Raw genomic sequence first — 115,343 nt, 5'->3', positions numbered from 1 at the left:
CAGCTTTATGGACTTGAAAGAACTGTTTCATCTCAGTTAGAATCGAATCGACCGGACGAGTTTTATAGCCATTGCTTGTGATTGTATTACCGTGCATCGGGTCACAACTCCACAATACTTTTTTACCTTCTCTCTCGATCGCACGGATCAAGGCAGGCATTCCATCGCCTACTTTATCCGCACCCATACGGACGATGACATTCAAGCGTCCTGCTTCATTGTTCGGATTGAGGATATCACATAATCGGATCAAATCTTCCGGGTCCATCGACGGCCCCGCTTTGACACCGATAGGATTATTGATACCGCGCATAAATTCGACATGTGCTCCGTCCAGCTGACGGGTGCGATCGCCGATCCAAAGCATATGTGAGGATACATCGTACCATTCACCGGTCAATGAATCTTGACGCGTAAATGCCTCTTCATAGCTCAGTAACAATGCTTCATGCGAAGTATAAAAATCGGTTTCACGTAACGTACGGTAGTTGTCGGAGGTGATCCCGCAAGCCGCCATAAAGCGAAGTGAATCATCGATTTGACGGGAAAGTTCATCGTATTTTTTGGTCATCTCATTTTGTCCGACAAACCCTAAATTCCATGCATGAACTTGGTGCAAATCAGCTAAACCGCCCGAAGCAAATGCGCGAAGAAGATTCAAAGTAGCCGCAGATTGGTTATAGGCTTGAACCATACGCTGAGGGTCAGGAATACGCGCTTGTGCATTGAAATCAACACCGTTGATAATATCTCCACGATAACTCGGAAGAGTAATACCCTCTATCGTTTCGGTATCCGAAGAGCGAGGTTTGGCAAACTGTCCTCCTAAACGCCCCACTTTAACCACCGGAGCACCTCCGGCAAAGGTCATTACTACCGCCATTTGCATCATGACTTTAAACGTATCACGAATATTGTGGGCATGGAATTCTGAAAAACTCTCGGCGCAATCTCCCCCTTGGAGCAAAAACGCTTTCCCATCACACACATCCGCTAAATTTTTCTTGAGTGTACGTGCTTCGCCCGCAAAAACAAGTGGAGGATAATTACGAAGCTTTGATTCAACCTCTTCCAAAATCCCTTGATCGGGATAAGTAGGCTGCTGCTTAATCGGTTTTTCTCTCCAGCTTGATCGGCTCCATGTGCTCATATCATCTCCTGCGTGCTCTCGCACCATATTGTTAATGGACGAATTTTATCCTTTTATCCTAAAAGAGGACTGATTGGGTGAAGCAAAAGTTAGATTTATGTTTGAAAAAGTATAATGGCATTACATTTAGAGAGTTCTATTTCACCCTTTTTCAACGATTTGGAAAGAGTTTTTCAAACATCTCAAAATACATGCAATGCAAGGTAATATGGTGGATACCAACCAAGTTAACCCTTTACTAATCTATTTTTGCAAAGAGCTCTCTGTCCAATTAGAGTCACTTAGCAACCGGCAAGCAACGATAGATCCGGCAGAATTTGCCGAACTCATCGCTACCGCAACCCATGAAGTTCTGGATGCTTATGCATCGGGTGAATTTGATCTTTTAGCCTATCGTAACACGACAAGCGAAGAGTACAAAGAGATCGCACAAAAAAGTATCGAATCGTATTCGCGCACCAATGAAAAAATCGAAGAAATTAGTGAGAGGCAAGCTGAATTACTGAATGAAACGGCGGGGTCAACCCTCATCGATTTCGGAAAAATCAGTGAAAAGTTCAGCGATATACAAAATCATCTCAGTGACGAAGTATCCCGTGCTAACGAAGTTATACACGGTCTTTTGGAACAAGTAAAAACATTAGAACTAAAAACATCTCTTGATCCCCTCACAAAAGTCTACAACCGTTATGCACTTCAAGAACATCTAAAAGTTATCCTTGAAAAAGGAATCCTTGATTTTGAAATTTTTGTCTTGATGATTGATTTGGATAACTTTAAGCAGATCAATGACCGCTTCGGTCATGTCGCCGGAGACAAGGTTCTGATTTTTATCGCCAAACTCTTTAAAAAAGCCCTTCGCGATGGTGATCGAGTATACCGCTTTGGAGGAGAAGAATTTATTATTGTTCTCAACCGTACCGATTTGGAAGGTGCAAAACTGGTCGCTGAGCGGCTTCTTAGCCTCTGTCGCAATAACAAACCGCTGTTTCAGAATCAACAAATACCGGTTACACTCAGTATCGGTTTGACAAAAGTGATCACAGCTGACTCAATCGATGCGATTATTGATCGTTCAGATAAAGCCCTCTATCGGGCGAAAAATAACGGTAAAGACCGCTTGGAAATGGAGCTTTAATGGATTTGAATTATTTTGACGTTGCGGTGGGATCAATCGTTTTACTTTTAGGGCTGAAAGGGCTTTTAAACGGTTTTTCCAAAGAAGTTTTCGGTTTGGCAGGTATAGTGGGGGGGGTTTTTGTCGCTTCTCATCTTGGCGGATTGATCGGAAAAATCTTAAGTGATACGCTCTTTCATTTTGAAACAGCCACCGCCGTTAATTTAGTCGGTTTTATTTTTGCGTTGGGTATCTTTTGGCTCTTAATGGTCGCATTAGGAGCAGGATTTAAAAAACTCAGTACTCTCAGCGGTTTGGGTCCGCTTGATCGTATTTTGGGCTTTGTTATCGGAAGCAGCAAGTTTTTCTTCATCCTTTCCATCATTGTTTATGCTCTTTTTAGCGTCACTGCGATTCGGGAAAATTTTGGAGAAAAAATGGCCGACAGTTTTTTCTATGAGCCGATGTTTGCAACCGGAGATTTTATTTTGCATATCGAAACCGAAGATGTCACTTCACTCATGGGTGATGATAACGAAAGTGATGACAATCGTTCAGATGTTGAAAAAGATCCATCGACTTCCGATTCTAAAAAGGGGAAATAATTTATGAGTCCATATACTGATTTTACCGAACGTACGATTGAATACAACAAACTGTTAACGGATTTCAAACAGCTCTTAAAAGCCAATGGGTTAAAGTTCACCATTCAACGCGAAGTGATTTTAGAGATGCTTTACAACTCCGATGAGCACCTGACACCTGAGGGTCTTCACCATCTGATCCAACAAAAGCATCCTGATCTCAACACCGGTATTGCTACCGTTTATCGAACGTTATCCCTTCTCGAAGAATCGGATATGGTAACATCCCTCTCTTTCGGTGCGCAGGGAAAAAAATATGAGTTAGGGGCGAAAGATCACCATGACCATGTTATTTGTACTAAATGCGGAGCCATTACCGAATTTGTGGATGAAGAGATCGAACAACGTCAAAAGCAAATTACCGAAGCACTGGGTTTTGTAATGCAAGAGCACTCAATGCAGATTTACGGAATTTGCAATAACTGTCAAACAAACCCTAAAAAATAACATACATTAAGAAAGGAAACCCATTGGTATTTGAAAATCAATACGTACAACAACGAATCGAAAAAGCCGATGCACTGAGAGCAATCGGTATTGATCCTTATGCAAATAATTCATGCCGTAATACAACCATCGATAAATTTCACAATGTTAACTCCGATTTGTTTCAAATCGAAGAAAAACGGGATGAACATCGCCATTACACGGTAGCAGGACGGATCAAACTTTATCGACTCATGGGGAAAGCAAGCTTTCTCAAAATCGAAGACGAAAGCGGTATGCTCCAAATCTATGTTGCCCGTGATAATTTGCCTGAAAATTTTTACAATGATGTCTTTAAAAAATTGATCGAAGTGGGTGACATCATCGAGGTAAGCGGGTATCCGTTTGTAACACAGCAAGGTGAACTCTCACTTCATGCCGATAAACTTACCATCCTTACCAAAGCGATCTCTCCACTCCCTGAGAAATTTCATGGGATTCAAGACAAAGAGATGCGATACCGTCAACGCTATCTTGATCTTATTATGAATTCGGAAGTACGTAAAACGTTTCATATCCGCTCTAAAGTAATCAGTTTAACTCGCCGATTTTTTGAAGACAAGGGGTTCTTAGAGGTCGAAACACCGATGATGCACCCTATCGCAGGCGGTGCCAATGCAAAACCTTTTGTTACCCATCACAATGCCCTCGGGATTGATCGCTATTTACGGATTGCACCAGAGCTTTATCTAAAACGTCTGATCGTTGGGGGATTTGAAGCGGTATTTGAGATCAACCGTAATTTCCGAAATGAGGGGATGGATGCGACCCATAACCCTGAATTCACTTCCATCGAGTTTTATTGGGCATTTAAAACCTATAAAGATTTGATTGTTATTACCAAAGAGTATTTTGAATATCTGTTTGATCATCTTGACCTCCCTAAACGTCTTCCCTATGGCGATTTGGAAGTCGATTTTGATCAGTTTAGTGAAATCGAACTCGTCAAAAGTCTCACTCTCATCGGCGGAGTTCCAGAAGAGATTGTCAACGATAAAGAAGCTATTTTGGCATTTTTGAAATCCAAAAACCTCGAAGCCAATGCGGGTATGAATCTTGGTCAACTCCAAGGGGAACTGTTCGATGAGTTCGTTGAAGCCAAACTGATCAATCCGACCTTTATCACCCACTATCCGGTGGAAATTTCACCGCTTGCTCGCCGCAATGATGAGCGCCCTGAACTAACGGATCGTTTCGAGCTGTTCATCGCGGGACGTGAGATTGCCAATGCATTCAGTGAGCTGAACGACCCGGTCGATCAGTTGGAACGTTTTGAAGGACAAATGGCCGCTAAAGACTCAGGGGATGATGAAGCCCATGAGATGGACGAAGATTTCGTGATCGCCCTCAGCTACGGTATGGCTCCTACTGCAGGACAAGGGATCGGGATTGATCGTCTTGTTATGATGCTGACCAACCAACACTCAATCCGGGATGTATTACTTTTCCCGGCAATGAAACCACACCAAACCAACCAAAACCACAATGGAGAAGAAGAATGAGTTTCCTCAAAGAATTCGATAACGAAATTTATACCCTATGTGAGCAAGAGCTCGAACGTCAAACCGATCATTTAGAGATGATCGCATCTGAAAACTTTACCCTTCCTGCCGTCATGGAAGCGATGGGATCGGTATTCACGAACAAATACGCTGAAGGGTATCCCGCAAAACGTTACTACGGCGGATGTGAATACGCAGACGGTGTTGAGCAACTGGCGATTGATCGTGCGTGTGAACTCTTCGGTTGTAAATTTGCCAATGTTCAGCCCCACTCAGGTTCATCGGCAAACGGTGCGGTCTATGCGGCATTACTTCAAGCCGGAGACAAACTTCTCGGTATGGATCTCAGCCACGGCGGACACTTGACTCACGGTTCAAAAGTAAGTTTTTCAGGTAAAAACTACCACAGTTTTTCCTACGGTGTAGAGCTTGACGGTCGTATCAATTATGAGCGTGTTATGGACATCGCTAAAATCGTTCAACCAAAAATCATCGTGTGCGGTGCTTCAGCTTACGCTCGTGAAATCGATTTTGCTAAGTTCCGTGAAATCGCTGATGCCGTTGGAGCAATTTTATTCGCCGATATCGCGCATATTGCCGGTCTTGTATGTGCGGGTGAGCATCCAAGCCCATTCCCTTACGCGGATGTTGTAACAACAACGACACACAAAACCCTCGCTGGTCCTCGCGGCGGTATGATCATGACGAACGACGAGGAAATTGCGAAAAAAATTAACTCTGCGATCTTCCCTGCTCTTCAAGGTGGACCGTTGGTTCACGTTATCGCGGCAAAAGCGGTTGGATTTAAATTTAATCTCTCTCCTGAATGGAAAATATACGCCAAACAGGTCAAAGTAAATGCTGCCGTTCTTGCGGACGTGTTAATGAAACGCGGCTATGATATCGTCAGTGACGGAACCGATAACCATCTCATCTTGGTGTCGTTCTTGAATAAACCGTTCAGCGGCAAAGAAGCCGATGCAGCCCTTGGACGAGCCGGAATTACGGTTAATAAAAATACTGTTCCGGGTGAAACACGTTCTCCGTTTGTGACTTCAGGGGTCCGTATCGGAAGTCCTGCGTTAACTTCACGCGGTATGAAAGAGAAAGAGTTCGAACTCATCGCCAACCGTATTGCCGATGTTTTGGATGATATTGAAAACGAAGCTAAACAAGCCGCTATCAAAGAAGAGTTGAAAGCATTAGCTAAAAACTTTGTTATCTATCAACAATCTACGTATTAATAAGAGGTAGTGCCCATGACATCGATGGATATGAAACTGATCAAAATGATTTCAGATCATTACTGGCTGAAACATGATAATGTTGTTGATAAACTCGATTTTAAAGGGCGTACTTTTTTTAATAAATACGAAAAAATTGATAAATCTCTGACCCAAACCATTATTGATCAACATCTCAAAAAGCAGATTACCGTTGCCCACTCTTTGATTAATAAATTCGACAAAGTAGAAAATATCGTTATCGATTACAACGGCAACGATCCTCAGCGTTTTTACCACAAAACCCAACTCCTTCTTCGTGAAGAGGGATTTATCAATTTTACCGCTTTTGAGACAAAAACACCGGGACACCTGCATGTTTATATCCATAAAGGGCATACGACTTTACAAGAAGCCAATCAACTGGGTAAAATGATTTCCATGAAATTAGCCGCAAAACAACCAAAACAGTGGCGAATGTTTCCAACGCTCGATTTGCCAATGGAATACAATATTCTCAATCTTCCCTACGAGGTTTACGCAAAAGAGCGTGGAGCTTCGTGGTCGAAGCACATGTAAGCAAAGCCATCCAAAGGATACACAATGGAAGAAAAAAACGAACTCAACGACATCATCCTCAATAAAAGCGGATCGGGCTCAAGTACCAAAAAACTTTTGTTAGCAATTGCTGCACTTACCTTGATTTTAATCATTGTTTTGGTCATTATGAACTCACTCAAAAGTGAAAGCGATGAGCGAGCGCCGCAAGCGGCAGTTCCACCTGAGCCTTCATCACCGACTGAAGTGATCGATGACCCTCTTTTTGAACCGGTAGAAGTGATCCAAGAAGGCGGCAATGAAAGTGCTTCCCAAGATTTAGGACAAATCGCCCAAAAGATCAAACAAGAGTCATTCCAGAATGCTCCCTCAAGCGCAACAGCTGCTCAACCTTCATCAGCACCTGTAACTGCTCAGCAAAATGTTCCTGTACAACAAGCCAAGCCGCTCACGACGACTGCACCAGCCGTAGTTACAACGGTTCCAAAAGCACAACCTCAACCGGTATCGGTAAAAGCCGTTGCCGTTCCGGTAAAAGCTCAACCGGAACCTAAAACGGTGCGAGCAGAACCTGTTAAAGCTGTCCCGAGTGTTGTTAATACACCAACCATTAAATCGGTAAAACCCTCAGAGCCTAAAAAAGTTGCAACGGAACCAAAACCGGCAGTGAAACCTGCAACCACTCCGGTAAAAGCAGCTGCTGCTCCGGTACAAAAAACCGCTGAAAAAACGGCAGTTGAGCCGGTTGCAAAACCTGCTGCTAAAGCCGCCTCAACCGAAGGAACCTATTACATCCAAGTAGGATCTTTCAGTAAAGAGCCGAATAAAGCTTTATTTGATCGCCTCAATGCGAGCGGTCTGAAATACATCACTTCACCAAGCGGGTCAATGACCAAAGTCATGATTGGGCCGTTCCAAGGTGAAAAAGCGGCACGGGATGTTCTCGGAACCGTAAAACGCAACATTGAATCTAATGCATACATAACAAAGGGATAAGGTGATATCTTCACGCCATTTTTCTCTCGATCAATTCGCCCCCATCGCCGTCTATGAAAAGGCTAAAAGCCTTTTCCCCTTAGAAGTCACCTTTTTACTTGAAAGTGCCGGAAACAGTGCAGGAAACTATACTATTATCATTATCGGTGCACGTGAACGTATCACTTATGGCGATAAAATAACCACTTATACTGATATTCAAGGTCATACAAATCGTCTTGATGTCTCCCCTTTTGATTTTTTAAAAGAGTATTATCACAAACTTGATCAATCTGCGTATCGTGAACGTGCGCGTGAACTGGGTGTCGGTTACATCGACGGATTTATCGGCTACATCGGATACGATATGGTGCAAGTTTTTGAACATGTTCTTGAAGATTCAATGAACAATCTTACCGATCAAACCCATATCCCCGATATGGATCTGATCCTCCCGAAACTTGCCCTTGTTGTTTCCCATAAAAATGCAACTATTACGATGCTTAGCTGCGTTGATTCAATAATTCGGCGTTTTGAAGAGATTGAAACCTCACTTAAATCACCCTATCACTATACACCGCTCAAGACAATCGAGAATGATAAGGGTGGAGAGTTCATCTTTACCAAAGAAAAATTTTTCTCTATGGTCGATGAATCCAAAAAAATGATCCTCAGCGGTGATGTCTTTCAGATCCTCATGACCAACCGCTATATCCGCCATGCTCAGGTTGATCCGTTTAGTTTTTATCGTGTTTTACGTCTCAAAAACCCATCCCCTTATATGTATTTAATGGAATACGAAGATTTCAGCATTGTCGGAAGTTCCCCTGAAGTGATGGTGCGCTTAAGTGACGGAGACATCTTGCTCCGACCGATCGCCGGAACCCGTAAACGCGGTGGAACAGCTCAACGCGATCTGGAACTCGAAGAAGAGCTTCTCTCTGATCCCAAAGAGCTCTCCGAGCATTTAATGCTGATCGATTTGGGTCGTAACGATGTCGGACGGGTGGCTAAAACCGGAACCGTACGGGTCGAGGAGATGATGCATGTCGAGCGCTATTCGCACGTGATGCATATTGTCTCCGATGTTCATGCTCAAATCGCCGATAACAAAGATATGTTTGATCTCCTTGCCGCAACATTTACTGCCGGTACAATGACAGGTGCACCGAAAATTCGGGCAATGGAGCTGATTGCAGAGTTTGAAGGGGTAAAGCGGGGGTTTTACAGCGGTACCATCGGGTATTTCGGATTTGACGGCAACATGGACAGTGCTATTACGATACGTACCGCCCTGATTAAACCCGATTTTGTCATCTTGCAAGCAGGTGCAGGGGTTGTTGCCGATTCAATTCATGAGCTCGAATATCTCGAAGTGACCAATAAACTCGGTGCCCTTACCAGTACATTGGATGATTTGGTTAAAGCGCAATGAAGCTCTTTAGTATCTTTGGTGATCCGATAGCCCATTCCAGGTCACCACTGATGCATAACTCTGTTTTTAGAGCACTCAAAGTCTGTGCTTGCTACAGTCGTACCCATCTTGTAGACGGATCACAACTGCGAGATGTTTTTTTTGCCAAAGCTCTTAGCGGCGCAAATGTCACGGTTCCCCACAAAGAAGCAGCCTATCAGCAATGTGATGAAGTACGCGGAATTGCCAAAGAGATACAAGCCGTCAATACCCTCGTCGTGGAAAAAGGGAAATTGATTGGATACAACACCGATGCGGACGGTTTTATGAGTGCTATCCAATCGTTCGGACCCTTACGTAACGCCCTCATCCTCGGTGCCGGAGGAACGGCACGTGCCCTCTCCATCGCTCTGACTCACGGGGAAATCACCCCTACAATCCTGAACCGATCAGCCGGACGGTTAGATTTTTTTCATCAAAAAGGGATACAAGCATATTGTTGGGACGGTTTTACCGCCGCAGAATATGATCTTATTATCAATACCACCTCGGCTGGATTAAATGATGATGAGTTGCCAATCCCAAGAGCGCTTCTCGTAGAACTCTTATCCCGTTCAAAAGGGGCCGTTGATGTCATCTACGGTAAAGAGACCCCGTTTTTACGCGAAATAAAAGTGAGCGGTCTGCCGTATAAAGACGGTTCCGATATGCTTTTGGCGCAAGGGGTATTGGCCAATCACCTCTTTTTAAACGGTGCGTATCCTCTCGAGGCCATCGAACCTCCTATGAAACACAGTTTTTCCCTCTAATGCAAATCGACGGACGTTTCTGGCTCACCAAAGAGGGGCAAAGTTTTTTGGGTGCAGGCAGAATCGAACTGCTGGAGCATATCGATAAGATCGGTTCTATCCATGCCGCCGCCAAAGAGATGAAGATGAGCTACAAAGCGGCATGGGAACGAATCAATGGGATGAATCTCCTCGCCGATCACCCCCTCATAGAACGGACAACGGGAGGCAAAGGGGGCGGAGGGACGAAACTAACCCCCTATGCCCGCGAACTCATCGCCACCTTTCACCGTTTCAACGAACTTCATCGCCAGTTTATCGACCGTTTTTCTGAAGCGGGCAATGATCCCGAACGACTTGCCCGTATCCTCAGCCGTACTTTTCTCACCACCAGTGCGCGAAATCAGCTCCCCGCAACGCTTCTAAGTATTGAAGAGAAAGGACTTAACGGTGTACTCACCCTCTCACTGACGGGAAGCCATACGATCCAATCTGTTATTACTCTCAAATCGATCCGTAATATGGGGCTTAGTGTCGGATGCGATCTCTACGCCATCATCAAATCCAGCGATGTCACTATCGTTACCACGCTCCCTAAAAGCGGTGAAGCGATGAACACTCTAAAAGGGACGATAAGCCGTATCGAATCCCAAGATGAAACGGATGAGATCACCTTTGCTCTCGATCTCTTTACCGAGCTGATCGCTCTGATGAATCCCAAAGATACGGCGCGACTCTCCGAGGGGATGAATGCCTACGCCCTGATCTCTCCAAGTCATATTATTATTGGGTTATAGTTTTCTGTTTCATTACGATACATACGATATCCATACATATAACCCTTCTTTATCACTCTCCTACAAACTTTAAGCCATTTTCCTTATAATTTCGTTATATCTTACAAAACATAACGAAATTGTCTCATTTTTTGCGAACCGTTTTTGCAATGTTTGGTTTGCGTTTATCGTTATATCATAACAGATACAAAGGAGTTTATATGAAGCCTTTCAAGCTTATCGTCATTTCCCTCGCATTCGCCTCTGCCCTTGCGGCGCAAACCATCACGGTTGCCGCTGCTGCCAATATGAAATACGCTGTTACCGATATCGCTAAAGCGTTTACGAAAGATACGGGAATCGATGTCAAAATCATCACCGGAGCCTCAGGTAAACTGACTCAACAAATCATGAGCGGTGCGCCGTATGACGCGTTTCTCTCCGCCGATGTCGAGTATCCTGCCAAACTGGCTCAAAGCGGATACACGACAACGCCATCACAGGTGTATGCGTACGGGACACTGATCCTCTGGAGCGATACGGGAGTCGATCTCTCCAAAGGCGTCGCTATCGTTGCCGACCTTTCGGTTAAAAAGATCGCTGTCGCCAATCCTAAAACGGCACCGTACGGGATCGAAGCGATGAACGCGATGAAATACTATCAGGTTGCCGACAAGACGGCAGGCAAAATCATCACGGCCGAGTCAATCTCTCAAGTAGGCGCATACGTCACCACCAAAGCGGTCGATGTCGGGTTTATGGCGAAATCGATTGTCCTCTCTCCAGAGATGAAAAATGTCGGCAAATGGGTCGAAGTGGATGGTAAGGCCTATAACCCAATCGATCAGGCAATGGTCGGACTCAAAAACGGGTCACCCGAAAATCAGATCGCCGCCAAAAAGTTTCTCCGTTTTATGGGTTCTGCAAAAAGTCAATCGATTCTCAGAGCGAGCGGATATAATATACCTACTACAAAATCTATGAGTAAAGAAAAATAATGTTTTTAGAACCGATCAATTTTCCCGCCATGTACCGCGAACACAAAGCTACCACCGATTTTAAAGGCAAAACCAGTGCCGATTGGGATGAGAAATCAGCCGATATGGCACTTTCAACTATCAACAGCCCCTACGTCAACGACTTTATCTCCCGTATGAAGCTAAACGGGGATGAAGTGGTTCTCGACATCGGATGCGGACCGGGAACATTGGCAATCCCCCTTGCAAAACAGGTCAAAGAGGTTATCGCCATCGACTTCTCAGAGCTAATGCTCGAAGAGCTCAAAGCCTATGCCGCTAGAGAAGGGGTAACTAATATTAAAACATATCATATCGGCTGGGACGATGACTGGAGTCACCTGCCGCAGATCGATATCGCCGTCGCATCCCGCTCAATGGAGGTTACTGATGTTGATGCGGCGCTCACTAAAATGTCGGCACATGCAAGCAGGGCATGTTATCTCACCTACAAAGTCGGGGGGAGTTTCGTCGATATGAATATTCTCGATTTCATCGGGAAAAAGGTAAAAACCAAGCCCGATTATTGGTATATTCCGATCATCCTCTACTCTCACGGCTATCTCCCTCGTGTCGATTACATCGAAACAGGACGGGGAAGTGTTCGAAGCAATACCGAAGATGAGTTCATCGAATCATTGCTTTGGAGCGTCCATGAGTTGAATGAGGAACAACAGAACAAAGCTCGTGAGTATTATCGTGAGGTGATCGTAGGACAAAACCGCCCTCCCCGTGCCGTCAATTGGGCATTTATCGGCTGGGAGACATCGATATGATTGCCCTCAATGATTTTGAACTCGAAGCACTCCTCGCCGAAGATGCCCCCTACGGTGATCTAACGACCGCATCTTTGGAAATTTCCGATCAACGAGCCCGTATTACTTTCGCTACCCGTGAGCGCCCTCTCGTCGTCTCGTGTATGGAAGAGGCGGTACGCCTGTGCGGACTGTACGGATTGGAAATCGACGGGTTCGTCAAATCGGGAACCCTCGTCCCGCCCAAGAGTCTCTTTCTCGAAGCCCACGGTGAAGCCGGAAATATCCACCGTATTTGGAAAAGTGTCCAAAACCTCCTCGATTACGCAAGCGGTATTGCCACTTATACCCGTGAAGCGGTACTCTTGGCCCGTAGTATCAATCCTGATATAGTGGTAGCCACCACCCGCAAAACCACCCCGTTTACGAAAAAAATCGCGATTAAAGCGGTCGAATCAGGGGGTGGAGTTGCCCACCGATTGGGTCTTTCGGAATCGATCCTTATTTTCGATTATCACCGTGTTTTCTTCCCTACCGATGAAGCGTTCGGCTCAGCATTGAACAAAACTAAAAAAGCCAATTTGGAGAAAAAGATCGTCATGGAGACCGAAGACATCACTCAGGCGCTGAAATTTGCCCGGATGGGGGCTGATATCCTCCAGTTGGAAAAATTTCCCTTGAGCAAGCTCTCCGATGCCGTCCGCATCCTCCGAACCGATTATCCTCATATCACCCTTATTGCTACGGGGGGAATCAGTGCCAAAAATATCGCCGAGTATGCGGCTACGGGTGTCGATATGATCGTCACCTCATCGCCGTATAACGCACAGAGCGCCGATATCAAAGTGAGAATAGAGCCTTTATGAACACACTCCCCTCCACCCTAACCGCCATCACATCTTCAGACCATTTGAGTATCCTCACGGTTGCCGTGGGGGAGGATGACTTTCACCTCCTCCTCGCCGAACAGTGCCCTGATGCGATAGGAACACCGCTTACATTGGCATTCAAAGAGACCGAAGTGATCCTCGTCTCAACCAACACGGCAACCACAGCCAACGTTCAACGTGCTGTAATAAGCCGTATTGAGCAGGGAAGCGTATTGTCCCAAATTACCCTACTCTATCACGACTCAATGATTACTGCCCTTGTTCCTACCCTCACCTTTAATATTCTACGTATCAAGGAAGGGGACAACGTGTTTTGGATGGTGAGTCCGAGCGAAATATCACTGCTGAGAGGTCACCATGGAAGCTGAATTTTTAAGCACGATGGCGCTCACCTTTAAACTCGCCGCTGTTACGACACTCATTCTTCTGCTGATCGGAATTCCTCTCGCATCGTTTTTGGTCTTCTCCAAAATGCGGTTTAAAAGCATCATCGAGACGGTGGTGAGTATGCCCCTCGTATTGCCTCCGTCCGTTTTAGGGTTTTATCTCCTCCTCGCATTCAGTCCCGCCTCCGCCATCGGGAGCTTTCTCACCGAACACGGCATCCGCTTGGCATTTAGCTTCGAGGGATTGGTAATCGGCTCCGTACTCTTCAGCCTTCCCTTTATGGTACACCCGATCCAATCCGCCCTCTCCCAAGTGCCAAAATCGATCTTTGAGGCCGCCTATACCCTCGGCAAATCGAAACTGGAGACGATGATACGGGTTATCCTCCCCTCGATCCGTCACGGGCTTATCTCAGGTATCGTACTCGCGTTCGCCCACACGGTCGGGGAGTTCGGAGTCATCCTCATGATTGGCGGAAATATCCCTGATGAAACGCGCGTCGCCTCCATCGCCATCTACGACGAAGTAGAATCGCTTAACTACGCCATGGCACACCAATACGCCCTCACCCTCTTTGTCGTCACGTTCGCCATACTCCTTCTCGTCTACACCCTCAATAAAAAATCACTCGGGGGAATTCGATGATAGCAGTTAATATTACCAAGCGTCTCGACACCGCTGAGGGCTCCATCAACGCCCATTTTGAGCTCACCATTAACGACGGTGAATTCCTCACCCTTTTCGGTCCCTCAGGTGCGGGAAAAACAACGCTGATGCGGATGATTGCAGGTCTCGAAACACCCGACAGCGGTCGTATCGAAGTGGACGCTGAAGTGTGGTTTGACAGTAGCAAAAAAATCAATCTTCCCCCTCAGCGTCGGAGTATCGGATTTGTCTTCCAAGACTATGCCCTCTTTCCGACGATGAGTGTACGCGAAAATCTCCTCTTTGCCACCGATAATGCCCAGCAACGCGCCAATGTCGATGAGCTGATCGAGCTCGTTGAACTCACCCAGCTCTCAAACCGCCTCCCCTCCACCCTCTCAGGGGGACAAAAACAGCGCGTTGCCCTCGCCCGTGCGTTGGTGCGCCATCCTAAAATCTTGCTCCTCGATGAACCTCTCTCGGCACTTGATCCAACCATGCGCCAAAAGCTCCAAGACGAGCTAAGCCTCATCCATGAGCGACTTGCCGTTACAACCCTACTCGTAAGTCACGATATTGCCGAGACGGTGAAACTCTCTGATCGTCTTGCGTCAGTAGAAGCAGGACACATTAAACGGCTTTGTACCCCTATGGAGTTCTTTAGCCCCCAAACCCTCAGCGGTAAGCTCCAACTCGTCGGAGAGGTATTAAAAATCGAAGAAGACGCCCCCGTCTTTATCGTCACGCTCCTCGTCGGTTCCTCCATCGTCCGCACCGTAGCTAGTGCCGATGAGGCCTCAGCGCTTACGATCGGTGCTCAAGCCATTATCTCAACCAAAGCGTTTAACCCGATTTTGATACCCATAAATAGTAATAAAATATAATTTTTTTAGTATACTCTTGGTATCACTTTCAGGAGTTTAGGGCATGATGAAATACATTGTCGGAATAGGGATTTTTGCAGGGATACTGTATATCATTTCGATTTTTAACCGTCTGGTTCTTACCAAAAACCGCTATATAAACGCTTTTAGCCAAATCGACGTTCAGCTCAAACGACGCTACGATCTCATCCCTGCCCTTGTCGAAACCGCCAAACATTACATGGAACACGAAAAGAATACACTGGAGCGGGTCATTGCCGCACGCAACAGCGCCTCCCAAAATTTACGCCATGCGCACCAGAATCCTTCCGATCCTACAGCTATCCAAGGGATCGTTACCGCTGAAAACACCCTTCGTCAAGCCATTTCCAATTTCAACGTTGTGATGGAAAACTATCCGGCAATCAAAGCTGATGGAGCTATGCGACAAGTGATGGAAGAACTCTCCACCACCGAAAACAAAATCGCGTTTGCACGTCAGTTTTACAACGATTCGGTGATGGAGTACAACACCTACCGCCAATCGTTCCCCCAAAACCTCTTTAGCTCCCTCTTCGGACATAGACAGGATGCTGCTTTACTCGAATTTGAAGATGCGCAAGAGATTAAACTCCCTCCCAAGCTCGGTTTTTTAGGTGAGTGATGAATTTTTTTGAAGCTAAGGAAGAGGCGAAAGTGTCCACCGCTCGCCTCCTATTCGCCTTTAGTATCGGTTTAATCCTCTTTGCCTCCTCGATTGCCTATTTGGTCGTCTTTATCGAAAGCTATCTCCGTACCGGATCGTTCATCCCTGCCGTCGTCGATACCGTTATTTTTTCAGAAGTCTTTATCGCCGTTATTCTAACCGTCTTGATCGCTTCCTTGTTTCAATATTATCTCCTCAGAGACGGCGGAAAATCAGTAGCACTCTCGTTAGGGGGAAAACTGATCTCGCCGATGACCCACAATAAACAAGAGATTATGCTATTGAATGTCGTCGAAGAGATGGCGATAGCCTCAGGGATAGCACCGCCTCCCGTATATCTCCTGCATGATCAGGGGATCAATGCCTTCGCCGCCGGATTCACCTATGAAGATGCGGTGATCGGAATCACACAGGGTGCATTGGATGCATTGGATCGACAAGAGCTTCAGGGGGTAATCGCCCATGAGTTCAGCCATATTTTTCACGGAGATATGCGCCTCAATCTTCACCTCTCAGGTCTAATATACGGGATCGTTTTTATCGGCGGAATAGGACATTTTATCTTTGATGTTTTAGATTCTTCATCAATACGTCATAGCGTTTCTCGTTCTTCGAATGATAAAAAAGGGGGAAGCCTAATCGTCGCCATCTATCTGTTTGCACTCGGCTTAACCATCATCGGCTGGTTGGGAACGATGATCAGCGAATTGATAAAAGCGATGATATCCCGCCAGCGCGAATATCTTGCCGATGCTTCGGCGGTTCAGTACACCCGCTATCCCGATGGTATTGCCGGAGCGTTGAAAAAAATCGGTGCATCTGCGTACGGTTCAAGCGTCTCATCCAGTGCCGGCGGCGATTTCAGCCACCTATTTTTTTCCGACGGTACTTCCAATTTTTGGGATCATTGGTTCTCTACTCATCCCAAACTCGAAGATCGGATACGACGGATTGATCCGAGATGGGACGGGAAATTTGCCTCTGAGAAATCGTCTCAAAAACATTACGCCCATAGTGAACAAACCACTTTTAACGTCCCCAAGCAGCCCGAAGAGGAAATCAAATCCAATCCGATTACATTCGATACTCTCTCACGTATGCCCAATCCATCAGGTAATTTTCATTCCGTCTCTTCCACTTTTGAAGCAGTTGACATCCCATTAGAAATCCAATCTATGACCGCAAATCCGCTCAGTGCCCAATGGATAATCTATGCTTTACTTTTGGGTAGTCAACACAACGAATTACGACTTCAAAAAGAGGCATTGGGGAGTGCATGGGAAAAAACACAAAATGTTTTGAAAACGATCGAATCTCTACCCCGATCATCTCATTTGAACTTGCTCCTCTTAGCAATACCAAACTTAAAAATGATGTCAACACTGCAATATGAACAGTTCCGTAAAACGATAGAAAAGCTGATTGATGCCGATAAACATATATCCATTTGGGAGTGGACGCTGCGAAGTATACTTCTGACTCCGCTGGATTATGAGTACGGTTTGACTAAAATTCCTAAAAGTATGTTCCAATCCTCAAAACAAATTCAACATTCACTCAACATTGTATTTGTTTTTCTGGCAAAAACCCAATTTTCCAATGAAGAGACAGTTAGATTTCTTCTCCAAAAAACAGCCGAACAGTTTGATTTGGAACCGTTTCAATATTTAGAAGATCTCACCATCGACCAAGTCGATCTAGCGGTACGAAAAATTGCCCTAAGCGACAGCTCCCTCAAAACAAAAATAATCGATGCAACCGAAACCTTATTGAAGTACGACAGTAGATATCATGAAGATGACGCAGAAATTTTAACAGCATTCAAAACACTTTTACATGTATAAATTTAAATCAGACTATGTTTTATTTTCTTTGACTTTTTCGTCTAAAGTTTCAGAACCCCATGTAGGTGCCCATGCTATAATTTCAACCAAAGCGTTTAACCCTATTCTTATACCATTGCCCTAAGGAACAACCATGACTATCAAAAAAGACTGTATCGTCACCATCGACTATCACATTAACGACACCGAAGGAAATCTTCTCCACGAGGAAGAGGAGGCTCTTGTTTACCTGCACGGTAATTATGGTCATATTTTCCCTACGGTTGAAAAAGCATTAGAGGGGAAAAGTATCGGAGAAACATTCAAAATTGAACTCACCGCCGATAAAGCATTCGGAAATTATGACCCTACACTCGTTGTTACGGAAGAGCTCAGTGAACTGCCGGTAGAAGTAAGCGTCGGAATGGAACTCGATGGCTATTTTGAAGAAGACTCGGAGGATGTCATCATCTATACCGTAACCGATATCGAAGGCGATCATGCCACACTCGATGGTAATCACCCACTTGCGGGAATGGACCTCGTTTTCGAGGGGACCGTTTTAGATATCCATGAAGCAACACCCGAAGAGATCAAAGAGGTGCAGGAGTTTCATCACCAACACTGATTAGATCCAAATCCGAAACGAGCGTATAAAAAGCTTTACCTTCTCGGTATTGCTACTCGTCTTCCCGATTGCTATGAAGTCATTAACACTCCAAAATATTGCATTTTGCCCTATTTCTTTCCATTACTCTTTTTGTCATTGTATAATCAACATGATTGAAGCAACAACTTTTTAAAGGCTCCAACCTTGAGCGAATCCTTAACCGACAAATACAAAGTTCTCAAACACACCTTTGGTTTCTCCAGTTTTAGAGAGATGCAAGAAGATGCGGTAGACGCGATTCTGAGCCGTCGTGATTTGGCAATGTTACTCCCTACCGGAGGGGGAAAATCGCTCTGCTATCAGCTTCCAACACTTCTGATGGATGGGATCACGATTGTCGTCTCTCCCCTCATCGCCCTCATGCATGATCAGGTGATTGCCCTCAAAGAGCTCGGGATCGAAGCGGAGATGATCTCCTCATCGCAATCGCCGCAAGAACAACAAGAGGCATTTTCCAAGGCTAAAAACGGCGTTTTAAAACTCCTCTACATCGCCCCCGAAAGACTGGCAAACGTCTCCTTTCTCTCATGGCTCGAAACGCTCGATATCAACTTTTTCGTCATCGACGAAGCCCACTGTATCAGTGAGTGGGGGCATGAGTTTCGTGATGATTACCGACGGCTGGGTGAGTTGCGCTCCGCTTTTCCTCATACCCCTATCGCCGCCTTCACCGCTACCGCCACACCAAAAGTACGGGAAGACATCCTCTCGCAACTGGGGCTCAACGATCCGCTGATCCTCCGCGCCCCGGTACTGCGTAAAAACATCAAGATCACTGTTCGAGAACGTGATGGCGGATGGCGCAATGAGCTGATGAATATTTTAAAAGAGCACGAAGGGGAGAGTGGAATTGTCTATGCTTTCTCCCGTAAAGAGACCGAAGAGCTCGCCGAATTTCTCTCCAAAAAAGGGATCAAATGTTTAGCCTATCATGCGGGGATGAGCGGCTCCATACGTCACGATACCCATACATCGTTTCTAAACGACGAAACGCAGATCATTGTCGCCACCGTCGCATTCGGGATGGGAATCGATAAAGGAGATATTCGCTTCGTCATCCACACCTCACTTCCTAAAACCATCGAAAACTACTATCAGGAGATCGGACGTGCCGGACGGGATGGAATCGACTCCGAAGCGATACTCTTTTATTCGGGAACTGATTTTTACAACAAAAAACGGCTTATCGATGAGGGGAGTGACCCCCAATATCGCGAGATGATCCTTAGCAAGCTCCGCGCATCGATGGATTACGCAACTGCCGAGGAGTGCCGCCATCGTCTAATAGCCTCCTATTTCAGCGATACAATCGCCCCTTGCGGTGACAAATGCGACAACTGTGTGGGCAGTGATATCCAAAAGCAAGAAATAACCACCCCCGCCCAAAAGTTCCTCTCCTGTCTCTATAAAACGGGTGAGCGATTCGGAGCCACCTATATCTCGGAAGTTCTCTGTGGAGAGGAAAAAGAGAAAATCCTCTCCAATTCTCATCAAAATTTGAGCGTTTTCGGGATCGGAAAAGAGCTATCTAAAACCACATGGAGCACCATCTCCAAAAGACTCATCGAACTCGGTGCTATAGAGCCCGATGAGTACAAAGCACTAAAAATCACCCCAATCGGAGCCGACATATTGAGAGGAAAAACGGCTGTTCATATCCGATCAGATCGTCTATCGACCAAAAAAGTAACCGTTAAAACCAAACACTCCGATCTCAACACCCCAAAATACTTCGAAAACTTCAAAGCCCTCCGTGCCGCCATCGCCAAAGAGCACCGCATCCCTGCCTACATCGTCTTCGGAGATAAAACCCTCTACTCCCTTGCCGAACAACTCCCTAGCACCAAAGAGGAGATGTTGGGTATCAGCGGTATCGGAGAGGTAAAATTCGAACGATACGGAGAAGCATTTTTGAACCTCTCGCATGAGTTGAGGGAAAAAGAGAGGGATTGATTAAGCGTCTATCATCCCTCGCCCTCTCTCCGACAAAAACGGGGCGATATGGATTTTAAACATTGCCTCTTTCGTCTCTCGTATCGATTCACGACTCACTTCGCCATCCATCGAGGCGAACACTTGCCAATACGCCGTGACGAACCAATAGAGCTTGGCACGCAAAGGGATCTCCTCTTTGTCGATATGTTCCAATATCTCTTCGCTGAGCAAATATCGGATCACCCCTGCTATCTGATTGATCCGCCTCTCCTGATTAACGACAAACGCCCTTTTTAGCTCGCCATCTAGCGCCATTAATACCGGAGCATCCCGCATCAAAAATCGATATTCCCAAAACAGATCGCCGTAATGATCGAACGATTCATCTAATACATTTAAGGGGTTAGGTGAACTGAGCATTTTTTCAAAACTCTTTAGCGATTCGATCCGTTCCGACATTTCAGCGTAGATTTCTCGGATAATCTCTTCTTTGTTGCGGTAATGATAGTAGAGATTTCCCGCCGATATCCCTGCCGCTTTAGCAATATGGTTGGTCGTGATTGAGAGCGAATCATGGAGATTAAACAGCTCGATGGCGGTGTTTTTAATTCGCTCTTTGGTTGTGATCTTTTTTGGTTTTTTCATGGGAAAATTCTACCATATTTAGAGTACGAATACGAATTAAATAATATATATTAGAGTAATTACACTAATATTAAGATGTATTTTAGATTTTTGATACTACTATGCCCCTATCTGATCGGGTGAGGAGCTAATGTATGGTACAGGGAAAACCGGGTGATGGATTGCCTAGAGGGGAGTTTTTAGTGATTCGATTGTTATTGATACCTATGGTGCGGACATTTTTTACATGGCACATCGCCTTTTGGCTTTTTAAACGAGAAGCTAGGATTATCATCTCTCTTTTGGAAAAGCTGAGCGAAGAGGAGCGGTTACAACAAGTCGTTATCGACAAAACCTTCGCCATCGAAGATCACTCACGACAATTTTCCCTCAACATGGTAATCGAACACCTCTGCATCACGGGACGCAAAGTAACGAGCGTTATCGCAGCCCTCACCGAAGAGCGAGAGTTCACCGAAATCGTCACGATAGCGGGGGTAAAACCGTTCGCAAACCGTTCCGGTACACTCGATGATTTTAAAGCCTTTATCGATGAGTACAAAAGCTTTTTCACCGCATTGCCGAAACATCACTCTAAAATGACCAAAGCCCATCCGTGGTTTTACTCGTTCAATAACTTCGATTGGTGCTCTTTTATGTACATGCACACCTTTATCCATCGCCGACAAATCCAAGCAATCATTAAAGCCTCAAAGGAGAGCCGATGAGCAATACACTCGGAACATTATCCCGTGTCATAGGGTTATTTGTACTTTTGCTAGGGGGATGGTTTTTAGCGGTAACGGTACTCTATACTCTAGCTACCCTGATCATCAGTACTAATTTCGAATGGAGTCATGCTGGAATGTTGTTTGGTGCGGTTGTGATTGTGAGGATGTTTTATCCTCGTAATGTTTTTGCGTGGTGAGGTTTACTCCCCACCATTCACTTTCCCCCGCATTTTCTTAATATTCCCATGTTTCGTCTTACTGTCCATCCGTCGTTTCTGCGAGTTCTTCGTCGGTTTGGTCGGTTTACGCTTTTTTTGGACAATAGTAACGCTTTTGATAAGTTCTCTAAGCCGTTCCAACGCCGCGTCTTTGTTCTCTTCCTGACTTCTTGATTCTTGGGATTTGATGTTGATAATTCCCTCTTTGGTAATGCGGTGGTCGGTAATGGCTAGGAGCCGTTCTTTGTAGAAATCGGGAAGGGTTGAAGCGCTGATGTCGAAACGTAAATGGATCGCGGTGGAGACTTTGTTGACGTTTTGACCGCCAGAACCCTGAGAGCGTATAGCGGTTATCTCGATTTCGGAATCGGGAATGCTAACGGTGTGGGAGATTTGGAGCATGATCTACCTCTCTAAAGGGAGAGATTATCTCCCCCGTCCGCCCGATTTTTTCGGTGAAGGCTTTTTCGTATTACCGAAGGCACTGTTTCTGGCTGAAGAATCGCTTTTACCGACGAGTTCATCTCGTGCGAGACGTGGTCCCCGTTTGCCGACGAATTTAGGCTGAACGGGAGCTTTTTTACGTTTATTCCCGAATGCTCCCGCCGTTTTTTCTTTTTTCTCTCCCTCTTTGGAGAGACTTTTACCCCGTGTTTTTACCAATGCGTTATCCGCAGGCGGTTCAAATCCAGCAACCAAGATAGTCTCGACATTTTTGCCGAGCATGGTGATGATTTTTGACCATGAAATGTGCTCTGCTGAGGAGAGGAGCGTGATCGCCAGCCCCTCATTTCCCGCGCGTCCCGTACGCCCGATACGGTGGAGATAGTCGGTACTGACGTGAGGAATGTCGTAGTTGATAACGACGTCTAGCCCCTCGATATCCAAACCGCGTGCGGCAATATCGGTTGCGACGAGGATACGGGCAGATCCTTCACGAAATTCACTGAGTGCACGATCTCTGGCACCGTGTTTTTTGTCACCGTGAATCACAACATTTTTGAGACCACTGGCGGTTAGATCAGCACTCACTTCGTCTGCTTCGGCTTTCGTACGGGTAAAGACGAGAACCTGCGGATAGTTGTTCGAGCCTATCAGGAATGAAAGAAGCTCTTTTTTACGCTCTTTTTCAACCGGATGAACCACTTGACGAAGCGTCATATCGGCGGCTTTGAGGTTATCGATCTCGACGAGGAGCGCTTTTTTGAGGATTTTTTCACTCAGCTGTTTCACCGCAGGGGTCATCGTTGCCGAAAAAAGCATGTTTTGGCGATTGAGCGGGAGAAGATCGATAATCTGCCCTACCTCACGGATAAAGCCCATATCGAAAATCGTATCGGCTTCATCAAACACCAAATACTCGATTCGAGAGAGCGGAACGTGCCCTTGTTTATTCAGCTCGATCAAGCGTCCGGGAGTAGCAACGATGATATCAACCCCCTCTCCCAGCTCTTTCGCCTGACGTGCCATATTGGCTCCGCCATAGAGAGCGATACACGTTAATTCAAGCCCCTGTGCATACGATTCGATCGCTGCGCACACTTGGGATGCGAGCTCACGTGTCGGGACGATGACCAATGCTCTGGCACTGGATTGTTTCCCTTGGACTGTGAGTAATTTTTGGATGATCGGGAGGGCGAATGCGGCTGTTTTCCCTGTTCCGGTTTGTGCCGCTCCGAGAACATCTCGTCCCCGCAGTACGAGAGGAATCACCTGAGTTTGAATCGGTGTCGGCTCAGTGTATCCTTTCTCGATTAGGGTTTCGAGAAGGTGGGCATTAAGCCCTAAAGTCGTAAATGACATGATAATAGTACCTTTTTGGTATTTTGTTCATGAATATTAACATTTTATCGCTTCAAACCTCCCATTTATGGCATTTTTTTTGCTACGATACCGCAATTGATTTGAGAGGGAGAAAAGAGTGAGAGCAATAATGCTTTTAGTGACGTTAGCAGCGTTTTCATGGGGGGCTTCGACAAGCGGAATTGTTTTGGATAAAAAAACGGCTAAGCCGATCGCATCTGCCATTGTCATTTCGGGAAATAAAGAGTACCGAACCGATGAAAACGGTACCTTTCGAATCCCGCAAACTAATTTAGTGGGCATCCGCGCTGTAGGATATGAGCGCAAATTTTATAAAAACAGCGGGAAAATGTATCTGAACCGTGTTATCCCGAAAGCCCTGTATCTTTCAAGCTTCGGGGCAACTCACGGTAAAATCATGGGCAATGCGAAACATTTGATCTGTACTACCGAGGTAAATGCTCTCGTTATCGACATCAAAATGGACCGTGGCCAAATTGCATTTAAAACCGCAAATCCAATTGCAAATAAAATCGGGGCGCAAGAGGTGATCTTGTTTAAAGACCTCCCGAAATTTGTGGCTGATTTGAAAAAAGAGGGAATCTATACCATTGCTCGTATCGTCTCATTCAAAGATACCCCTTATATCACTGCCTATCCGCAATTCGGGGTCAAAAAAACCGACGGGACACTGTTTAAAGACAAAGAGGGACTTTATTGGGTCGATGCTTCCCGTAAAGAGTCTTGGAAATACATCATTGATATTGCCGAAGAATCGGCCAAAGCGGGATTTGATGAGATTCAATTCGACTATGTTCGATTTCCTGACCGCAAAGGGATCAAATTTTCGGTCGAAAACAACCAAGCCAACCGCGTACAAGCCATCAGCGGATTTTTGGAAAGTGCCCGTACCCGCCTGATCCCCTATAATGTCTTTATCTCAGCCGATATTTTCGGTTACGTAAGCTGGCATGATGCCGATATCGAAATCGGTCAGCGTGTCGATGCACTCGCACCGTATGTCGATTATCTCTCTCCAATGCTCTACCCGAGCGGATTTAATGCGGGAATTCCGGGATATACCAATCCGGTTGCCGCGAACTATGAAATCGTAAAACACTCTCTTGATAAAGCCCTCGAAAAATCAGGCGGTTCACCGCTCGCTTATCGACCATGGCTTCAAGCGTTTCGTGACTACGCGTTTGATCGCCGCATCTACGGTGACAAAGAGATCCGTGATCAAATCCGTGCCAGTGACGACTTCGGAAGCTGCGGATGGATTCTCTGGAATCCCCGCAACGTCTATACGGCTGCAGGCTTAATCCGTCTCGAACGTACTGCCGCTAAAAAAGTAGTAAAACCAGCTTCGTAAGTGAATACGCTCCCCATCCATGAGGTGATCCGCGATATTCGCTCCACCCTCGTATCCTACAATCGCCTTATCCTCCAAGCCCCTCCGGGGGCCGGAAAAACCACCGCTGTCCCCCTCGCTCTTTTGGATGAACCGTGGCTCAAAGAAAAACAGATCATTATGCTCGAACCCCGCCGTATCGCGGCTCGCAGTTCGGCATCACGCATGGCACAGTTACTGGGGGAAAAAGTCGGGATGCGGGTCGGATACCAAATCCGAGCCGAAAAAAAACTGAGCGATAAAACCAAAATTCTTGTCGTTACCGAGGGAATTTTGACTCGTATGCTCCAAAATAATCCCTCACTCGAACATGTTGCCCTCATTATCTTTGATGAGTTCCATGAACGCCATCTGCACAGCGATCTTTCCCTCGCCTTTGCCCTCCAGTCTCAGGAGTTTTTACGCGAAGATTTAAAGATTATGGTGATGTCGGCAACACTCGATACCCAGACATTGCAAACACTTATGGAGAATCCGCCTCTCATCACCAGCGAAGGTCGCAGTTATCCGATCACCTTAGAGTATTTACCGCCCAACAGCCCCACTGTTGAACCCAAAAAAATCGTCCCCGCACTGATGAATATACTTCAAAACAGCATTCAAAATGATGAAGGGGACATCCTCGTATTTTTACCCGGCGAGCGTGAAATCCGATCACTCGAAACCGCCCTCAAAGAGCATTGCAGAGGTATTAATCTCGATATCACACCCCTTTACGGTGAACTTTCCAAAGAGGCTCAGGAGCGAGCTATTTTCCCCTCAGCGAAGCGTAAAATCGTACTCGCCACCAACATTGCCGAAACAAGTCTCACCATCGAGGGGATCACGGTCGTCGTCGATTCGGGTCTGGAAAAAGTCCTCACCTTCGATCCCCGCAGTGGTATGGAACGGCTTATTACCCAAAAAATTTCTCGTGCTTCCGCCGATCAGCGTTCAGGTCGTGCCGGTCGTTTAAGCGAAGGGAAATGTTACCGGCTGTGGAGCGAAACTTCTCATCACGCCCTCCCTCCCCATAAAGAGCCGGAAATTCGTCTGTGCGACCTCACACCGCTCGCTTTGGAACTAAGTGCATGGGGAGATTCGGAACTCTCATGGATCACCCCACCTCCTGCAAAAGCGCTGAGTCATGGATTAGAACTTCTGAGTATCTTAGGGGCTACGGATTATAAAGGAAATATTACCCCTCACGGCAAAGCAATGATGGTTCTGGGGCTCCATCCCCGACTTGCCCACATGATTCTCATCGCCAAAACCCATGAAGCCCAGAGCGAAGCAATACTCCTTGCCGCATTGCTGAATGAACGCGATCTCTTTTCAAAAAGTACCCACCGTTCTTCCGATATGCGAGAGCGTTTTTGGATTCTATCGGATCATCTGCGTGGCAAAACAATCGCTGCCGAACTGACTCAAAACTCTGAAACCATACTCAAAACCTCAAGAGAACTATCGAACCGCCTCAACATGACGCTGCGACTATCAGAAAATTTCCCTTCATCGATGATTGCCCTTTTACTTGCCCTCGCCTATCCGGATCGAATTGCTCGTCTACGAACGCCAAAGGGGGATAAATATCTCCTCAGCAACGCTAAAGAGGCAATTTTAAGCCGTGAAGATGATTTACACGGTGAAGAGTGGCTCGTTATTTGTGAAAGCGACGGTGATTCGACGATGGCGCGTATCTATCGGTGTGCACCACTCGACATCAATCTGTTGGAACGTCATGAGCCTGAACTTTTTATGAGAGAAGAGAAGCTTAGCTGGAATAGCGAATCAAGACGGGTTGAAGCACGAGAGGTTACGAGGATTGGGGCGATCATCCTCGACTCACACCCTCTTGCTCATCCCGACACACTAGAGGTTAAACAAAAACTCTTAGAGGGGATCCGATATCATGGCTTAGAGGCTTTGACACACTCACCGCAAGCACTCTCTCTTCGCCATCGTCTCCAAGCCCTGCATCACTATTCACCTGAAAACTCTATGGGTGATTTTAGCGATGAATTTCTCCTAAGTTCTTTGGAAACATGGCTTTTACCCCATATCACTACCCAAAGCTCACTGCGAGAATGTGAATCTCTCGATCTCTACACTATTCTAGCCTCACAACTCACGTGGGAACAAACGAAACGATTAAACACCCTCTTGCCGACACACTTTAGCGCCCCCACCGGAAGTACCATTGCATTGGATTATTCTGATCCCGAAGCGGTCATTTTGGCAGTGCGGATACAGGAAGTTTTCGGTCTCACTACCCATCCGAGTATCATGGAGGGGAAAATACCTCTGCTGGTTCATTTGCTCTCCCCTGCCCGCCGTCCGATCCAAGTGACCCGTGATCTGGTCGGGTTTTGGGAGGGTTCGTACAGCGATGTCAAAAAAGAGCTCAAAGGGAGATACCCCAAACACTACTGGCCGGATGATCCGCGCAATGCTGAGGCGACGAGCAGAACAAAAAAATATATGGGCAACTAACTGTGTACCCGTTCATGGTTCGACAGGCTCACCACGAACGAAACTATATTGATAGTTTTAAATACTCACCCGATCTTCCATCGCTTTCGTGAGAGAGAGGATATCGACATTCTCCAGACTAACCCCCGTCGGAACCCCCTGCGCAATACGGCTAAAGCGTACATCGCAATCCATCAGTTTATCCTCGATGTAGAGCATAACCCCCTGATTAGCGATCGAGGGAGTAAGGGCAAAAATCACCTCTTTAATCCCGCTTTGGATAATCCCGCGTAAATGGGAAATATCGAGCTCTTCAATCGATTCAAGGACAAAATAGCGCCCGTCAAACAGAGCATTCTCTTCAAAAGTCAAAATATCTTTGGCATTTTCAACAATACAAAGGATTTCGTGATTACGCCGTTCATCACTGCAAATAGCACACAATTCGTCTTCGCTCAACCCTCCGCACGATCGACATTTTTTGAGGCTGGTGATCGCATTTTCGATCGCGTGGGCAAGTTTAAGTGCACCGAAACTGTCATGCATCACCATATGATACGCTAAACGGGTCGCGGACTTTTGTCCGATAGTTGGGAGCTGTTGGAGTGCATCAACAAGGCGGTTAAATTTTTCAAGTGATCTTTTCATAATCGATATTGTAGCAAAGGTCGTGCCATAAATAGTTTAGTCTTATTGACTCAATTAAGCTAACACTCTTTTCGACATGGTATAATTGCGCGAAAAATATGTTTTTGGAGTTATTGCGTGGAAGAAATGAGCTATTATGAGATTTTAGAGGTCACCAAAAATGCCAACGGAGACGAAATCAAAAAAGCCTACCGAAAAATGGCGAAACTTTACCATCCAGACCGTAATCCAAACGATGACAGTGCAGAGCATAAATTCAAACTCTGTAATGAAGCGTACCAAGTTTTGAGTGATGATCAACAACGTGCACGCTATGACCGTTACGGCAAAGAAGGACTGCAAGGGAGCGCGGGTCGACGAAGCAGCGGCGGCGGGTTCGATGATCTCGGAAGTATTTTCGAAGAGATGTTCAACGGCTTTGCAGGCGGCGGACGCAAACAATCGCGTGCGGCAGCGGATAAATTCCCTCTCGATATGGGTGTCGAGATGCGGGTCAGTTTCAAAGAGGCCGTTTTCGGATGCGAGAAAGAAGTAACCTTTAGCGCAAAAAGTTCATGCAAAACGTGTAAAGGGACCGGAGCTAAAGAGGGAAAAATAACTTCTTGCAGCCAATGCGGCGGTAAAGGGCAAGTCTACGTACGCCAAGGGTTTATGACGTTCTCTCAAACCTGTCCTGCTTGTCATGGTGAGGGGACGATGGCGAGTGAGAAATGCGGTGATTGTAAAGGCAAAAGCTACACGGAGACCAAAGAGAGCGTCACGATCAAAGTCCCTGCCGGAATCGATACCGGAAACCGTTTACGCGTATCGGGTCGCGGTAATATCGGTAAAAGTGGTGTGCGAGGGGATATGTACGTGACGTTTGAAGTCGAAGAAGACAGTCACTTTATCCGTAACGGAAACGACATCTACCTCGAAGTTCCGGTATTTTTCACCCAAGCCGTTTTGGGCGAAGATATTACTATCCCCTCTTTGAACGGCGAAGTCACACTCGAACTCGAAACAGGGACCAAAGACGGCCAACAATATCGATTCCGTGGTGAAGGGGTTGCCGATGTTCATGGACGCGGGAAAGGGGATTTGATCGCACAAATCCACCTCACCTACCCAAATCGGCTCAATTCCGAACAAGAAGAGCTTCTCCAAAAGCTTCAAGAGAGTTTCGGAATCGAATCCAAACCTCATGAATCCCTTTTCGAATCAACCTTCGAAAAAGTCAAAGGTTGGTTTAAATAAACAGCCGATATTATTAATATAACTAATACGTTTTTATGGAAAGGCGTTTATGAAAAAAGACAAAAAACAGCTTTTCAGAATCTTTGCAACAATTGGAGTAATATGGACGATCTTTATTGCTCTGATACTTGTCTATTTAACCTACCAAAAATATGAGCAAGTCAAAGAGCTCGCTCTGCTCGAAGCAAAAACCAGTATTAATAAAGATATTGCATTTCGAAAATGGGTGGCAACACACGGCGGTGTTTATGTCCCTATTACTGCAGAGCTACTCCCGAACCCCTATCTAAAAGTCAAACATCGCGATCTCAATACCACAACGGGAGTCCAACTTACCCTCATTAATCCAGCCTATGCATTACGTCAAATGACGGAACAATACAGCTCACTTTACGGTATCAGAAGCCATTTATCAAGCGATAAAAACATCAATCCAAAAAATATTCCTGATTCATGGGAAAAAAAATCACTCAAGACACTCCTTAAAACCAGACAAGAAGTCTATGAATTTCATACCGTTGGAAACCAAAAGTCTCTTAGCTACATGATCCCTTTCTTTATAAAATCTGAGTGTATGAAATGTCATGCCGATCAAGGATACAAGATTGGGGATATACGTGGTGCACTGACCATCACCCTCCCTATGAACCGTTATGATGACGTATTTCAAAAAGGGCTTATAACAACCGCCCTCATTTTAGTTTGGGTATGGATATTGGGCGTATTAAGCTTTCACTGGGGGTACAAATCCTCCGTATCACGAATTCAGGAAAAAATCGACTTATACGAACAAAATCTTTTTTCCCTTGTCTCCTTGATTGAACAACGCGATAACTATACGGCCGGACATGGACGGCGTGTCGGTGAATATTCACGTCTTGTTGCAGCTCAAATGGGACTTTCACAAGAGATACAAGAAGAACTCTACCGTGCCGGCGCATTACATGATATCGGTAAAGTCTCTATTCCCGATTCAATTTTACTCAAACCCGGTCTCCTTGATCCGATTGAACGGACACTCATTGAAGAACATGTGGATGCCGGTTATGCCCTTTTAAAACGGGTCGATATCTTTGCCTCGATTGCTGAAATCGTTCGATACCATCATGAACGTCTCGATGGCAGTGGATATCCCCATAAAATATCCGGTGATGCGATCCCTCTGCTCTCTCAGATTATGGCGGTATCCGACTGTTTCGATGCTATGACGACCAACCGAATCTATAAAGGGCGAAAGACGCTGCAAGAAGCGTTAGAAGAATTGAGATCCGTCCGAGGAATTAAATTCCGTGCCGATGTGATCGATGCAGCACTCATAACACTCAGTACCATCTCTTTGGAAGTTGCCCATTCTCAACGCCCTACTACCCCTATGGAGATGGAACGTTTCTCCTATTTTTACAAAGATTCCCTTACGGGACTTTATACCTCTGCCTATCTCAATTTTCTCTTTTTTGAACCGGATTTTAGCCAATATCGACAGCTATGGTTCATCAATCTCGGGAATATCGGTCACTTTAATAAAATATACGGATGGGACAAAGGGGATGATTTGCTGAAACATTATGCGCAAATGCTTCAAGAATATTGCCCACAACTACCGATTATCCGCTTTCAGGGGGATGACTTTATTATCTTTCGAAAAGATGAAGAGATACCCAATATTGATGATTTCTATGCCCAATGGCTCAAAGAGGTAGGGATAACCGTCTCGGTATCCGTTATTATGTTAGATGAAAAAATGGTTAGCAATTTAGAAACCTTACAATCATCCCTGGCGAAACGATAAAAAAGAAAATTTCGTTTAGATAACCCACTCCGACTCTTCGTTTATTGGCGGTGCAGGTATCATTTGGACAAAAGTACGTACTTCTTTAATCAGTTGAAGTTGTTTAGAGTTCAGCCATTCACGCAACAAGCTTCCATTATGCAGATCATATCCGATGGTAAAAGCCGTTTTCATCAGCGTTCCCGCTTCTAATGCGATGGTATAAAGCCAAACCGCGTGAACCGTTATTGTGATATTTGCAAAACTCAGCTCCGCATTCAGAGTTTTCCCCTTTGCTGAGGATAAAGCAATTAAAAGTGCCGCATCGTCCGTTTGAATCGATACCCCTTTTTCCGAAACATCATGTAAAGAAGAGGTATATCTTTTACCGTTAATGCTCAGCATCATTTTATCTTCCAAAGAGGCACCGTAACGTATAACCTGACGTATATGGAAACCATCTGCAACCATCTGAAGATTTTTTAACCACACTACCGATTGATTCAAATCGTATTTGCTCACTTCACCCGAAAGCATTTTTTCCCGATTGCTGCCAATGAGCCATAAAATACCGATCGCAGCTGCGGAAAGCTGTTTCTTTTCAACTCTGATCGCAATTTCCCCATTGTGAGCATGGACGATTGTACAATCTCCTTTGATCGGAATCCCCTTATACAATACTACCGATGGGAAATGGTTCTTTTCCCAATTCCCCAATGCTTTATTCAATAATTGATAAGAATCGTCACTTAGTTTGGCATCAACGGTTATTTTATCTTGACGCAGTTCTCTCAAAGAACGTGTTTTATCGATAGTATTAATCGATTCATCGGTTACGCGGACAATCACAAAAACATCGGTATTATCAAAATGTTGTTGATCGATCTGTAATATCCGATCACGATAAAGAAAAAAGCCGTTGCAAGATAAAAAATCACAAAGAGATTCGTGTGAGGCATTCTCAAGTCCGACCATATCCCCTATGATATGGATAACTTCATCACTCCCGAGATTCTGAAGAAGCAAAACCGTACGCAGATGATCATTTACAAAAAAAAGTTTATGTTCTTTAAAAAACATCACCCCAACGGGGAGATGTTTATACGCGTCAAAAAGTTCTTTTAACGCTTCGCTCATTTATCGTGTACTCCGTTTCGGATAAGCCATCGCAATAACGATAGCAATTACAGCATAGGTCCACGGTACAAAATCCGGTACCGGGACAGGGTCACCTTTTGCATACGAGTGCATACCGGCAAGATAATAGTTCACCCCGAAATAGGTCATTAACACCGCAGTAAATGCCAGTAATGATACCACACTAAAGATATAGTCACTGTAAGCGCCTTTAATCATGCGTAAGTGGATAACCACAGCATAAACCAAAATAGTTACGAGCGCCCACGTCTCTTTCGGGTCCCATCCCCAGTAACGTCCCCAACTCTCATTCGCCCAGACTCCCCCGAGAAAGTTCCCAATGGTTAGAAGGACCAAACCGACGATAAGACTCATTTCATTGATGGCATTAAGCTCTTTAATCGCGAGGTTCAAACGATTCGAATTTTTTTCATTTTTCAGGATGAAAAGTATAAGGGTAATCATCCCGAGCAACGCTCCCAAACCGAGGAAGCCGTAACTCGCCGTAATCATCGCAACGTGAATAGCCAGCCAATACGATTGAAGAACCGGAACGAGGTTTGTCACCTGAGGGTCCATCCAGTTGAGATGAGCAACAAAGAGGATAAGCCCTGTCATAATCGCCGTTGCCGCCATTGTCATCATAGAGCGTTTAGAGAAAATGAATCCGGCGAGTACGCTCGCCCACCCGATATAGATCATCGACTCATAGCCGTTTGACCACGGAGCATGTCCTGAGATGTACCAACGCATAACTAAACCTGCAGTGTGTGCCGCAAAGAAAAGAACCAACAGAGAAAAAGAGACTTTACTCAACCACTCTTCTCGGAAAGCCGGTTTGATAATTTTGATAAAAGACAAGATGAGCAATGTGAATCCGACTACGAAATACAGAGGCCATAATTGTTCGAAAACATTCGCTTTGTTGTAGAAAATCTCCACTTTTGACTTGGTATCGTTCGGATAGACACTTGCCCCGACAAATCGTTGAAATTTATCGATACGCGCTAATGCTTCATCCGCCTTCTTCCAATCACCGCTCTTCATCGCTTCATCAATCGAGCCAAAATATCCGATAGCCAAAAGACGGACCATTTCGGATTCTTTCGGACTCAAACCTTGTAAGGCTTCGATGGTTGCATCCCATTTGTGATTTTTATCATTTGCTTTAGGCCACATACGTACCAATGATCCGGTATACACCATATAGGCGACATTTACCCGTTCATCCACCTGCAACAATGCTTTATCGAACTTATCGCGTTTACCCGGTGCTTTACGGTTGGCTTCATCAACGAGCTGCGCGAGTTTGTATCCGCTGATCTCATCGGGAAATTCAAAAAACTGTGCAAATGCAGCCGTTTTAGCCCCTTCAGGGAGTCCGATCAGTTTATTGACCTCTTTGTCTCCTGTACGGATAATCGCAATCTCACGCCACGCATCGGGACGAAGCATCATCCCAAGAACCACTTGATTGGAAGAGAGCCCCATAAACGTATCGTTTCGGTTTAGTTTTGCCAAGATTTCATGGCTTAGCGTATCCATCGGTTTCATACGTCCGCTGGAATCTTGAACGATCAAATGACCGAATTTATCGGCATGCGTTTTATCAAATCCTTTGGCAACTTTAATGACCGGATTTTCATCTTCGGCAGCGATAGAGTTGGTTGTCCCCAACGCCATAACGATGATCGCCAAAGCTGCGGCTGCTTTTTTCGTATCCAAAGATTTGAGTTTTTCACCCAAAGCTGCAAATCGACCATTTTTCACGATTAATACGCCAAACATACCGATAGCAAGTAATAAATAGCCGATATAGGTAATCAGCGTCCCCGGATCACGATTAACGGAGAGAACGGTTCCGAGTTCATCCTGATCGAATGACGATTGGAAGAAACGGTACCCTTGGTAATCAAGAATATGGTTCATGTAGATACGAAAATCAAATTTTTCCTGATTGGCAGCATCGATCACACTCACTTCACTTGCGTACGATGCCGGAGACATTGATCCTGGATAACGTTCTAACTCAAAATCGCGCAATGCAACTGCAAATGGAATTTTACGTTCGATTGAGCCGTAGGCAACCTCAATGACCATATCATCCAAAGCGACCTTTTTGCCTTCTCCAATCTCTCCAACAGATCCAAGTACCACGATGCTCTCTTTTTTATCTGCACGTGAGAGCGTTAAAGTAATAGCGTCCTCTCCCTGCACCATAGGCCCTTTCGCAGGCTTCGATACCAACTGCATCGATGCTTTAGGGAGGAAATCACGGAAAACAAACCCGCTTTGGGCACTTTGGAACAAAGTACGTTTCAGTATTTCGTGTTTACCTGCATTCAAAGAAGCCGTCTGCTGAGTGTCCATACTAAGCGTCGAAAGAGCAGCCGGAGTCGTGACATACGCCTTCTCACCTTCAACACTTAACGCAATCACCGGTTTATCAAAGGTTTTGTTGGAGTCAAAATCGATTACGATATCGTTCGCTTCAACAAACTCACCTTTTTTAAGGGATACTTGCTGTGCCCCCTGTGCTCCGGTAACCATTAGGTTGAAAAGTGGAGACCCTTTTGGATCTGCAACTGCTTCATAATGGGCATCACCCATGTAGCTCTCTAGCTTCACATGAATTTGTTCGCCATCAACGTCCAAAATTCGCTCAAAATGGTTGGAAGTACGTTTCGAGAGAAAAAGATTCTCTTTGAAATCAAAAGTTTTCTCACCTTTGACTACGTTAAACGTTACGTATGGCTCAGCACTGATGATCACATCGCTGCTCTCACCTTCACGAATATGCATCGCCCCCTCATATCCCATGTAACGGGTTACCGCCGCACCGACGAGGATAATCAAAAAAGCGACATGAAAGGTAAATACGAGCCATTTACCACGACGTGCCATGTTGAAATTTATAATATTGAGCGTCAAATTGACTGCCAATAATGCAAGAAGAATCTCAAACCAACGTGCGTTATAAATATCAGCTTTGGCTGTCATAGAGCCATAATCATTTTCGACAAATGTAGCATAGCCGATTGCAACGGCAAAAACGAGCATAAGAGCTGCCATGGTTTTCATGGAGCTTAGAAATGAGAGAACTTTGTTCATGGGTAACCTATGTGAAAAATATTTGGTATTGTAGTGGGTGTTGGGTAAATATTTGTTAATTAAAAATTAATACTCAAACTCCCTCAAGCAACATAGCCTCTGCAATCCGTTTAAAGGCCGCAATATTCGCTCCGTCAACGAAGTTTCGTTCCACTCCGTACTCTTTTGCCGTGAGTGAAACCCGTTTGTATATCTGACGCATCAATTCATCGAGTTTACGATCCACTTTATCAAAATCCCATTTCTCCATTGAGGCATTTTGGGACATCTCAAACTCACTGACTGCTACCCCTCCGGCATTCGATGCTTTGCCCGGGGAAAACAACACACCTTCTTGCTGTAAGAGTGCGATGGCTTCGGGCTCCGTCGGCATATTCGCCCCTTCCACTACTGCAACGCATCCATTCTCTATTAATTTTTGTGCATCGGATACACTAAGTTCATTTTGTGTCGCACACGGAAATGCCGCGAAACACGGATAATTCCAAACCGCATGTCCGTCTTTAGGGTAATCTGATTTTTTGGTATACACAGCATGAGGGATTTCTCGAACATACCCTTCCAATGAGAGCCGTTTCCCCTCATCTTTGAGATGTCGTAATAGGGGCAAATCAATCCCGTTCGAATCATAGATCGTCCCATAACTATCACTGCATGTCACCACAATGGCACCCAACTGTTGAAGTTTTTCGATGGTATGAAGGGCGACATTCCCCGCACCGCTCACCGTACATATTTTCCCTTCCAATGCCTCTTGCAACTCTTCTTTTAACATTTCCCGTGCAAAATAGACGACGCCGTATCCCGTCGCCTGCGGACGCATGAGTGATCCGCCGAAAGCATACGGTTTGCCGCTGAGTACCCCGTCATAATTTCGGGTAATGTGTTTGTACTCTCCAAACAGGTATCCGATCTCACGGCTCCCTACTCCGATATCACCCGCCGGAACATCGACACGTGCACCGATATAAGGGTGAAGTTCACGCATAAAGGCATGACAAAACTTCATAATCTCGAAATCGCTTTTACCTTTGGGATCGAAATCACTTCCCCCCTTGGCTCCGCCGATCGGAAGACCCGTCAAAGAGTTTTTAAAAATCTGCTCGAACGCTAAAAATTTCAAAACCCCCGTCGTGACACTGGGATGAAACCGCAATCCCCCTTTGTAGGGTCCGAGAGAATTGTTAAACTGGATACGGTAGCCGTTGTTGATATGAACTTGATTGTTATCATCGAGCCATTGAACTTTAAACTGGATAACACGATCAGGAGTTACCAAACGTTCCAAAATGGCGAACTGCTCATAGCGCGGATCGCTTTTAACGATTGGCTCCAGTGAAGTAAGGACTTCACTCACCGCTTGCAGAAATGTATCATCACTCACACAATTGGATTTTTCGAGATTGGCTAAGATTTTTTCGACCATGCAACTCTCCCCATTTTGAATGTTTTTATATTCAATTTTTATTTTTGAAGCTTTTTATATTCAATTTATTATGAAATAATTTTGACATTCATCGTTTTATCATCAACTAAAAACTTTAGTTGTTCAAAACATGCGGTCTCTTTAATTAGGTAAAAGACTATAATAGCAATTGTAATTGCCCATAACATACTAAATAAAGAGCCTATCAAAAAATATTCCGATTTATCTTGATCATCCAATTCTTTATATCGTGCAATTGTCTTCAATGCTATTATTACTGCCACCAAAGACCATTCCTGAATAACAATACCAATAAAAATCGTTAAACGTTCTAATGTTCCAATTAATTGTCCATTTTTAAATGACGTTTCTGTTTCATCGTTTCGATTAAGTAATATTTTTTTACCATTTTCATTTTTAATATATTTAATTTTTAATTTTTTTGATTGTCTACTACGCTTAGAAAGAATTTTTTGAGCTATAAAATTACCAAAATTTGTCAAAATTATATATGTTAAGGCTATTAATGAAACTTCATCTAAAAATTTAAATAAAATATCTATCATCGCAATATCTCCTCGATAGAAACAAATATTTTATGAAACAATTTGTAATGCGACCTCTTTTCATACCCATAAACCGATCTCTCCGAGACTTGCATAGACTCAGCTATTTGATCAATTTCTTGATGCAATACTACTTTGCGATATAAATATTCAGATTGTTTTTTCGAAACTTTCATCTCTTCGATTTCACTTAACAATAAACCGATACTATTCAAAGCAATTTCAATATTTTTATTCTCTTGAATATAAAAGCGATAACGGTTAGAATCTTTTTTATCATTTAATATTTCATAAGTCTCTGTCAACCCTTTGCCCATCATATTGTTTGCTGAAGAGCTATTTATAACCGTTTCAATATCTCCATACCCTATTGCAAAACGAACTTTTATACTTTTATAGGTGAAGTAAATATTAAGATAATAAAGCAGTTGTAATGTTGAAGCTATATCTTTCATCACAACCTGAAATTCATCACCGATTTTTATCTGTAAAGGTGACAAAATATCTGTTGCGAATGTATCATTTGCTTTTTCAACAATTTCGTTTAGATCATTCCATAGAAGTTCAGAATCTTTTTGTCGACTCTTAATCACGTCACCCATTAAAATATATTGCATCTATAATCCTCAATGCTACTTCTTAATGAGCTCATTATAGCATTCAAAAGAAAAAAGTGGTATTTTTGAATATTTTTATATTCAATTTTAGTTTTTGAAGTTTTTTATATTCAATTTGTATTTTTGAAACTTTTTATTTTCAAAATAGAGAATTTTTTACGCCACTTGCAATTTTTTAATCTTTTGAATTGACGTTTTTTCTTGCATATAGGCTTGATACAAATCAAAATTATCCTGCAATGTCATCCAAAACTGCGGAGTCGTCCCAAAATACTCCGAGAGTTTGAGTGCCATTACCGCACTGATACCGCGTTTTTGGTTATAAAGCTCGCTCAGGGTCTTAATCCCTACTCCGAGGTCTTCTGCCATGCGTGCCTGCGTAAGCCCAAGCGGTTCGGCGAATTCGAGCTTTAGAATGATACCCGGATGGGTGGATGGTCGAATCTCTTGCATCGTTTTTCCTTTAAATATAATTCGTCATTCCCGACTTGATCGGGAATCCAGCTATGATACAAAATGTTAATGGCATGCAAAGTTTCCTCCACAAAATATTTCAAGCAAACCACTAAAAAAAAGAATGCTGAATGGTCCAATCAGACTTATTAAAGTGTATTTTTTACAATTAATAGCTGTCCATTCTTTTCGGTTTTTCCAAAAACTGATACTACCTTTAAGAATAGGAATTGGATAAACTAAAATAGAAAGTACGAGTCCAATTAAAATTAAATTTTTTTCTGATCCTGGTGCATCAAACATAAACATCATTCCAAACAAGCCAAGTGGCCAAAGCAACAAACTAAGTATCAATACGGTATGTATGAGTCCATATATTAATCTCATTTTTTTCCTTTTTGCTGGATTCCCGCCTTCGCGGGAATGACGAAAGTTATTTCAACTCACCCCAGTGATTCCCGATGTGCATCGAGGTTTTCAGCGGGACACGCAGTTCTAAAATGCTTTCCATCACCTCGACAAAACGGCGTGCATATTCCTCTGCCATATCCTCATCCACCTCAAAAATCAGTTCATCGTGAATTTGTAATAGCATTCGGGCGCGAAGAGCCTCGGTGCGGATCATCGTATCGATTTTGTTCATTGAGAGTTTGATGAGATCGGATGCAGAGCCTTGGAAGACCGTATTGACCGATTCGCGCTCATACGCCGCTTTGAGCATCGGAGTGGCAGAAGCGAAATCAAAATAACGACGGCGGTGCAAGAGCGTCTCGACGTATCCCATCTCTTTGGCTTGTTCTACGATGCCGCTGAAATATCCCTTGACACTCGGAAACGTCTCGAAATAGCGCTCGATGATCTCTTTTGCCTCTTTCGTCGTTATCCCCAGTGTATCGGAGAGCTTTTTCTGTCCCATCCCGTACAATAGACCGAAATTGACTGTTTTGGCGATGTTACGTTTACTCGCGGCTTCGGTTTCACCGAAAAGGGCTATCGCCGTTTGCATATGGATATCGTGCCCCTCATTAAAGGCGTTGACCAACACAGTGTCTTCGCTAAAATGGGCCAAAAGACGCAATTCAATCTGCGAATAGTCGATTCCGATCAGTTTTTTCCTCTTAGGGGCAATAAATGCTTCTCGGATACGCATTCCCAGTGCCGTTTTGACGGGGATGTTTTGGAGGTTTGGATTTTTAGAACTGAGCCGTCCCGTAGCCGTACCGCTCTGAACAAACGAGGTATAAATACGGGAAGCGGGATCATTTTGCGCTAACGCAATCAACGGTTCGATATACGTAGAAAAGAGCTTATGATACTCACGGTATTGAAGCAACATCGCTATGACCGGATGTTCATTTTTCAATCCTTCCAAAACCTGCTCATCCGTACTGTATCCCGTTTTGGTTTTTTTGCCGTGCGGCAATCCAAGCGTTTCAAATAGGATAACTCCCAGCTGTTTCGGAGAATTGAGATTAAAGACCGTGCCGCACGCACTGTGGATTTGCTCGGTAAGCGTTGCAATCTCTAAGGCTACCTCTTTTTTAAAGAGTTCCAATACTGCCGTATCGACGGCAATCCCCTCTCTCTCCATACCCAGTAACGTGATGGTAAACGGAAACTCAACATTAAATGCTTCATCGAGTGCTTCCTGACCCCCTTTAAGCAATAGTTGCTCACGGAGTACGTCGTAGAGACGATAGGTGATATAGGCATCTTCTCCGGCGTATTTACACGCATCCTCGATCGCTACGGAGGCGAAGTTTTCCCCTTTTTTGACTGTGTCTTTAAAATGGATCATCTCATGATTCAAAAGATTCTGAGAAAGATTATCCATAGAGAGTGAGCGTGCCGAATCGGTAAGCCACGCCAACACCATCGTGTCAGCATAAATAGAGAGACGATCCACCTCTAAAAATCGGGTAACGAAATGGAGATCAAATTTGATATTATGCCCTATGACTTTATGGGTAAAAATTTCTTTGATCGCTTTTTTGGCAGAATCGGCAGTAACCTGATTCCCAACACCAAGATAGCTGTGATTCATAGGGACGTAATACCCCGTTTTACCATCCAGACTAAAACTAAACCCGACTAAATGGTCTTTAATAGGATCGAGTCCGGTGGTTTCGGTATCAAATGCCACAAGGGTATCTTCAGAGATCGAAGCAATGATACTCATTAAATCGGCATCATGATCAATCAATACACTGCATCCATCAATACTCTCACATTGTGTCGGTATAGGGGTTTTAACCTCATTTACAACCAACGAAGGTGAAGAAGATGATTGCGACTCTTCAAACAGTGCTTTCGCTTTAAGAGTACGAAGTACCGCATTCATCTCATAATGGACCAAATCATCGTAAATCGGTAAAAACGGATTATCAAAGTGCATCGAAAACTCAGAAAAATCGAGAGTCTCAAACACATCATCTTTAAGGCGAACCAACTCACGAGAGCGGAACGCATCATCCCTATAGGTTTCCAATAGCCCTTTGATCCGAGGCGGTGTCACCTCGTCCAGCCTCGCATACATCTCATCCAATGTCCCAAACTGTTCAAGAAGCTTTTGCGCCGTTACTTTTCCAATCCCTTTAACCCCGGGGACGTTGTCGGCAGTATCTCCAATCAGGGATTGATAATCAATAAACTGACGCGGATGAACCCCGTATTTTTCATCGCAATGGCGTTCATTCATCACTTTTTTGCTGATCGCATCGACCAATACAACCCGATCGTCATCGATCAGCTGATAGAGGTCTTTATCGTGGGAAACAACGCGTACCAAGAATCCGTGTTGTCGCGCTGCTCTCACAACCGAAGCAATCATATCATCCGCTTCATAGCCGCTCATGGAAAGCGATTTATACCCCATTTTATCGATCCAATCAATCGCGATGGGAAGTTGCATGACCAACTCTTCGGGTGCCGGAGAGCGGTTGGCTTTATAATTGGGGTCAATTTCGGCACGGAAGCTCGGCCCTTTTGCATCGAGGGCAAATATCAGATAATCACTGCTGTGATCTTTGTGCAAAGAGGCGATAAAGTTGATAAATCCGGTCAAAAGACCGGTAGGAAAACCGTGTTTATTTTTGAGCGGAGGAAGAGCATAAAAACTGCGGAAAAAAAATCCAAACGTATCGATAATGGTAACGACTTGCTGCGCCATTAATCGACTTTAGTTCACGTGCAATTTATCAAGAATCGAGTCAATCGCCGCTTGAAGTTTTGTCACATCATATCCTGCTGCTTCTGCCTTTTTAAGTCCAAAAGCTACTCCGTGTTCTCCGAACGGATCATTGATCGGAATGATGGTTTTCACAATATGAAGAGCCGTAGAAAACTCTTTGATCTCTTCAGGAGCATTTTCAGGATTATCGGAGTATTCAATCATCTCAACGAACTCTTTATCGAAATTCCAGTGGGTAAAGATCGCTGCTGTTACCGTTGCCGTCGTCTCTTGGATGTATGAGCGCTCAACAGAGGCGATGTCGATAGCCGAATCAATATCAGCCTTAAAATTTGTTGCCAAATCTTCTTGAATGACATCGCTGGCAATAATAATTTTTCCGGTCTCTTGTAAAAATGACGCAAGAAAAAGCTTATCCGCTTTTGCACGGTCGATTTTAGTATACCAGTTGTGCATCAAGGCCGCCTGCATCGATGAAATCTCAGCAAAATGGTCTGAAGTGATTCCATACGGTTCCATATCAACATTCAACAGTTTTCGTACCGAATTGCCAAGTCCGATTGAACGGGTCATACTCATCCCGAACAATGCGACCGCTTGACCGACATTGTTGATCTCTCGACGAAAGCTGTAAAGGGGTGAATTTGCCGCTTTGAGTAAGTTTGCAACGATCATCGGATCGGTCTCAACGGTTTTCACCAAATCATGAATCGATGAATTGGGATCGTTGCATACCCGCTGCATATCAATAACGGTTTTAGGAAGCGGAGGCAAAGATTTAATACTGTTTATAATCGAGCTTTTCATTAACATAATCCTCTACAAAAGCAATTGTGGTTATTATAGCCTATTTAGCTCAAGAGCCAAATATTTTCCGGTAAAACTTCCGGTTTTTTCCCAATCTCGAGCAACACATTCAGGATCACCCTGTGCGACGAGCAATCCGCCTCCGCTTCCCCCTTCGGGTCCCATATCAATGATATAGTCGGCATTTTTAATCATATCGAGATTATGTTCGATAACGAGTACCGAGTTCCCCAATTCCACGAAATTATGGAGGACCTTCGTGAGGCGGTTGACATCATCGAAATGCAATCCTGTCGTCGGCTCATCGAGGATATAAAGAGTATTCCCCGTATCGCGGCGGCTCAACTCTTTGGCCAGTTTGATCCGTTGTGCTTCCCCGCCGGAGAGGGTAACCGCATTTTGTCCTAGAGTAATATAGTCCAATCCCACATCGCTCAACGTTTGCAAAATTGCTTTGATCTTCGGGATCGGAGCAAAAAATTCCAACGCTTCCCCAACACTCATGTTGAGAACATCCGAAATCGTTTTCCCTTTGTACTCCACTTGAAGCGTTTGGAGGTTATAGCGGCTGCCGTGACATGAATCACATTTGACCATAATGTCAGGTAAAAAGTGCATCTCGATCTTGATCTCCCCTTCCCCCTGACACTTCTCACATCGCCCGCCCTTGACATTGAAACTAAAGCGTGACGCCGTATATCCACGAATCTGTGCCTCTTTGGTTTTAGCAAAAAGGTTACGAATCTCATCCATCACCCCGGTATAGGTGGCCGGATTGGAACGCGGTGTACGCCCGATAGGACTTTGATCGAGATAAATCACTTTATCGAGTTTCTCCAACCCCTCCACTTCGACCCCTGCAACGCGGTTGATTTTTCGGGCATGGTTGAGAATCTCACGAGTAACCGGAAGAAGCGTTTGTAAAATCAGCGAACTTTTCCCGCTCCCACTCACTCCCGTAACACAAACAAAATTATGCAGAGGAATTTTGACGCTTAAATCGGTAATATTATTAAGGGTGACATTGTTAATCGACATCCACTCTTTTTGCTCTCTACGGTAAAAATACTCGATCTTTTTCCGACCGGAAAGATACTGTGCGGTGAGGGTATCGCTTTTTTTCATCTCTTCGAGGGTTCCGGCAAAAACGACATTACCGCCGAATTTCCCCGCACCCGGTCCGATGTCCACGATATAGTCAGCATTCTCAATCGTCTCTTTGTCGTGTTCAACGACAATAACCGTATTCCCTTTCTCCTGCAAAGATCGAAGAGTACGGATCAGTTTTAGGGTATCACGCTCATGCAACCCGATACTCGGCTCATCGAGGACATACATCACCCCCGTCAAACCGCTCCCGATCTGTGAAGCAATACGGATACGCTGTGCTTCACCCCCACTGATGGTACGAGCATCACGGCTGAGGGAAAGGTACCCCAACCCCACATCATAGAGGAAGAAAAGACGTTCACGAATTTCATTCAAAATTGAAGAGGCAATCATCGAACTTTGATCGCTCAGATTTTCAAAGGTCTGAGGATCGGCAAACCATGCGTACGAATCTTTAAGCGGCATAGAGATCACGTCACCGATCCCTTTATCGGCAACGCGTACCGCCAATGATTCCCGCTTGAGCCGGTGAGAGTTACAAATATTACACGGTTTTTCAGACATATAATCGGCGAGATCTTTTTCATCTTTGAAAATATCGTATGCGATTCTAACGATCCCCGGCCACGTGCGTTTAATAGGGTGATCTTGCCATTTAAATTCTACTTCATCGACACTGCCGTGGAGAATCGCTTTCTTTTGATACTCTTCAAGGGTGTAAAACGGTGCGGTGATACTGATCCCCGATGCGGTACAAAACGCTTTTAGGAAGGTAAAGTAATACCCCTTGTTAAACCCGTATACGATTTTGATCGCCCCTTTCTCGATGGGAAGTTCAGAGTCGATGATTTTGTCATAATCGAGGGCATATCGGATTCCCAGACCATCACACTCGCTGCAGGCCCCTTTGGGAGAGTTAAACGAAAACGAGAGGGGTTCGAGCGGATCAAAACTCACTTTACAGTCAAAACAGGCACTATGCTCACTGTAGTGAATTAGTTTTTCGCTCATCCCTACTTCATCATGGTTTTGGATTTCGATCTCTACCTCGCCATAGGACTCTTTGAGCGCTTTTTCGACGTCTTGAGCCACACGATCATGGTTGTCATCTTTGATGATCAGACGGTCAATCACCACTTTAAGAGTATGCTTTTTGGTTTTTGAGAGTTCGATCTCCTCATCAAGGCGTACCATGACCCCATCCACCATCGCACGAACGTATCCCTTGTGCCGAAGCGATTCAAGAATATCGGCGAAGGAACCTTTTTTCTCCCGAACGAGCGGTGCCAAAATAACGATTTTTGCCCCATCAGGGAGTTTCAATACCTGATCGATAATATCCTGAGCCGACATTTTAGAGATTTTTTTACCGCAGAGATGACAGTGCTGAATTCCAATACGGGCATACAAAAGGCGGAGATAGTCATAGATTTCGGTGATCGTCCCTACCGTTGAGCGGGGATTTTTGGAGGTGGTTTTCTGATCGATTGCGATGGCTGGGGTAAGCCCTTCGATTTTATCCACATCCGGTTTGCCGACACGATCCAAAAACTGCCGTGCGTACGAAGAGAGTGATTCGATGTAACGACGTTGCCCTTCAGCATAAAGGGTATCAAACGCTAACGTCGATTTTCCGCTTCCGCTGATTCCGGTACATACGATCAGTTTATTTTTTGGAATTTCCAATGAAATGTTTTTGAGATTGTGTTCTCGTGCACCAATAATTTTTATTTTATCCATAACTATTTACCCCGCGATCAGTTTGTATGCCGTAATGGCAAAAATAAATACGTAAAAAACGATCAATATCTGTTTGTATTGGCTTATTTTAACAAGATTTAAAAGCCAAATCCCTATCATTATTCCCACCAGAGAGCTGAGCGCCATGATCAATCCGGCATGCACATTAATCATCCCCAGCCAGAGCAAGGTTCCAAAAGCCGAAGCAGAGGTGAACATGACAAAGAAAAGCCCCACTGCCGATGCTTTTTTCAGAGGAAAGCCCATAAAACTCACCAATATCGGAGTCATAAGGATAGATCCTCCTACTCCTAACATCCCGGAAAACACCCCTATTCCACTTCCAATGACCGTGTAAAGAGGTCGATTTATCACTTCAGATCGTGTCGGGACGGGATTGGAGAACGCTAAGCGCCCCAAAGTAAACGCCACGATAGTTAAAAAAAACCATTCTAAAATCGTCGCATCCAGTACTTTGACCAAGAAGCCTCCAACCATTGCTCCGAGTATACCGCCGTATCCGAAATATTTGATATCATTTACGACATAAGTCTGCTTTTTATGGTGAATCCAAGCCGCCATTAACGACCCTGCCACCATCTGCATCACCGATATACCGATCGCTTCTTTGATACCGAAACCCAAATAAAGTAAAATGGGGACACTGACCGTACCACCGCCGATTCCGAAAAATCCCGAGAGTGTGCCGACCCCAATCCCTAAAAGAGCTAATTCTATCGTCATATTTTTCTTTCAGTAACATTTTTATCGCGCGATTATACTCCCTTCGTCCTTCAATAAAACCCCTTCTAGATAACCTGATTTTACGCTATAATCAATTCTCATACTGTTGTTAGACACTTTCTGGGCAAAGCTCATAAAGTGGCAGGGACAAATGTCCCTACAACCCCCTAAAGCTTCCCGCATCTTTCGGATGCGGGAGAAATTAACGAGAATGAGGATAACGATGTTACCGATCATTGTTCATGCAGCTGAGAATTTTTGCCTCCACCAATTACGCCTCCCCTTTGAACGAATCACCGACTTTCCTCAAAAGAGAACACTTCTTGCTTATATCGATGTTGAATCACATGATAAAAGTTTACATCGGGTCTATATCGGATGCGATGACACTCTGATCCAATTCATTGCGGAAACATTTCTGGGTGAAGATGAGAGCGATGAACAGACACTTATTGATATGCTTTTGGAGACAACCAATATGATCGTCGGAAGTGCAAAAGTACTGGCTGAAGAGTCGTATGAAACGACCATGAGTATTATGACCCCTTTTTTCGTCTCAAATGGTGATACTGAAGGTGATCTGGATGGAATACAACACCTTAGCGTCGAGAACGGCGCAATGACAATTGCATTAAAAAGGCTTTAAACTATGGATGAGACTGTAGCAACTTCGGGAGGTTCACTTCCCAATCACCCCTTTGATGCCGCCAAAGAGCTTTCATGGATGGATTATGAAGGATTGCTGGATATGGAGGTTGAGTTTGTCGCCGATTTAGGACAGACAACCCTCTCGCTCGGAGATATTCTAAAACTGGAAAAAGGGTCTGTCATCGATTTGGGCAAACCGGCCGGTGAGAGCGTAGAATCGTATGTTAATCGCCGTATCATTGGTAAAGGTGAAGTTATGGTGTATGAAAAAAACTTAGCAATCCGTATCAATGAGGTACTCGATTCGAGTGCCGTACTTTATTACCTTTCAAAAGAGAGACTATGAGATATTTACTTCCCCTTCTCCTTCTGCCGGCACTGTTATGGGGTGCCAAAGTTCTAAGCTACAATGTTTATGATCGTAACGATCGCGTCGATGTCATGCTGACATTCGATACCCCCTATGAAGGGGTACTTCGACAAAATCGTCAGGGTGATACCGTTATAGTCAAACTTGAAGAGGCATTTATTGAAGCCCCGAAACTTAAGGATGTTAATTCTAAATATTTGGGAAAACTCTCCATTGCACCGCAAGGAGATAACATTGAAATTACGGCACAAGTCAGTAATGACGTTACCATGCAAGCCTCAAAGACATCCGATTCGTACGGTTTGAGACTCCGTTTTATGCATCCGGTAGTCTCCGATATCCCAGAGGTGATTCCTCCGGTCGACGAAACTGCGGTTGAAGGGCTTCCGACCAAAAGTGACAGCGAATTCGAACAGAGCTATTATGTCGTCATCGCTATTTTGCTGATCGGAATCGGTATTTTGTTCTGGCTCAAACAAAATATTGCCAAACGGGCTGAAACTATCCACAGTGAGCCAAAAACACCGTGGCTTTTTAATAAATTCTCTTCCGAAGCGAAATCTTCTCCTGCAGCACCGATTAAAACCTCCACGGATATGGGCGGTGTTCATATCCGGTTCCAAAAAACCCTTGATCCTGCCCATACCGTAGCAATGCTTGATTACGGAACCATGAGCTATTTGGTACTCTTAGGAAACAACACACTTTTACTTGACAAGTTCCAAGACAACATCCCGATTACTCAAAACGAATTTGAAAGTCTTTTACAGTCTAAACATCGTGAGCTTGACGGATACTTTCAACTTGCACCTGCACAAGATGAAGCTTTTGATTCTTATAAGGAAAAAGCCTCAGGGGTGTATTAATACCCCTTTCCCCTTTTATTTCACATTTCCTAAATCATAACGGGTGTAAACATCATACGCTTCTTCACCGCCGGTACTCGATAAGACTTCACGGATCAATACTGCCGCTTCTTTACGACTCCCTCCGGCAAACCCTTTTGCGTAAATCTCCGCCAGCGTGATCTTAGCTGCCGGTTCACCCTGCGCTACCGCCATTTTGAGATAATAGGCTGCTTTGTCAAAATCTTCAGGAACTCCCATCGCATTGGCATACGCAAATCCGGCACTCACCTGAGCGGGTAAAATCCCCGCTTCAGCCGCTTTGGAATAATACGCTGTTGATTGGGTAAAATTCCGCACTACCCCTTGACCGTTGTAATAGAGAGTCCCCAAAGCATAAAAACAACGAGGATCATCCTCACTTTGGATAAACCAATCTTTGGCTTCCTCAAATCGCTTTGCACTGTAGGCATTCATTCCGGCATTGTAAAAATCTATTTCCAAAATCATCTCCTTTTTGTGCGATTGTAGCCAAAGAGACTAATGGCAGACTATAACAAACGATTTAGTCAAAAACTAAAAAATCTTAATCAGCACTCGCACATTGCTCATTGTCATTCAGTTTATCTGTTTTTTTGTAACGTTTTGTTACTATTATGCTATAATTTTATCGATACCAAAAGGAAGACGCGGTGAATCTCTCGGCCGTACCGCCTTTAATTAGGAACGGGTCTTAGAAGGGGATGAGAGTCCTTCGCCTTTTGGCTTCACAAACTTCCGAAAATCAAAACAGCTTTTTTCTTTTCCACTTTTCTTTTCAACCGTTTCAAATCCAAATCACTTGTTTTTCTAAATGACGTTAAAAAAATCGTTTCTCCCGATACCGTTGCTTTGAGAGCAAAATAGTATTTATCCTCTTTGATATGGACGACACCCACCGTTTTTTCACCATCTTGGACAACAACGTGATGATTCATTATGATGTATGAAAGTTTCTTATAGTCATTAATATCCAAATCTCTATGATGATTTAGATTTTTGATCAAACTGACTTCACTGATCACAACATAGGAGACTTTCGCATTGATTATATCAATAATGATTTGATCGATCATACCGACAATGGAATGACCGTCATTATCTTTTGGCAAAGTATGAAAATAATGGATGATTTCAGTATTCATTGAGACACTATTTTATTGTACATTGTCATTCAACCTATTCCTATTTCCTATTTCTCTCTCGCTCCCACTCAGAAGAGTGGGAGCGAGAGATAAGCTGAGCTGATAGTGACTAATAGCTGTTCATACTTTTGTGTGGTAGTAATATTGCTCATTTATCTTCCCTCTCATATCGTTTACTCATTTTATTCAGCCTGTTCACGTTTTCTCATACCGTCTTTTCCCCGTCATACCGTGCCACGACACGGTATCCATCCCCATCTTTGCTCATTTTAATTCAGATTGTTCCCGTTTTAATACTAAATCTTTAATATAATCATCCCAAAAATCAATAACTTTTTTTAAAATTTCAACGGAATCGATAGCTAACTCACCAACTTGTATATATTTAAATCTTATTGGGAATTCAAGAGGAAAAGCTGCGCTCATTTCCATTTTTATTGACTTATTATGTTTAGAGTGATTTGCATAGAGTCAATTATTCTGTTTAAATTATCATTTTCAACTTCACTATTCTTTATCCAATCCGGTAAAGCATTTAATGTTAATAAACAATCTATAAAAGAATAAATCGAACCATCAGTTTTAAATCTTTCAAAATCATATTTTGCTTTTTTGGATAAATCTTGAAAATTATTCATTGTTGGAATATTATTAACATGCTTCATCTACCTTCCCTCCACAATCGCAATCTCATCCTCATTCAACCCATAAAGCGCATACACCATCGCATCGCGTACTAAGAATATTTCGTTTTGTTTGATGGAATTAATGACGGTTTTTTGAAAAAGTGACAAATTCTGTGCCTCACTGTTAAAGTGAGGATATTATAGCGAAAGGGGAAAGTTAAAAGAGGATTTTAGCACTCGCATTTCATATCAGAAGCTTTGAAACCTTCACCGATTTGTCGGTGAGTGAGAAAAAACTCATCGACTACGGCACGGAAGTGGATCGGATCATCGATGCGATTTACCAGATCGCGTAATACCGATGCACCCTCGTATCCTTTTGAATAAGTGTGAATGTGTTTACGAAATGTCACAACTCCTCGTCCACCGTAACAGCTTATCATGCCGTCTAAATGTTCCATAATGATCGCGTGTTTGATGAGCGGATCTACAGTAGCGCTTCCGGTTTTAAGCTGATGAAAAATCCACGGTGCTCCGACGGCTCCGCGCCCGATCATTACACCATCGGCTTTGGTGTGTTCCAACACCCATTGCGCTTTCTCAAAGGAGTCAATATCGCCGTTAGCAATCACAGGAATACCAACAGCAGCTTTAATCTCAGCGATCGCGTCATAATCGACGGGAGCTTTAAATTTTCCCGCACGGGTACGCCCATGAACCGCTAGAAAATCAGCGCCGCAATCTTGAACCAGTTTGGCGATCTCAATATGGTTTTTACTTTCAAATCCAAGTCGAATTTTAACACTCAACGTTGACTTATTGGAAGTTTTTTTAATAGTTTCAATGATCCGGGCCATCCGAGGCAAATCGTTTAAAAGTGAGCTTCCTGAACCGTGAGAAACAATTTTAGGGACAGGACATCCGCAGTTGAGATCGATAATATCAATATCTTCAACACCATTGAGGACTTCGACTGCACGACGAACAATATCCTCTTCTGAACCTGCAATCTGCACGGAGTAAGGATCTTCGTTCGGGCTTCGTTCCAACATACGAATGGTTTTTTCCGAACCGTAAGCAAGTGCATTTGAGCTAATCATCTCACTCACCGTCAAATCGGCACCGAATTTTTTAACCACATTGCGAAATGGCAAGTCCGTGTATCCGGCAAGGGGGGCAAGCGCATAAACAGGAGTTTCAAAAGAGAGTTTAGGAGTCATAAAAAATTACCTTGGAGGAGAAGATAGCGATAAACGCTATCTTATAATGATGTTATTTAGCAATTGCGGCGTAAAAAGATCGCGATATCATAGTGTTTGTTTGCACGTTTGAGATCACGATACGCTTTGAAAATTTGATAATCGTTGTTCGACGTATTGTTCAAAATCTCATTTGCCGTATCAATCATTTGTAAATCGTAAAGAGTGTACAGATACCCTTCCATTGCTTCGTCATTATTTTCGCTTAGTACTTCAAACAGCCTAATACGTTGTTCAGGAAGCATGTTTTTAGACATTCCTGCCGAAATATCGATCCAATCGTTACTGTCAAGTTTAAGTGAGCTGAAAATTGTTGCCAACTCTTCATTAGTGATTTGAATACCGTTTTCTGCCGCATTGATTCGCTGAACGAAATCGATCAAAGATGCTTTCGTAAAGAGATGCTTAAACTTCATCACCGATCCGACCGATGCCGTTTTTACATACGATGCATACGCTTTAGCGCAAACGATTTCACCGTAACTGTCAGGGCGTGAGAGGACAGAATCTGCATCCATCTCTCCGCGTTCAAAGCGGTTCAAATTATTTTGAATAGCAATCGATGTTGTTGAAGACAAATGGAATTTTTTGATATCCACTTTTTTCTTCTCTTTAACATCACGCATTAATTCAAGAGCTTCATCGATTTTTTCGTTTCCAACCGAACGAAGGGTTTCGTAGGGAAGGATCAGAGCATTGTCGATAAGTTTACCCATGAGTTTATAGGCATCGCTTTTGTAAACGTAATTGCGTTCATTCACCCCAAGCAATGAGTCACGAAGCGCATCGATCATTTTCTCGTGATCTTTATTCAAACGACGAAGTTTGAAATTTCCGACCAACGCGTAAACACCCATATGTAGCAAACTGGCAAGGTACATAATAATCAGTGGAACAACCACCCAAAAAGCTACCGGAAGATTTGGAAAATGCATCCCTAATAAATCAAAAGATATTGATTCATTATCAATCGAATAGACCGCAGCACCGACTAAGATCATTAAGATAAGTGAAGCAATGGTGTACCGTTTTAGTTGCATTTTCTCTCCCTTTTAGTGTTTATTTTTTTCAACGATCGGACGACATACAATACAATATTTTGCATGCGGTTTTACTTTTAAACGCTGGAAACCGATATCATCTTCACACATTTCACAAATACCGTATTGTTTGGATTTGATTTTATAAAGTGCCGCTTCAATCTCTTCGAGTTCATGCATCTGTTGTGATCCGATAGCATTTTCAACCATGTTGTCATTGCTGGCAGAAGCATAGTCACCTTCGTCATTCAGTTCCATCTCACGTAACTGATTCATTTCGCTCTCGACGCCGGTAAGATTTTTGATAATCTGAGCTTTACGCGTCAGTAATATCTCCTCGAAATACTGCAACTCATGGTCTCTCATCAATGCTCCTCATTTGTGGTACGGATGGTTTGCTAACAGTGAATAGGCGCGATAGACTTGCTCTAGCAAAACAGCTTTTGCGATCTTGTGACTCATCGTCATCTCAGAGAGACTAATCGCTACATCGCATTGCTCTACAAAGCTCTTTTCAAAGCCGTAAGCGCCACCTATAAAAAATTGCAACGAAATTTTATCACTTATAAGCTTACTAAATGCAAAACTATCGAGTTTTTTTCCATCAGGATGCAACGCAATCGAGTAATTTTTACCCAGCATCGGTGATAATAATTTTGAATACGCCGCTTGGGATGCTTCAGCACTGATAGTATGCGCTTTTACGACCTCTTTGGGAAATAATTCTATGTCCTCCACTTTGGCAAAGCGGGAGATCATTTTCATCTGTTCTTGATAGAGGGGATCGTACAGTGAACGCTCTTTTTTTGCAATCGTAATGATGGAAATGTTCATAACAGTCCACTCCCGATTACTTTGTACGTAACGTATTGAAATACATCATCAAGTTTAACACCACCGATAGCGGCGACCGGATGCGTAGAGTGTGCCGCGATCTCATCGAGTTTATCCCCTAGCACTTTGGCTTCCGATTTCGTCGACGAAGCACGATAGGCCCCTAATCCGATGTAATTCAAATCCAATTCATTTGCAATTGCAATCTCATCAGCGTTATGCGTTGAAAGACCGATAATTTTATCCTCACCGATTGCCATTTTTAGAATTTTAATTGCCCGAGTGGGATCAGAATCAATCGCAGCCAAATCATCTTGACCGATATGTACACCGTCACAAAACGTGGCAAGCTCATAATGGTCGTTAACGAGCAAAAAGCCTTCCCATGTTTGGCGAAGAGCAATTAAATCTGTTTTAATCGCAGCAATATCAGCGTGTTTGTTTCGGTATTGAAGAATGCTCGCCCCTAATGCTTTGGCACGAGTGGCAAAAGAGAGGAGTTCAATTCCCCTCTCACAGAGCATATCAGCATCACAAAGAGCGTAAAGCTGCATTATGGGAGGAGAAGTTTAAGCATATCACTCAGTGTCTCTTTGAGTTCACTGCGTTCTACGATCATATCGATAGACCCTTTTTCGAGGAGGAATTCGGCACGTTGGAACCCATCAGGTAAATCAGAGCCGATGGTTTGTTTAATAACACGCTGACCCGCGAATCCAACCAATGCACCCGGCTCAGCGATGATAATATCACCCAGTGTTGCAAAAGAGGCACTTACGCCTCCCATGGTAGGGTCCGTGAGCAATGAGATATACGGAAGTTTTGCAGTAGCCAATTTTGCCAATGCCGCTGATGTTTTTGACATTTGCATAAGGGAGAAGGTACTCTCTTGCATACGTGCACCGCCGCTGGCACTGACGATGATCAATCCCATACGTTTTTCTAATGCGCGATTTACCGCACGAACGATTTTTTCGCCCTCAACCGAACCGAGGGATCCGCCCATAAAGTTAAAATCAAATACCACAAGCTGTACGGGAACCGAGTTAATCGTACATTCACCGCTTACCACCGAAGAGTAAGTACCGTTTTTAGCGAATCCTTCTTCAACACGTGCCGCATAGCTTTTTTTATCCACAAAATTAATCGGGTCAACCGGGCGAAGATTGCCGTCAAATTCAACAAAACTCCCCTCATCGGCAATGAGGGCTAAACGCTCTTTAACCCCGATGCGAAGGTGAAACCCGCATTTAGGACATACATGGTTTTGTTTTTCAATCTCTTTGTAATACATCAGTGACTGGCACGAGGGGCATTTTACCCAGTGAGACGGAGCCTCACTCTTGGTGGGTTGTTTTTTCTTTTCGGAGTCCCCGAACAGGTTAAATAGACTCAAAAATACTCCTTTTCTACAATCAAACGTATCTGCTCAAAAAGCTCTTTATCCGCACTTATGAGGATATATCTATCATCGTTAAACACATGCAAGTGTTGACTTAGATAAAGTCCGGCTTGGATATCGTAAGGTCGCATTGTACCCAAAAATAGCACATATTTCACATAAGGGGCATAGGCGAGCGAGAGAGCAAGGGCTCCGGGGGAACGAAATTTCAGCTTTTTTTCCATCAATTTTTTAATCAAATCAGGGTGTTCAGGAGCTTTTTCAAAAAGACCGATTTTTGCCGAGGAATTGGTCGAAATTTGAAATTTTTGAAAAGAATTATGCAATGTTGTATGATAATATTCATCCATCGTACGGATAAAAATCTCACCGTTTGCGAGATTACATACGAGTGCTTCAGTCATTTTCCCCCTGCACATACGGGCAATCGAAACTCCATAATACGGGAGTTTTGAGACAAAATTATCACTTCCGTCAATGGGATCAAGAAAAATATTGGTAGACGATTCAGGAGAGATCCATCCGCTCTCTTCGGAAAAAATCGATCCGAATGAAGAGAGATGAGAAAAGCAGATCGCTTCGGCACGCAAATCAACACCGTTGCTGATATCACCGCCGAAGCCTTGTTCATAATGGGTAAATAAAGAGAGATCTCCCTCTTCAATAAGCGCTTTTATCTCGTGACAAGCACGGATAGAAGCCTCGATAAAATCGTTCATTAACGAAGTAAAGATTTTACGATTGAACGAGCCGCTTCACGCCCGTCATAGGCAGCAGTTACCACCAAATCGGCACCGCGATAACAATCCCCTCCGGCATAGATACCGGCAGTTGTCGTCTCGTGTTTATCATTAATGATAATACCGCCCCATCCGTTTACTGTAATTCCGTTTTCCGCTAAAAATGGCGGCACGCACGGATCAAAACCGAGTGCCATAATAATGACGTCAGCGTTGATATTAAAATCGCCCCCTTTGACCTCTTCCATTTTTTGACGACCGGATTCATCTTTGGAACCCAAAACGGTTTTTGCCATATGGATACCGACCGCTTTTCCATTTTCGCCCAAAATAACCTCTTTCGGAGAAGCATGGAAAACAAAATCCACCCCTTCTTCGATCGCATTTTTGTACTCTTTAACCGAGCCCGGCATGTTATGCGCATCACGGCGGTACAAGCAGGTTACGTTTTTAGCCCCTTCGCGTTTCGCGGTACGGACACAGTCCATTGCCGTATCTCCACCACCGACAACTACAATATCAAGGTCTTTAAAATCGAACTTTTTATCGTAGGCGAGAGCGAAATTTTTACGCTGAATTGCACTCAAATATTCTATTGCAGGATATACATTGGATGCATTTTCACCGGCAATTTTAGCCACTTTGCTTTTGGTCGCACCGATTCCGATAAAGACCGCATCATGCTTGTCGGCAATGGCATCAAATTCAATATCTTTGCCCACTTCGCAATTCAAAACGAGTTCCAATCCAGCATCAAGCAAGAGATTAACACGACGCTCAACGATTTTTTTATCAAGCTTGAAATTCGGGATACCGTACGTCAGTAATCCTCCGGCACGATCACTGCGCTCATACATGGTAACCGCAATCCCTGAACGAAGCAAATACGTAGCGGCAGAAAGCCCCGCAGGACCTGAACCGATAATCGCCACTTTTTTGTCTGTGGTAATCCCCGGAAAGTACGGTTTTAACCCTTGTTTAAAACCCTCTTCATTGATAAAGGTCTCAACTGAACCAATCGTTATCGCTCCGTGACCGTCGTTAAGGGTACAATCTCCTTCACAAAGGCGATCATGCGGACATACACGCCCCATCACTTCAGGAAACGGTGATGGCTCATTGGAAAGGTTAAATGCAAATTTCAAATCTTTTTCCGCGATGGCTTTAAGCCATTGAGGAATGTAGTTGTGCAACGGACATTTATTCAAACAAAACGGGTCACCGCACTGGATACAACGATCACTTTGTGAAGAGGCATCGCTCGCACCCATCGGCTCATAAATCTCGCTAAAATCTTTTAGACGCTGTAAAACAAGGCGTTTCGTGGGGTCGATACGCTCAATTGTTAAAAATTCTCTCATATTTCTTAGTCCCCTTTATCAGGATTGAGTGGCAATTTGGTTAAGTTTTTTGGACGAACAAGCCAGAAATTTCGGATTTCGACACGGAAATTTTTGAGCAATTCTTGCGCCATTTCACTCTCAGTTTCAGAAACGTACTCTTTGAGAAGACGTTTAAGATAGTGGCGTGCTTCATCTCCATCATCGGTATCGATACGGAGGGCATCGATCAACTCACGGTTAACGTTTTCAACAAAACTGTGATCTTGGTCATAAACGAACGCAAAACCGCCGGTCATACCCGCACCGAAGTTAATCCCTGTTTTTCCAAGAATCACAGCGACACCGCCGGTCATGTATTCACACGCGTTGTCCCCTGTCCCCTCTACGATGGCAAGGGCACCGGAATTACGGACGGCAAAACGTTCACCGACTGAACCGGAAATAAAGAGTTTACCGCCTGTCGCGCCGTAAAGGCAGGTATTTCCGCCCGCAGCAAATGCCTCACCTTGATTTTGAGAGCGGATAACGATTTTACCGCCATGCATCCCTTTACCGATATAGTCATTCGCTACACCTTCAAGATGGATAGAGACACCGTTGATCAAAAATGCACCCAATGCCTGACCTGCAATCCCTTTGAGCTGGAGACGGATCGTATCGGATTTAAGACCGCCATCGCCGTAGTACTGTGCTATCTCACCACTGATACGTGCGCCGAAACTGCGGTTTAGGTTACAGATATCACGGACGATACGGATTGGACGTTCAGGGTTTTTAATTGCATCCATCGCTTCGATGAGAACTTCTTTTTCAAACTCATTCGCATCAAACGGTTCATTGCTCGGTGATTGACAGGTATTAACACCCTCTTCACGGTGCAATACCGCACTGAAATCAAATTTTTTCGCGAATTCATTATCAATAACACGAAGTAAATCACTGCGTCCTACCATTTCTTCTATCGTTTTATAACCGAGCCCAGCCATAATTTTACGTACATCTTCGGCTAAATAGGTGAAATAGTTGATCAATTCTTCAACCGTTCCGTTGAAAAACTCGCCCCGTAATTTTTCATTTTGGGTTGCGATACCGACGGAACATTTGTTCACGTGACAGATACGAAGCATTTTACATCCGATGATAGTAAGTGCCCCCGTACCGAATGCGTAGCTTTCTGCACCCAATAATGCCGCTTTAACAATATCCATACCCGTTTTGAGTCCACCGTCGGTTTGCACATGCACAAGACCGCGAAGATTATTCACTTTAAGGGCGTTATGAGCTTCAGAAAGACCGAGTTCCCACGGATTCCCCGCAAATTTGATCGATGTGAGCGGAGCCGCACCGGTACCGCCATCCCCGCCGGAGATAATGATTTTATCGGCGTATGCTTTCGCAACACCTGCCGCAATCGTACCGACACCCGCAGAAGAGACGAGTTTAACCGCTACTTTTGCATTCGGATTGACCTGTTTCATGTCGAAAATGAGCTGTGCCAAATCTTCGATCGAATAGATATCATGGTGCGGCGGAGGGGAAATCAAAGTCACACCCGGCATCGTATAGCGAAGACGTGCGATAAGACCGCTTACTTTATGACCCGGAAGCTGTCCACCCTCACCCGGTTTTGCCCCTTGGGCTACTTTGATCTGAATCTCTTCAGCTGAGCGGAGATACGCCGGAGTCACCCCGAAACGACCTGATGCCACCTGCTTGATTTTGGAGTTTTTGAGTGTGCCGAAACGAGCCGCATCTTCACCCCCCTCACCCGAATTGCTTTGTGCGCCGATGGTGTTCATCGCCACCGCTATACACTCATGCGCTTCCGGTGAAATTGAACCCAAGGACATTGCTGCCGAAGCAAAACGTTTAAAGATTTTTTCTTTCGGTTCAACTTCTGAGATATCGATAGGCGAACGGTCTGATTTAAACTCGAAGAAGTCGCGGATGAATTTTTGTCCGCGACCGTTGACCAAGGCACTGAGTTTATCGAAATCTTCACGTTTACCGGTTTTCGAAACACGGTGAATCGCATGGATGACATCCGGGTTGAAATCGTGGTGCTCTTGCCCGTTGTAAAATTTATAATATCCACCGATTTTGAGTGGGAAAATACGGTTGAATCCGCCCACTTCAAACGCATCTTTGTGATTACGATCCAAACGTACATCAATATCGTCGTAGGTAAGTCCCGGGATCATGACATATGATTCTCCGAAGCATTCATGAACAATCTCTTTACTCAAGCCGATGACGTCAAAGAGCCCTGAGTTACGGTACGATGCAATCGTCGCGATCCCCATTTTGGACATAATTTTAAGCAAGCCCGCATTGAGTGCATGATGAACCGCTTTGAAAGCTTCAGAACAACTCACATCCGTGACGCTTCGTTCAGCACGTGCGGCTACGGTAGCAAAAAGAAGAGTCGGATAAACCGCACTCGCACCGTACGCGATCAAAGTTGCCGCACCGTGAGAATCGATCACTTCCGATGTACACGCGACAATCGATGCCAAATGACGGATACGCTCATCCAACAATGCACGGCTGATACGTCCGACCGCCATCGCCATCGGAATCGCTTTATGATCTTTGTCAAAGCCGCTGTCATCGAGGATAACGATACGGACACCCTCTTCGCGTACCGCTTTAATGACTTCTTCTACCAAGGCTTCAAGAGCCGGTTTCAACGCACCGCTGTAAGCCGTTGAAAACTCTTGATTGGTATAGAATGATTGGTAGCGCGGTGATTTTTTATCCCCGAATGATTTTAAGACTTCCAGTTTTTCACGAATGATAATCGGTGAAATCGCTTTCAGACGATTCGCATGAGAAGGGATCTCATCCAAGATGTTATGGGTTTCACCAAACCCGGTATTCAAGCTCATGACCACTTTTTCACGGATCGGATCGATCGGAGGATTGGTGACTTGTGCAAAGCGTTGTTTGAAATAATCGGAGAAATGACGCTGTACTGTACTAAATGCCGCCAGCGGAGTATCATCTCCCATTGATCCGACTGCTTCTTTGCCGTCACGCATCATCGGCTCGATCACTTGTTCAATCACCTCTTGGGTAATATTGAAATAGCGTTGACGCTCTACCAAATTAGAAGCATCGTACTCACAGCGGGTAACGTATTGTTCTTCTACATGCTCTTGGAGATAGATCATATGATCATTGAGCCATTTCATGTACGGATTAGAGGATTTGAGATATTGGTTAATATCTTCGTCTTTAAGGACTTTCCCGAATTTCAAATCCAAACCGATCATTTGACCCGATTGTAAACGTCCGCGTTCTTTGATTTGATCTTCTGGAATATCGATAACTCCGTATTCACTTGCGATAAGAAGCGTATCATCATGGGTAATAATGTATTTAGAAGGTCGAAGGCCGTTACGGTCGAGTACACATCCGATATAGCGCCCGTCTGTCAGAGAGAATGCGGCAGGACCGTCCCATGCTTCAAAAACGGTAGAGTGATACTCGTAAAATGCGCGAAGCTGAGGATCCATATGAGGAGCATTTTGCCACGGAGCCGGTATAACCGCACGCGCCGCTTTAAAAAAATCCATTCCGTTGATGATCAAAAACTCGAAAAAGTTATCGGCACTCGCACTGTCCGACCCGCCCGGTTGGAGGATCGGTAAAAGTCGCGCGATCTCTTCGTCGGTGAACACTTCACTTTTAATCGATTCGGATTTGACCGCAACGTTAAAACGGTTGGCTTCGACCGAGTTGATCTCACCGTTGTGGGCAACCGCACGGAACGGTTGAGCCAAACGCCATTTTGGAAGGGTATTCGTCGAGAAACGTTGATGAAAAAGGGCAAAAGAGATTTTAAAATTTTCGTTTTGTAAATCAGTATAAAACTCTTTGATATGCGTCGGCATAATCAAACCTTTATACGAAACAACACTAGCCGACATGGAGGCAATGTAAAAATCCTGATCTTCTACGAGGGCATGCTCGATCTCTTTACGGCTAAGATACAACAACGCATCAAAACGCTGAGATGCCATTAATGAATTCGGGGTAATAAAAATATGGTGAATTTCCGGCAACGTTGTAAGTGCCTGTTCTCCAAGCGCATTGGTATCTACCGGTACAACACGGTCCAAAACCACTTTGAGGTCATTATCATTACAAATTTTTTCAAAACGCTCTAAATTTGAAGCATTACGGGTAAAGACCACTGCTACTGCATACATTTCAGGAAGTTCTACCCCTGCGTCTTGTGCAGCTCCTCGCATAAACTCATGCGGAAGAGATAAAAGCAATCCGCTTCCATCACCGGTTTTACCATCTGCAGCAACCGCTCCTCGGTGCATCATTCGCTCTAACGCAGTAATCGCATTTTCTAAATTTTCATGCGAAGGACGGTTTTTGATATTTGCAATCAATCCAAATCCGCAGTTATCTTTAAATGATCGTAATAGGTCTTGGTATTCCACTCTAATCGTCACCTTTCACCAGAAAATTTCGGCAAATTGTTATTTTTTAATCTCTTTTTAAACATAAGTAGTTTAAAGAGGGATGAAATTTTCTTATTTTAGCGTCTACAAGGTTAAAAAAGGTTAAAATAATAAATAATTTTTGATGATTTAGAAAAAAATGTGTAGAGTAGAGCCAATAGTATGCAGGGATTCATTATCAAACTCACCCGAGTGCGTGAAGAAGATATGATCGTCACCATAATAGCCGAGGAAAGCTTACAGACCCTTTATCGCTTTTACGGTGCTCGCCATAGCCCTATTAATATAGGCTTTAAAATCGACTTTGAAGCAGAACATTCACTCAAATCCTCGATCTCCAGAATGAAAGATGTCATCCATCTTGGCTTTTCATGGATGGGTGAATATGAACGGCTCCGTCTGTGGCAGCAGTTCATCACCCTCTTTCATCCTCATCTCAAAGACTCCGAATCCATCGGAAATTTTTATTTTGATCTCTTAAACGAGGCCGCACTGCGATGGAAGGATCAAAATCCAAAACGGGTTGCCATCGAAATCTATGTTCGCCTTCTTGACTACGAGGGACGGCTACACCGTGAACCAAACTGCTTTTTTTGTGATCTTCCTATCGAGCATGAAATTTCATTGATACGGGCTTTTTTACCCGCTCATCCGAACTGTTCACACACTTTATCTATCAATCCAAAAGGGCTGGAATGGCTTTACAGCCACGCCTCGACTCTTTTTTTGGATGATCAGGAAATCGGGCGCTTATGGTATATACTGAATGAGGGATTATAGGACCATTTTTTGCTTGTTTATCCATATTCAGATAAAATGAGAAAACAATGCGTCAACATAAAATAAGAGAAGCCGTTTGGGCAAAATATACCCCTTCCGCTCCAAAAGTATCAACCTCTCGATATGTCCCTACAAAAAACAAAGGGTCAACACTCCAAGAATTTTACGACGAAGTGCATGCCAAAAATCTTCTCCACCAAGAACATTTTTACCAAAACAAAAATGCTCAGGAAATCGAAACGATCATGGCTCAGAACCGCCGTTTAATCGATGCAAAACGCGCTCCTAGAAGATAAAGGGATTTTAGTATCAAATCTCATAATAATGAGGTTGATACGATTGGTCGAGTTCGGAAAGTTTCATTCCAAAAAGTCCTCTCATTTTTTCCTCGATATCTCCCCAGAAATATTCCAGAATCAAACTCGATCCGGTATTCCCCTCGATTTTATAAAATGGCCCTTCCAAAGCCTCAATGATCTCTATAACCTCAATCTCATGGCTCCCTCGGGAGAGTTTATATCCGCCTGAGGCTCCTCGAATACTGCTTACAAGATTGTTACGACGCAAAATAGAGAGAAGCTGTTCGAGATAACCGTGTGAAATTTGTGTCATTGCCGATATTTCTCTCACCTGCATCGCCCGCGAATAAGGGGCATGAGAAAGAACATGCATCGCTGCCAATCCGTAAATCGCTTTAGATGAGAGAGCCGCCATTACTCAAATCCCTTAGGGTACAGTTTTTTAGCAATATAATAAATCTTACATGCAATACAATACCCAAATAAGAGTTCCAAAGCAGCACAGAATAGAAATATGCCGGAAATAAACGCTATCGCAACATCAGCACCGATCCACGAACTAATTAATAAAGCAATCGTAAATCCCGTACCGAAAAATGCTGCAAGACGTTTTGCCCCTGCATCTTCCATTTTAACTTCGAGGGAAAGGGTTTTCTGAATAAATAGTGAACTGATATTGATCGGACTTAAATGTTTATAACCATACAATCGAAGGATAAAATCTACGATCAGTAAGATCAATACAATCGGACTTTGCGTCACTAAAAATGCAATAATGCCTAGAATTACAAATAAAGTATTGATTCTTGTAACCGTAGCATCAACGTGTCGAAAAATTAAAGGGCATTGTTGAGCCATTGTTTTCTCCTAAATTTTTCACAATATTAATATACCTTTTTCTTATTGTCAAGTATCCATATCATTTTACTAAGGTATAAAACTTAAGGCAAAAAAAAAGGGGACGTATCCCCTTTACTCTTATGAACGTGTTTTTACTAACTCTCGCACTTTTTTCTCAACATTCATGAGGGAGTCAAATGGCTTTAGAATATAGTGATCCGCACCGATTTTATGACTTTGCAATACTTTGTCCAGTGTGGAATACGCTGTCATCATAATAACAACACACTCAGGATCTTTCGCTTTAATCGCTTCTAGAACACTCAAACCGTCTTTTTGCGGCATCATAATATCCAGAAGCACCCCATCGTACTCACCGGAACGAAATCGAGCAAGAGCATTCACCGGATTATCAAAATAGGTGACATGAATATCTCCGGAGCGTCCCAGAGCTTTTTCCAACATCATTCCGATAGAAGTCTCATCATCAATTATCATTAAACGGATCATTTTTCCCCTCCAAACAGACTTTTAATGGCGCTTCCCATCATATGTTCATTTTTTTCTGCAACCAATACATCCAGCGCTTCAAATACCTCTTGACTCGCTGCCTCAATGGTTTTGATTCGCTGTTCGATCTGGGTTCGAGAACAGAGTTTTTTGCCGTCACCGCAATCGGCGATCAATGCATTGGCGTGCGCATGAACCGTAGCATGCGGTCCTTCCAGACGACTGTAGGATTTAAGCATTCCAAACTGCTCTTTTCCGACACCGTTATCATACCATTTACCTAAACGGCATGTATGATGATCGACCGCTTTAAAGATATTTTCTTGACCAAACAAGAAAGCATATACATTATTTTTGTAGATAACATGGTCGATTTTTGCCAAATTACTAAAGATATAATTACTGATGTCCATAATTTCAAATACACTTCGTGAGGAATTACGTTGAAAAATTCCCATTCGATCCGACATCTGGCTTACTTCGTCTTTTGTACTGGTTACAATCCCGGATAGCTCTTCGGTCGCTGTTTCAATCTCATTGGTATCTTGCTGCATCGACTGAATGACAATTTCAATCTCTTTGGTCGCTTTTTGGGTCCGTTCGGCCAATTTACGTACCTCATCGGCAACAACCGCAAATCCTCGACCGTGTTCTCCTGCCCGCGCTGCTTCGATCGCGGCATTCAAGGCAAGGAGATTGGTTTGATCGGCGATATCTTTGATCAATGCCACAACGTTGGAAACTTCATGCGATCGATTGACGAGATTTGCCGTTGTCGAGAGTGTCCCCTCCATTAATTCGGCGAGTTTATTCATATCTTCATCGACATGTTTGGCTATTTTTAGCCCCTCATCCGAGCCACGTGCCGTTTCATTCGACTGTTCAACCATCTCTTTGAGTTTCTCTAAAATGTCTACAAAAACATGCTGAGTCGCGTCCAATGCACCGCGTATACTTTTTTGGTGCATCTCCAGCAATCCACCCTGCTCTGCTCCGATCACTGAAGATTTGGTAAGGATAAACCCTTTTACGCCATTACTCAAACTTTTGCTCACTACCGAGGCTTCACATTCACCGACAATAATTTCATGATTGCCTTTCGTGAGTTCTCGAATAACACTCTCTTTGTTGGTAATCGATTCAGCCCGGGTATTATAAAAAATTGCTTCATCGCGTTCATTTAAAACAATTACTGCCTCTTTAAGGCTCAATGACGCTATCTCTTTGTATAAAGCAAGCTCTGCTTTCAAAATATCCCGCTCAACCCGTAAAAGATCCGCTTCTTCTTTATATTTTGCCGATTCTTTTCCAAAAAACATTATTTCTCCTCCTTATACTTTTTCAAACTGATTTCAAATACGGCACCATTATTTTCATTGTCAGCACGAATACTCCCTCCGTGTTTGTCAATAATAGCTTTTGCGACGTTTAGCCCGATTCCCATACTCTTTTTTTTCTCTCCGCCGATCGCGAAATCAAACAAAGTTTCCAACATCCCTTTCGGTATCCCTCCGGCATTGTCGCTGATGGTTATCGTCACATCATCATTTTCACATTTAAGCCAAATATCAAGCCGACGATTCTCATAAGGTATTATACCTTTCTCAAATTCATCCAAAGAATTATTAAGGATGATAATCCACACCTGCTCCAAACGTGTCGATATCCCCATTGTCATACAGCTTTTTGGGTTATATTTCGTCCTCAGTGAAAACAGTTGACCGTTTAGTCGGATAGGGACAATGTGTTTTGCACGGTTCATAACGATACGCAGTCCGTAAACAAGGGTCATGTCCACACTGCACACATCCATTGTTTCTTTCCCTGTACCGGCGAATTCATACATCGATCCGACAATGAATTCTATCCTCTCAATCCCCTCATCGATCGGTTTGAAATAATGCTCTGATTGCTCAATTTTTCCATCACACGCCCATTTCAGTAGTTCAAGGTTCCCTTTGACATAAGTTAAAGGGGTGTTGATTTCATGGGTAATAGCAGCAGCCAGACGCCCGACGCTCATCAGCTTTGCATCACTGATTTTTTCTTCTTTAAGGCGTTCAAAATCGCTCACGTCAACAAAATAAAGAATATGATATTGTTCATTTTGAATCAACGGATTCGTCATAGAACTCATATGAACCGTATAGTACGATTTATTATTATTTAAATTGATAGAGATGATTCGCCCGTTTATATGCCCTTTTTTCAACTCTTTGACAATAAATTCAAGCCCATCTTTTTGAGAGTATTTGTCGGATAATATAGGTTGCAATCCCTGTTGCGATTCAAACATCCATGACCATAAATCACAACTCTCACTCAACGCTTCAAAATTCTCATACCCATTAACGTCCAAAAACTTTCGATTGACCATGATCGCCTCGTATCGATGATCAAATAAAATAGCCAAAGAGGTATCATAATCGATCAGTTGTTTCATACTCTCCAAAATGGCTCGCTTCATCTCGCTGACGTCATGCCCGATAAAAACGATCTCTTCGATATTACCACGGCTGTCTAAAACCGCATAAATAGTGGAGTCAACCGTAATCGTCTGGTTTTTCGCTCCAATAATTTCAATGATTCCGCGATAAATTTCTCCGGCTTGCAAGTGGGCTCGAACCAATGTTCTAAGATAGATCCAAAAGCGCCGTTCGACAAATCGAAGCCAATAGTGTCCTACCATCTCTTCAGGAGCCATACCGATCAATGCCCCGAGCAGTGAATTAACCTCTGCTATCATTCCATTATGGGCGATTCGGATCACCAAAGCGGTTTTTGAGATCGATCCAAACATCATATTAATTTGTCGGTAGGCTTTTTTCGCCTGTTTGGCTTCAAGAGACTGGGAAATAAGACGCTCAACAACTTTTTGAACTGCGCTGGGCAACAAAGGTTTGAGGAGATATTTATCCACACCGACATCAATGGCCTGTAAAAAGAGGTCACTCCCGTGAGCACTCGAAATGACGACCGTTTTAATGGCAGGATTTTGAATCTTGCTATGGCTGATAGTCTCAAAAATTTTACTATTCATCTCCATCGGATGGAGAATTAAAAGATCGATTTCATCATACAGTTCAGGGAAATCGTTACGAATATTCAACTCTGCATCAAATTCTTTTAAGACATTAAAAAATGGATCTTGATCCGCTAGATTATAATCTCCGATTGTCCAATCGGTTACGTAGACGATTTTTATGACTTCAACCATAGACTCACATTGCTTTTTTCAAATAATACCTTGTTTTTATTCATCTTTGTGTTAATTCTCTTTTAGATATAATTGTGATATTAATTAGCAATTAGGAGTTTATGTATGAAAAAATTACTGCTCATTTTACTTGCGTGCACTGCACTTTGGGCTGATGACGTATATGAAGGTGATCTCACCGCTACCGAAGCGCATGAGATGCAAAAAAAAGGGGAAGCGATCATCGTTGATGTCCGTACGACCCTCGAATTCATCTATACTGGGCATGGAGAAGGTTTTATCAATATCCCCGCTTACGAGTGGACCTATATTCCAAAATCGGTTGAAGAACGGGTAAAAAGTGCCGAGTTTGAACTCAAAAATGATAAGCCGAAAGGGCATATTGAGATCCAAAAACTCTACGATGCCAAAGAGGTATTCAATAAAAATTTTATGAATGATGTGATGAAAGCAATGAAACTACGCAATGTTAACTCAGTCATTTTGGTCTGTCGAAGCGGACCACGTTCGAAAGCGGCGGCGAACTTCCTCGCCAAAGAGGGGATTAAAGCCTACAATCTTGATAACGGATTTATGTTCGGATGGAAAGAGGCAAAATTACCGTTTGACGGGTATTAATAGCGTTATCTTCGGATAACGTCACTCTCTCTTACGTATAAATTTTCACCCGCACCGGTCGAAGTCCATACCCGATTGACAAAATACCCCGTAATATGAACCCATCCGTTTGACGGATTTCCGGCCGTAAACGATCGTCGAGCTTCCCACGTATCAACCTGTGAGCCACCCGGGGCATTGTAAATCGGAGCATTGGAAGCCATACGGTAGGCAGAAGAAAAGCCCCCTTTCTTAGGGGTAGAAGCGGCCGATACAACCGAAGTTTTAATGTCAGGAGTTTGAGCGATTTTGGTCATTTTCGGCGGTGTCAGCTTCCCTTTTTTTGCTTTTAGTTTCTCCATTTGTACTTCATTTTCAGCCAATTTTTGCTGCAATGCACGGTTCAGTTTTTCGGTTGCATCCGATTCTTTGGTTACGATTTTTTCATGTACGACCGGACGATCTTTATAGACCACCTTCTCGACAATCTTTTCCTGAACAACCGGGCGATCTTTATAAACAACCTTCTCGATCACTTTTTCAACGATTCTCTCTTGAACCGTCACTTTAGAACCTTTTTTAAGATTGGCAATGGTTGTCTGTGCGGTGGAAAGTTCACGCTGCAATGCCACAATTTTATCGGTGGGTTCGACTACTTTGGTAACCACTTTCTCTTTAGTACTCGGTTTTGGAGTATTTTGCAGTTCAACGATCAGGGCATTGGCACGAGAGAGCTCATTTTGAAGAGCCTTGATTTTACCGCTTTGATCGGATACAGGGGCAACATTTTTTACCTCTTGCACATTTGCAACGCTCGATGTTTTCGTGTTACGGAATTTATCAACCTGCGCTCTCGATTCTGTTAGCTCTTTTTCCAATCGCGTCCGTTCTTTGGCTGTTTTAGCAATCACATTCTCGAGCCGCTCAATGTCAAATTTTGCTCTGCTTAACGAATCCGTGAGATTTTTGCGCTCGATACGGCTTACTTTTGCCGTATTGGTTTGCTCTGTGAGCATTTCATTGCGCTCTACCTCTGCCCGATAATTTTTATCGCGTGCAGTAAGTGTCTGTTCCAAACTTTGAACAACCCCTCTTTTTTGGGAAATTTCACGTTCGACTTCGGTATTGCGTTTTTTAAGACGGGTAAGTTCCGAATAGCTTTGTTTTATTTGCCCTTCCAAATCGGCAATACGGCTTTTGTACCCTATTACCTTCGTATTCAATTCTTTGCGCTCTTTTTCAGACTGTGCGTATACTTTTGGCTCTATTCCTAAAACAGTACTTTGCCCCGCTCTGCATTCTTCGTATTTTTGACGAAGTTTCGCAACTTCATTCACTATAGCGCCGCTTTGCTCCGTTGCTCCGAATAAATAAACTGCCGCTAAGGTACTCAGTAAGATAGCTTTCACGCCAATCCTTTTTTGGTTAGCTTCACACCCATCTCTAAATGGTGAGTGTAGGGGAATTGATCAAATGCCGACATAGCCGTAATCGTATGGGTTTGAGAGAGTATCTCCAAATCACGATACAGTGTCTCAGGATTGCATGAGATATAGAGAAGATGATCGAAACGTGCCGCAAAGGTACACGGCTCTTCTCCTAAACCTGCTCGTGGAGGATCGACAAAAAGAGTCTTTAGATGATAATCGCTTACTTTTAGCCCTTCCAAACGGCGGAATTCACGTCCCCCATCGAGTGCACAGGTAAACTCTTCGGCACTCAGACGAACGAACTCGATATTTTCTACCCCATTAAGAGCCATGTTCTGTTTTGCCGCGTGGATCGATGATTTTGAGATTTCGGTTGCCAATACCCGTTCAAATCTGGTCGCAAAAGGGATCGTAAAATTTCCGGCACCGCAGTAAAGTTCGAGTAGATCGCCGCCTATCCCCTCCAATTGAGAGAGTGACCACTCTATCATCTGCTCATTGACTCTCGGATTCGGCTGGGTAAAACTGTTCTCGATATGGATATAGCGGTACTCGCGCCCAGCAATCTGCAGTTTTTCGGTGACATAATCTTGGGAAAGAACCAGTTTTTGTTTGCGGCTTCGTCCGATGACGTAGACCCCTAGCCGTTTTTCGAGTTCACGTGCTTTATTCTGCCACTCTTCATCAAGCGCTTTATGATAGAGCATACTGAGGGTCATCTCCCCTTCGCCCGAGGTTAAAAAATCAACCCCGAAAAGCTTATGACCTATGCCAAGATCACCTATCTCGATCAGAAGTTTATCCATCACCGAAGCAATATAGGGAGAAACGATAGAGCAACGCTCTATTTTCAATGCACCCTGCCGATCGAGTCGGCTCATCGCATACGACATCCCCTCATCATCGTGATAAATTTTGAATTCGGCGCGAGAACGGTACTGCGTAGTCGGTGAAGAAGAGATCGCAATCTCCCCTGAATACAGAGGCAAAAATATTGCTTGAACCGCTGAAACTTTACGGTTTAGTTGTCCTGCATACCCCTCTTCATAATCGCGGCAACTTCCACAAATCCCGAAATATTCACACTGCACATAGAACCTTTAATTTCAAACTATTTAACACTGGCGATCAGATTACCGATCAGCAAATTCCATCCGTCAACCATGACAAAAACGAGTATTTTAAACGGCATCGAGATCATAACGGGGGGAAGCATCATCATACCCATCGACATCAGGATCGAAGCAACGACCATATCGATGACGAGAAACGGCAAAAAGAGGAGAAATCCGATCTCAAAAGCGGTTTTGAGCTCACTGATCATAAATGCCGGGATCACAATGGTGAGAGGAACTTCTTTGATTGATTGAGGATTTTCCATATGACGTATACGCAAAAAGAGGGCCAAATCTTTTTCACGGGTATTGCGTACCATAAAGCTTTTGAACGGCTCGGTTGTTTTCTCAAATGCCTCATCGTACGTGATTTTCTCTTCACTGTAGGGCTTAATCCCCTCCTCATACGCTTTGGTGGCGACAGGCTCCATGACGAAAACCGTCAAAATCAATGCCAGCATGACAAGAAGCTGTGTCGGAGGGACTTGCTGAGTACCCAAAGCTTGGCGCAAAAATCCGAAAACGATAACGAAACGGGTAAAAGTCGTCATCACCAGCACCAGACTCGGTGCTAAAAACAGTACGGTTAAAACCAGTAAAACATTAAGTGAACTTACCACTTCAGCCGGTGATTCGGGAGCTGTGAGATTAAAATTCATTGCCGGAACTTGCGGATCAGCACCCCATAGAGCATAGGGAATTAAAAGAAACAAAAAGAAAAAACGACCCAAACCGACACTCCCAAAATAAAGAGATGATAATACCATAGACTAAGTAAAATCTGATAAAATAACACGAATAACTATCAGGAGCATCTATGTCCAACTCTCTCTCTATCGTAATTTTAGCCGCCGGAAAAGGTTCTCGTATGAAATCGCCGAAAGCTAAAGTACTTCATGAGATTTGCGGACGCGAAATGCTCTACTACAGTATTAAAGCCGCGCTAGAGATTACCGATGATGTTATCGTCGTCGTCGCCCACCAAAAAGAGGCCGTAATCACCGCGATGGAAAAACATTTCAGCAACTTGACGTTTGTCACCCAAGATGCCGATAATTTCCCCGGCACAGGGGGAGCGATGATGGGAGTGAACCCGCGATATGATGATGTCCTTGTTCTCAATGGCGATATGCCCCTGATTGAGCGTTCATCGATCGAAAAATTCCTCGCCAATCCTGCCGATATCGTGATGTCGGTTATCCCCCTCGACAATCCCTCAGGCTACGGCCGTGTCGTTATTGAAAACGACCGCGTTCAACGAATCGTTGAAGAGAAAGATGCGAGTGAAAGCGAAAAAACGATCAATACCGTCAATGCCGGAGTCTATGCGTTTAAACACCATGTATTGCAAACCTATATCCCCCGTCTTTCCAACGCAAACGCGCAAAAAGAATATTATCTTACCGATGTTATCGAAATGGCACGCAACGATGGATTGAGTATTGCCCCGCTCTATGTCGAAGAAGTGGAATTCAAAGGGGTCAATTCCAAAAACGATCTCACCAATGCCGAGATGATTATGATGAATCGCCTCCGCCGTGCCTGGATGGATGCGGGGGTGATTATGCAACTGCCTGAAACCATCTATATTGAGGAAGGGGTAAAGTTTGAGGGAGAATGTGTCCTCGAAAACGGTGCACGCCTGTGCGGAAATACCCTGATCATCAACTCTCACATCAAAGCCCACAGCGTGATTGAAGAGAGTGTTATCCGTGATTCGGATATCGGTCCGCTAGCCCATATCCGTCCTCTTAGTGTGATTACGGGGACCCATATCGGGAACTTCGTCGAGGTCAAAAAATCGACCCTTAACGGCGTTAAAGCAGGTCATCTAAGCTATTTAGGCGATGCCGTGATCGATTCGGGAACCAATATCGGAGCGGGAACCATCACCTGCAACTACGATGGGGTGAAAAAATACCAAACTATCATCGGTAAAAATGTCTTTGTCGGAAGCGATACCCAGCTCGTAGCTCCTGTCGAGATAGCCGATAATGTGATGATCGCCGCAGGGACAACCGTGACAGCAGGTAAATACGAAAGTGATATCCTCATCCTCAGCCGTACACCAATCCGTAAAGTAGCCGGATTTTTCACCAAATTCTTCGGAAAGGGGAAAGTATGTTAATCCCCTCAAACCTTTTGGAAGGTAAAAAAATCCTCCTTGGAGTGACCGGTTCGATCGCGGCCTACAAATCACTCGAATTGCTCCGTCTCTACATCAAAGCGGGGGCCGAAGTGCGAGTCGTTATGACCCCTGCCGCAAAAAAATTCGTAGCGCCGCTCAGTTTTGAAGCCCTGAGCCGTAACCGTGTCCTCGATGATACCAACGAGTCATGGAGTGACGATTTTAACCACATCAAAATTTCCGGGTGGGCCGATCTGCTCGTTATCGCCCCCGCCACCGCCAACACGATTGCCAAACTCGCCAACGGTATCGCCGATACGATACTCACCCAATGTGCCCTCGCCTATCCGGGAATCAAACTCCTCGCTCCATCGGCAAACACCAACATGATCCAAAATCCGATGATCCAAGCCTCCATGAAAATGCTCGCCATCGCCAACTACGAGATTGTCAATACCCAGACCAAAGAGTTAGCGTGTCAAGTGACGGGTGATGGCGCAATGGCGGAGCCTCTGGAGATTTTTTGGCAGAGTGCCCGAATAATGCTCAAAAACGATTTTTGGACTGATCGCCGTGTTATCGTCACCGGCGGGGGGACGATCGAAAAGCTCGACGATGTCCGCACCATCTCTAACCGCTCCAGCGGTAAAATGGCCTCAGCACTTGCTGCAGCGCTCTTTTTACGAGGAGCCGATGTAAACCTGATTGCAACCCGTTTTGATGAAGGTCTTCCGACCTCGATCCATACCATCGATGTTGAAAGCTCCGAAGAGATGGAAGAATACCTCACCGATTCGATCCGTATCGCAAAAAAAGGGAAACTCACCAAACCTTCACTGATTCACGATGAGCCTATCGCTCTGATCCAAAAAGAGCCTTTTTTGTTTATGGCGGCGGCGGTGAGCGATTATATTCCGACCCATCCTCAAGAGGGAAAACTCAAAAAAGAGATGTTAGGGGAATCATGGAATATCGAGATGAAACAAAACGTCGATTTGCTCAAATCATGTAACAAAGAGGGGATTAAAACGGTCGCATTCAAAGCCGAAACCGATCCCGCTGTCGCAACCCAAAACGCCCAAAATCTTTTGGTAAACAAGGGGGCTAATGCGGTATGCCTTAACATCATCGATGTAAATAACCCTTTTGGAAGTGATACAAACCGAATCGATTTTATCACCGTTGAAAGGACTGTTTCTCTCCCTAGAAATGAGAAACTGGGACTCTCTCTCCAACTCTTAGATGAAGCGATGCGTATATGAGCAATCAACCTTGCCATATTGCGATTATTATGGACGGAAACGGCCGCTGGGCCGAATCCAAAGGGGAAAATCGGACATTCGGCCACGAGAGAGGGGCAGAGGTTGTTCGTACCATCACAACTTATTGCGCTAATCACAGCGATATCCATCGTCTGACCCTTTATGCATTCAGTACCGAAAACTGGAAACGTCCGAAGCTTGAAGTCGAGTTTTTAATGAAACTTCTGGAGCGTTATCTTAAAAATGAAAAAATTACCTATCTAAACGGAAACATCCGTTTTGAGCCGATTGGGGATCTCTCCATCTTCTCCAAATCGCTCCGTAAAGTGATCGATGATATTCAAAATGCGACAGCCTCATGTACGGGATTGGTGCAAAGCTTAGCACTCAACTATGGGGGGCGTGATGAAATTGTCCGTGCGGCAAATGCTCTGCGCGATAGCGGAGCACTTACGGTAGAATCCGTGGGAAAAGCACTCGACTGTCAACATGATGTTGATCTGCTGATCCGAACCGGGGGAGATCATCGGCTGTCGAATTTTCTCCTGTGGCAAGCGGCGTATGCAGAGCTATTTTTCACCAATACCCTATGGCCTGAATTCAGTGTTGATGAACTCGAAGCCATTATCAAAAAATTTAAAACAGTCGAAAGACGCTTCGGAGGATTAAACTGATGGAACTACTCTTTGTTTTTATTGTGGGAGCGGCGATCGGATCATTTTTAAATGTCGTTATCATCCGCACACCGCGTGATGAAAGCGTCTCTTTTCCTGCATCCCATTGTATGAGCTGTAATACTCCTCTTCGCGCTTGGCACAATATCCCGATCCTTTCATGGCTCTTTTTACGAGGAAAATGTTCTTTTTGCGGTGAAAAAATCTCGATACAATATCCTCTCATCGAATTGCTCAGCGGACTTATCTTCCTTTTTAGTGCAATGAAACTGGGGGTGAGTATTCAATCGTTCGGTGTTGCTTTAACGTTTGATCTCCTTTTGGCCCTATCGGCTATCGATTATTATTACAAAATGGTCCCCGACAGTATCAACCTCTCCGCACTCACCATCGCTATTTTGAGTGCAACCTCCTTCGGACAGCTCGGTTATAACTTCACCAATGCCCTTTTGTTTGCCGGTGGATTTACCCTCCTTCGTTTTTACCTCTCCTATGCCATCAAAAAAGAGGCGATGGGAGAGGCCGATATTATGATTGCCGCTACGATGGGGGCATTGCTGGGGATCAAATTGGGACTTGTTGCGATTTTCGTAGGTGCAGTGCTCGCTCTTCCGGCACTGTTGCTCACACAAGGAGAGAGTGATGACTCCAAACAACTTCCGTTTATCCCGTTCTTAGCGATGGGATGTTGGATTGTACTCATGTTCGATACGTATGTAACGGCTTATTTGGCGGGGTTATATGGATAAATTACGCCATTACATTTTATCGAATCTCTCGATTCTCTTTTTCTCGATTTTTCTCCCGCTGTTCGCAATCGCTTCGGTCATATTTATGATCAAACTTGCAACCTATACGGCAGTCATTCAGCTCAGTATCGCGGAGATGGGGAAGCTCTATCTTTTCGTATTGCCCGAGTTGCTCTTTTATACCCTCCCGATCGCTTTTATCGTCGGCGGGGCCCTCACACTCTACCGTCTCTCAAATGATAATGAGATGGTCGTCGTTTTTTCGCTCGGCATATCCCCTTCGTATGTTGCGAGAGTTTTGGCAATTCCCGCATTGCTTCTCTCTATCCTCCTTTTTGTCAATTTTGTAGTAGTTATCCCCTATATCAAAATTATCTCCGGCAACTTTTTGGAGAAAAAAAGGGCGGAAGCCAAGTTCAACCTTACGGCGTCAGAGTTTGGTCATAACTTCGGGGATTGGATGCTCTTTATCAACAAAAGCGATTCGGAATCACGTGCCTTCGGAGATGTAGTCCTTTTTAACAAGGAAATGAAAGAAGAAATCCTCATAACCGCTGAAAAAGCAGAACTCATTAACCATAAAGGGGTCTTGCAGCTGCAATTGTCAAACGGACAAAGTTACAGTTATGATAACGCGCTTCTCAAAACCATGCTTTTTAAAACCGCCTACATTAACGATATGATGAATACCGATCCTACCATCTACCGTAACACACTCGATTTTTGGACAAATAAGGAAGAGCGACCGAAAAAAAATAGACTCATCATCACCAATACCCTCTTAAGTCTTTTCCCCCTTATTTCCGTATTTTTGATGATTGCCTTGGGTGTCGTCCATGCACGCCACCAAAAGCGATGGATTTACCTATGGCTTTTTCTCTCCATCGTCGGATTTTATGCCTCTGCCATCATCACCCAGCAATGGCTCGGATTTCATACGATCTGGGTGGTAGCACTCGGATGGGTGATCCTCTCCTATGGTTTCTATAAACGTTTAGTGGGAACGCGCTTTTGAACCGTGCCAAAATCACCATGAGCTATAACGGCTCGGCGTTTATGGGATCTCAACAGCAGCCCACCACCCATGAGACCGTTATCGGCACCCTCATCATCGCCCTCAAACGTCTCAAAATCAACTCCGCCCCCAAAGGTTCAGGCCGCACCGATCGAGGCGTTCACGCGACGCATCAAGTGATGCACATCGATCTCCCTCTGTTTTGGAGCGACCTTCAACGACTCAAAGAGATGCTCAACCTCCAGCTCCCAAACTCGTTACGGATCTTACGGATCGAATTTGTCGAAAGCGACTTTCACGCCCGCTACAGTGCCAAACGACGCGTCTATCGCTACGTCATCAAAGAGGGGAATACCAACCCGTTTGAAGACAACTTCGTCTCCTTTATCCCCACTCTCAACCGTGAAGTGATTCGTGATTCAATCAGATGTTTTGAGGGGACCCATAGTTTTGAACTTTTCAAAAAGAGCGGTAACGATATGGATCACTTCACCCGTATTATCTACCGTGCTTACGCCTACTCACACAAAGGATATTTTGTCCTGGTTTTCGAGGGAAACGGATTTTTACGCTCTCAAATCCGCCTGATGGTCGGGTTTTTGCTCCGTATCTCGGCGGGAAAAGCGACAAAAGAGCAGCTCATAGAGCAGTTAAACTGTCTCAAGCGATACTCCACCGATATCGCGCCGCATAACGGACTTTATCTAACGCACATTAAGTATTAGTCATATAGACTCAACTCATTTGATACCTCTTGCATTATTAAAACTATTTCGTTACAATCACAGCTCAAATTTTTAACCTAAAAGGATAGTCACATGGCAAAACATCAGTTCCAGACTGAAGTCTCACAAATCTTACATCTTATGATCCACTCTTTGTACTCCAACAAAGAGATTTTCGTCCGCGAGCTCGTATCAAACTCTTCGGATGCACTCGATAAGCTCAACATGCTCGTCCTCACCGACGACACCTACAAAGGGGTAAACTTCGCTCCTCGTATCGACATCATCATCGATAAAGAGGCTAAAACCCTTACCATCAGCGACAGCGGTATCGGTATGAACGAAGCCGATTTGGTCGAAAACCTCGGAACCATCGCGAAATCGGGAACCAAAGCGTTCCTCGAAAAACTCTCAGGCGATCAGAAAAAAGATTCCAACCTTATCGGTCAGTTCGGTGTCGGTTTCTACGCCTCGTTCATGGTAGCGGACAAAGTCGAAGTTATCAGCCGCAAAGCCGGAGAAGAGCAAGCCTACAAATGGTCCTCAATGGCAGGATCAGAGTATGACCTAGAACCCGCAGTTCGTGATAGCCACGGTACAAGCATCATCATGCACCTAAAAGACGATGAGAGCGAGTTCCTAGAGACTCACCGCATCGACTCTATCATCAAAAAATACTCCAACCATATCCCTTTCCCGATCTTCATGGACAAAGAGGAGTGGGTAGCCCCAGCCGAGGGCGAAGAGAAAGGTCACAACGAAATCGTAAACAAACAAGTCAACAAAGCCAACGCATTGTGGACGATCAGCAAAAGCGACATCACCGACGAAGAGTACAAAGATTTCTACTCCAGTATCGCGCATGATTCCAGCGAACCGTTGCTATGGATGCACAATAAAGCTGAGGGACACTAGAGTACACCACCCTCTTCTACGTCCCTGCCAAAGCGCCGATGGACTTGTACCGCGTCGATTACCAAAGCGGTATCAAACTCTACATCAACCGTGTCTTCATCACCGACGATGAAAAAGAGCTTATGCCGACTTACCTCCGCTTCCTTCGTGGGGTAATCGATTCTGCCGACCTTCCACTCAACGTCAGCCGTGAAATTTTACAGAGCAACCGCGTTATGGCAAAAATCAAAAATGCATCGGTTAAAAAAGTGCTCGGCGAACTCGCAAAAGTTTCCGAAAACGATGCCGACAAATACGACGCGTTCTACAAAGAGTTCGGAAACGTCCTCAAAGAGGGACTCTACAGCGACATGGGCAACCGTGAAAAAATCCTAGAGCTTCTCAAACTCAACACCCTGAACTCTGCCGAGCCGGTTATGTTCAGCGAGTTTATCAAAGGTGTGGACGAAGAGAAAAAAGAGATCTATTACATCAGCGCAAAAATGTCTCTCCAAATGCTCAAAAACTCCCCTGCACTAGAGCGTTTCAAAGCCAAAGGGATCGATGTACTCGTTCTCAACGAAGAGATCGACACGATCGTATTCCCGATGGTGAGTGAGTACAACGAGTATAAATTCGTCAACGTCACCGATGCGGAACTTGAAGAGTCCGAAGAGGAGAAAAAAGAGCACGAAGAGAAAGCCAAAGGGTTGGAATCATTCGTAGGTCAACTCCAAAACGCTTTGGGTGAGAACGTTTCTAAAGTCGAAACGACGTTTGATCTCACCGAGTCTGCCGTATGTCTAAAAGTCGATAAAGAAGACCAAGGGTATATGATGGCGCAGATGATGAAACAGTTCGGAAACATGGGCGGCGATTTCCCAGCTCCGAAACCAATCCTCCAAATCAACCCGAACCATGAGTTGATCAAAAAACTTAGTGACTCGGCAGACATGAACCTTATCGACGATGCGGCACATGTGTTGCTCGATCAGGCGAAACTGTATGAGGGTGAAACGCTTGCGGATACCGCAGGGTTTATTGCGCGACTTAACCGTATTATGGCGAAAGCGCTGTAAGATCATTTATTTTTTACGCCGACGGAGCAAAGCCCCGCTCGGCTACGCTAACGCTAAGTTTTCCTCGGCGGAATGCCCACGCGCAGTCAACCGCGCTTCTGTTCAAACACTTCTAATCTTGACCCAAGAATTAATTTAATCAGCTTTTTTCTTAATCCTGCAAAAGATGCTAAGCATTAACGATCAATATGAAAATATTAACTATCATTTCATCTGTTATACCAAGTATCTATTTAAGCCGTAGTCGTATAAAATGTGTACTAATAAAGAGTTAGGATAACTAGTATTATGGATACAGAATCACTCGAACAAAAAATTCTTGCAGATATTGAGAAAGCAGGTTTTCGTTCGGAAATGGAAGTGCTTGCCAAACTACGTAGTAGTGGATTGAAAGCAACAGGGCTAGCTAGCTATTTTGATCTTGATGCAGAAATTTCTAGAGAGTACGATGCAGAAGCTTACTTAACTTCAATTGCAAAAAATGATAAAGAAATATTATTCAACTTCTTTTATTCATTGTGCATTGAAGTAAAAAAATCACAAAGTCCATGGGTCATCTTTGCAGAGGAACCAATTCATGAATTTTATCTTAGCGAAGCACTAAATTCGCCCTGCTTCTTTGCAGGAATTGAAGACAACGTCAAAAGAGCTGTAGTTAACCCCATGCAAGAGCACTCTCTAGGTAAAAAAATGGGATGGATAGGTTCAGGAATTCATGAATCATTTAAAAAACCGGATCAGCCATCTCGCTGGTATCAAGCACTCGTCACCGCGTGTAAAGCTGCAGAACATAACATGAAAGCAAACTCTTGGCCTAGTGAGGGTAACGAACATCATTACCCCTATGCTTTCTTTGCAAAACCTGTTGTTGTAGTCGATGGTAAGTTATTTTCAGCCAAATTAGATGATATGGGTACAGTTAATGTAGAAAGCATTCCTTTTGCATCTGTACGATTTGCATTCTCCACGTCAAAATATACTCGTGGCTCATATATGGTCGACATCGTTAGTTTAGAAACACTTGATTCTTACCTTGAAATTGCCAAAGATAGAGTTAACAGTATGTATGATGCATTACAGGATAAGCTAAATATTAAAACCTAACAATCCAACTAGCAGGTTTTTGATTGGTCATTTTAAACGTTAAATATAAAGGATAAATGTGTATGGGTTTAATGATTTTACATCAAAAGAAGAGCTATATGAATTCCTTAAAAAAGATAATTTAGTCGGACTCGATAGTGAATATTCAAATTGGACAGATGCGTTAAGAAAACAGTTTAATGCAAAAGGTGTACATTTTAACAAATGGTGGGTGTGTACACCCACCACATGGATATGTCCCGTTTGTGGAAGGAAAAAAGTAGAACTATTAAAACTGAACAAGCATGGTGATTTATCTGGACAGCTTCATGAACATCATGACCATGTATCTGACTTGGCAAAAAAAAGATTTTCCTCGTTCCCACTCTCCTGAGTGGGAATGCAGACAACTAAACTCCATTTCAAATTGCCATATAATTTCATAGTACGATAATTCCGTATTACACTGCTCTCTAAAAATGGAGTTGATAATGCCGAGACAAAATAATCAAACTATTTTTCTTCTCTTTCCAAAAGTTATCATTTTTGATATAATCACATGAAATGGGAAATCGAATTTTTCAACGAAACAGTTGAAACCGATACGCTGTCCTTTCCTGCCAAGATTTTGGCAAAAATGCTTCGTATCTTCGAGATGATCGAAGAACACGGTCCCAATCTCGGAAAACCGTACACCGATGCTTTTGGTGAGGGACTTTTTGAAGTTAGGGCTAAAGGAGCGGAGGGGATAGGAAGAAGTTTCTTTTGTTACGCGAGTGGGAAAAAAATCATCATTCTCCACTCATTTGTGAAAAAGACCCAAAAAACACCCCAAAAAGAGATCGAAATCGCCATCAAGCGAAAAAAGGAGATTGAGCATGACGAATAGACCTTCTTTTGAAGCATTCAAAGAAAAAGCTCTGAAAAACGAAGAGGTTAAAGCCGAATATGAGGCATTAGAACCGATCTTTGCACTCAAAAAACAGATGATAAAAGCCCGTCTCGAAGCGAAACTCTCCCAAGAAGATGTTGCCAACCTGCTTCATACCAAAAAAAGTAACATTTCGAGATTAGAAAGCCCAAACAGTAAAAACATGCCCAATCTATCCACCTTGATGGAATACGCAAAAGCCGTCGGCTTCAACCTCGAAATCAATCTAACACGAAGCCCTTTGGCTTCGTAATAATTCCCCTTCCCTCACCCCACATTTCAAAATGCAATATAATTTCATTATAAAATAACTCAGCATTACAATAACCGATAAAAAGGGAGTTGATAATGCCGAAAACCTTTTTCCCTACTCAAACCATACTTTTGACATATCGTACCAAAAATGGTACAATCCTATGAGTAAAAAAATAAACGTCGTATTCTATCAAAGCCCAAGCGGCAACGAACCCGTGCGCGAATGGCTCAAATCATTAGAGCCGCATGATCGTCAGATCGTCGGCAATGATATTAAAACCGTCGAATACGGATGGCCTATCGGGATGCCCGTATCGCGCCCGCTCGGAAACAAACTCTACGAAGTGCGGAGCAATATTTCCGATAAGCGTATCGCATGGGTGATCTTTACGATACTAGACGATTGGATGGTACTGCTCCACGGGTTCATTAAAAAAAGCCAGCAAACCCCAAAAGAAGAGATAGATTTGGCGATCAAACGCCTAAAGGAGATACGATGAAACCACAGGGAATCGGAACCAATTTTGATGATTTTTTAGAAAAAGAAGGGATGCTCGCAGAAGCCGAAGCGGTAGCGATCAAACGGGTCATCGCTTACCAACTCGAAGAGACAATGAAAAAAGAGCATATTACTAAAACCGAAATGGCAAAACGGATGCATACCAGCCGCAGTGCGATTGATCGTCTACTCGATCCACTCAATACCTCAATCACCCTCGCAACCATCGAAAGTGCGGTCAGTGCAATGGGGAAACGATTACAGATTCAGATGGTGTAATCTTCACTTTTTTGCTAGTCGGGAACCATCTACTTTCATTAGAATACTTTATGTATACAGTTTCATACAGTCGCTTTTATGGAGAATTTGGTGAATCAGTGTTTAGTACATATATGTGAGAGATTTGAAAAAATTACCGATTTTCTCACACACAGGTCGCAGGAACAAGAGGAGATCGTGAGTAATCTTTTTCTTGATTTCCTTGATTGTTTCTCATCATTGCAATCAGAAAAGCTGGAATATCCAAAAGAGTTTCAAAAAGATGTGAGATACTATCTGCAAGGCGAACCGATTATGAAGAAACAATTTGAAGATATAGAATTTCGCTATTTAATGCTGAGTGATTTTTACGATTTTTGCAGATTGACGAAAAGGTATACAAAATTTTAAGCCTTTCCTTCCTTCAAAAAGACCTATTAATGGAAAAAACAATCATCGCTCTCATTGTACTCAGTGTCGCTATAGTGATATATAACTACTCTATCAAAACCTCCCGTCTGAAATATCTCGAAACCTACCGATTCCATCCCGCATTACGTAAAAAAGTTCTATCGTGCTATCCCCTTCTGTCACGCTCGGTTTCAGTGTATTAAATTTAAAAAAAAATCAACTTTTGACAGTAGGACTTTTGTCATGTCCTTATATTTAATAAAATTCAGGCAAAAAATAGATAGTAAATGGATAAAGAAGTTGAACCCTATCTCAATTTTCGGATGCGTCGATAGGTGGGTAGACAACCGGAAGCATCCGCTAATCAATAGGGAGAAACAACCATGCGTATAGCCAAAGATGACGTAGATGTGAGAATGCAGATTCCGGGTGCCGTGCTTCGTCAGCGAATGGATTTCGGGGACGCGACCGGCCTAGGTAAGATCAGTTGCGAATATTTTACTCTTTCTGCGGGTGTTGATACGATCCCTTTGTTTCAGGGGCTGCAAGGTAATTCCTGCCAGTCGCCTCACTGGGGATTCGTCTTGCGCGGTCAGCTCACCACAACAGACGACCTAGGCATTCAGGAGACAGTTTACGCGAATGACCTCTTCTACTGGCCCCCGGGCCACAACGTCAGGGTTGATGCAGATGCAGAGATCGTGATGTTCAGTCCTCAGCATGAGCATAGCATCGTTATTGACCATATGATCGAAAAGACCAAGAGGTAATCCGCGAAGCCGCGAAGCAGAAGAATGCAAGCGGCAGCTTCATAACAGAGAACAATAAGATGTCAGGAACACTCCATCTTCATTATGTACTCAAAGCACCGCCGGAAAAAATGGGGCAGGCTACTTTTTTGTTACCCTCTTCCCACTAAAATAACTCCACTTAGAATATCCATCGACAACCCCAAAGAAGTGCAGAAAAGACGATAACGATGAAACCTAAAAAAGGAAAATACTTATAGGTTTGAGTCAATCCATAAAGAGGTTTCCCATCAACAAAAATTCCCAACTGAATGGCTGTGACCATCAACGAGACCATGGTGGCAAATAGAAAGAGTAATGGCATAAACACATACCATGAAACATACAACCCACCGTATCTCAAAATGGCTAAAATAGCCAATCCAACCAACCAATGTTGAGCCAAAAGAATACGAGAGGTTTTTTCCTCTTTACGATGAACACGGGCAATTTTAAAATATAAAAATGCAAAAAAGAGAGCCAAATAAAAGAGCATAATATCGTCCAGAAATAATTTTTTAAATTATATCAAAGCTAAGATTAATTATCCGTAAATATAATGTTAATTATAAGAAAATAGACAGAAATAGAGTGGGAACGAAAAAAGCAAAAAAGAGGATGGACTACTTTTTATCCCTTATATTTTTGACAATTTCTCCATCCAATATTCTTCTTCTTTTTTGTTGTCCTCTTTTTTATATATTTTAATTAGTTCTTTTATTGATTCTTTGTGAGCAATATTTGCACATTTTATAAATAACTGTTTTGCAATACTAATGTCTTTTTGAATCCCTTCTCCATTATTGTACATAGCAGCCAAATCATATGTTGCATTTACATTACCTTGACTAGATGATTTTTCGAACCACTTTTTTGCATTTGTATAATCCCTATAAACACCATCACCTCTTAGAAACATTAATCCAAAAGTCCATTCAGCAATAGCATTACCTTGTAAAGCTGATTTTTCAATCCAATATCTTGCTTCAGGGAACTGTTTAGCTTCAAGATACTTATAACCTATCATTAGCTGTTCATTAGAATCTTGTATATCATTACGGATCATAGATCTAAATTTAAAATTTGTATCCTTTAAAGACAAAAGTAAATTTTTTGCTTTTTCATAGTTTCGATAATCATTGCGTGATTCTAAAAATTGTTGAGACAATACAATGATTTTATTCTCTTTTGCAAAAAATAAAACACCTCTAGTCGCATTGATTCTATGTTCATTAACTAAAACAGATGAACCTTTTGGAAAATCGTAAAAAACAAAATAAACATCATCGGATATTTTTTCTTTTTTTATTATTTGTACATTGTTCATAAATTTTTTAAATGTAATTAATACTTCCTCATCTAACTCTTCTAATCTTTGTGTTTGCGTTTTATTTAAATAGTTATCCCAAAAATCTATTCTAAACAGTTGTCCAACATCATCAAGAAACGTTACGTATCCCTGTGATTTATCATTTGGATTCATAAAGTCATTAATTCTATAGCCTGGCTCAACAAGTGATGGAACAGTAAATTCAAAATCTTTATCCGGTGGAGTGTATATACCACCTTTATATGTTCCTTGGATATCTATATGATTTCTGTATGAACCAATTAAACTTTCAAGAATGTCTGCATTCAAATGCCCAAAATTAAAAAATATAAATATAATTAAAAAACAAATTTTATATTTCACGCTTTACACCTCATCTAACAATCAAAATTAATATTGTTTATTATAAAATAAAAAAACATAAAAAGGTATAAAAAAATAATTAACGTTCTATTATCCTCAATGTCCACGTTATTCATGTTTCCGCTTGAGAAAATAGGCATGCATAGAGGGATTATGTGGTCAGGTATTCAATCTTCACTTTTTTATTACCCCTCTCTCACCCCACGTTTAAAATATTAGATAATTTCAATCTAACACAACACAGGATTACAATAACCGATAAAAAACATTGAGAGATATATACTTATTTCATTCCATTAAATTTTTCAACATTAATACATAATAATATTTTTTTTTGTTCTGATATAATAACATTTCTAGATATAAAACGGCATATAAAAGGCTCAACAGTGTCCACAAAATTTCTCCTTCTGTCGACGTTGACAACATTTCTTCTAGCCCAAAACAATCCAACCCTCTATTCTTTGTTAGGCAATAAACTCTACGATGCAAATTCTAAATTCGAAACCTTCGTTCATTATGAGATTCTAAAAGACAAAATATTCGCATACAGCGTTCAAAGCAAATCCTTACGCGAACAAGGCTTGTCTTTGGAATCAAAAGGGAATATTTCTGCCAATGAATACAATGAATACCTTTCATCACTGCGATTGCTTGAAAATAAGTATATCGGCATCGTCCATTTGTTACACCAGATGATGTTAAGCAGCATCAGAGAGAATGACTACGATACTTTTTTCAAAATCAACACCAGTGCCCCATCCGATTTTTTGCAATCGTATGTTCTAGAAAGTCAGGCTATAGCGTTTTATCAGAAAAATAAGCACAGGGGGAGGATTGCTTCTTTAGAGCGATTAATCTGTGACAAACAACTCGCCCAGCAAGCCGAATCGCTGCAGACACACGATGGAAAAGGAGTTTACGTGACAAAAAAACCGATCAAAAAATACGGTACCCAAATAGATCAGGAACATACCCTTGTAGGCGGTAGAGGAGGGTTGGAAATCACAGCCAATCAGACGGTAGCCCAGTCTTTCTTGATTGCCCAAAGCGGCAGGCTCATAGCATTCGATCTGATAGACATAAAACACCATCGGTGCACTCCCACGAAAAGCCTGCATGTCTCTTTAGTCACGATGGAAAACGGAAGATTGGGGCCGCATAGCTATTACACCCGGGAGTTGCATCCGAATGAAATTTCTCCCACAACGCGGTTGTATTTCGGACACTATGGGCCGATGGTCAAACCGGGAGAGCAATACGCCATCTATCTCAAGAGCGATGCGGAACCAGGGGGCTGCACGTATGCCTGGAGCGGCGACTATGAAACCTACCATGGCGGCAAAACGTTCATTAATGAAACGGAAAACATCCGGGACATGAAATTCAGATCGTATGTTCTAATCAATTGATTTTCGACGGTGCGGCAATGTATTACATTTGAATGGAGTTTAATGAGCGAGTATCCGTCACAAGAGCAAAAATTTATTCATAACTATATGGTGATCAGAGAAATGGAAGAGGCCGGAAGGCAAAAACGTGTTCTTGCCGAAGAGATGCGTCATAGCAAAGAAGTCTGGATCGACATTTATCCAAAATCCGGCGACAGTGCCACAGATCTGGCAGAGATTCAACGGCTCGGGCAGATCGCAGGAGAGATCAAAAAAATCAATGTAGGTCAGGTCGCGCCGATTTATGATTTCATTCACGAAAATGAAGTTTATTATGTTGTGACGGAACCGCCCAAGGGCCGCCCCTTCTCCCGATGGTCGAGATCCGATGAAAATACGCTAAAGGCAATTGCTACAGAAACAGTCCGTCTGTTCCAATGGCTTCAAAACCATAATTTCGGAATCAACCATCTGTCGCCTCACGAGGTCTATTTCACAGCGCAAACGCAAAGTGTACAGCTCCTTTTCAATGACGGATTGTGTATCCGAGCGTCCCGGGAAAGCCGAGAAAAAGAGATCAGAATAATCGGGGAGTTGTTCTATTTTTTGATCACCGGTGAGATGTGGATTGAGGGTAGCGATGTTGAGAAAAAGGTGGAAGAACTCGGTCCAAAAGGCTGGGGTGATTTGATCTCCAAAATGATATCCGACGAGGAAGGCAAACAAATTAAAAGACTAGAAGTGTTATTCCCTTTGATGAGAGCAAATGGAATGGAGGCCAAAAATATGGAGGCCAAGAACATGGAGGACCCTACGATGAAAATGCTCGCGCAGGAAGAGACTACCACCTACAAACAAACCGTTCGTCTCTTTTTTATCTTGCTAGGGACAGTGTTCTTTTACTTCGGATTTGTACAAACGAAGGGCGATAGATTGCAGGATATATCGACATTAGATGTGACACGTTTTCAAGTGATGGGTTATTTCGGGGCAGAAAACGCTCAACAGGCTTTAGGGGAAATCTACGAAAAAGGGTATGGAGTCGGGATCGATCTGCAGCAGTCGATGTATTGGTACAAAAAAGCGGCCCAAAGCGGAAATATTTTTGCCCAAATGAGTTTGGGACGTTTTTATGATCGGGGGATCGGCGTAGACTCAGATCAAAAACAAGCCTTATACTGGTTTACGTTGGCAGCTGCGAACGGTGATAAAACGGCACAGCGAAACATTGAGATCATACACGAGAACGAGCGCATCCTTTCTGCTCCATCAGATACTGAAGAGAGTGTGGAAACAAAGCCCGAAGTTGCCAGTCAGCCCCCCGTACCATCGGAAAATACTCCGAAAAAAGAAATGTCCATCGCACAGACGGAAAGATTCCAGCCAATCTTGGCAGCACCTTATGCCAATAAACCTGTCATAACGCAAGCACCCTACCGCGAGCCCAAAAAATCATCGCAAACGAATATTATGTGGCAGGATAATGAAGATGTTATTCGTGTGAAGCGCTCTTGGAACGGGGCAATGCATTACTGTGAAACACTTTATTTAAACGGCTATAGCGATTGGACTTTGCCCGACAAAGAACTATTATTCGATCTTTTCTTTGAACAAGCGGATTTACAATATGTCGCAAACGATTTGTACTGGACCTCATCAGAAGCTTCACATAATTCCGCATGGCGAATCTATTTTGACTATTCCGGTGGTAAAAATCGTCAAGGAAATATGTCAAGCAACTCTAAAAGTGACGAATGGTATATTCGGTGTTATCGAAAAATACAATAATATAAGTTTTTCTAAATAGTAAATTCAGATCATGCTATATGATGTATTGTCGACTATGTTTACAATGCAAATCTGCTTTTTATCATTAGAAATTAGTAAAATATTTAATAACTTCAAAAAGTAAAAACTCCCCCTCTTCCGAGTGGGAATGAAAGAAGCATGTGTCCAGACACACATGCCCTTTTCTTTGCTCCAACGTAATACTTTTCCATCACGTATACAATTATCCATTATTATTTCTTATCGAAAAAGATGTAGAATCAAGTATAAGTTTTGAGCTAAACGGAAAAGATTAACGTTAGTGCTTGAAGGAGAGCCAAATGGAACATGAAACAGCCCGAAGATATACTCGCATCGCCAAACTCTATGATCTGTTCCAGTGGCCTTTGGAACTATTGCATCTCTCCCATCTTCGGAGTGAGGTGATTGCAAAAGCGGAGGGAAAAATTCTTGAAGTGGGAGTCGGTACGGGGAAAAACCTCTCCTATTATCCCTACACTTCCGATTTGATCGGGATCGATTTCAGCAGTGGAATGCTCAACATAGCCAGACGAAAAGCGGCTCAAATAGGTCTAACTCATATAACTTTGATCGAAATGGACATCGAAGCGATGAGCTTTCCTGATAATACCTTCGATACGATCATCAGTACCTTTGTGTTCTGCACCGTTCCCCATCCCGACAAAGGGCTGCACGAACTCTACCGCGTCCTTAAACCCGGAGGCAAGGCGATCTTTCTCGAACACATGAAAAGCGATTCAAAAGGGCTTAATGCCATCCTTTGGGGGATGGAGAGATTTTCCAAACCGCTGCTGGGGACATCGATGCTCAGAGAAACCCAAAAAGGGATCGAAAATTCCGGTTTAAGGATTCTCTCATCCCAAAACAAAGTCTTTGATATACTCCGTCTGATTGTCGCAACTAAACCGTAGCCTGTGCGACCCCTTCCTCTGCCGCCTGCACCATTCGATGGAATAGTAATACAGCTTTTTTTTCAACTAATGCTTTCTTAATTGAAAATTAAAAGAAACACTTCCCGTCAAATCTTATTGACATCCTTTCTTTTGCCTCTGTACTATTAGGGATATCAGGATTGAACGTAAAGGGGCAGTTATGGCACACGAAGGTTTTCACGAAGATCCCACTAAACTCTCAGAATTTACAAAAGATTATCACCGCATTATCCAAAGTACCATGGAAGAGCTTGAAGCAATAGACTGGTACAACCAGCGTGCAGAAGCCGCAAATGACCCCTCAGCAAAAGCGATCATGGAACACAACAGGGATGAAGAGATCGAACACGCGTGCATGGGACTCGAATGGCTTAGACGCAATTCTCCTGTTTGGAATGAAATGATGCAAAAATTTATGTTCACAGAGGGTGATATCATCGTTCAGGAGTCCGGCAACACGGATCAAACCGTTCAGGGCAGTCCCGCAATCGTTGCAGCGCCAACGGGGACACTGAAAATCGGTAACAATAGCTAAGGAGTTGACCATGAAATTTTTAAATCGCGAAACGTCTCCGATTGCGGCGGCTGTATGGGCCCAAATTGACGGTGTATTCACCCCCCTGCTCAGCCAGCGGCTGAAACTGCGCAGCCTCGTCGGGTTTACCCCCGTCCCTTTTGAAACCGATGCCGTCGCAACGGGCAACCTGAAAACACTCACATCCTCGGAAGAACTGACGCTATCGGTCAGAAAACCCATTCCGATGGTGGAAATACGGTACGATTTCGATCTGCCCAAATCGATTGTCGAGGCGTTCAAGCGGGACAAACCCGATTTTGACGACTCGGTCTTCAAAAAAGTTTCCAATCGTTTCAGCGCGGTTGAGAATTCGCTGATTCTTGATGGGGTGAAAGAGGCGGATATCGAAGGGATTTTGAACAACATCCCGCGCAAACCCATCCATGCCAAACATACCAAGGGGCTGATCGATGCGGTCGCCTCGATGATCGCCGCTTTCGGAGCCGAATTTGTCGAAGGGCCCTACAAACTCGTCCTCTCCACCGCTACACTGATCAAAATGGTCGGAGAAAGCGAAGGGGGGGTCAGTGTTAAAAGCCGTTTGGAGACCCTTATCGGACCAAACTTTTTCGTTGTATGCGAAAATATCGGAGACGACAAAATTTTGGCCCTTTCGCAAAGAGGGGGAGATTTTATCCTTTATAACGGTCTGGATGTCAGCATCGGATTTGCCGAAGAAAAAGAAGAGAACTATACCCTCTTTATAAGTGAGAGCTGCACGTTCCGCATCATCAACCCCGAAGCGGCACTCCTGATCACCCTCTAGATACGGCCATGAAGATAGCCATAAGCGGAGCGGGAGGTTTTATCGGCACCCATTTGGTCTCTATGTTCAAAGAAAAAGGGTGGGAGGTATCGACTCTGCACACAGCCGACTTTGATCTTGATGAGACGGCTTTTGGCAAAAAGCTCTTGGGCGCGGATGTCGTTATCCATCTTGCCGGGGCTTCCATCAGTAAACGGTGGAGCGAAAACTACAAAAAAGTGCTCTACGCAAGCCGTGTCGATACGGCTAAAAAGATTGTCACCGCAATGGCGAAGATGGAACAAAAGCCGCAACTCTTTATCTGCACCTCGGCTGTGGGGATCTATGCGGAGAGCGGCAAGTACGACGAAGAGCACGCCCTCTACGCGAACGATTTTCTGGGACAGCTGGTCAAAGCGTGGGAAAGTGCCGCTCTCGAGAGCAAAGAGCTCGGTATCCGAACGATCATCTTCCGCTACGGGATTGTCCTCGGTCACGGCGGGGGGATACTCAAAGAGATGCTGCTCCCTTTCAAACTCGGACTGGGAGGGACAATCGGCGACGGAAAACAGAGTTTTAGCTGGGTACATATCAATGATCTGATGCGAGCCTATCTCTTTGTCATAGAACACCCCGAGATGAAAGGGGTCTACAACCTAATGGCTCCGAACCCGACCACCAACTACGGCCTGACCAAAGCGCTCGGCTCAGCTCTCCACCGCCCTACCCTCTTTGCAATCCCGAAATTCCTGTTACAGCTGCGCTTCGGTTCCGAAGCCGCCGAAGCAATTTCGAGCGGACAGTACGTCACGTCCAAACGTCTTCCCGAAGCGGGATTTGAGTTTGAGTTCAAAACCATCGAAGCGGCACTCAACAACCTCTACGGCTAAATATCAGGAGGAGATCATGTGGAATAAAGTATGGTATAGGACAGCGTGGCTGATTGCGGGCATCGATCTCTTTCTCATTTCACTCTTTCCCGCCCATGCGGACGAACTCTCCGAAAAACTCAATACACTCAAACTGCCGAGCGGGTTTCAGATCGGCCTATACGCCCGTGACGTCGAGGGGGCCCGTTCCCTCGTTCTTGGCGAGCGGGGGACTCTCTTCGTCGGTACACGTGCTGAGGGGAAGGTATACGCTCTTCAGGACATCGACGGCGACTTTCGCGCCGACCGGCGCTACGTCATCGCCAGCGGGCTTAACAGCCCAAACGGTGTCGCTTTCCGAAACGGCGCACTGTACGTCGCCGAAATCAACCGTATCCTCCGCTTTGATGCCATCGAAAGCCGCCTCGCCAATCCGCCCAATCCGGTGGTCGTCAACGACTCCTTTCCCACAAACCCTCACCACGGCTGGAAATTTATCCGTTTCGGCCCTGACGGATACCTCTACGTCCCGATAGGCGCACCCTGCAACGTCTGTGATTCAAACGATCCGCGCTATGGCTCCATTATGCGGATGCGACCCGATGGAACGGGACTCGAAATTTTTGCACGGGGTGTCCGAAACAGCGTGGGCTTCGACTGGCACCCCCAAAGCGGCACCCTCTTCTTCACCGACAACGGCCGTGACTGGATGGGAAATAATGCGCCGAGCGATGAACTGAACTCGGCACCGAAAAAAGGGATGCACTTCGGCTTTCCCTACTGCCATGCCAAAAACCTCTCCGATTCCAAATTTAACAAAGGGAAAAAGTGTGCAGATTTTATCCCACCGCTCAGGGAACTCGACCCTCACGTTGCCGCACTGGGGATCCGTTTTTACACAGGCAGCCAGTTTCCGCAGGAATACCGGAATCAGATATTCATCGCCGAACACGGTTCATGGAACCGTATCCCCCCGCTGGGTTACCGTATCACTCTTGTCCGTTTTGCCAAAGGGTTTCCCCCATCCTACACCATCTTTGCACAGGGGTGGCTCGAAGGGATCACTTCGTGGGGAAGACCTGTCGATCTGCTGATCCTGCCCGATGGTTCTCTGCTCGTATCGGATGACAAGGCAAATGCCATCTACCGTATCTCGTACCACAACGATAGGTTATAATGTTACACGACAGCCCAAGGTAAAAGAGAGACATGAACAAATTAATTATTTTTATCTATGGAATACTAGCCTACAGCGTTGCACTGATTGCACAGGTATGGTTCATTTTCTATATCGGTGAGTGGGAATTTATGGAGAGAACCATTAGCACGCAATATCCGATGCCATTCATTACCGCTTTTAGTATTAACCTCCTTTTAGTCTTGATATTTGCTCTGCAGCATTCACTCATGGCCCGTTCATTCTTCAAAAAATATCTAACCAAAATTATTCCACAAGCGGCAGAACGAAGTACCTATGTCCTTTTTTCAGGATTGGCCTTGGGCTTGATATGTTTGTACTGGCAGCCGTTAGAGGGATTTTTATGGCAAGTGGATAATGAAACAGGAAAAGCCTTATTAACAGCCGGATATCTGTTCGGCTGGATCTTTTCGCTCTTTTCTACTTTTATCATTAACCATTTTGAACTGTTCGGGCTGCAGCAAATTTATTTAAATCTACTCAATAAACCTACCCCGCCCGCTGATTTTAAAGAAAAATTGTTTTACAAATTTGTACGCCATCCGATCCAGCTGGGAGTGCTGATCGGACTATGGCTGACACCGGCTATGTCCTATTCGCATTTGATGCTCTCACTCACGCTTACCCTTTATATTTTTATCGGTCTTAAGTATGAAGAGAGGGATTTAGTTGCAACGATGGGGAAGACCTATAAGGAGTATCAAAAACGGGTGCGGATGATGCTCCCGTTTCCGAAATAAGATAAGGAAAAAAAACCTAATTATAAAGTTTCAACGTCTTACCGACACTCACATGCCCTTCTCTTTGCTCTATCGTAATACTCTCGCGCCACGGTTGCGGGTTTATCTCAGGAGACATCAACCCCCTCTTCTTATGTTCACGGATCACGTAGCGATCGCTTAGGACAAAGTAATCATTGTACTCTGCGATGTAGGGCATATCCCAAATGATACAATCCTCCGTAGGACAGACATCGGCACACTTCGGAACTGCGGCATCAACACACTCAATACATTTATCAGGTTTCACATAGGTGTATTCACCCTTACTGAGCGGCGACTCATCGGCACTGACAATCGCAGTCGCTGGACACTCTTCTATACAGGCGTCACAATTTATACAAGAGTCGGTAATAATAACAGCCATCAATTGCTCCTTATGTTTATACTATCATATTGTGCTAAATATGCAATATATGTTCAATCAACAAACTATAGATTTATGGTGTTTAAGAATACTGAATATGATTTTTTTATTATTAAATTTTGCTATAATCAATACCCTTGAAAAATCCGACGGAAGGATAAACAGCAATGAACCCTATATTTAACCGTCATGGGCGAACAATCGGATGGCTTTATAATGGTGTCATCTATGACCGTAAAAATTGCTACAGAGCGTTCATACGTGACGGTAATATCTTCACCTACGACGCCCAACATCTTGGTATCATTTATAAAGGAATCTTTCGTGACAAAAGAGGACAGTGCATAGCATACATGGATGAAGCCTCTGACGATCCGATGCTTCCCATCCCGGAGATCACACCTGCTCCGCCGATACTCATCATCCCATCGGCTACACCGATCCCTCCTATACCGCCTCAAGTTTCCCCTGCTTCCTATCAATGGAATCCATTGAAGTGGGAAACATTTTTAGACGGATAAAAGACGAGATTTCGCTACTCGAAATCTCTATAGCAGTTTATGCATCTCTAACATAAACGGCCATTCAAAAAAGCTCAAACGACGATTTTATGGGGCCTGATGACAACATAAAATCTCAATATTTTCTCCATCCCATACCGTACATAACCGGTATTCGTCTGCAAGCCTTTTGATATGCATCGCTTCTTCTATCCCCTCGGGTATAAGTGCGGTGGCGGCAAGAAAAATTTTATGCCCTTCAAGTTCCAAGAGTTCATGATATTTCAATTCCATTCTCGACAACTCGTTATAGAGATTTCTAACCACAGCATCCTCCATATCTTTTAGTTTTACTATTGTATAATATTTTAGATAGTTTTTTTACATTTTATTGCAATATTATATTTATAAATAGAAATAAACTTCATTTTATACCCACTGCTTCAAATCAACCATGCATTTTATTCTGAAAAAAATCAAAAGGGGGAGAATTTCATAATAAAGGGGGTAAAGAATATCGTTTAATTGCCGATTTAGATTATCCAATAATTTAAGTGAGCCGTATCAATGAAAACAACCAAACTTTTTTCTCGATTTATGACACTTTTTCTTCTTCTGCTTTTTGGATTCGCACTAGGTGCCAAATCAGCAGGATTGGAAAGTTCTCAATTTGCCGTGCTTATGAGTGTGATAGCAGTAATCTCCTTCGTACATTTTAAAATGATCCGTAAAAAGTTTGCTTGATATCAAAGGGCTAACCCCTTTTCTTATTGCGTGAGCGCGTAATCGGATTCGCAATATATATTATTGTCAGGATCTCGATGGATAATATGGTTGGCTTCTAACAAGCGTTCGCAAACACCCTCAATCGTTTCCCCTTTTTTTAAAATGATGAGACTCCCTTTCAAATCATACTCTTGATAAAGATTCACCAGTTTATCCAAAGCACGTCGAGCACCCACATGATCCACAAAGGTAAACAACACGGAGATGTAATGTTCATTCACTTTTTTGATAATATCGCTTTGTCGCACGCTGTCCATCAAATGCACTTTGTCAATATCATAATCATCACAGGCAACCAAAGCAAGATTCGCTTCAACGTTGTAGCGTTCAAGCGTGTAGAGAGCCATTTTGATGTCCTGTTCAAACGCGAGTTTTAAATCAAATAAGTTCAACTCTTTCATGCGATCCCTTGTATCTCAGCTATAAATGTTTTAATTCACTTGGTCTGATATTTTATCTAAAATCCCTAACGAGATACCACATCTTCATATTTTTAGCAAAAATCACTACAATACGCTAACTGATAATACGATACCAAGGATACACCATCAAACCACCTGTCAATAGAAAGCCTGCACCAAAACGAGATTTTAAAAATCCTCCCAAAAACTTTGCACGCAAAGCACCGCCCAAAAAAGAGAACATCGAAACGACCCAAAAAAACGAGATCAAAACGATGTTTATGAACTGGTTCAAAAGCAGTCGTGCCGTTGCAGGTCATGTCATGACCAAACAAGATGTCATCAGCGCGATTTTAAAAAAACTCGATTCAAAACAAGACCGCCCTTTTCAAATTGCGATGGATGAGCTAAAAAATGACGGTGTTATCGAGATCAAAGAAGACGGCGTGACCGTCGTACTGACCCAAAAAGGTGCCGAAAAGCTCTAAGGAATCATGATGCTTAAAAAACTGATCCTCTCCCTATTGACCTCTTTTGCTCTCATCACCTCAGCCCATGCAGCAGAAGCAAGCGCGTGGGAACTGTTTGCTTGGATGGAAGACGCCCTTATCGGTGATTGGAAACTATCACCCGCCGAAGGACAAATCGGAACAGAATCCTACAAACATAAGGCGGTATTGCCCATCACGGGGACCGACGCAACAGGAATGTCATTCAAACTCATCGGCGGTGAAGTGACGATCCAAGAAGAGTTACTTCCGGGTACTGCCAAACAAATGGTAAGTATGTACCATTGCAAAGATATCGCATGTACCAACCTCAAAGCAACCCATTACTGTTCCAAACAAAACCAACCCGAATTTCTCGCTAATCTGCGTGAAAGTACCCCGAATCGAATCGTATTCGACTGTGATATGTCTACCGAACTGTGTCAATCGGATGAGGATCACATTCACCAAATCGTCCATGAACTCTCTAATGAGGGAAAACATCTCAAAAGCTCCTATTTCGCGTGGAAAGAGAAAAAGCTCAGTTTTACCCACTCGATCTACCATTTCGATCGCAAATAGCTGTTGTAGAGGACCATTATTGCTATCCGATGAATTCTGCAAAACTTTTTCCATAAACAAACCACGATTTTGACGACATTATTATTTAACAAAAAACATAGTTAATACATCTCTAAAGCAATACGTCCTACAATACTTTATACAATCAATTTCAAAGTATAAAATCACTATTTTATCTTATAGACAGTAGGGACTATTTTTTGACATCATATAAAGGCTTTATAAAGACATTTAGCACTATTTCATTACAACGCAAATTGCTGTTGTTCATTGTTATTGCCCTCTCCATGATCTTTACTCTCAGCGGTATGTTTATTTATACACTGGTAAATGACTCCTTTATACAATCCGAGAAAAAGCACATTAAAATAATATCTGAATCACTTTCATCAAAAGTGAGCATATGGTATTTTATCAACAAAGACAATCAGCATCTCAATATGGATGAGTTTCTCAAAAGTATGCTGATCGACTATCATTTAGAGAATATAACCTTTAAAGACCAAAATGGAATCCTAATTTCCGAAGTCAAGTCATCCGAATACACGCTGGATGATCCGTATAATTTAACCTATGAAAAAGCCGTTTATAGCCCGGGAGAAGGCAATGAGAAAAACAAGCTAGGAACGCTTCAAATAGCGTATGCGCACCATACGCTCAAAGAACTTTCTATGAAATATTACATGGTTGGAACCATTCTCATTGTATTGCTCACGTTGTATTTTTACCTAGAAATGCGTCTATTAAAAGAGCTTCTTACCCCTTTACGGAAAATTGCTTCCGAGATCAAAGGCTATATACCCGGAGATAAACTCGTTTTTGAGTCTATTAACAGGCATAGGGATGATGTTATATCAGAGATTGTCAACGGATTTCTCCATATGCAGCACAACATTGATGAAACGATGGAAAAAAAAGAGATCGAAAAAGAGAACAATAGAATTAAAGATGCTCTTTTGATGAAGCAGTCACGGTTTATTGAAATGGGAACGATGATCAACAATATAGCCCACCAGTGGAAACAGCCCCTCAACATTATCGAGCTGTGCATCACCGATTTAACGGTAAAAAGTATGATGGGAAGTGTCGATCAAGAGTATCAGCACAAGCTGTTTAGCAACATGCATAATCAAGTAGAGTTCATGTCAAAAACCATTGATATCTTTAAAAACTTTTTGAATGATGATCAAAGTGACAAAAAGATGGAGGTATTTACCCTCAAAAAAGCCATCACAGACAGTATGCATCTGCTTGGGAGCAGATTAGAAAACAACAAGGTATCCATAACATTTAATCTCGATGAAAAAGCATGTGCCTACGGTTCGATCAGTGAAATGGAACAGGTAATCTTAATCATTATTAACAATGCCATAGATGCTCTTAGTACTAAAATAACGCTCGAGTGCACACAGAGTAAAAAGGGCAATCTTCTTAAGATATACGATAACGGTGGAGGATTTTCACCGGATATCATTGACAAAGTATTTGATGCCTATTTTACAACCAAACACCAATCTCAGGGGACAGGATTAGGCCTTTTTATTGCAAAAATGATTGTCGAAATAAAGCTTAACGGCACCATCGAAGCTCACAATTTTAAAGATGGGGCACTCTTCATAATTAAACTCCCTTTTCCACCGACCTATTCTCCACCACTCACTTAGGCTATAATGCGATAATTAATAGAAGGTAGCTTCACCATGTCCAAACACCCGACCCTCCTCCAACAATTTCGCTCTTTTTGTTTCCAGAATAACGCAACCGATATTGAAAAAGCGATCGAATATTTCGCCGTGTTCGGCGGGATGGGATGGAGTGTCGATATGACAAAACCTCTCGAAGAGCTGATCGAGGAAAAAGTACTCGCCAACTACCGATACATCCATGCCGATTTGACCAAAATTACCCAGAGCAACAAAGCGCACCATGCACTTCTCTCGGCATTGGCACTCGGTGATCGACGAGAATATTCAGCCTATCGCCGTGCCAACCTAACCCGCAAAGAGGGAGAAGAGTCCGCAGCCTTTTTGATCAAATTCGGCTTGCTGACTCGGCAAGGCTCACAAGAAGAACCTGCCGATGAGAGTGAAGAGGTCTCCGATCGCCTTATTTTTACCGCTCCGTTTTTGCGCTTTTGGTTCTCTTCCGTATCACCGTATTACAAAGGGATTAAAGAAGGAGATTTCACCGAGGTCAAAGAACGGTGGGAAAATACCAAACAGACTTTTTTTGATCCCATCTACGAAGGGCTAATCATCGCTCTGGTCAAACAAAGCTATAAAGAGGACTGGGTCGCTAAAATCGGCTCCTACTGGGATAAAAACACCGAAATCGAGATTCTCGGACAGAGTAAATCGGGTAAGGTAATAGCAGGATCGTGCAAATATGCCAAATCCAAAGCCAACAAATCGGAGCTAACCAAACTTCAGGAAAAATGTACGAAGGCTGCACTGAAACCCGATTGGTTCGTCATTTTTTCCAAAAGCGGATTTTCGAGTGAATTTAAAAAAGAGAAAAGTGATACCCTAAAGCTCCTTTCCCTCAAAAATCTCAAAACACTGATGGACGAACTGAGCGAAAAAGATCTTCTCGTCAATACCAATAAAAGATACTGAATACTGTATACCTTTTAATCACTCCAATCGGCAATGGCTCCATCTATTCGGCTATACTATTGTTACTCACTACCATTGAATCGGCTCCCGTATTGGGAACTTTTTACATCCTTAGAGGGTAAAAAGGATACCGATGCCACTCTATCATCTAGAACTGCTGGGGCGTGATGCCTATATCGCCTCTACGGCCCTCATCCAAGATACCGAAAGTATACGTTTCGCTAATCAGTCACTCGCGTGGTGGGACCGCCATTTCAGTTGGAATACACAAGGATGTGTCGTCCTCTGTGATGAGCGCAATGAGCATTTATGCTATCTTTTTTCCAAAATCGATCGTTACAGCCAATATCTCACACTCTATAATCTCTTTACCCCTCTCATTTCCCAACGCAAGGGGTACGCAACTCAAATACTCCGGCTGATACTTGATCAGGCTCTCGAGAAACATGTTCGCCGAATCACGTTCACGTCCGTCTCAACCTCTCTGGATTTTTATACACTTCTGGGGTTCATTTACTGGGGAATCAATGATATCGGTGATTACTACTGTAATCTCCCGCTGCCAAAGAATGGCTTGGAGGGGATGATAGGAATGATCCAAGAGAATGATCTCAAAACGCTGATTGGCTCAAATATGGACAAAATATATGCCAAAATAGAGGGAAATGAGCATCATCTTTCCCCTGCACGACTCCTTATCTACGAAGCGGATATTCTAAAACTCGGAAAAAATTACGTTCGCGAAAAGTTAGGCGTTCTAAAAACCGATGCAATAGTGTAAAATTTCAAAAACAAAAAAAGGATCATCATGGCATGGGCAACCGCACGACATATTTTAGTCAACACCGAAGCAGAGTGTAATGAACTGAAAACACAAATTGAAAACGGAGCTTCTTTCGCTGAAGTAGCGGCAGATCATTCTCAATGCCCATCCGGCCGCAAAGGTGGTGATTTGGGACGTTTTACACCCGGTCAAATGGTAAAAGAGTTTGATACGGCGGTATTTACCGGTGATGTCGGTGTTTTATACGGTCCGATAAAAACACAATTCGGCTACCATCTTTTAGAAGTAACCAGCAGAGGATAATCTCATTTCCCCTCCCTTCGGCACACCTCTATCTGCCGAAGAAAATCCATTCCTTCACCGTAAAGTTCTCCTGATGATTGAAATCAAATAAAAATTAATCCAGTTTTTAAATATTGTTATTAGTAAACAAAAACTATCATAATGCAATATCGTTTATTTTTAAACGACCCCAATACAGACTTGAATAAAGGAGTATATTATGGAAAAAGCATTTATGACGTGGAGAGCTGGTGCCCCTTCATTTGACATCATTGGCCATGGACTCTTTATCGGTATTTTAGCCGGCATTAGCGAAGCGGCTATCGTCCGCTTTATTTTGGATATTTTTGGAGTATTTGATAAAACTCCTATTTTCGGCTAATTAGCCTGCTATATTAATCCTATCTTAGATCTACAAACTATTAAAAAATATTATAATTTAATAATCTATCCTTGCTTATTATTTAGTTATATTGATTTAAGGAGTTTATCATGTTACGCTTGATTTTTTCTACGCTCTTAGCCGCTTTATTGGCAACGGCGCTTAATGGTGTCGAATACGACGGTGAAAAAAGTATTATCTTTGAAACGAAATACGACATCTGTATCATCCCCCCGCAAGTAGACGATGCAATCGCCAAAGGGATCAACGTTATCGATGTGAAAAAAGCGAAAGCGCTGTATGACCAAAAAGCCTATTTTTTTGATGCCCGTGAAAAACGCCATTATGTAAAAGAGCATATAAAGGGTGCGTACCCTGTCTATTTCGACGTATCGAAAGCCGAATATATCGTCATTCAACTTCCCGAGGATAAAGTGCAGCCGCTTGTCTTTTACTGCTACGGCGAAACATGCGCCAACTCGTATGAAGCCGCTTTGGCAGTACGAAAACTGGGATACAAAAATGTTTATTGGTTCCTGAACGGATTTGGAGAATGGAAAGAGAACAAGTATCCCGTTATCGAAGAATAGGAGAAATATAATGGTGTATTAATGCAATAGACTCTACAATGGTTGACCAAAGCCGTAAAAGAGTCAAAAATGCAGAAATACATCCATTATGATCCCTCTCCTGAAGATATCCACTTATATCACATGCAAGTCAGTTCTGACAACAATCACCACTATTATAAAATACATCTCTCCGAACTGACCGAAGGGCAGCGTAAACATATCTCCCAAAAGTTTGGAGTGATGCTCAATATTTTAGAAAGCGAACCTTATCTCGTACTGGTACGTATTACCGATATTTAACGATTCCCAATTTGGGTTTCCCCCTCTGAGCCGCTATAATGCGATATGCAAAACTCCTCAAAACTTTCGTATGATGTAATCGTAGTCGGTGCCGGAGCAGCCGGAATTATGGCCGCTATCACGGCGGCACGAACGGGTAAGAAAGTACTTCTCTGTGAAAAACTCTCTAAAATCGCCGCCAAGCTCAAAGCGACCGGCGGCGGCCGATGCAATCTGACCAATACCCTCTCCAATGAAGATTTTATGGCGCGTTTCGGACGAAACGGACGATTCATGACCCCTGCCCTCAATGCTCTGGATCATCGTGCACTCATCGCCTTTTTTTCCGAAATCGGGGTAGAGAGCCATGCACCGGACGGGTATCGGGTATTTCCAATCTCCCACAGTTCGGTAAGCATCATTACAGCCCTCGAAGAGGAGATGGAACATTTGGGGGTAAAACTGATCACATCCTGCCGTATCGAAGCATTAGAGCATGATTGCGAGCATGTGCGCGGAGTCAGGACCTCCGATCAAACCTACATGGCCCCCAATGTCATCATCGCAACCGGAGGAATGGGATATCCTCAATTGGGAGCTGAAGGGGATGGATTTACCATCGCTTCCGAAGCAGGACACAAAATCACCGAGCTTTATCCTGCCATGATGCCTCTGCGCACACGTGAGACATGGGTGGCCGAGTGCCGTGCCGACACGATCCCCAAAGTAGAAATTCGCATCGACCTCCCCAAAGCCAAAAATATCCGCGCTTTTGGGGATTTGATCTTTACCCAAAACGGTATCCGAGGCCCTGTCGTCCTCGACGTTGCCCGCGAGATCACCCCATTGATCGAAAAGTACGGTTCCGTCCCTCTGATGATCAACATGACCAAAGGGCTTAATGAAGAGCAGCTGCGAGCCCATATCAAAAAAGCAATCGATAAAAATCCGGAACAACCCATATTAACCCATATAATGACTCTCCTCCCCGAATCACTCTGCCGCGCCCTCTGCACACTCGCTAGTGCTGATCCTGAGAAAGGGTTTAATAAACTCGAAGGAATTCAGCGTGATAGCCTCATCAAACTCCTCGCGTGGACGCCGCTCACCGTCATAGGACACGATGGATTCAAAATGGCAATGATCACCCGTGGCGGTATCTCACTCAAAGAGATCTCCCCCGAAACGATGGAGAGCAAAATCATAGGCGGTCTCTATTTTTGCGGTGAAGTGATGGATTTAGACGGTCCCTGCGGAGGGTACAATTTGCAGTGGTCGTTTGCCAGCGGGTATTTAGCGGGACATTTAAAAAAGTAGCAACAAAAACAAAAATTTCACAAAAAAACTAAAATAATTGTATCATGTTCATTCTAATACCAATTTTTAAAGGCTTTTGATGAGTATCCCAAAAAGTTATCCCTTTATTTTCACCGGTTCCGGGGGTGAATATTTCCGTATTTGGATCGTCAACCTCGCATTGACGATCATCACTCTCGGCATCTATTCCGCATGGGCAAAAGTACGAACCAATCGATGGTTTTACGGGCATACGTTGCTGGACAATACCCCGTTTTCATATCTGGCGACACCGATGCAAATCCTCAAAGGGCGACTGGTTGCCGCCGCTCTTTTGATTGCCTACACCATCACCAGCTCTGTTGCACCGATGATTGCAGGTTTGATTATGCTGGGTATTATGATCGCTTCACCCTGGATTATCGTTATGGCATTGCGTTTTGCATCCCGTCAAAGTGCTTATCGCGGATTGAAGTTTAACTTTATCGGGACCGTCGGCGAAGCGGCTATCGTCTATTTACTCCTCCCTGTTCTTTCCTTTGTGAGTCTTGGTCTGGCCCTCCCCTACACGGCGTATCGTCAAGTAAAATTCTTGGCCTCAAACTATGTCTACGGAGAAACACCGGCAACGTACGATGGGTCATTAAAGCCGTTTTGGGGTGTCTATCTAATCGCTCTTGGGTTGCTCTTTATTCCAATGGGGATTTTCGCCTACGGTATCTTCAGTGCCTATCAACTCTCAACGATGGGAATGCCGAAAGAGCTTATCATCACGGCAATCAGTTCGCTGATTCTCGTCGGACTCATCTCTTTTTACCTTATTATTCCTATCCTTATCGCTTTTATCCAAGCCCGAAAAGCCAACCTTTTTTACAACCATCTCGTCTTGGGAACGGTCCGTTTTAACTCAACACAACGCGCACGCGATCTGATCTGGATTTATATCTCCAATCTGATCCTTATTGCTGTTACCTTCGGGCTTTTTATCCCGTTTGCCGCTGTCCGCCTCGCCCGTTACCGATCAGAGCATTTGAACCTTCTCTCGGATGATTTAGGCGCTTTTGCTACCCAAGCACGTGAGAACATAAGTGCCCTCGGCGGAGAGATCTCCGATCTGTTCGATATGGATATCGGTATCGCATGATAGAGTTCGCAGGGGAATATTATGACGGGAAAACCTCCCGTCTTTATCCGGCAATTATCACGGTCTATGAGACGATTCTCACCCTAAAATGTGCCGATTTTAGCCTTGATATACCCCTGTCGAATGTTACTATCGATCCAACGGTCGGAAGCGCACGCACGGTTATTCATCTTTCGGATAATGCAGAGATCCACAGCAGCGATAGGGATGCGATTCGACGTTTGGAAATAACATTAAAATCTGCTACACCCGAAAATCTTGCCCGCCATCTCGAAAACAAGCTCCTCTATGCGGCAGCTGCACTGATAGTGACGGTGGCAATTATCGCCTCATTATTACGCTGGGGACTCCCCTCGCTCGCCCAATACGCCGCGACCGTATTTCCAACCGATACAGAAGCGAAAATAGGGGCTGAAACATTAGAGACACTCGATGAACTCTATCTTAATCCAACGACATTAACCGTCCATCGACAAAAAGAACTGTTAGAGCATCTCAAACTCATTTGTACGACACAAGAGTGTCCGCCCTTCGAGCTTTTATTTCGGAACAGCACAACCATCGGAGCAAATGCTTTTGCGCTTCCGGGAAATAAACTCATCATTACCGATCAGCTTATTGACAAAGCCAAACACGATGAAGAGATCATGGCCGTCTTAGCTCATGAACTGGGACACGTCAAACAAAAGCATATTGTACGAATGATGCTTCAATCCATCGGTTCGGGAGTTATTTTGGTCATGGTGACCGGTGATATCAGTAATTATTCCGATCTTGCCGCAGGGATTCCGGCGATATTGCTCCAACAGGGGTATTCACGTGATATGGAGGATGAAGCTGACACATTCGCCCTTGAAACACTCCTAAAAGCGCATATACCTCCGCACCGCTTTAGTGATATTCTCATGCGAATCGATCCAGACACCAACACGTCATCAACACTCTTTTCAAGTCATCCCGATACCAAAGAGCGGGTTAAAGCCTTTTCCCGTTAGGCTATAATAACGCGATTTTATTTGACTTTGAAATGACCGTATGAAAAAACTGCTGATTATTCTCCTCACCCTCGGACCTATTGTTCTTTTTACCGGGTGTATTTCTCACTACTGCATTCGAGGCGATTCTCCCCGGCTGGATGCAAACCTCACACACTTTTTACACCAATGGCGCGATAATACAACGGCTCCGATCCGTGATGGGAACTACACCCATATTTATCTGAACGGAGATGGTTCACAGGGAAAAAAATTGGCTCTCACGTTTGATGATTCTCCGGATGAGAACAATACCGACAAAGTTTTGGATATTCTCAAATTCTACCACGTCAAAGCGAGCTTTTTTATGATCGGTGCACCGATGGTCGATCAGAATATTACCGTCACAAAACGGGTGTTTGATGAGGGGCATTTGGTACTGAACCACAGTTTCACACATCCCCATTTTAGTAAGATCGATAAAGAAAGAATCGTAGATGAACTCAATGCAACATCCCATCGGATCGAAAACATTACCGGAAAACATCCCCTCCTCTTTCGTCCGCCGTACGGTTCGATCAACCAAGAGGTAATGGATACGATCAATGATCAAGGATATACAACGATTCTTTGGTCCCTTGATTCACTCGACTGGGCACTCCAAGATAAAGATGCTATTACCGAAAATGTGATTACCCATGTGCAAAACGGAGATATTATCCTGATGCACAGCAGTCGTGCCAATCATGCGAGCGTCGAAGCACTCCCGGGTATCATCGAACAGCTCCAAAGCAAAGGCTATACGTTCCTACGTCTCGATGATATGCTGGGGATTAAAGCGTACCGATAAACATTGACACCGAATCACGTGGCGAACTTGGGCACTAAAGCGCTATAATAATTTTTATGAAAACGACAACACTCCTTTTTCTCCTCCCTCTTTTCATCTTTGGCGGATGCCAAAAAGCAGACACACAAACATATAACGGATATGCCGAAGGGGAGTATATCAATATCGCCTCAACCCAAAGCGGCAAACTCGATAAACTTTTCGTTAAACGGGGAGATCAAGTATCTCTTCATTCCAATCTTTTTGCTTTGGAATGCGATAGCGAGCTATTGGCACTGCAGCAAGCTGCTGCTGATCTCTCTGCGGCGGAAGCAACCCTCAAAGATTATCAAAAAGGGTCACGCCCCGAAGAGATCGAAGTACTCAAGGCTCAACTCTCTCAAGCACTCGCCAATGCGGACAATGCCGCTATACAACTCAACCGAAATAAAGCACTCTATCCCGCCAATGCCGTCTCAAAAACTCAACTCGATGATTCCGAAGCTCTGGCAAAAACGACTGCCGCTAAGGTCAAAGAACTCAAAAATACGGTGGACGTGGCGAAACTTTCCAAACGTCTCGATCAAATCACCGCACAAAAAGCCCGTATAGAGCAGCTTACATCAGCAGTCGCACTGGCGCAATGGAAAGTGGATGAAAAAGGGGTGAAATCACGCTATAACGCGCTGGTTTTCGACACACTCTACCGCGAAGGGGAATTCGTCCCTCTGGGAGGAATCATCATTAGACTCCTCCCACCCGAAAACATAAAAATCCGTTTTTTTGTTCCTCAAAATATCGCGGAATCCCTCCGAATCGGCCATGGAGTAGCGATTATTTCCCGCAATGACGGGAAAAAGATCAGCGCCAAAGTCACCTATATCTCTCCCGAAGCGGAATTTACACCTCCGATTATCTACAGCAACGAGACCAAAGATAAACTCACCTATATGATCGAAGCGTATCCTGATCGGATCGATGCACCGTTCCTCCATCCGGGTCAGCCTGTGGAAGTCTCACTTGAACGCCATTGACACTGCAATCGACGTTCGAGGTCTGAACAAATATTTTGGCGACAAGCACGTCGTTAAAGATTTATCGCTTACGGTCAATCGCGGAGAAATCCTCGGATTTTTAGGGCCCAACGGAAGTGGAAAAACAACCGCTATTCGGATGCTGTGCGGGTTACTGACCCCTGATAGCGGTGAGGGTCACTGTCTGGGCTATGACATCACGACCCAAAGCGATGCAATCAAACGGGAAGTAGGATATATGACCCAAAAATTCTCCTACTGGGAAGATTTAAGTATCCGCGAAAACCTCGATTTTGTTGCACGGGTGTACGAACTCGCCAACCGTAAACACATCGTTGACGAAGCACTCGAAACGCTCGGACTTACCTCCCGTTCCTCCCAGCTGGCACGTTCTCTCTCAGGAGGATGGAAACAACGTCTAGCACTTGCAGCCTGCATGCTACGCCATCCTAAACTCTTGCTGCTTGACGAACCCACGGCCGGGGTAGATCCCAGTGCACGACGCGATTTTTGGGAAGAGCTGCATCAACTCGCCGCTCAAGGGGTTTCAGTACTCATCAGTACCCACTACATGGATGAAGCAGAGCGATGCCATAAACTCGCTTATATCGCGTACGGAAATCTCCTCGCACAGGGAAGTGCCCAAAGCATTATTGAACGCCAAAGACTTTTTACCTATGAAATTATGGGTGATCGGTTGATGGATATTTCAAAATCGCTTGAAAAGCACTCTGCCATCGAGCAAACCGTTATTTTCGGATCAACCCTGCATGTCAGCGGAAAAAATCCTCAAGCGATCGAAGAAGTACTGAGTGCAGAACACTATAAATCCATACCAACCTCTTTGGAAGATGTCTTTATTTATCTCATGAAACAGACGCATGATAATTACGGAGAGACTCGTGATACCCTTTAATGCTTTCAGTTTCAAACGTTGGTGGGCAATCGTGCTTAAAGAGTTTTTACAGCTCAAACGCGATCGTGTGACGTTTGCCATGATGGTGGTTTTACCCATCATCCAGCTTGCACTGTTCGGATTCGCGATCAACACCGATCCCAAACATCTCCCAACCGCCGTCGTCTCTTATGATAAGAGCGAATTTACCCGTACATTACTCTCATCGATGCAGACATCTGAATATTTTGCCATTGATACCCAGATTACAAATCCCCAAGATGCCCAAGACGCCCTGCAAAAAGGGGAAATCCAGTTTATCCTCACCATCCCTCCGGGTTTCACCCAAAAGCTTCTAAGAGGCGAAAAACCCTCTATTCTCCTCGAAGCCGATGCGACTGACCCTATCACAATTTCCATTGCCCTGTTGTCAATCGAAGGGATCGCCGAGCAGGTGGTTAAAAAAGATTTAACGGGATCTTTATCAGGACTTTGGTCTCAAAAAAAACCGTTTGATATACGGGTCCATCGCCTCTATAATCCCAATGGTATCAATCAGTACAATATCATTCCGGGGCTCATGGGAACCGTTATGACCATGACCCTCACCATGATGACAGCACTTGCTATCACTCGCGAACGTGAACGCGGTACGATGGAAAATCTCCTTGCCACCCCCGCACGACCGCTGGAGATTATGACAGGAAAGATTATCCCGTATGTCTTTATCGGGCTTATCCAAGCCTCCTTGATCTTATTCGCTTCCCATTTTGTATTCGACGTCCCCTTTAACGGTTCGATTATTTTAGCCTATAGTGTTGCTCTGCTCTTCATTGCCGTCAATCTCACGATCGGTATCACCATCTCTTCTTTGGCGCAAAATATGCTGCAGGCGTTACAGCTGACAATCTTCTATTTTCTCCCCAGTATTCTCCTCTCAGGCTTCATGTTTCCCTTCTCCGGAATGCCGACATGGGCACAGCATATCGGCGAGATACTTCCACTCACTTACTTCAACCGTCTGATTAGAGGTATCGTCCTCAAAAACAACGATTTTGCGATGCTTTGGCCTAATATTTGGCCGTTGATCATCATTGCTTTGGTGATGATGACGCTTGCCGTCAAGTTTTACAAAAAGACCCTCGATTAAGCCATCTGAATTACGCTATAATTACACAATCATTTGCGTTTTCGGTCTACGCTTGAGACTCTTCACCGACCGCTTATCCCCACCTCATGTATGAGGCTTATGTATCCAAGGACTTTTTATGTCATCGACACCAATCAAACGCCAGAACCATCGTATCCACCCGTGTAACCGCCCACGTAAAAATGAACTTATCCATTTTTTAATCGATCGCAATGCGGGAAAAACCATTCTCATCGCTACCTCTAATGATGCCGGAGAGCTTCCAGCCCTATTTGCAGGAAAAAACATCACTGTTCTCAGTGATGCCGAATTGGCAAAAACTCCTGATTTACGCTGTGAAGTACTCATCAGCTATGATCTCCCGGAAAAAGCGATCGTCTATATGTCACGATATGCACGAGCGAGAGAGTATGCCCTCATCACCCTCGATGAAGAGGATCAAAAACGTCTCTATCCTATCGAATTGCTCAACGGACGCACTATCACTCAAGAGGTAGTAAAAGGATTCGAACCTGACTTCGGAATCGCAGTCGGCAATCAGCAAAAAGCCGAAGCAAAAGCGCGCCGCGAAGAGCGCGAAGCTCGTGATGCACAAGATCCGAGAAATCGTGATAAAAAGCCGGTCCGTGATACCCGTCCTGAACGCAAGCGCGATGAGGGGGATGGTTTTTCCGCTAAAAAACAGTACAACAGCAAACCTCGATTTGTCGGTAAAGATGAAAACGGTAAACCGATCTTTGAGGGGAAAACCCGCGAGCGGAACCATTACATCGACGGTACACCTCGTTCAGATGCAGAAAAAGCAACCCGAACTCCTTACAGCAGCAAACCAAAATTCTTCAGTGACAAGGAAAAAAGCTCCGACGAGCGAAAGCCATCCGATAGAGAAAAAAAGCCTTACGGGGAGAAGAAAGCTTACGGTGACAAACCTGCCTTTGGTGAGAAAAAAGCCTATGGTGATAAAAAACCGTTCGGAGATAAGAAGCCTTACGGTGACAAACCTGCTTTTGGTGAGAAAAAAGCTTATGGCGACAAAAAACCGTTCGGTGACAAGAAGCCTTACGGTGACAAAAAACCTTATCAGGATCGAAAACCATCCGAAGCACCTGCAGCACCAAAACGGACACCTCGCCGAATCGATGTAAAATCGTTTAAATCACCAAAAGATAGCGAATAAACTCTGATAAATCGATGTCCTTAATGGTGTATTAACGCTAACTGAAATACAATACCTCTATAACAATCCGATAAGGAGAAAATAGTGGCAGGTATTTCGACAAAAGGGAGCTATGGCCTTGCAGCCATGTATGAGTTAGCACTTCATTACGGGCAAGGCCATCTTCAAATTCGTGATATTGCTGAAAAAGCCAATATCCCCCAAAATTATCTGGAACAAATCCTTGCAACATTGCGTAAAGAGGGGTTGATTCAAAGTATACGGGGAGCCGGCGGAGGCTATTTACTGGCTAAATCTCCAAATACCATCTCAGTATTTGATATCTTAATCGCGTTGGAAGGGGAGTTGTGCAACCCATCGGACGAACGATTGCAACCGATTTTGCATCTGTATTGGAATCGTATCCGAGATGATATGAGAGGTGTTTTTAACGAAACACTCCAAGATCTCGTCGATCAAGGCAATGCACTCGATCAACAATCAATGTATTTTATATAATCGGAACTTCCTGACGTTGATACTGCGGCAGTTTTCCGTAAAGTTTAACTACATTGCCAAACACAATCACCGCCGGACCATCGACATTCTTAGCGGCTCGTTCCAATCCTGCCAAGGTCGTTATAATACTTTCTTGTTCAGGGCGCGAAGCGTTCGATACGATCGCTACCGGCAGATTATGGGGAACTCCGATCGCATACGCCGACGTTTTAATCTTTCGTGCAATACTCAGCCCCATCAACACAACCGTGGTATGGTTAGAGAGTTTTAACAACGGCAGCCAATCGGCATTAAATTTACCCTCCTTCAAATGCGCCGATACTACCGAAAAACTGGTAGCGTATCCTCTCGCGGTCGGAGGAATACCGGCACAGGCAGGTCCGCTTACTGAGGAAGATATCCCAGCGATCACATCAACGTTGTAGCCTCTCTCCAGTAAATAAAGCGCTTCTTCCGCTCCCCGTCCGAAAATGTAGGGATCACCGCTTTTTAAGCGTGCAACGCTGTATCCCTGATCAGCATAATCCGCTATTAAATGATTGATCCGCTCTTGGGTAATACTATGAGATTTTTTTGGTTTTCCTACATAGAGTTTCCGTGTTTCAGGTGGGATCAAATCTAAAATCTCTTTACTTATGAGATTATCATACAAAACAATCTGAGCTTCACGGATAATCCGATACGCTTTGAGTGTCAACTGTTCAACATCTCCCAAGCCGCAGCCTACGAGATATACTTTTCCTTTTCTCGCCGAAAATGAATAATGTGATTCGGCCGAAATCGGTTGTAATATTTTGGTCATCCGAGCCTCTTTATCGATTTTTTAATTGCTTCCAATAACGCATCGATATCTTCTATATCCTGCGAATAATGGATACTGATACGCAACCAACCCGGCCGCGCTTGGAAGGGTGTATCATCCTCCAGTCCTAATAAATCATGTCCGTAAGGTCCGGCACACGAACATCCCGCACGTGTTTGAAACCCTTTTGATTCCGAGAGAAGCGCACACAAGGCGTACGGATCAATCCCTTTTACGTTAAATGAGACAATCCCTATATTTTCTGCCTTTCGACAGCCGTAACAGGTCGCGCCCTCAATCTCTTTTAATCCTTCGATAAAACGCCCATACAAGCTTTTTTTACGTTCCGCTATCCACTCAAATCCGAGTTCGTTACGAAGCTGATACGCCAAAGCTGCGCGAATAAGCTGTAATATCCCCGGTGTTCCTGCATCTTCACGATCTTCGACACCATCAATAAAATAGTGGCTGGTACGGCTAACATAGCGTACCGTGCCACCACCGGCAAAGGTAGGTTTGGCATCTGCATCGAAAAGATTTTTTCGGATTGCCAATAAACCGCATGATCCCGGTCCGCCTAAAAGCTTATGCGGTGAATAAAACATCGCATCATAAAGCTCGCACGGTATATTCAGATACGGTGACGAAGCTGCCGCATCAAAGCAGACAATAGCTCCGTAACGTCGAAGTATTGCCGAGATCTCTCCATAAGGGGTAATCGTTCCGGTCACATTGGATGCGATACAAAACGACCCGATAAGCTCTCGATCTTTGTTCTCTTCCAAAATTTCTTCAAGCTGCTCAAGATCCACCAATCCTTTTACATTCAATCCGATCCGTACCGTTTCACAAAGTGCTTCACGATAGCTGATCTCATTGGAATGGTGTTCATACGGTCCGACAATCACCAACGGCATTTCATTGACAGGCGGCAATGAACGATAACGTGCACGTGTTGCCGGAGGGATATAAAGTCCCAAAATTTCCTGCAGCCGTTTCACCGCTCCCGTAGCACCGCATCCACACGGCATCAAGGCAAATGAACTGTCCAACCCCAATAAGGTTTTTAAATGCTCTCTCGCCTGACGGTAATAACGATCCGTCCGTGCGGCCATTGATGCCTCTTTAGAATGGGTATTCGCATACGTTTCAAGCACTTCCCGAACCCGTGCTTCGATTGGTTCATACGCCAAACCCGACGCCGTAAAATCGAAATAGGTTTTTTTATGGACACCAATCGTATTTCGCCCTAATTGGGCGTATTTATCACCCTCTTCAAGGAATGGACGGAATAACTGATTCATGTGCGTATTTCTCCAATAAAAAATTTCCAAAATCGACACTCTTACTGGTTTCAAACTCATGGATCAATGTTTCAATAAGCGGTGCAACCTCATCGGCAGAAACTTTGACCCCCGTTTTTACGGCAAAACGGCTTTGTTCACCTTCAAGATGCCCCCCGACAATTAAATCGAAACCCTTGAGACGTTCATCACCCCGTTTTACGATTGCTCCGACAAATCCCAAATCTACGATGTGCGGATGGGCACACGAGTTTGGACAGCCGTTAATGCTGATACTCACCGGTTCGTCAAAATCGGGGAATTTACCATTCAGATAATTCACCACCTCAATCGCCAAATCTTTTGTCTCACTCACCGCAAACTTACAAAAATTCAATCCCGTACATGCCAACGTTCGTGCTTCAAAAACACTCGGGTGAGGATGAAATCCCACCGCCTGCAGGGTATCGAGCATCGGTTCCGTTACATCGGAATGGACGTTCAGGATCACAAAATTTTGTGTCGTTGTCAGCGTTATCCCCTCAGCACCGTAAAAATCCAAGATACGTCCGAGTTTCAACAGGTGTTCACCCTTGATCCGTCCGCTGGTCAATGCACACCCTATCGTGTTATACCCTTTACGTATCGTAGAGGCAACACCGAAATGAGTGCGTCGCGGATACGGTGTAAAAGGTGCCGTATCGTAACGCTCCAACTCTACACGGGATTCTTTTTCCAGTTCAGCAACAAAGCGTTCAACACCCCAATCATCAATCAAATGACCCAAACGGGCTTTGCTTCGATTGTCACGTCTACCTGCATCCCGATAGATACGGGCAACCGCTTCGGCGATCTTGACAATATCACGACGTTTCACATAACCGATATGATCGGCAATACGTCGATTACTCGCCTGTCCACCTCCGACGCTTACGCTGAATCGGAGCTCATCACCGTTTTTGACAGCGGTAAATGCCAGATCCTGCACTTCGTGCTGAATACAATGTTTATTACACCCGCTGACACCAATTTTGAATTTACGAGGTAAATTCGAAAAATCGGGATTTCCCCGATACAGGTTGTTCAATGCAACCACCACATCACGGACATCATCGATCTGAGCGTGATCAATTCCATTCACCGGACAACTCACAATATTACGCGGGCAATCTCCCGATGCACCGACCACACTCAGTCCAACACTGGAGAGACGTTCCAATATTTCAGGGAAATCTTCTATTTTCAGCCAATGAAACTGAATATCCTGTCGGGTCGTCAAATCACCGCTTTCACGGGCAAATTCAACGGAGATTTTTCCTAAAACTTCAACTTGTTTAGAGGTTAAACTCCCTCCCTCAAGCTTCACACGCAGCATATAATACTGAGTAGTATCATCCGCTTCCTGAAGATTACGGTTTTGGGTATAAATTCCATACCATTTAAAACGATCAATATCTTCAGGATCAATCACCTCGCCGGTTAAAGCATATCGATAAATGTCGGCGATGACTTCCAATCCATCTTTCTCGCGTTTAATACGCTCAATTCGTTCAGCTTTTGTTTCATTCGCCATAACATTTTCCTTATTCGATTATCGCAGCATTCCAATGCGGAAAATGCCGCCGTATAAGAGCATTTAGCTCTATCTCAAATTCAGATACGGTACTTTGTACCGCTCTCTCCTTCTCCGCGCTTTGGGTAATCATTCCGGCAGCTACAGTATTATTCGTAATTTTATCGATGAGGATAAAGCCCCCCATCTCTCGATTTTCTTCGTATAAATCAAAGGCAATCGCTTCACCCAAAACCAAACGGACCGATCCGATATCATTGAGCCCTAAATCCACTGCATCATGACGTTCTTGGGTATTGACATCGACACGATAGTCAATTCCATCCGCGTACACGGTCGTAACGGTTGATGCTCGTTTAAATAGATAGCTTTTACCCGGGAGAAATCTCTCCTCATCCATCCATACCAAATTTGCTTTGATCGCATTGCTTTGCAAAATAGACTCATCCGTTTTAATCAAAACATTTCCGCGACTGATATCAATCTCTTCATTCAATGTAAGCGTTACCGCTTCTCCGGTTGAGGCTGATTCCAAATCCCCGTCATACGTTACAATCGATTTCACCGTTGCCTTTTTGAGCGACGGATACGTTGTAATAGAATCCCCTACACGCAGTGTTCCTGATGCTATCGTTCCAGCGAATCCTCTAAAATCGAGATTCGGACGATTGACATATTGTACCACCATACGAAACGGCCCCTCAACCGAGGCAGATGCGAGGGGAACCTCTTCAAGTATCTCCAAAAGTGTTGATCCCTGATACCAAGGGGTGCGATCACTTTTCGTGACCACATTGTCTCCATCCAGTGCCGAAAGCGGTACCGAATAAATACCTTTGATTCCAAGTCCTTCAGCAAATGCACGATACTCGGCATTAATCTTATCAAATACCTCTTGATCGAAATTCAGCAAATCCATTTTATTGATGGCCACAACGACATTGCGAATCCCCAAAAGACGGACAATATACGAATGACGGCGCGTTTGCGTCACGATCCCATAACGAGCATCGATCAAAATGATCGCTAAATCCGCTGTCGAGGCTCCTGTCGCCATGTTACGGGTATATTGTTCATGCCCCGGTGTGTCGGCGATGATAAACTTGCGTTTATCGGTTGAAAAGTAGCGATACGCCACATCGATCGTAATCCCTTGTTCCCGTTCACTCTGCAAACCGTCCACAAGAAGTGCCAGATCAATCTTATCCCCTGTCGTCCCCGACTTTTTACTGTCATTTTTTATCGTTTCGAGCTGATCTTCGAAAATCATTTTTGAATCGTGCAACAGACGCCCTATCAACGTACTTTTACCATCATCCACGCTCCCGCAGGTAATAAAGCGGAGCAACTCTTTGTGTTCTTGTTCTTTAAGATAACCCTCGATATCGGTGGCTATCAAATCTGATTGATGTGCCATTAGAAATATCCTTCAATTTTTTTCTTCTCCATGGAACCTGAGCTGTCGGCATCGATCAGACGCCCTTGGCGCTCAGACGTTTTTGTCAGAAGCATCTCTTGGATAATATCCGGAAGCGTTGTAGCATCACTGTTCACCGCACCGGTCAACGGATAACACCCTAACGTTCGAAAACGGATATTTTCGATGCTTGGTACTTCGCCTTCTTGGAGCGGGAACCGCTCATCATCCACCATTATTTTTACCCCGTCACGTTCAACGACCGGACGCAACGCCGAGTAATAAAGCGGAACAATCGGGATACTTTCGAGATAAATGTATTGCCAAATATCGAGTTCCGTCCAGTTCGAGAGGGGAAATACACGAATACTCTCCCCCTTATGAACCCGTCCGTTGTAGATATTCCACAACTCAGGACGCTGGTTTTTCGGATTCCATCGATGGTTTTTATCTCTGAACGAATAAATCCGCTCTTTTGCCCGACTTTTCTCTTCATCACGACGCGCACCGCCGAAAACGGCATCAAATTCATAATAATTCAAAGCCTGTTTTAACCCTTCGGTTTTCATCACATCGGTATGCACGGCACTTCCGTGGATAAAAGGGTTGATCCCCCGTGCAATCCCATCGGGATTTACATGGGTTAGCAACGTTAATCCCAACTCTTTAATACGACGATCACGAAACTCGATCATCTCTTTGAACTTCCATGTCGTATCGACATGCAGTAATGGAAATGGCAACTTTGCCGGATAAAATGCTTTGATCGCTAAATGAAGCATCACCGATGAATCTTTACCGATCGAATAAAGCATTGC

Annotated in this window: 123 protein-coding genes and 1 pseudogene (2 of these 124 only partly in view); 75 read left to right on the top strand and 49 right to left on the bottom strand. The window is 43.9% G+C overall.

What is annotated here, in order from left to right:
• Positions 1-1,150, bottom strand: partial view of a class II 3-deoxy-7-phosphoheptulonate synthase gene (locus tag B649_RS05050; protein WP_015653435.1) — the 5' portion only. The gene continues 197 nt to the left of window position 1, outside the view; 1,150 of the gene's 1,347 nt are visible here — the first part of the coding sequence; it begins with the start codon at positions 1,148-1,150; its stop codon lies beyond the left edge, outside the window.
• A gap of 211 nt (positions 1,151-1,361) precedes the next feature.
• On the opposite strand from B649_RS05050, the gene B649_RS05045 reads away from it, so the two are divergent.
• The 20 genes from B649_RS05045 to recQ all read left to right on the top strand — a co-directional run bounded on the left by B649_RS05045 (position 1,362) and on the right by recQ (position 20,341).
• Entirely contained in the window at positions 1,362-2,288 is a 927-nt protein-coding gene (locus B649_RS05045; protein ID WP_015653434.1) for a GGDEF domain-containing protein, read from the top strand.
• Positions 2,288-2,872, top strand: coding sequence for a CvpA family protein (locus B649_RS05040; protein WP_015653433.1), 585 nt, complete (start codon positions 2,288-2,290; stop codon positions 2,870-2,872). Before B649_RS05045 ends, B649_RS05040 begins: the two co-directional genes overlap by 1 nt.
• Before the next feature lie 3 nt (positions 2,873-2,875).
• On the top strand, positions 2,876-3,358 hold the full coding sequence (locus B649_RS05035; RefSeq protein WP_015653432.1) for a Fur family transcriptional regulator: 483 nt from the start codon (positions 2,876-2,878) through the stop codon (positions 3,356-3,358).
• Between the two features lie 23 nt (positions 3,359-3,381).
• Positions 3,382-4,899 (top strand): lysine--tRNA ligase, encoded by a 1,518-nt coding sequence (gene lysS, locus B649_RS05030; protein WP_015653431.1) that lies wholly within the window; start codon positions 3,382-3,384, stop codon positions 4,897-4,899.
• Complete coding sequence (locus tag B649_RS05025) at positions 4,896-6,143, top strand: serine hydroxymethyltransferase (protein WP_015653430.1); 1,248 nt, start codon at positions 4,896-4,898, stop codon at positions 6,141-6,143. The genes lysS and B649_RS05025 overlap by 4 nt, the downstream gene beginning before the upstream one ends.
• Before the next feature lie 15 nt (positions 6,144-6,158).
• Entirely contained in the window at positions 6,159-6,701 is a 543-nt protein-coding gene (locus B649_RS05020; RefSeq protein ID WP_015653429.1) for a DUF1882 domain-containing protein, read from the top strand.
• A 24-nt stretch (positions 6,702-6,725) separates the two neighbouring features.
• Positions 6,726-7,676, top strand: coding sequence for an SPOR domain-containing protein (locus B649_RS12140; protein ID WP_015653428.1), 951 nt, complete (start codon positions 6,726-6,728; stop codon positions 7,674-7,676).
• Position 7,677: 1 nt separating this feature from the next.
• On the top strand, positions 7,678-9,090 hold the full coding sequence (locus B649_RS05010; protein WP_015653427.1) for an anthranilate synthase component I family protein: 1,413 nt from the start codon (positions 7,678-7,680) through the stop codon (positions 9,088-9,090).
• Positions 9,087-9,878: a shikimate dehydrogenase gene (locus B649_RS05005; protein ID WP_041192408.1), complete on the top strand. Its 792-nt coding sequence runs from the start codon at positions 9,087-9,089 to the stop codon at positions 9,876-9,878. Before B649_RS05010 ends, B649_RS05005 begins: the two co-directional genes overlap by 4 nt.
• Positions 9,878-10,654, top strand: coding sequence for a TOBE domain-containing protein (locus tag B649_RS05000; RefSeq protein WP_015653425.1), 777 nt, complete (start codon positions 9,878-9,880; stop codon positions 10,652-10,654). The genes B649_RS05005 and B649_RS05000 overlap by 1 nt, the downstream gene beginning before the upstream one ends.
• 200 nt (positions 10,655-10,854) lie before the next feature.
• Positions 10,855-11,631, top strand: a complete 777-nt coding sequence (gene modA, locus B649_RS04995; RefSeq protein WP_015653424.1) for a molybdate ABC transporter substrate-binding protein — start codon at positions 10,855-10,857, stop codon at positions 11,629-11,631.
• Positions 11,631-12,425, top strand: coding sequence for a class I SAM-dependent methyltransferase (locus B649_RS04990; RefSeq protein ID WP_015653423.1), 795 nt, complete (start codon positions 11,631-11,633; stop codon positions 12,423-12,425). Before modA ends, B649_RS04990 begins: the two co-directional genes overlap by 1 nt.
• A complete protein-coding gene (modD, locus tag B649_RS04985; RefSeq protein WP_015653422.1) occupies positions 12,422-13,270 on the top strand; it encodes a ModD protein in 849 nt (282 codons plus the stop codon). The genes B649_RS04990 and modD overlap by 4 nt, the downstream gene beginning before the upstream one ends.
• Entirely contained in the window at positions 13,267-13,662 is a 396-nt protein-coding gene (locus tag B649_RS04980; RefSeq protein ID WP_015653421.1) for a hypothetical protein, read from the top strand. Before modD ends, B649_RS04980 begins: the two co-directional genes overlap by 4 nt.
• Positions 13,652-14,326 (top strand): molybdate ABC transporter permease subunit, encoded by a 675-nt coding sequence (modB, locus tag B649_RS04975; protein ID WP_015653420.1) that lies wholly within the window; start codon positions 13,652-13,654, stop codon positions 14,324-14,326. Before B649_RS04980 ends, modB begins: the two co-directional genes overlap by 11 nt.
• Positions 14,323-15,210: an ABC transporter ATP-binding protein gene (locus tag B649_RS04970; protein WP_015653419.1), complete on the top strand. Its 888-nt coding sequence runs from the start codon at positions 14,323-14,325 to the stop codon at positions 15,208-15,210. The genes modB and B649_RS04970 overlap by 4 nt, the downstream gene beginning before the upstream one ends.
• 43 nt (positions 15,211-15,253) lie before the next feature.
• Positions 15,254-15,853, top strand: a complete 600-nt coding sequence (locus tag B649_RS04965; RefSeq protein WP_015653418.1) for a LemA family protein — start codon at positions 15,254-15,256, stop codon at positions 15,851-15,853.
• A complete protein-coding gene (locus tag B649_RS04960; protein ID WP_015653417.1) occupies positions 15,853-17,739 on the top strand; it encodes a M48 family metallopeptidase in 1,887 nt (628 codons plus the stop codon). The genes B649_RS04965 and B649_RS04960 overlap by 1 nt, the downstream gene beginning before the upstream one ends.
• Positions 17,740-17,872: 133 nt before the next feature.
• On the top strand, positions 17,873-18,346 hold the full coding sequence (locus tag B649_RS04955) for a hypothetical protein (RefSeq protein ID WP_015653416.1): 474 nt from the start codon (positions 17,873-17,875) through the stop codon (positions 18,344-18,346).
• A gap of 186 nt (positions 18,347-18,532) precedes the next feature.
• Entirely contained in the window at positions 18,533-20,341 is a 1,809-nt protein-coding gene (gene recQ, locus B649_RS04950; protein WP_015653415.1) for a DNA helicase RecQ, read from the top strand.
• On the opposite strand, the gene B649_RS04945 is transcribed toward recQ, so the two are convergent.
• The gene (locus B649_RS04945; RefSeq protein WP_015653414.1) at positions 20,342-20,968 is read right to left on the bottom strand and encodes a TetR/AcrR family transcriptional regulator; all 627 of its coding nucleotides are present in this window, start codon (positions 20,966-20,968) and stop codon (positions 20,342-20,344) included.
• 134 nt (positions 20,969-21,102) lie between these two features.
• Here B649_RS04945 and B649_RS04940 point away from each other — a divergent pair, with 134 nt between their 5' ends.
• Both B649_RS04940 and B649_RS04935 read left to right on the top strand, forming a co-directional pair.
• Complete coding sequence (locus tag B649_RS04940) at positions 21,103-21,675, top strand: hypothetical protein (RefSeq protein WP_015653413.1); 573 nt, start codon at positions 21,103-21,105, stop codon at positions 21,673-21,675.
• Complete coding sequence (locus B649_RS04935; RefSeq protein WP_015653412.1) at positions 21,672-21,875, top strand: hypothetical protein; 204 nt, start codon at positions 21,672-21,674, stop codon at positions 21,873-21,875. The genes B649_RS04940 and B649_RS04935 overlap by 4 nt, the downstream gene beginning before the upstream one ends.
• Positions 21,876-21,878: 3 nt before the next feature.
• Here the strand turns inward: B649_RS04935 and arfB are convergent, their stop codons facing one another.
• Positions 21,879-22,298, bottom strand: a complete 420-nt coding sequence (gene arfB / locus B649_RS04930; protein ID WP_015653411.1) for an alternative ribosome rescue aminoacyl-tRNA hydrolase ArfB — start codon at positions 22,296-22,298, stop codon at positions 21,879-21,881.
• 24 nt (positions 22,299-22,322) lie between these two features.
• Positions 22,323-23,699, bottom strand: coding sequence for a DEAD/DEAH box helicase (locus B649_RS04925; protein ID WP_015653410.1), 1,377 nt, complete (start codon positions 23,697-23,699; stop codon positions 22,323-22,325).
• Between the two features lie 118 nt (positions 23,700-23,817).
• On the opposite strand from B649_RS04925, the gene B649_RS04920 reads away from it, so the two are divergent.
• Positions 23,818-25,071 (top strand): putative glycoside hydrolase, encoded by a 1,254-nt coding sequence (locus B649_RS04920; protein WP_051013646.1) that lies wholly within the window; start codon positions 23,818-23,820, stop codon positions 25,069-25,071.
• A complete protein-coding gene (gene hrpB / locus B649_RS04915) occupies positions 25,072-27,582 on the top strand; it encodes an ATP-dependent helicase HrpB (RefSeq protein WP_015653408.1) in 2,511 nt (836 codons plus the stop codon).
• Between the two features lie 57 nt (positions 27,583-27,639).
• Here hrpB and recR read toward each other — a convergent pair whose 3' ends face one another.
• Positions 27,640-28,209 (bottom strand): recombination mediator RecR, encoded by a 570-nt coding sequence (gene recR, locus B649_RS04910; protein WP_015653407.1) that lies wholly within the window; start codon positions 28,207-28,209, stop codon positions 27,640-27,642.
• Positions 28,210-28,326: 117 nt separating this feature from the next.
• Here recR and dnaJ point away from each other — a divergent pair, with 117 nt between their 5' ends.
• Positions 28,327-29,445 carry a molecular chaperone DnaJ gene (dnaJ, locus tag B649_RS04905; protein WP_015653406.1) on the top strand — a complete coding sequence of 373 codons (1,119 nt, stop codon included), beginning with the start codon at positions 28,327-28,329 and terminating at the stop codon, positions 29,443-29,445.
• A 49-nt stretch (positions 29,446-29,494) separates the two neighbouring features.
• Positions 29,495-31,234 (top strand): HD domain-containing phosphohydrolase, encoded by a 1,740-nt coding sequence (locus tag B649_RS04900; RefSeq protein WP_015653405.1) that lies wholly within the window; start codon positions 29,495-29,497, stop codon positions 31,232-31,234.
• Between the two features lie 15 nt (positions 31,235-31,249).
• Here B649_RS04900 and B649_RS04895 read toward each other — a convergent pair whose 3' ends face one another.
• The 11 genes from B649_RS04895 to B649_RS04845 all read right to left on the bottom strand — a co-directional run bounded on the left by B649_RS04895 (position 31,250) and on the right by B649_RS04845 (position 46,114).
• Entirely contained in the window at positions 31,250-32,350 is a 1,101-nt protein-coding gene (locus B649_RS04895) for a hypothetical protein (RefSeq protein WP_015653404.1), read from the bottom strand.
• Positions 32,351-35,461, bottom strand: a complete 3,111-nt coding sequence (gene ccsA / locus B649_RS04890) for a cytochrome c biogenesis protein CcsA (protein WP_015653403.1) — start codon at positions 35,459-35,461, stop codon at positions 32,351-32,353.
• Between the two features lie 73 nt (positions 35,462-35,534).
• Positions 35,535-36,887, bottom strand: coding sequence for an NADP-specific glutamate dehydrogenase (gdhA, locus tag B649_RS04885; RefSeq protein WP_015653402.1), 1,353 nt, complete (start codon positions 36,885-36,887; stop codon positions 35,535-35,537).
• A 68-nt stretch (positions 36,888-36,955) separates the two neighbouring features.
• The gene (locus B649_RS12135; RefSeq protein ID WP_015653401.1) at positions 36,956-37,453 is read right to left on the bottom strand and encodes a hypothetical protein; all 498 of its coding nucleotides are present in this window, start codon (positions 37,451-37,453) and stop codon (positions 36,956-36,958) included.
• Positions 37,450-38,070 (bottom strand): SatD family protein, encoded by a 621-nt coding sequence (locus tag B649_RS04875; protein WP_015653400.1) that lies wholly within the window; start codon positions 38,068-38,070, stop codon positions 37,450-37,452. Before B649_RS04875 ends, B649_RS12135 begins: the two co-directional genes overlap by 4 nt.
• A gap of 156 nt (positions 38,071-38,226) precedes the next feature.
• Complete coding sequence (locus B649_RS04870) at positions 38,227-38,523, bottom strand: HigA family addiction module antitoxin (protein ID WP_015653399.1); 297 nt, start codon at positions 38,521-38,523, stop codon at positions 38,227-38,229.
• Positions 38,524-38,589: 66 nt separating this feature from the next.
• On the bottom strand, positions 38,590-38,910 hold the full coding sequence (locus B649_RS04865) for a hypothetical protein (protein ID WP_015653398.1): 321 nt from the start codon (positions 38,908-38,910) through the stop codon (positions 38,590-38,592).
• Positions 38,911-38,956: 46 nt separating this feature from the next.
• On the bottom strand, positions 38,957-41,692 hold the full coding sequence (gene polA, locus B649_RS04860) for a DNA polymerase I (protein WP_015653397.1): 2,736 nt from the start codon (positions 41,690-41,692) through the stop codon (positions 38,957-38,959).
• A gap of 9 nt (positions 41,693-41,701) precedes the next feature.
• Positions 41,702-42,520: an HDOD domain-containing protein gene (locus B649_RS04855; protein WP_015653396.1), complete on the bottom strand. Its 819-nt coding sequence runs from the start codon at positions 42,518-42,520 to the stop codon at positions 41,702-41,704.
• A 33-nt stretch (positions 42,521-42,553) separates the two neighbouring features.
• Entirely contained in the window at positions 42,554-45,370 is a 2,817-nt protein-coding gene (gene uvrA / locus B649_RS04850) for an excinuclease ABC subunit UvrA (RefSeq protein ID WP_015653395.1), read from the bottom strand.
• 6 nt (positions 45,371-45,376) lie between these two features.
• Positions 45,377-46,114 carry a sulfite exporter TauE/SafE family protein gene (locus B649_RS04845; RefSeq protein ID WP_015653394.1) on the bottom strand — a complete coding sequence of 246 codons (738 nt, stop codon included), beginning with the start codon at positions 46,112-46,114 and terminating at the stop codon, positions 45,377-45,379.
• Between the two features lie 223 nt (positions 46,115-46,337).
• Between B649_RS04845 and B649_RS04840 the strand changes: the two genes are divergently transcribed.
• The 3 genes from B649_RS04840 to B649_RS04830 are packed head-to-tail and all read left to right on the top strand — an operon-like array spanning position 46,338 to position 47,998.
• Complete coding sequence (locus B649_RS04840; RefSeq protein WP_015653393.1) at positions 46,338-46,760, top strand: chemotaxis protein CheX; 423 nt, start codon at positions 46,338-46,340, stop codon at positions 46,758-46,760.
• 3 nt (positions 46,761-46,763) lie between these two features.
• Complete coding sequence (gene fliN / locus B649_RS04835) at positions 46,764-47,108, top strand: flagellar motor switch protein FliN (RefSeq protein ID WP_015653392.1); 345 nt, start codon at positions 46,764-46,766, stop codon at positions 47,106-47,108.
• Positions 47,105-47,998 carry a hypothetical protein gene (locus B649_RS04830; protein WP_015653391.1) on the top strand — a complete coding sequence of 298 codons (894 nt, stop codon included), beginning with the start codon at positions 47,105-47,107 and terminating at the stop codon, positions 47,996-47,998. Before fliN ends, B649_RS04830 begins: the two co-directional genes overlap by 4 nt.
• Before the next feature lie 15 nt (positions 47,999-48,013).
• Here B649_RS04830 and B649_RS04825 read toward each other — a convergent pair whose 3' ends face one another.
• The 14 genes from B649_RS04825 to gltB all read right to left on the bottom strand — a co-directional run bounded on the left by B649_RS04825 (position 48,014) and on the right by gltB (position 60,862).
• Complete coding sequence (locus B649_RS04825; protein ID WP_015653390.1) at positions 48,014-48,481, bottom strand: tetratricopeptide repeat protein; 468 nt, start codon at positions 48,479-48,481, stop codon at positions 48,014-48,016.
• Between the two features lie 263 nt (positions 48,482-48,744).
• Positions 48,745-49,161 (bottom strand): hypothetical protein, encoded by a 417-nt coding sequence (locus tag B649_RS04820; RefSeq protein ID WP_015653389.1) that lies wholly within the window; start codon positions 49,159-49,161, stop codon positions 48,745-48,747.
• Positions 49,162-49,425: 264 nt separating this feature from the next.
• The gene (locus tag B649_RS12495; protein ID WP_291750946.1) at positions 49,426-49,593 is read right to left on the bottom strand and encodes a hypothetical protein; all 168 of its coding nucleotides are present in this window, start codon (positions 49,591-49,593) and stop codon (positions 49,426-49,428) included.
• Between the two features lie 2 nt (positions 49,594-49,595).
• Positions 49,596-49,826, bottom strand: a complete 231-nt coding sequence (locus tag B649_RS04815; protein WP_015653388.1) for a hypothetical protein — start codon at positions 49,824-49,826, stop codon at positions 49,596-49,598.
• A complete protein-coding gene (locus tag B649_RS12490) occupies positions 49,827-49,955 on the bottom strand; it encodes a hypothetical protein (protein ID WP_291750945.1) in 129 nt (42 codons plus the stop codon).
• A 62-nt stretch (positions 49,956-50,017) separates the two neighbouring features.
• Positions 50,018-51,007: a tRNA dihydrouridine synthase DusB gene (dusB, locus tag B649_RS04810; RefSeq protein ID WP_015653387.1), complete on the bottom strand. Its 990-nt coding sequence runs from the start codon at positions 51,005-51,007 to the stop codon at positions 50,018-50,020.
• A 56-nt stretch (positions 51,008-51,063) separates the two neighbouring features.
• A complete protein-coding gene (locus B649_RS04805; protein ID WP_015653386.1) occupies positions 51,064-52,086 on the bottom strand; it encodes a hypothetical protein in 1,023 nt (340 codons plus the stop codon).
• A gap of 12 nt (positions 52,087-52,098) precedes the next feature.
• Complete coding sequence (gene dksA, locus B649_RS04800) at positions 52,099-52,452, bottom strand: RNA polymerase-binding protein DksA (protein WP_015653385.1); 354 nt, start codon at positions 52,450-52,452, stop codon at positions 52,099-52,101.
• Between the two features lie 9 nt (positions 52,453-52,461).
• Positions 52,462-52,920 carry a 23S rRNA (pseudouridine(1915)-N(3))-methyltransferase RlmH gene (locus B649_RS04795; protein ID WP_015653384.1) on the bottom strand — a complete coding sequence of 153 codons (459 nt, stop codon included), beginning with the start codon at positions 52,918-52,920 and terminating at the stop codon, positions 52,462-52,464.
• Positions 52,917-53,474 carry a thiamine phosphate synthase gene (locus tag B649_RS04790; RefSeq protein WP_015653383.1) on the bottom strand — a complete coding sequence of 186 codons (558 nt, stop codon included), beginning with the start codon at positions 53,472-53,474 and terminating at the stop codon, positions 52,917-52,919. The genes B649_RS04795 and B649_RS04790 overlap by 4 nt, the downstream gene beginning before the upstream one ends.
• Positions 53,474-54,316, bottom strand: a complete 843-nt coding sequence (accD, locus tag B649_RS04785; RefSeq protein WP_015653382.1) for an acetyl-CoA carboxylase, carboxyltransferase subunit beta — start codon at positions 54,314-54,316, stop codon at positions 53,474-53,476. Before accD ends, B649_RS04790 begins: the two co-directional genes overlap by 1 nt.
• The gene (locus tag B649_RS04780) at positions 54,313-55,041 is read right to left on the bottom strand and encodes an inositol monophosphatase family protein (protein ID WP_015653381.1); all 729 of its coding nucleotides are present in this window, start codon (positions 55,039-55,041) and stop codon (positions 54,313-54,315) included. Before B649_RS04780 ends, accD begins: the two co-directional genes overlap by 4 nt.
• Complete coding sequence (locus B649_RS04775; protein ID WP_015653380.1) at positions 55,041-56,423, bottom strand: glutamate synthase subunit beta; 1,383 nt, start codon at positions 56,421-56,423, stop codon at positions 55,041-55,043. Before B649_RS04775 ends, B649_RS04780 begins: the two co-directional genes overlap by 1 nt.
• Positions 56,424-56,428: 5 nt before the next feature.
• Positions 56,429-60,862 carry a glutamate synthase large subunit gene (gene gltB, locus B649_RS04770; RefSeq protein ID WP_015653379.1) on the bottom strand — a complete coding sequence of 1,478 codons (4,434 nt, stop codon included), beginning with the start codon at positions 60,860-60,862 and terminating at the stop codon, positions 56,429-56,431.
• Positions 60,863-61,045: 183 nt separating this feature from the next.
• Between gltB and recO the strand changes: the two genes are divergently transcribed.
• Both recO and B649_RS04760 read left to right on the top strand, forming a co-directional pair.
• Positions 61,046-61,663, top strand: a complete 618-nt coding sequence (gene recO / locus B649_RS04765; RefSeq protein WP_015653378.1) for a recombination protein RecO — start codon at positions 61,046-61,048, stop codon at positions 61,661-61,663.
• Positions 61,664-61,710: 47 nt separating this feature from the next.
• Entirely contained in the window at positions 61,711-61,959 is a 249-nt protein-coding gene (locus B649_RS04760) for a hypothetical protein (protein WP_015653377.1), read from the top strand.
• A 13-nt stretch (positions 61,960-61,972) separates the two neighbouring features.
• Here B649_RS04760 and B649_RS04755 read toward each other — a convergent pair whose 3' ends face one another.
• The 5 genes from B649_RS04755 to B649_RS04735 form a co-directional block, all read right to left on the bottom strand.
• A complete protein-coding gene (locus tag B649_RS04755; protein ID WP_015653376.1) occupies positions 61,973-62,377 on the bottom strand; it encodes an Rrf2 family transcriptional regulator in 405 nt (134 codons plus the stop codon).
• Positions 62,377-62,820 carry a DUF4395 domain-containing protein gene (locus B649_RS04750; RefSeq protein WP_015653375.1) on the bottom strand — a complete coding sequence of 148 codons (444 nt, stop codon included), beginning with the start codon at positions 62,818-62,820 and terminating at the stop codon, positions 62,377-62,379. Before B649_RS04750 ends, B649_RS04755 begins: the two co-directional genes overlap by 1 nt.
• 120 nt (positions 62,821-62,940) lie before the next feature.
• The gene (locus tag B649_RS04745; RefSeq protein ID WP_015653374.1) at positions 62,941-63,312 is read right to left on the bottom strand and encodes a response regulator; all 372 of its coding nucleotides are present in this window, start codon (positions 63,310-63,312) and stop codon (positions 62,941-62,943) included.
• Positions 63,309-64,631 carry a methyl-accepting chemotaxis protein gene (locus tag B649_RS04740; RefSeq protein WP_015653373.1) on the bottom strand — a complete coding sequence of 441 codons (1,323 nt, stop codon included), beginning with the start codon at positions 64,629-64,631 and terminating at the stop codon, positions 63,309-63,311. The genes B649_RS04745 and B649_RS04740 overlap by 4 nt, the downstream gene beginning before the upstream one ends.
• A complete protein-coding gene (locus B649_RS04735) occupies positions 64,631-66,529 on the bottom strand; it encodes an ATP-binding protein (RefSeq protein ID WP_015653372.1) in 1,899 nt (632 codons plus the stop codon). Before B649_RS04735 ends, B649_RS04740 begins: the two co-directional genes overlap by 1 nt.
• Before the next feature lie 105 nt (positions 66,530-66,634).
• Here B649_RS04735 and B649_RS04730 point away from each other — a divergent pair, with 105 nt between their 5' ends.
• Complete coding sequence (locus tag B649_RS04730) at positions 66,635-67,147, top strand: rhodanese-like domain-containing protein (protein WP_015653371.1); 513 nt, start codon at positions 66,635-66,637, stop codon at positions 67,145-67,147.
• A gap of 5 nt (positions 67,148-67,152) precedes the next feature.
• Here B649_RS04730 and B649_RS04725 read toward each other — a convergent pair whose 3' ends face one another.
• From B649_RS04725 to fliP, 3 genes are read right to left on the bottom strand one after another with little or no spacing between them, the layout of a single operon-like run.
• Positions 67,153-68,535, bottom strand: coding sequence for a hypothetical protein (locus B649_RS04725; RefSeq protein ID WP_015653370.1), 1,383 nt, complete (start codon positions 68,533-68,535; stop codon positions 67,153-67,155).
• Positions 68,532-69,647 carry a tRNA (uridine(54)-C5)-methyltransferase TrmA gene (trmA, locus tag B649_RS04720; protein WP_015653369.1) on the bottom strand — a complete coding sequence of 372 codons (1,116 nt, stop codon included), beginning with the start codon at positions 69,645-69,647 and terminating at the stop codon, positions 68,532-68,534. Before trmA ends, B649_RS04725 begins: the two co-directional genes overlap by 4 nt.
• 20 nt (positions 69,648-69,667) lie before the next feature.
• Positions 69,668-70,438, bottom strand: coding sequence for a flagellar type III secretion system pore protein FliP (gene fliP / locus B649_RS04715; protein ID WP_291750944.1), 771 nt, complete (start codon positions 70,436-70,438; stop codon positions 69,668-69,670).
• A 50-nt stretch (positions 70,439-70,488) separates the two neighbouring features.
• Between fliP and glmU the strand changes: the two genes are divergently transcribed.
• The 15 genes and pseudogenes from glmU to B649_RS04640 all read left to right on the top strand — a co-directional run bounded on the left by glmU (position 70,489) and on the right by B649_RS04640 (position 82,404).
• A complete protein-coding gene (gene glmU, locus B649_RS04710; RefSeq protein WP_015653367.1) occupies positions 70,489-71,799 on the top strand; it encodes a bifunctional UDP-N-acetylglucosamine diphosphorylase/glucosamine-1-phosphate N-acetyltransferase GlmU in 1,311 nt (436 codons plus the stop codon).
• Complete coding sequence (coaBC, locus tag B649_RS04705; protein ID WP_015653366.1) at positions 71,793-73,061, top strand: bifunctional phosphopantothenoylcysteine decarboxylase/phosphopantothenate--cysteine ligase CoaBC; 1,269 nt, start codon at positions 71,793-71,795, stop codon at positions 73,059-73,061. Before glmU ends, coaBC begins: the two co-directional genes overlap by 7 nt.
• Positions 73,058-73,735 carry a polyprenyl diphosphate synthase gene (gene uppS, locus B649_RS04700; RefSeq protein WP_015653365.1) on the top strand — a complete coding sequence of 226 codons (678 nt, stop codon included), beginning with the start codon at positions 73,058-73,060 and terminating at the stop codon, positions 73,733-73,735. Before coaBC ends, uppS begins: the two co-directional genes overlap by 4 nt.
• The gene (locus B649_RS04695) at positions 73,735-74,484 is read left to right on the top strand and encodes an A24 family peptidase (protein ID WP_015653364.1); all 750 of its coding nucleotides are present in this window, start codon (positions 73,735-73,737) and stop codon (positions 74,482-74,484) included. Before uppS ends, B649_RS04695 begins: the two co-directional genes overlap by 1 nt.
• Positions 74,477-75,499 (top strand): LptF/LptG family permease, encoded by a 1,023-nt coding sequence (locus tag B649_RS04690; RefSeq protein ID WP_015653363.1) that lies wholly within the window; start codon positions 74,477-74,479, stop codon positions 75,497-75,499. Before B649_RS04695 ends, B649_RS04690 begins: the two co-directional genes overlap by 8 nt.
• The gene (gene truA, locus B649_RS04685) at positions 75,496-76,224 is read left to right on the top strand and encodes a tRNA pseudouridine(38-40) synthase TruA (RefSeq protein WP_015653362.1); all 729 of its coding nucleotides are present in this window, start codon (positions 75,496-75,498) and stop codon (positions 76,222-76,224) included. The genes B649_RS04690 and truA overlap by 4 nt, the downstream gene beginning before the upstream one ends.
• Before the next feature lie 93 nt (positions 76,225-76,317).
• Positions 76,318-78,197: pseudogene (htpG, locus tag B649_RS04680) on the top strand (molecular chaperone HtpG).
• A 288-nt stretch (positions 78,198-78,485) separates the two neighbouring features.
• Positions 78,486-79,301: a hypothetical protein gene (locus tag B649_RS04675; RefSeq protein WP_015653359.1), complete on the top strand. Its 816-nt coding sequence runs from the start codon at positions 78,486-78,488 to the stop codon at positions 79,299-79,301.
• 58 nt (positions 79,302-79,359) lie between these two features.
• Positions 79,360-79,674, top strand: a complete 315-nt coding sequence (locus B649_RS04670; protein WP_015653358.1) for a hypothetical protein — start codon at positions 79,360-79,362, stop codon at positions 79,672-79,674.
• Between the two features lie 165 nt (positions 79,675-79,839).
• Positions 79,840-80,169, top strand: coding sequence for a type II toxin-antitoxin system RelE/ParE family toxin (locus B649_RS04665; protein ID WP_015653357.1), 330 nt, complete (start codon positions 79,840-79,842; stop codon positions 80,167-80,169).
• The gene (locus B649_RS04660) at positions 80,159-80,464 is read left to right on the top strand and encodes a helix-turn-helix transcriptional regulator (RefSeq protein WP_015653356.1); all 306 of its coding nucleotides are present in this window, start codon (positions 80,159-80,161) and stop codon (positions 80,462-80,464) included. The genes B649_RS04665 and B649_RS04660 overlap by 11 nt, the downstream gene beginning before the upstream one ends.
• Before the next feature lie 163 nt (positions 80,465-80,627).
• Positions 80,628-80,966 (top strand): type II toxin-antitoxin system RelE/ParE family toxin, encoded by a 339-nt coding sequence (locus B649_RS04655; RefSeq protein ID WP_015653355.1) that lies wholly within the window; start codon positions 80,628-80,630, stop codon positions 80,964-80,966.
• Positions 80,963-81,244: an XRE family transcriptional regulator gene (locus B649_RS04650; protein ID WP_015653354.1), complete on the top strand. Its 282-nt coding sequence runs from the start codon at positions 80,963-80,965 to the stop codon at positions 81,242-81,244. The genes B649_RS04655 and B649_RS04650 overlap by 4 nt, the downstream gene beginning before the upstream one ends.
• Before the next feature lie 419 nt (positions 81,245-81,663).
• Complete coding sequence (locus B649_RS12485; protein WP_291750943.1) at positions 81,664-81,837, top strand: hypothetical protein; 174 nt, start codon at positions 81,664-81,666, stop codon at positions 81,835-81,837.
• A 180-nt stretch (positions 81,838-82,017) separates the two neighbouring features.
• On the top strand, positions 82,018-82,404 hold the full coding sequence (locus B649_RS04640) for a hypothetical protein (RefSeq protein ID WP_015653352.1): 387 nt from the start codon (positions 82,018-82,020) through the stop codon (positions 82,402-82,404).
• Positions 82,405-82,564: 160 nt separating this feature from the next.
• Here B649_RS04640 and B649_RS04635 read toward each other — a convergent pair whose 3' ends face one another.
• Both B649_RS04635 and B649_RS12130 read right to left on the bottom strand, forming a co-directional pair.
• Positions 82,565-82,918: a hypothetical protein gene (locus B649_RS04635; RefSeq protein WP_015653351.1), complete on the bottom strand. Its 354-nt coding sequence runs from the start codon at positions 82,916-82,918 to the stop codon at positions 82,565-82,567.
• A 141-nt stretch (positions 82,919-83,059) separates the two neighbouring features.
• Positions 83,060-84,115, bottom strand: coding sequence for a tetratricopeptide repeat protein (locus B649_RS12130; protein ID WP_015653350.1), 1,056 nt, complete (start codon positions 84,113-84,115; stop codon positions 83,060-83,062).
• 389 nt (positions 84,116-84,504) lie between these two features.
• On the opposite strand from B649_RS12130, the gene B649_RS04625 reads away from it, so the two are divergent.
• From B649_RS04625 to B649_RS04590, 8 genes are all read left to right on the top strand, one after another.
• Entirely contained in the window at positions 84,505-85,527 is a 1,023-nt protein-coding gene (locus B649_RS04625; protein WP_015653349.1) for a hypothetical protein, read from the top strand.
• Positions 85,528-85,569: 42 nt separating this feature from the next.
• Complete coding sequence (locus tag B649_RS12125; protein WP_015653348.1) at positions 85,570-87,294, top strand: tetratricopeptide repeat protein; 1,725 nt, start codon at positions 85,570-85,572, stop codon at positions 87,292-87,294.
• Positions 87,295-87,614: 320 nt separating this feature from the next.
• Positions 87,615-88,226 (top strand): class I SAM-dependent methyltransferase, encoded by a 612-nt coding sequence (locus tag B649_RS04615; protein ID WP_015653347.1) that lies wholly within the window; start codon positions 87,615-87,617, stop codon positions 88,224-88,226.
• Between the two features lie 181 nt (positions 88,227-88,407).
• Positions 88,408-88,782, top strand: coding sequence for a ferritin-like domain-containing protein (locus B649_RS04610; RefSeq protein ID WP_015653346.1), 375 nt, complete (start codon positions 88,408-88,410; stop codon positions 88,780-88,782).
• Positions 88,783-88,792: 10 nt separating this feature from the next.
• A complete protein-coding gene (locus tag B649_RS04605; protein WP_015653345.1) occupies positions 88,793-89,590 on the top strand; it encodes a family 1 encapsulin nanocompartment shell protein in 798 nt (265 codons plus the stop codon).
• A gap of 8 nt (positions 89,591-89,598) precedes the next feature.
• Positions 89,599-90,459, top strand: coding sequence for a TIGR01777 family oxidoreductase (locus B649_RS04600; protein ID WP_015653344.1), 861 nt, complete (start codon positions 89,599-89,601; stop codon positions 90,457-90,459).
• Entirely contained in the window at positions 90,413-91,615 is a 1,203-nt protein-coding gene (locus tag B649_RS04595) for a sorbosone dehydrogenase family protein (protein ID WP_291750942.1), read from the top strand. Before B649_RS04600 ends, B649_RS04595 begins: the two co-directional genes overlap by 47 nt.
• Positions 91,616-91,647: 32 nt before the next feature.
• Positions 91,648-92,376 (top strand): NnrU family protein, encoded by a 729-nt coding sequence (locus B649_RS04590; protein WP_015653342.1) that lies wholly within the window; start codon positions 91,648-91,650, stop codon positions 92,374-92,376.
• Positions 92,377-92,392: 16 nt separating this feature from the next.
• Here the strand turns inward: B649_RS04590 and B649_RS04585 are convergent, their stop codons facing one another.
• The gene (locus tag B649_RS04585) at positions 92,393-92,782 is read right to left on the bottom strand and encodes a 4Fe-4S dicluster domain-containing protein (protein ID WP_015653341.1); all 390 of its coding nucleotides are present in this window, start codon (positions 92,780-92,782) and stop codon (positions 92,393-92,395) included.
• A gap of 167 nt (positions 92,783-92,949) precedes the next feature.
• On the opposite strand from B649_RS04585, the gene B649_RS04580 reads away from it, so the two are divergent.
• Positions 92,950-93,303, top strand: coding sequence for a 4-fold beta flower protein (locus B649_RS04580; protein WP_015653340.1), 354 nt, complete (start codon positions 92,950-92,952; stop codon positions 93,301-93,303).
• Positions 93,304-93,390: 87 nt separating this feature from the next.
• On the opposite strand, the gene B649_RS04575 is transcribed toward B649_RS04580, so the two are convergent.
• On the bottom strand, positions 93,391-93,576 hold the full coding sequence (locus B649_RS04575; protein ID WP_015653339.1) for a hypothetical protein: 186 nt from the start codon (positions 93,574-93,576) through the stop codon (positions 93,391-93,393).
• Between the two features lie 273 nt (positions 93,577-93,849).
• Between B649_RS04575 and B649_RS12480 the strand changes: the two genes are divergently transcribed.
• Entirely contained in the window at positions 93,850-94,026 is a 177-nt protein-coding gene (locus B649_RS12480) for a hypothetical protein (protein ID WP_015653338.1), read from the top strand.
• 23 nt (positions 94,027-94,049) lie between these two features.
• On the opposite strand, the gene B649_RS04570 is transcribed toward B649_RS12480, so the two are convergent.
• Together B649_RS04570 and B649_RS12475 are read right to left on the bottom strand one after the other, a co-directional pair.
• The gene (locus tag B649_RS04570) at positions 94,050-94,469 is read right to left on the bottom strand and encodes a hypothetical protein (RefSeq protein WP_015653337.1); all 420 of its coding nucleotides are present in this window, start codon (positions 94,467-94,469) and stop codon (positions 94,050-94,052) included.
• A 115-nt stretch (positions 94,470-94,584) separates the two neighbouring features.
• Positions 94,585-94,740, bottom strand: a complete 156-nt coding sequence (locus tag B649_RS12475; RefSeq protein WP_291750941.1) for a hypothetical protein — start codon at positions 94,738-94,740, stop codon at positions 94,585-94,587.
• Positions 94,741-94,750: 10 nt separating this feature from the next.
• Between B649_RS12475 and B649_RS12470 the strand changes: the two genes are divergently transcribed.
• The 18 genes from B649_RS12470 to B649_RS04485 all read left to right on the top strand — a co-directional run bounded on the left by B649_RS12470 (position 94,751) and on the right by B649_RS04485 (position 109,450).
• Positions 94,751-94,957, top strand: coding sequence for a hypothetical protein (locus B649_RS12470; protein WP_291750940.1), 207 nt, complete (start codon positions 94,751-94,753; stop codon positions 94,955-94,957).
• Positions 94,958-94,966: 9 nt separating this feature from the next.
• Entirely contained in the window at positions 94,967-95,539 is a 573-nt protein-coding gene (locus tag B649_RS04560) for a hypothetical protein (protein ID WP_015653335.1), read from the top strand.
• Between the two features lie 200 nt (positions 95,540-95,739).
• Complete coding sequence (locus tag B649_RS04555) at positions 95,740-97,203, top strand: HAMP domain-containing sensor histidine kinase (RefSeq protein ID WP_015653334.1); 1,464 nt, start codon at positions 95,740-95,742, stop codon at positions 97,201-97,203.
• 36 nt (positions 97,204-97,239) lie between these two features.
• Positions 97,240-98,154, top strand: coding sequence for a DUF234 domain-containing protein (locus tag B649_RS04550; RefSeq protein ID WP_015653333.1), 915 nt, complete (start codon positions 97,240-97,242; stop codon positions 98,152-98,154).
• Positions 98,155-98,287: 133 nt separating this feature from the next.
• Positions 98,288-98,935 carry a GNAT family N-acetyltransferase gene (locus tag B649_RS04545; RefSeq protein WP_015653332.1) on the top strand — a complete coding sequence of 216 codons (648 nt, stop codon included), beginning with the start codon at positions 98,288-98,290 and terminating at the stop codon, positions 98,933-98,935.
• Between the two features lie 27 nt (positions 98,936-98,962).
• Positions 98,963-99,241 (top strand): peptidylprolyl isomerase, encoded by a 279-nt coding sequence (locus B649_RS04540; RefSeq protein ID WP_015653331.1) that lies wholly within the window; start codon positions 98,963-98,965, stop codon positions 99,239-99,241.
• Positions 99,242-99,440: 199 nt separating this feature from the next.
• Positions 99,441-99,602 carry a hypothetical protein gene (locus tag B649_RS12465; RefSeq protein WP_015653330.1) on the top strand — a complete coding sequence of 54 codons (162 nt, stop codon included), beginning with the start codon at positions 99,441-99,443 and terminating at the stop codon, positions 99,600-99,602.
• 110 nt (positions 99,603-99,712) lie between these two features.
• Positions 99,713-100,192, top strand: a complete 480-nt coding sequence (locus B649_RS04535) for a rhodanese-like domain-containing protein (protein ID WP_015653329.1) — start codon at positions 99,713-99,715, stop codon at positions 100,190-100,192.
• Between the two features lie 69 nt (positions 100,193-100,261).
• The gene (locus tag B649_RS04530) at positions 100,262-100,474 is read left to right on the top strand and encodes a hypothetical protein (RefSeq protein WP_015653328.1); all 213 of its coding nucleotides are present in this window, start codon (positions 100,262-100,264) and stop codon (positions 100,472-100,474) included.
• A 45-nt stretch (positions 100,475-100,519) separates the two neighbouring features.
• Positions 100,520-101,770, top strand: coding sequence for an NAD(P)/FAD-dependent oxidoreductase (locus B649_RS04525; protein ID WP_015653327.1), 1,251 nt, complete (start codon positions 100,520-100,522; stop codon positions 101,768-101,770).
• A 79-nt stretch (positions 101,771-101,849) separates the two neighbouring features.
• Positions 101,850-102,893 (top strand): YjgN family protein, encoded by a 1,044-nt coding sequence (locus B649_RS04520; RefSeq protein WP_015653326.1) that lies wholly within the window; start codon positions 101,850-101,852, stop codon positions 102,891-102,893.
• Entirely contained in the window at positions 102,890-103,888 is a 999-nt protein-coding gene (locus B649_RS12120; RefSeq protein ID WP_015653325.1) for a M48 family metallopeptidase, read from the top strand. The genes B649_RS04520 and B649_RS12120 overlap by 4 nt, the downstream gene beginning before the upstream one ends.
• Before the next feature lie 40 nt (positions 103,889-103,928).
• Positions 103,929-104,717, top strand: a complete 789-nt coding sequence (locus B649_RS04510; RefSeq protein WP_015653324.1) for a polysaccharide deacetylase family protein — start codon at positions 103,929-103,931, stop codon at positions 104,715-104,717.
• 56 nt (positions 104,718-104,773) lie between these two features.
• Entirely contained in the window at positions 104,774-105,730 is a 957-nt protein-coding gene (locus B649_RS04505) for an HlyD family efflux transporter periplasmic adaptor subunit (protein WP_015653323.1), read from the top strand.
• Positions 105,717-106,646 carry an ABC transporter ATP-binding protein gene (locus tag B649_RS04500; protein ID WP_015653322.1) on the top strand — a complete coding sequence of 310 codons (930 nt, stop codon included), beginning with the start codon at positions 105,717-105,719 and terminating at the stop codon, positions 106,644-106,646. Before B649_RS04505 ends, B649_RS04500 begins: the two co-directional genes overlap by 14 nt.
• Positions 106,633-107,775 (top strand): ABC transporter permease, encoded by a 1,143-nt coding sequence (locus B649_RS04495; RefSeq protein WP_015653321.1) that lies wholly within the window; start codon positions 106,633-106,635, stop codon positions 107,773-107,775. The genes B649_RS04500 and B649_RS04495 overlap by 14 nt, the downstream gene beginning before the upstream one ends.
• Positions 107,776-107,893: 118 nt before the next feature.
• Positions 107,894-108,952, top strand: a complete 1,059-nt coding sequence (locus B649_RS04490) for a hypothetical protein (RefSeq protein ID WP_015653320.1) — start codon at positions 107,894-107,896, stop codon at positions 108,950-108,952.
• Between the two features lie 84 nt (positions 108,953-109,036).
• Positions 109,037-109,450, top strand: coding sequence for an Rrf2 family transcriptional regulator (locus B649_RS04485; protein WP_015653319.1), 414 nt, complete (start codon positions 109,037-109,039; stop codon positions 109,448-109,450).
• Here B649_RS04485 and cobA read toward each other — a convergent pair.
• The 5 genes in view from cobA to cysD are tightly spaced (at most 10 nt apart) and all read right to left on the bottom strand, a layout consistent with a single transcriptional unit that may run on beyond the window.
• The gene (cobA, locus tag B649_RS04480) at positions 109,443-110,252 is read right to left on the bottom strand and encodes a uroporphyrinogen-III C-methyltransferase (RefSeq protein WP_015653318.1); all 810 of its coding nucleotides are present in this window, start codon (positions 110,250-110,252) and stop codon (positions 109,443-109,445) included. The genes B649_RS04485 and cobA overlap by 8 nt on opposite strands.
• On the bottom strand, positions 110,249-111,556 hold the full coding sequence (locus tag B649_RS04475) for an aminotransferase class V-fold PLP-dependent enzyme (RefSeq protein WP_015653317.1): 1,308 nt from the start codon (positions 111,554-111,556) through the stop codon (positions 110,249-110,251). Before B649_RS04475 ends, cobA begins: the two co-directional genes overlap by 4 nt.
• Positions 111,528-113,108, bottom strand: a complete 1,581-nt coding sequence (locus B649_RS04470; protein ID WP_015653316.1) for a nitrite/sulfite reductase — start codon at positions 113,106-113,108, stop codon at positions 111,528-111,530. The genes B649_RS04475 and B649_RS04470 overlap by 29 nt, the downstream gene beginning before the upstream one ends.
• A gap of 10 nt (positions 113,109-113,118) precedes the next feature.
• Positions 113,119-114,525, bottom strand: a complete 1,407-nt coding sequence (gene cysN, locus B649_RS04465; RefSeq protein WP_015653315.1) for a sulfate adenylyltransferase subunit CysN — start codon at positions 114,523-114,525, stop codon at positions 113,119-113,121.
• A protein-coding gene (gene cysD, locus B649_RS04460) for a sulfate adenylyltransferase subunit CysD (RefSeq protein ID WP_015653314.1) crosses the window boundary here: on the bottom strand, positions 114,525-115,343 show its 3' portion. The gene runs 93 nt beyond the window's last position; 819 of the gene's 912 nt are visible here — the last part of the coding sequence; the start codon falls outside the window, past its right edge; it ends in the stop codon at positions 114,525-114,527. The genes cysN and cysD overlap by 1 nt, the downstream gene beginning before the upstream one ends.

Origin of the sequence: Candidatus Sulfuricurvum sp. RIFRC-1, assembly GCF_000310245.1 — a bacterium.
Taxonomy (GTDB): Bacteria; Campylobacterota; Campylobacteria; order Campylobacterales; family Sulfurimonadaceae; genus Sulfuricurvum.
The sequence above is the reverse complement of the archived record's forward strand: the minus strand, read 5'-3'. Positions and strand labels throughout refer to the sequence as shown.

Excerpts from the sequence above, each read along its gene's own strand:
- B649_RS05040 (WP_015653433.1), top strand. The coding sequence starts at position 2,288 with ATGGATTTGAATTATTTTGACGTTGCGGTGGGATCAATCGTTTTACTT.
- B649_RS05035 (WP_015653432.1), top strand. The coding sequence starts at position 2,876 with ATGAGTCCATATACTGATTTTACCGAACGTACGATTGAATACAACAAA.
- B649_RS05025 (WP_015653430.1), top strand. The coding sequence starts at position 4,896 with ATGAGTTTCCTCAAAGAATTCGATAACGAAATTTATACCCTATGTGAG.
- B649_RS05020 (WP_015653429.1), top strand. The coding sequence starts at position 6,159 with ATGACATCGATGGATATGAAACTGATCAAAATGATTTCAGATCATTAC.
- B649_RS12140 (WP_015653428.1), top strand. The coding sequence starts at position 6,726 with ATGGAAGAAAAAAACGAACTCAACGACATCATCCTCAATAAAAGCGGA.
- B649_RS05005 (WP_041192408.1), top strand. The coding sequence starts at position 9,087 with ATGAAGCTCTTTAGTATCTTTGGTGATCCGATAGCCCATTCCAGGTCA.
- B649_RS05000 (WP_015653425.1), top strand. The coding sequence starts at position 9,878 with ATGCAAATCGACGGACGTTTCTGGCTCACCAAAGAGGGGCAAAGTTTT.
- modA (WP_015653424.1), top strand. The coding sequence starts at position 10,855 with ATGAAGCCTTTCAAGCTTATCGTCATTTCCCTCGCATTCGCCTCTGCC.
- B649_RS04990 (WP_015653423.1), top strand. The coding sequence starts at position 11,631 with ATGTTTTTAGAACCGATCAATTTTCCCGCCATGTACCGCGAACACAAA.
- modD (WP_015653422.1), top strand. The coding sequence starts at position 12,422 with ATGATTGCCCTCAATGATTTTGAACTCGAAGCACTCCTCGCCGAAGAT.
- B649_RS04980 (WP_015653421.1), top strand. The coding sequence starts at position 13,267 with ATGAACACACTCCCCTCCACCCTAACCGCCATCACATCTTCAGACCAT.
- modB (WP_015653420.1), top strand. The coding sequence starts at position 13,652 with ATGGAAGCTGAATTTTTAAGCACGATGGCGCTCACCTTTAAACTCGCC.
- B649_RS04970 (WP_015653419.1), top strand. The coding sequence starts at position 14,323 with ATGATAGCAGTTAATATTACCAAGCGTCTCGACACCGCTGAGGGCTCC.
- B649_RS04965 (WP_015653418.1), top strand. The coding sequence starts at position 15,254 with ATGATGAAATACATTGTCGGAATAGGGATTTTTGCAGGGATACTGTAT.
- B649_RS04960 (WP_015653417.1), top strand. The coding sequence starts at position 15,853 with ATGAATTTTTTTGAAGCTAAGGAAGAGGCGAAAGTGTCCACCGCTCGC.
- B649_RS04955 (WP_015653416.1), top strand. The coding sequence starts at position 17,873 with ATGACTATCAAAAAAGACTGTATCGTCACCATCGACTATCACATTAAC.
- B649_RS04945 (WP_015653414.1), bottom strand. The coding sequence starts at position 20,968 with ATGAAAAAACCAAAAAAGATCACAACCAAAGAGCGAATTAAAAACACC.
- B649_RS04940 (WP_015653413.1), top strand. The coding sequence starts at position 21,103 with ATGGTACAGGGAAAACCGGGTGATGGATTGCCTAGAGGGGAGTTTTTA.
- B649_RS04935 (WP_015653412.1), top strand. The coding sequence starts at position 21,672 with ATGAGCAATACACTCGGAACATTATCCCGTGTCATAGGGTTATTTGTA.
- arfB (WP_015653411.1), bottom strand. The coding sequence starts at position 22,298 with ATGCTCCAAATCTCCCACACCGTTAGCATTCCCGATTCCGAAATCGAG.
- B649_RS04925 (WP_015653410.1), bottom strand. The coding sequence starts at position 23,699 with ATGTCATTTACGACTTTAGGGCTTAATGCCCACCTTCTCGAAACCCTA.
- recR (WP_015653407.1), bottom strand. The coding sequence starts at position 28,209 with ATGAAAAGATCACTTGAAAAATTTAACCGCCTTGTTGATGCACTCCAA.
- B649_RS04900 (WP_015653405.1), top strand. The coding sequence starts at position 29,495 with ATGAAAAAAGACAAAAAACAGCTTTTCAGAATCTTTGCAACAATTGGA.
- B649_RS04895 (WP_015653404.1), bottom strand. The coding sequence starts at position 32,350 with ATGAGCGAAGCGTTAAAAGAACTTTTTGACGCGTATAAACATCTCCCC.
- ccsA (WP_015653403.1), bottom strand. The coding sequence starts at position 35,461 with ATGAACAAAGTTCTCTCATTTCTAAGCTCCATGAAAACCATGGCAGCT.
- gdhA (WP_015653402.1), bottom strand. The coding sequence starts at position 36,887 with ATGGTCGAAAAAATCTTAGCCAATCTCGAAAAATCCAATTGTGTGAGT.
- B649_RS12135 (WP_015653401.1), bottom strand. The coding sequence starts at position 37,453 with ATGATAGATATTTTATTTAAATTTTTAGATGAAGTTTCATTAATAGCC.
- B649_RS04875 (WP_015653400.1), bottom strand. The coding sequence starts at position 38,070 with ATGCAATATATTTTAATGGGTGACGTGATTAAGAGTCGACAAAAAGAT.
- B649_RS04870 (WP_015653399.1), bottom strand. The coding sequence starts at position 38,523 with ATGCAAGAGATTCGACCATCCACCCATCCGGGTATCATTCTAAAGCTC.
- B649_RS04865 (WP_015653398.1), bottom strand. The coding sequence starts at position 38,910 with ATGAGATTAATATATGGACTCATACATACCGTATTGATACTTAGTTTG.
- polA (WP_015653397.1), bottom strand. The coding sequence starts at position 41,692 with ATGGCGCAGCAAGTCGTTACCATTATCGATACGTTTGGATTTTTTTTC.
- B649_RS04855 (WP_015653396.1), bottom strand. The coding sequence starts at position 42,520 with ATGAAAAGCTCGATTATAAACAGTATTAAATCTTTGCCTCCGCTTCCT.
- uvrA (WP_015653395.1), bottom strand. The coding sequence starts at position 45,370 with ATGGATAAAATAAAAATTATTGGTGCACGAGAACACAATCTCAAAAAC.
- B649_RS04845 (WP_015653394.1), bottom strand. The coding sequence starts at position 46,114 with ATGACGATAGAATTAGCTCTTTTAGGGATTGGGGTCGGCACACTCTCG.
- B649_RS04840 (WP_015653393.1), top strand. The coding sequence starts at position 46,338 with ATGTTACCGATCATTGTTCATGCAGCTGAGAATTTTTGCCTCCACCAA.
- fliN (WP_015653392.1), top strand. The coding sequence starts at position 46,764 with ATGGATGAGACTGTAGCAACTTCGGGAGGTTCACTTCCCAATCACCCC.
- B649_RS04830 (WP_015653391.1), top strand. The coding sequence starts at position 47,105 with ATGAGATATTTACTTCCCCTTCTCCTTCTGCCGGCACTGTTATGGGGT.
- B649_RS04820 (WP_015653389.1), bottom strand. The coding sequence starts at position 49,161 with ATGAATACTGAAATCATCCATTATTTTCATACTTTGCCAAAAGATAAT.
- B649_RS12495 (WP_291750946.1), bottom strand. The coding sequence starts at position 49,593 with ATGGAAATGAGCGCAGCTTTTCCTCTTGAATTCCCAATAAGATTTAAA.
- B649_RS04815 (WP_015653388.1), bottom strand. The coding sequence starts at position 49,826 with ATGAAGCATGTTAATAATATTCCAACAATGAATAATTTTCAAGATTTA.
- dusB (WP_015653387.1), bottom strand. The coding sequence starts at position 51,007 with ATGACTCCTAAACTCTCTTTTGAAACTCCTGTTTATGCGCTTGCCCCC.
- B649_RS04805 (WP_015653386.1), bottom strand. The coding sequence starts at position 52,086 with ATGCAACTAAAACGGTACACCATTGCTTCACTTATCTTAATGATCTTA.
- dksA (WP_015653385.1), bottom strand. The coding sequence starts at position 52,452 with ATGAGAGACCATGAGTTGCAGTATTTCGAGGAGATATTACTGACGCGT.
- B649_RS04795 (WP_015653384.1), bottom strand. The coding sequence starts at position 52,920 with ATGAACATTTCCATCATTACGATTGCAAAAAAAGAGCGTTCACTGTAC.
- B649_RS04790 (WP_015653383.1), bottom strand. The coding sequence starts at position 53,474 with ATGCAGCTTTACGCTCTTTGTGATGCTGATATGCTCTGTGAGAGGGGA.
- B649_RS04780 (WP_015653381.1), bottom strand. The coding sequence starts at position 55,041 with ATGAACGATTTTATCGAGGCTTCTATCCGTGCTTGTCACGAGATAAAA.
- B649_RS04775 (WP_015653380.1), bottom strand. The coding sequence starts at position 56,423 with ATGAGAGAATTTTTAACAATTGAGCGTATCGACCCCACGAAACGCCTT.
- recO (WP_015653378.1), top strand. The coding sequence starts at position 61,046 with ATGCAGGGATTCATTATCAAACTCACCCGAGTGCGTGAAGAAGATATG.
- B649_RS04760 (WP_015653377.1), top strand. The coding sequence starts at position 61,711 with ATGCGTCAACATAAAATAAGAGAAGCCGTTTGGGCAAAATATACCCCT.
- B649_RS04755 (WP_015653376.1), bottom strand. The coding sequence starts at position 62,377 with ATGGCGGCTCTCTCATCTAAAGCGATTTACGGATTGGCAGCGATGCAT.
- B649_RS04750 (WP_015653375.1), bottom strand. The coding sequence starts at position 62,820 with ATGGCTCAACAATGCCCTTTAATTTTTCGACACGTTGATGCTACGGTT.
- B649_RS04745 (WP_015653374.1), bottom strand. The coding sequence starts at position 63,312 with ATGATCCGTTTAATGATAATTGATGATGAGACTTCTATCGGAATGATG.
- B649_RS04740 (WP_015653373.1), bottom strand. The coding sequence starts at position 64,631 with ATGTTTTTTGGAAAAGAATCGGCAAAATATAAAGAAGAAGCGGATCTT.
- B649_RS04735 (WP_015653372.1), bottom strand. The coding sequence starts at position 66,529 with ATGGTTGAAGTCATAAAAATCGTCTACGTAACCGATTGGACAATCGGA.
- B649_RS04730 (WP_015653371.1), top strand. The coding sequence starts at position 66,635 with ATGAAAAAATTACTGCTCATTTTACTTGCGTGCACTGCACTTTGGGCT.
- fliP (WP_291750944.1), bottom strand. The coding sequence starts at position 70,438 with ATGGTATTATCATCTCTTTATTTTGGGAGTGTCGGTTTGGGTCGTTTT.
- glmU (WP_015653367.1), top strand. The coding sequence starts at position 70,489 with ATGTCCAACTCTCTCTCTATCGTAATTTTAGCCGCCGGAAAAGGTTCT.
- coaBC (WP_015653366.1), top strand. The coding sequence starts at position 71,793 with ATGTTAATCCCCTCAAACCTTTTGGAAGGTAAAAAAATCCTCCTTGGA.
- uppS (WP_015653365.1), top strand. The coding sequence starts at position 73,058 with ATGAGCAATCAACCTTGCCATATTGCGATTATTATGGACGGAAACGGC.
- B649_RS04695 (WP_015653364.1), top strand. The coding sequence starts at position 73,735 with ATGGAACTACTCTTTGTTTTTATTGTGGGAGCGGCGATCGGATCATTT.
- B649_RS04690 (WP_015653363.1), top strand. The coding sequence starts at position 74,477 with ATGGATAAATTACGCCATTACATTTTATCGAATCTCTCGATTCTCTTT.
- B649_RS04675 (WP_015653359.1), top strand. The coding sequence starts at position 78,486 with ATGGATACAGAATCACTCGAACAAAAAATTCTTGCAGATATTGAGAAA.
- B649_RS04665 (WP_015653357.1), top strand. The coding sequence starts at position 79,840 with ATGAAATGGGAAATCGAATTTTTCAACGAAACAGTTGAAACCGATACG.
- B649_RS04660 (WP_015653356.1), top strand. The coding sequence starts at position 80,159 with ATGACGAATAGACCTTCTTTTGAAGCATTCAAAGAAAAAGCTCTGAAA.
- B649_RS04655 (WP_015653355.1), top strand. The coding sequence starts at position 80,628 with ATGAGTAAAAAAATAAACGTCGTATTCTATCAAAGCCCAAGCGGCAAC.
- B649_RS04650 (WP_015653354.1), top strand. The coding sequence starts at position 80,963 with ATGAAACCACAGGGAATCGGAACCAATTTTGATGATTTTTTAGAAAAA.
- B649_RS12485 (WP_291750943.1), top strand. The coding sequence starts at position 81,664 with ATGGAAAAAACAATCATCGCTCTCATTGTACTCAGTGTCGCTATAGTG.
- B649_RS04640 (WP_015653352.1), top strand. The coding sequence starts at position 82,018 with ATGCGTATAGCCAAAGATGACGTAGATGTGAGAATGCAGATTCCGGGT.
- B649_RS04635 (WP_015653351.1), bottom strand. The coding sequence starts at position 82,918 with ATGCTCTTTTATTTGGCTCTCTTTTTTGCATTTTTATATTTTAAAATT.
- B649_RS12125 (WP_015653348.1), top strand. The coding sequence starts at position 85,570 with ATGAGCGAGTATCCGTCACAAGAGCAAAAATTTATTCATAACTATATG.
- B649_RS04615 (WP_015653347.1), top strand. The coding sequence starts at position 87,615 with ATGGAACATGAAACAGCCCGAAGATATACTCGCATCGCCAAACTCTAT.
- B649_RS04610 (WP_015653346.1), top strand. The coding sequence starts at position 88,408 with ATGGCACACGAAGGTTTTCACGAAGATCCCACTAAACTCTCAGAATTT.
- B649_RS04605 (WP_015653345.1), top strand. The coding sequence starts at position 88,793 with ATGAAATTTTTAAATCGCGAAACGTCTCCGATTGCGGCGGCTGTATGG.
- B649_RS04600 (WP_015653344.1), top strand. The coding sequence starts at position 89,599 with ATGAAGATAGCCATAAGCGGAGCGGGAGGTTTTATCGGCACCCATTTG.
- B649_RS04590 (WP_015653342.1), top strand. The coding sequence starts at position 91,648 with ATGAACAAATTAATTATTTTTATCTATGGAATACTAGCCTACAGCGTT.
- B649_RS04585 (WP_015653341.1), bottom strand. The coding sequence starts at position 92,782 with ATGGCTGTTATTATTACCGACTCTTGTATAAATTGTGACGCCTGTATA.
- B649_RS04580 (WP_015653340.1), top strand. The coding sequence starts at position 92,950 with ATGAACCCTATATTTAACCGTCATGGGCGAACAATCGGATGGCTTTAT.
- B649_RS04575 (WP_015653339.1), bottom strand. The coding sequence starts at position 93,576 with ATGGAATTGAAATATCATGAACTCTTGGAACTTGAAGGGCATAAAATT.
- B649_RS12480 (WP_015653338.1), top strand. The coding sequence starts at position 93,850 with ATGAAAACAACCAAACTTTTTTCTCGATTTATGACACTTTTTCTTCTT.
- B649_RS04570 (WP_015653337.1), bottom strand. The coding sequence starts at position 94,469 with ATGAAAGAGTTGAACTTATTTGATTTAAAACTCGCGTTTGAACAGGAC.
- B649_RS12470 (WP_291750940.1), top strand. The coding sequence starts at position 94,751 with ATGAACTGGTTCAAAAGCAGTCGTGCCGTTGCAGGTCATGTCATGACC.
- B649_RS04560 (WP_015653335.1), top strand. The coding sequence starts at position 94,967 with ATGCTTAAAAAACTGATCCTCTCCCTATTGACCTCTTTTGCTCTCATC.
- B649_RS04550 (WP_015653333.1), top strand. The coding sequence starts at position 97,240 with ATGTCCAAACACCCGACCCTCCTCCAACAATTTCGCTCTTTTTGTTTC.
- B649_RS04545 (WP_015653332.1), top strand. The coding sequence starts at position 98,288 with ATGCCACTCTATCATCTAGAACTGCTGGGGCGTGATGCCTATATCGCC.
- B649_RS04540 (WP_015653331.1), top strand. The coding sequence starts at position 98,963 with ATGGCATGGGCAACCGCACGACATATTTTAGTCAACACCGAAGCAGAG.
- B649_RS12465 (WP_015653330.1), top strand. The coding sequence starts at position 99,441 with ATGGAAAAAGCATTTATGACGTGGAGAGCTGGTGCCCCTTCATTTGAC.
- B649_RS04535 (WP_015653329.1), top strand. The coding sequence starts at position 99,713 with ATGTTACGCTTGATTTTTTCTACGCTCTTAGCCGCTTTATTGGCAACG.
- B649_RS04530 (WP_015653328.1), top strand. The coding sequence starts at position 100,262 with ATGCAGAAATACATCCATTATGATCCCTCTCCTGAAGATATCCACTTA.
- B649_RS04525 (WP_015653327.1), top strand. The coding sequence starts at position 100,520 with ATGCAAAACTCCTCAAAACTTTCGTATGATGTAATCGTAGTCGGTGCC.
- B649_RS04520 (WP_015653326.1), top strand. The coding sequence starts at position 101,850 with ATGAGTATCCCAAAAAGTTATCCCTTTATTTTCACCGGTTCCGGGGGT.
- B649_RS12120 (WP_015653325.1), top strand. The coding sequence starts at position 102,890 with ATGATAGAGTTCGCAGGGGAATATTATGACGGGAAAACCTCCCGTCTT.
- B649_RS04510 (WP_015653324.1), top strand. The coding sequence starts at position 103,929 with ATGAAAAAACTGCTGATTATTCTCCTCACCCTCGGACCTATTGTTCTT.
- B649_RS04505 (WP_015653323.1), top strand. The coding sequence starts at position 104,774 with ATGAAAACGACAACACTCCTTTTTCTCCTCCCTCTTTTCATCTTTGGC.
- B649_RS04490 (WP_015653320.1), top strand. The coding sequence starts at position 107,894 with ATGTCATCGACACCAATCAAACGCCAGAACCATCGTATCCACCCGTGT.
- cobA (WP_015653318.1), bottom strand. The coding sequence starts at position 110,252 with ATGACCAAAATATTACAACCGATTTCGGCCGAATCACATTATTCATTT.
- B649_RS04475 (WP_015653317.1), bottom strand. The coding sequence starts at position 111,556 with ATGAATCAGTTATTCCGTCCATTCCTTGAAGAGGGTGATAAATACGCC.
- B649_RS04470 (WP_015653316.1), bottom strand. The coding sequence starts at position 113,108 with ATGGCGAATGAAACAAAAGCTGAACGAATTGAGCGTATTAAACGCGAG.
- cysN (WP_015653315.1), bottom strand. The coding sequence starts at position 114,525 with ATGGCACATCAATCAGATTTGATAGCCACCGATATCGAGGGTTATCTT.